Origin of the sequence: Enterococcus sp. C76 (assembly GCF_040886985.1) — a bacterium.
Lineage (GTDB): Bacteria > Bacillota > Bacilli > Lactobacillales > Enterococcaceae > Enterococcus_B > Enterococcus_B lactis.
Window position 1 is genome coordinate 57672 of sequence record NZ_JBFOEY010000005.1, and the last position, 115343, is coordinate 173014.

Annotated in this window: 105 protein-coding genes and 1 pseudogene (1 of these 106 only partly in view); 52 read left to right on the forward strand and 54 right to left on the reverse strand. The window is 37.8% G+C overall.

Annotated elements, in window-relative coordinates:
- Positions 1-41: 41 nt before the first annotated feature.
- The 5 genes from AB3I00_RS07970 to AB3I00_RS07990 all read right to left on the reverse strand — a co-directional run bounded on the left by AB3I00_RS07970 (position 42) and on the right by AB3I00_RS07990 (position 4196).
- Entirely contained in the window at positions 42-563 is a 522-nt protein-coding gene (locus tag AB3I00_RS07970) for an HdeD family acid-resistance protein (protein ID WP_002290703.1), read from the reverse strand.
- 98 nt (positions 564-661) lie between these two features.
- On the reverse strand, positions 662-1012 hold the full coding sequence (locus tag AB3I00_RS07975) for a DUF2200 domain-containing protein (protein ID WP_086285994.1): 351 nt from the start codon (positions 1010-1012) through the stop codon (positions 662-664).
- A gap of 281 nt (positions 1013-1293) precedes the next feature.
- Positions 1294-2823, reverse strand: coding sequence for an alkyl hydroperoxide reductase subunit F (gene ahpF / locus AB3I00_RS07980; RefSeq protein WP_086285996.1), 1530 nt, complete (start codon positions 2821-2823; stop codon positions 1294-1296).
- A gap of 9 nt (positions 2824-2832) precedes the next feature.
- Positions 2833-3396 carry an alkyl hydroperoxide reductase subunit C gene (gene ahpC / locus AB3I00_RS07985; RefSeq protein WP_086285997.1) on the reverse strand — a complete coding sequence of 188 codons (564 nt, stop codon included), beginning with the start codon at positions 3394-3396 and terminating at the stop codon, positions 2833-2835.
- 140 nt (positions 3397-3536) lie between these two features.
- A complete protein-coding gene (locus AB3I00_RS07990) occupies positions 3537-4196 on the reverse strand; it encodes a GntR family transcriptional regulator (protein ID WP_123837934.1) in 660 nt (219 codons plus the stop codon).
- A gap of 183 nt (positions 4197-4379) precedes the next feature.
- Here AB3I00_RS07990 and AB3I00_RS07995 point away from each other — a divergent pair, with 183 nt between their 5' ends.
- Both AB3I00_RS07995 and uxuA read left to right on the forward strand, forming a co-directional pair.
- Complete coding sequence (locus AB3I00_RS07995) at positions 4380-6026, forward strand: mannitol dehydrogenase family protein (RefSeq protein WP_368025025.1); 1647 nt, start codon at positions 4380-4382, stop codon at positions 6024-6026.
- On the forward strand, positions 6017-7102 hold the full coding sequence (gene uxuA / locus AB3I00_RS08000; protein WP_368025026.1) for a mannonate dehydratase: 1086 nt from the start codon (positions 6017-6019) through the stop codon (positions 7100-7102). Before AB3I00_RS07995 ends, uxuA begins: the two co-directional genes overlap by 10 nt.
- A gap of 110 nt (positions 7103-7212) precedes the next feature.
- Here uxuA and AB3I00_RS08005 read toward each other — a convergent pair whose 3' ends face one another.
- Positions 7213-8766 (reverse strand): helix-turn-helix domain-containing protein, encoded by a 1554-nt coding sequence (locus tag AB3I00_RS08005; protein WP_368025027.1) that lies wholly within the window; start codon positions 8764-8766, stop codon positions 7213-7215.
- Positions 8767-8913: 147 nt separating this feature from the next.
- Here AB3I00_RS08005 and AB3I00_RS08010 point away from each other — a divergent pair, with 147 nt between their 5' ends.
- Positions 8914-10146, forward strand: a complete 1233-nt coding sequence (locus AB3I00_RS08010) for an LPXTG cell wall anchor domain-containing protein (protein WP_368025028.1) — start codon at positions 8914-8916, stop codon at positions 10144-10146.
- Between the two features lie 134 nt (positions 10147-10280).
- On the opposite strand, the gene AB3I00_RS08015 is transcribed toward AB3I00_RS08010, so the two are convergent.
- The 5 genes from AB3I00_RS08015 to AB3I00_RS08035 all read right to left on the reverse strand — a co-directional run bounded on the left by AB3I00_RS08015 (position 10281) and on the right by AB3I00_RS08035 (position 13863).
- Positions 10281-11243, reverse strand: coding sequence for an AI-2E family transporter (locus AB3I00_RS08015; protein ID WP_368025029.1), 963 nt, complete (start codon positions 11241-11243; stop codon positions 10281-10283).
- A gap of 149 nt (positions 11244-11392) precedes the next feature.
- On the reverse strand, positions 11393-11833 hold the full coding sequence (locus tag AB3I00_RS08020; protein WP_002290718.1) for a MarR family winged helix-turn-helix transcriptional regulator: 441 nt from the start codon (positions 11831-11833) through the stop codon (positions 11393-11395).
- 56 nt (positions 11834-11889) lie between these two features.
- Complete coding sequence (locus AB3I00_RS08025; protein WP_002290719.1) at positions 11890-12300, reverse strand: organic hydroperoxide resistance protein; 411 nt, start codon at positions 12298-12300, stop codon at positions 11890-11892.
- A 176-nt stretch (positions 12301-12476) separates the two neighbouring features.
- Positions 12477-12911 carry a VOC family protein gene (locus AB3I00_RS08030; protein WP_065773102.1) on the reverse strand — a complete coding sequence of 145 codons (435 nt, stop codon included), beginning with the start codon at positions 12909-12911 and terminating at the stop codon, positions 12477-12479.
- A 103-nt stretch (positions 12912-13014) separates the two neighbouring features.
- Positions 13015-13863, reverse strand: a complete 849-nt coding sequence (locus AB3I00_RS08035) for a YitT family protein (protein WP_368025030.1) — start codon at positions 13861-13863, stop codon at positions 13015-13017.
- 406 nt (positions 13864-14269) lie between these two features.
- Between AB3I00_RS08035 and AB3I00_RS08040 the strand changes: the two genes are divergently transcribed.
- The 14 genes from AB3I00_RS08040 to AB3I00_RS08105 all read left to right on the forward strand — a co-directional run bounded on the left by AB3I00_RS08040 (position 14270) and on the right by AB3I00_RS08105 (position 29191).
- The gene (locus AB3I00_RS08040) at positions 14270-16036 is read left to right on the forward strand and encodes a glycoside hydrolase family 13 protein (protein WP_368025031.1); all 1767 of its coding nucleotides are present in this window, start codon (positions 14270-14272) and stop codon (positions 16034-16036) included.
- Positions 16037-16138: 102 nt separating this feature from the next.
- Positions 16139-17398 carry an extracellular solute-binding protein gene (locus AB3I00_RS08045; protein WP_002290727.1) on the forward strand — a complete coding sequence of 420 codons (1260 nt, stop codon included), beginning with the start codon at positions 16139-16141 and terminating at the stop codon, positions 17396-17398.
- 146 nt (positions 17399-17544) lie between these two features.
- Positions 17545-18846: a carbohydrate ABC transporter permease gene (locus AB3I00_RS08050; RefSeq protein ID WP_002290728.1), complete on the forward strand. Its 1302-nt coding sequence runs from the start codon at positions 17545-17547 to the stop codon at positions 18844-18846.
- 3 nt (positions 18847-18849) lie between these two features.
- The gene (locus tag AB3I00_RS08055; protein ID WP_002290731.1) at positions 18850-19701 is read left to right on the forward strand and encodes a sugar ABC transporter permease; all 852 of its coding nucleotides are present in this window, start codon (positions 18850-18852) and stop codon (positions 19699-19701) included.
- Positions 19702-19713: 12 nt separating this feature from the next.
- Positions 19714-20529 (forward strand): maltodextrose utilization protein MalA, encoded by an 816-nt coding sequence (locus AB3I00_RS08060; protein ID WP_368025032.1) that lies wholly within the window; start codon positions 19714-19716, stop codon positions 20527-20529.
- Positions 20530-20679: 150 nt separating this feature from the next.
- Entirely contained in the window at positions 20680-21846 is a 1167-nt protein-coding gene (locus AB3I00_RS08065) for a cyclopropane-fatty-acyl-phospholipid synthase family protein (RefSeq protein ID WP_002290735.1), read from the forward strand.
- 233 nt (positions 21847-22079) lie between these two features.
- Positions 22080-22727 (forward strand): PepSY domain-containing protein, encoded by a 648-nt coding sequence (locus AB3I00_RS08070; protein ID WP_070769918.1) that lies wholly within the window; start codon positions 22080-22082, stop codon positions 22725-22727.
- Between the two features lie 83 nt (positions 22728-22810).
- Positions 22811-23755 carry a dihydroorotate oxidase gene (locus AB3I00_RS08075; protein WP_002329225.1) on the forward strand — a complete coding sequence of 315 codons (945 nt, stop codon included), beginning with the start codon at positions 22811-22813 and terminating at the stop codon, positions 23753-23755.
- Positions 23756-23889: 134 nt separating this feature from the next.
- Entirely contained in the window at positions 23890-25341 is a 1452-nt protein-coding gene (locus AB3I00_RS08080) for an amidase (protein WP_368025033.1), read from the forward strand.
- Between the two features lie 21 nt (positions 25342-25362).
- Positions 25363-26199 carry a transporter substrate-binding domain-containing protein gene (locus AB3I00_RS08085; protein ID WP_002335720.1) on the forward strand — a complete coding sequence of 279 codons (837 nt, stop codon included), beginning with the start codon at positions 25363-25365 and terminating at the stop codon, positions 26197-26199.
- Complete coding sequence (locus AB3I00_RS08090) at positions 26199-26858, forward strand: amino acid ABC transporter permease (RefSeq protein WP_002290742.1); 660 nt, start codon at positions 26199-26201, stop codon at positions 26856-26858. Before AB3I00_RS08085 ends, AB3I00_RS08090 begins: the two co-directional genes overlap by 1 nt.
- Positions 26859-26981: 123 nt before the next feature.
- Positions 26982-27671, forward strand: coding sequence for a hypothetical protein (locus AB3I00_RS08095; protein ID WP_002290743.1), 690 nt, complete (start codon positions 26982-26984; stop codon positions 27669-27671).
- Between the two features lie 5 nt (positions 27672-27676).
- Positions 27677-28672: a sce7725 family protein gene (locus AB3I00_RS08100; protein ID WP_368025034.1), complete on the forward strand. Its 996-nt coding sequence runs from the start codon at positions 27677-27679 to the stop codon at positions 28670-28672.
- A gap of 6 nt (positions 28673-28678) precedes the next feature.
- Positions 28679-29191, forward strand: coding sequence for a GNAT family N-acetyltransferase (locus AB3I00_RS08105; protein ID WP_002290750.1), 513 nt, complete (start codon positions 28679-28681; stop codon positions 29189-29191).
- 192 nt (positions 29192-29383) lie between these two features.
- Here AB3I00_RS08105 and AB3I00_RS08110 read toward each other — a convergent pair whose 3' ends face one another.
- The 3 genes from AB3I00_RS08110 to AB3I00_RS08120 all read right to left on the reverse strand — a co-directional run bounded on the left by AB3I00_RS08110 (position 29384) and on the right by AB3I00_RS08120 (position 33343).
- Positions 29384-29941, reverse strand: coding sequence for a guanylate kinase (locus AB3I00_RS08110; protein WP_070769914.1), 558 nt, complete (start codon positions 29939-29941; stop codon positions 29384-29386).
- A gap of 87 nt (positions 29942-30028) precedes the next feature.
- Positions 30029-31210: a NupC/NupG family nucleoside CNT transporter gene (locus tag AB3I00_RS08115; RefSeq protein WP_070769913.1), complete on the reverse strand. Its 1182-nt coding sequence runs from the start codon at positions 31208-31210 to the stop codon at positions 30029-30031.
- A 624-nt stretch (positions 31211-31834) separates the two neighbouring features.
- Complete coding sequence (locus AB3I00_RS08120) at positions 31835-33343, reverse strand: DUF1846 domain-containing protein (RefSeq protein ID WP_002290758.1); 1509 nt, start codon at positions 33341-33343, stop codon at positions 31835-31837.
- A gap of 158 nt (positions 33344-33501) precedes the next feature.
- On the opposite strand from AB3I00_RS08120, the gene AB3I00_RS08125 reads away from it, so the two are divergent.
- The 13 genes from AB3I00_RS08125 (at position 33502) to AB3I00_RS08185 (ending at position 46791) form a co-directional block, all read left to right on the forward strand.
- On the forward strand, positions 33502-33693 hold the full coding sequence (locus tag AB3I00_RS08125; RefSeq protein WP_002290760.1) for a hypothetical protein: 192 nt from the start codon (positions 33502-33504) through the stop codon (positions 33691-33693).
- 213 nt (positions 33694-33906) lie between these two features.
- Entirely contained in the window at positions 33907-34824 is a 918-nt protein-coding gene (locus tag AB3I00_RS08130; RefSeq protein ID WP_002290761.1) for a hypothetical protein, read from the forward strand.
- Positions 34817-35890, forward strand: a complete 1074-nt coding sequence (locus AB3I00_RS08135) for a hypothetical protein (protein ID WP_002290763.1) — start codon at positions 34817-34819, stop codon at positions 35888-35890. The genes AB3I00_RS08130 and AB3I00_RS08135 overlap by 8 nt, the downstream gene beginning before the upstream one ends.
- 147 nt (positions 35891-36037) lie before the next feature.
- Positions 36038-36556 carry a hypothetical protein gene (locus tag AB3I00_RS08140; RefSeq protein WP_368025035.1) on the forward strand — a complete coding sequence of 173 codons (519 nt, stop codon included), beginning with the start codon at positions 36038-36040 and terminating at the stop codon, positions 36554-36556.
- Positions 36537-36929 (forward strand): DUF4430 domain-containing protein, encoded by a 393-nt coding sequence (locus AB3I00_RS08145; RefSeq protein ID WP_368025036.1) that lies wholly within the window; start codon positions 36537-36539, stop codon positions 36927-36929. Before AB3I00_RS08140 ends, AB3I00_RS08145 begins: the two co-directional genes overlap by 20 nt.
- 74 nt (positions 36930-37003) lie before the next feature.
- Positions 37004-37939, forward strand: a complete 936-nt coding sequence (locus AB3I00_RS08150) for a cation diffusion facilitator family transporter (RefSeq protein WP_002290766.1) — start codon at positions 37004-37006, stop codon at positions 37937-37939.
- A gap of 132 nt (positions 37940-38071) precedes the next feature.
- A complete protein-coding gene (locus AB3I00_RS08155; protein WP_002306712.1) occupies positions 38072-38851 on the forward strand; it encodes an AzlC family ABC transporter permease in 780 nt (259 codons plus the stop codon).
- Positions 38844-39161, forward strand: coding sequence for an AzlD domain-containing protein (locus AB3I00_RS08160; RefSeq protein WP_002290769.1), 318 nt, complete (start codon positions 38844-38846; stop codon positions 39159-39161). Before AB3I00_RS08155 ends, AB3I00_RS08160 begins: the two co-directional genes overlap by 8 nt.
- Before the next feature lie 243 nt (positions 39162-39404).
- On the forward strand, positions 39405-41015 hold the full coding sequence (locus tag AB3I00_RS08165; protein ID WP_002329213.1) for a polysaccharide biosynthesis protein: 1611 nt from the start codon (positions 39405-39407) through the stop codon (positions 41013-41015).
- Positions 41016-41172: 157 nt separating this feature from the next.
- Positions 41173-42021, forward strand: coding sequence for a DegV family protein (locus AB3I00_RS08170; RefSeq protein ID WP_002290771.1), 849 nt, complete (start codon positions 41173-41175; stop codon positions 42019-42021).
- A 233-nt stretch (positions 42022-42254) separates the two neighbouring features.
- The gene (locus AB3I00_RS08175) at positions 42255-42734 is read left to right on the forward strand and encodes a DUF6530 family protein (protein ID WP_002290778.1); all 480 of its coding nucleotides are present in this window, start codon (positions 42255-42257) and stop codon (positions 42732-42734) included.
- 32 nt (positions 42735-42766) lie between these two features.
- Positions 42767-45010, forward strand: coding sequence for an AAA family ATPase (locus AB3I00_RS08180; protein ID WP_104764410.1), 2244 nt, complete (start codon positions 42767-42769; stop codon positions 45008-45010).
- A gap of 128 nt (positions 45011-45138) precedes the next feature.
- The gene (locus AB3I00_RS08185; RefSeq protein ID WP_104764409.1) at positions 45139-46791 is read left to right on the forward strand and encodes an alpha-glucosidase; all 1653 of its coding nucleotides are present in this window, start codon (positions 45139-45141) and stop codon (positions 46789-46791) included.
- Between the two features lie 63 nt (positions 46792-46854).
- Here AB3I00_RS08185 and AB3I00_RS08190 read toward each other — a convergent pair whose 3' ends face one another.
- The 5 genes from AB3I00_RS08190 to AB3I00_RS08210 all read right to left on the reverse strand — a co-directional run bounded on the left by AB3I00_RS08190 (position 46855) and on the right by AB3I00_RS08210 (position 51645).
- Positions 46855-47400 (reverse strand): TIGR01440 family protein, encoded by a 546-nt coding sequence (locus AB3I00_RS08190; protein WP_002290783.1) that lies wholly within the window; start codon positions 47398-47400, stop codon positions 46855-46857.
- 21 nt (positions 47401-47421) lie between these two features.
- Entirely contained in the window at positions 47422-47907 is a 486-nt protein-coding gene (locus AB3I00_RS08195) for an ECF transporter S component (protein WP_002290784.1), read from the reverse strand.
- Positions 47897-48709: a hydroxymethylpyrimidine/phosphomethylpyrimidine kinase gene (locus AB3I00_RS08200; protein ID WP_002315008.1), complete on the reverse strand. Its 813-nt coding sequence runs from the start codon at positions 48707-48709 to the stop codon at positions 47897-47899. Before AB3I00_RS08200 ends, AB3I00_RS08195 begins: the two co-directional genes overlap by 11 nt.
- A gap of 268 nt (positions 48710-48977) precedes the next feature.
- A complete protein-coding gene (locus AB3I00_RS08205) occupies positions 48978-50510 on the reverse strand; it encodes an AMP-binding protein (protein WP_368025037.1) in 1533 nt (510 codons plus the stop codon).
- 103 nt (positions 50511-50613) lie between these two features.
- Positions 50614-51645 carry a tyrosine-type recombinase/integrase gene (locus AB3I00_RS08210; protein WP_002292437.1) on the reverse strand — a complete coding sequence of 344 codons (1032 nt, stop codon included), beginning with the start codon at positions 51643-51645 and terminating at the stop codon, positions 50614-50616.
- Between the two features lie 211 nt (positions 51646-51856).
- Here AB3I00_RS08210 and AB3I00_RS08215 point away from each other — a divergent pair, with 211 nt between their 5' ends.
- The 4 genes from AB3I00_RS08215 (at position 51857) to AB3I00_RS08230 (ending at position 55450) form a co-directional block, all read left to right on the forward strand.
- Complete coding sequence (locus AB3I00_RS08215; RefSeq protein ID WP_002292436.1) at positions 51857-52888, forward strand: GtrA family protein; 1032 nt, start codon at positions 51857-51859, stop codon at positions 52886-52888.
- A gap of 12 nt (positions 52889-52900) precedes the next feature.
- Complete coding sequence (locus AB3I00_RS08220) at positions 52901-53827, forward strand: phosphodiester glycosidase family protein (RefSeq protein ID WP_002292435.1); 927 nt, start codon at positions 52901-52903, stop codon at positions 53825-53827.
- A 16-nt stretch (positions 53828-53843) separates the two neighbouring features.
- A complete protein-coding gene (locus tag AB3I00_RS08225; RefSeq protein WP_368025038.1) occupies positions 53844-54221 on the forward strand; it encodes a hypothetical protein in 378 nt (125 codons plus the stop codon).
- A gap of 242 nt (positions 54222-54463) precedes the next feature.
- Positions 54464-55450 carry a DUF2382 domain-containing protein gene (locus AB3I00_RS08230; RefSeq protein WP_002292433.1) on the forward strand — a complete coding sequence of 329 codons (987 nt, stop codon included), beginning with the start codon at positions 54464-54466 and terminating at the stop codon, positions 55448-55450.
- A 199-nt stretch (positions 55451-55649) separates the two neighbouring features.
- Here the strand turns inward: AB3I00_RS08230 and AB3I00_RS08235 are convergent, their stop codons facing one another.
- Both AB3I00_RS08235 and AB3I00_RS08240 read right to left on the reverse strand, forming a co-directional pair.
- On the reverse strand, positions 55650-56990 hold the full coding sequence (locus tag AB3I00_RS08235; RefSeq protein ID WP_002290385.1) for a cell wall metabolism sensor histidine kinase WalK: 1341 nt from the start codon (positions 56988-56990) through the stop codon (positions 55650-55652).
- A gap of 4 nt (positions 56991-56994) precedes the next feature.
- On the reverse strand, positions 56995-57669 hold the full coding sequence (locus AB3I00_RS08240; RefSeq protein ID WP_086286024.1) for a response regulator transcription factor: 675 nt from the start codon (positions 57667-57669) through the stop codon (positions 56995-56997).
- 158 nt (positions 57670-57827) lie between these two features.
- Between AB3I00_RS08240 and AB3I00_RS08245 the strand changes: the two genes are divergently transcribed.
- The 3 genes from AB3I00_RS08245 to AB3I00_RS08255 are packed head-to-tail and all read left to right on the forward strand — an operon-like array spanning position 57828 to position 61087.
- Positions 57828-58562, forward strand: coding sequence for a polyphosphate polymerase domain-containing protein (locus AB3I00_RS08245; RefSeq protein WP_002290387.1), 735 nt, complete (start codon positions 57828-57830; stop codon positions 58560-58562).
- On the forward strand, positions 58552-59226 hold the full coding sequence (locus tag AB3I00_RS08250) for a DUF4956 domain-containing protein (protein ID WP_070769907.1): 675 nt from the start codon (positions 58552-58554) through the stop codon (positions 59224-59226). Before AB3I00_RS08245 ends, AB3I00_RS08250 begins: the two co-directional genes overlap by 11 nt.
- 22 nt (positions 59227-59248) lie before the next feature.
- The gene (locus AB3I00_RS08255; RefSeq protein ID WP_070769906.1) at positions 59249-61087 is read left to right on the forward strand and encodes a carbohydrate-binding domain-containing protein; all 1839 of its coding nucleotides are present in this window, start codon (positions 59249-59251) and stop codon (positions 61085-61087) included.
- Positions 61088-61296: 209 nt separating this feature from the next.
- On the opposite strand, the gene AB3I00_RS08260 is transcribed toward AB3I00_RS08255, so the two are convergent.
- On the reverse strand, positions 61297-62688 hold the full coding sequence (locus AB3I00_RS08260; RefSeq protein WP_070704600.1) for a helix-turn-helix domain-containing protein: 1392 nt from the start codon (positions 62686-62688) through the stop codon (positions 61297-61299).
- Positions 62689-62932: 244 nt separating this feature from the next.
- Here AB3I00_RS08260 and AB3I00_RS08265 point away from each other — a divergent pair, with 244 nt between their 5' ends.
- The 4 genes from AB3I00_RS08265 to AB3I00_RS08280 all read left to right on the forward strand — a co-directional run bounded on the left by AB3I00_RS08265 (position 62933) and on the right by AB3I00_RS08280 (position 70553).
- Positions 62933-66322, forward strand: a complete 3390-nt coding sequence (locus AB3I00_RS08265) for a SpaA isopeptide-forming pilin-related protein (RefSeq protein ID WP_070769905.1) — start codon at positions 62933-62935, stop codon at positions 66320-66322.
- Position 66323: 1 nt separating this feature from the next.
- On the forward strand, positions 66324-67745 hold the full coding sequence (locus AB3I00_RS08270) for a SpaH/EbpB family LPXTG-anchored major pilin (protein WP_070769904.1): 1422 nt from the start codon (positions 66324-66326) through the stop codon (positions 67743-67745).
- The gene (locus AB3I00_RS08275; RefSeq protein WP_104764403.1) at positions 67742-69619 is read left to right on the forward strand and encodes a SpaH/EbpB family LPXTG-anchored major pilin; all 1878 of its coding nucleotides are present in this window, start codon (positions 67742-67744) and stop codon (positions 69617-69619) included. Before AB3I00_RS08270 ends, AB3I00_RS08275 begins: the two co-directional genes overlap by 4 nt.
- A gap of 91 nt (positions 69620-69710) precedes the next feature.
- Complete coding sequence (locus tag AB3I00_RS08280) at positions 69711-70553, forward strand: class C sortase (RefSeq protein WP_002339284.1); 843 nt, start codon at positions 69711-69713, stop codon at positions 70551-70553.
- Between the two features lie 121 nt (positions 70554-70674).
- On the opposite strand, the gene AB3I00_RS08285 is transcribed toward AB3I00_RS08280, so the two are convergent.
- Positions 70675-71550, reverse strand: coding sequence for a MurR/RpiR family transcriptional regulator (locus tag AB3I00_RS08285; RefSeq protein ID WP_086286029.1), 876 nt, complete (start codon positions 71548-71550; stop codon positions 70675-70677).
- 206 nt (positions 71551-71756) lie between these two features.
- On the opposite strand from AB3I00_RS08285, the gene AB3I00_RS08290 reads away from it, so the two are divergent.
- From AB3I00_RS08290 to AB3I00_RS08310, 5 genes are all read left to right on the forward strand, one after another.
- Positions 71757-72788 (forward strand): Gfo/Idh/MocA family oxidoreductase, encoded by a 1032-nt coding sequence (locus AB3I00_RS08290; protein WP_002342205.1) that lies wholly within the window; start codon positions 71757-71759, stop codon positions 72786-72788.
- 96 nt (positions 72789-72884) lie between these two features.
- Positions 72885-73190 (forward strand): rRNA processing protein, encoded by a 306-nt coding sequence (locus AB3I00_RS08295; protein ID WP_104764402.1) that lies wholly within the window; start codon positions 72885-72887, stop codon positions 73188-73190.
- A gap of 162 nt (positions 73191-73352) precedes the next feature.
- Positions 73353-75368, forward strand: a complete 2016-nt coding sequence (locus tag AB3I00_RS08300; protein ID WP_104764401.1) for a PTS sugar transporter subunit IIA — start codon at positions 73353-73355, stop codon at positions 75366-75368.
- A 1-nt stretch (position 75369) separates the two neighbouring features.
- A complete protein-coding gene (locus AB3I00_RS08305; protein WP_002309270.1) occupies positions 75370-75654 on the forward strand; it encodes a PTS sugar transporter subunit IIB in 285 nt (94 codons plus the stop codon).
- A 25-nt stretch (positions 75655-75679) separates the two neighbouring features.
- A complete protein-coding gene (locus AB3I00_RS08310) occupies positions 75680-77053 on the forward strand; it encodes a PTS ascorbate transporter subunit IIC (protein ID WP_368025039.1) in 1374 nt (457 codons plus the stop codon).
- 82 nt (positions 77054-77135) lie between these two features.
- On the opposite strand, the gene AB3I00_RS08315 is transcribed toward AB3I00_RS08310, so the two are convergent.
- Positions 77136-79151, reverse strand: a complete 2016-nt coding sequence (locus AB3I00_RS08315) for an alpha-rhamnosidase (RefSeq protein ID WP_368025040.1) — start codon at positions 79149-79151, stop codon at positions 77136-77138.
- Between the two features lie 21 nt (positions 79152-79172).
- Positions 79173-80387, reverse strand: coding sequence for an MFS transporter (locus tag AB3I00_RS08320; protein ID WP_181046589.1), 1215 nt, complete (start codon positions 80385-80387; stop codon positions 79173-79175).
- Positions 80388-80608: 221 nt separating this feature from the next.
- On the opposite strand from AB3I00_RS08320, the gene AB3I00_RS08325 reads away from it, so the two are divergent.
- The 5 genes from AB3I00_RS08325 (at position 80609) to AB3I00_RS08345 (ending at position 84099) form a co-directional block, all read left to right on the forward strand.
- Positions 80609-81553 carry an AraC family transcriptional regulator gene (locus AB3I00_RS08325; RefSeq protein WP_024635189.1) on the forward strand — a complete coding sequence of 315 codons (945 nt, stop codon included), beginning with the start codon at positions 80609-80611 and terminating at the stop codon, positions 81551-81553.
- 564 nt (positions 81554-82117) lie between these two features.
- Positions 82118-82360: a hypothetical protein gene (locus tag AB3I00_RS08330; RefSeq protein WP_002339290.1), complete on the forward strand. Its 243-nt coding sequence runs from the start codon at positions 82118-82120 to the stop codon at positions 82358-82360.
- A gap of 70 nt (positions 82361-82430) precedes the next feature.
- Entirely contained in the window at positions 82431-82763 is a 333-nt protein-coding gene (locus tag AB3I00_RS08335; protein ID WP_002309277.1) for a hypothetical protein, read from the forward strand.
- Positions 82764-82788: 25 nt separating this feature from the next.
- On the forward strand, positions 82789-83031 hold the full coding sequence (locus AB3I00_RS08340; protein ID WP_002329193.1) for a hypothetical protein: 243 nt from the start codon (positions 82789-82791) through the stop codon (positions 83029-83031).
- Positions 83032-83154: 123 nt separating this feature from the next.
- On the forward strand, positions 83155-84099 hold the full coding sequence (locus AB3I00_RS08345; protein ID WP_002329192.1) for an L-lactate dehydrogenase: 945 nt from the start codon (positions 83155-83157) through the stop codon (positions 84097-84099).
- Positions 84100-84758: 659 nt separating this feature from the next.
- On the opposite strand, the gene AB3I00_RS08350 is transcribed toward AB3I00_RS08345, so the two are convergent.
- The 11 genes from AB3I00_RS08350 to AB3I00_RS08400 all read right to left on the reverse strand — a co-directional run bounded on the left by AB3I00_RS08350 (position 84759) and on the right by AB3I00_RS08400 (position 95178).
- On the reverse strand, positions 84759-85157 hold the full coding sequence (locus AB3I00_RS08350; RefSeq protein WP_368025041.1) for a type II toxin-antitoxin system death-on-curing family toxin: 399 nt from the start codon (positions 85155-85157) through the stop codon (positions 84759-84761).
- On the reverse strand, positions 85154-85390 hold the full coding sequence (locus tag AB3I00_RS08355) for an AbrB/MazE/SpoVT family DNA-binding domain-containing protein (protein ID WP_368025042.1): 237 nt from the start codon (positions 85388-85390) through the stop codon (positions 85154-85156). Before AB3I00_RS08355 ends, AB3I00_RS08350 begins: the two co-directional genes overlap by 4 nt.
- Before the next feature lie 161 nt (positions 85391-85551).
- Positions 85552-85836 (reverse strand): hypothetical protein, encoded by a 285-nt coding sequence (locus AB3I00_RS08360; protein ID WP_002313773.1) that lies wholly within the window; start codon positions 85834-85836, stop codon positions 85552-85554.
- 171 nt (positions 85837-86007) lie between these two features.
- Positions 86008-88236 carry a DNA topoisomerase III gene (gene topB, locus AB3I00_RS08365; protein ID WP_368025043.1) on the reverse strand — a complete coding sequence of 743 codons (2229 nt, stop codon included), beginning with the start codon at positions 88234-88236 and terminating at the stop codon, positions 86008-86010.
- Between the two features lie 174 nt (positions 88237-88410).
- On the reverse strand, positions 88411-88821 hold the full coding sequence (locus AB3I00_RS08370) for a VOC family protein (RefSeq protein ID WP_002339296.1): 411 nt from the start codon (positions 88819-88821) through the stop codon (positions 88411-88413).
- Between the two features lie 110 nt (positions 88822-88931).
- A complete protein-coding gene (locus AB3I00_RS08375) occupies positions 88932-90095 on the reverse strand; it encodes an LCP family protein (RefSeq protein WP_002339297.1) in 1164 nt (387 codons plus the stop codon).
- Between the two features lie 177 nt (positions 90096-90272).
- Positions 90273-91127 carry a shikimate dehydrogenase gene (gene aroE, locus AB3I00_RS08380; RefSeq protein WP_086286033.1) on the reverse strand — a complete coding sequence of 285 codons (855 nt, stop codon included), beginning with the start codon at positions 91125-91127 and terminating at the stop codon, positions 90273-90275.
- 277 nt (positions 91128-91404) lie between these two features.
- Positions 91405-92175 carry an ABC transporter ATP-binding protein gene (locus AB3I00_RS08385; protein ID WP_002335710.1) on the reverse strand — a complete coding sequence of 257 codons (771 nt, stop codon included), beginning with the start codon at positions 92173-92175 and terminating at the stop codon, positions 91405-91407.
- Between the two features lie 2 nt (positions 92176-92177).
- On the reverse strand, positions 92178-93059 hold the full coding sequence (locus tag AB3I00_RS08390) for an ABC transporter permease (RefSeq protein ID WP_002309295.1): 882 nt from the start codon (positions 93057-93059) through the stop codon (positions 92178-92180).
- Positions 93056-94105: a tryptophan ABC transporter substrate-binding protein gene (gene trpX / locus AB3I00_RS08395; protein ID WP_038398910.1), complete on the reverse strand. Its 1050-nt coding sequence runs from the start codon at positions 94103-94105 to the stop codon at positions 93056-93058. The genes AB3I00_RS08390 and trpX overlap by 4 nt, the downstream gene beginning before the upstream one ends.
- A 449-nt stretch (positions 94106-94554) precedes the next feature.
- Positions 94555-95178 (reverse strand): hypothetical protein, encoded by a 624-nt coding sequence (locus AB3I00_RS08400; RefSeq protein WP_368025044.1) that lies wholly within the window; start codon positions 95176-95178, stop codon positions 94555-94557.
- Between the two features lie 188 nt (positions 95179-95366).
- Between AB3I00_RS08400 and efbA the strand changes: the two genes are divergently transcribed.
- Positions 95367-97073, forward strand: a complete 1707-nt coding sequence (efbA, locus tag AB3I00_RS08405; protein WP_368025045.1) for a fibronectin-binding protein EfbA — start codon at positions 95367-95369, stop codon at positions 97071-97073.
- A gap of 181 nt (positions 97074-97254) precedes the next feature.
- Here the strand turns inward: efbA and AB3I00_RS08410 are convergent, their stop codons facing one another.
- From AB3I00_RS08410 to AB3I00_RS08495, 18 genes and pseudogenes are all read right to left on the reverse strand, one after another.
- The gene (locus AB3I00_RS08410; RefSeq protein WP_368025046.1) at positions 97255-98157 is read right to left on the reverse strand and encodes a LysR family transcriptional regulator; all 903 of its coding nucleotides are present in this window, start codon (positions 98155-98157) and stop codon (positions 97255-97257) included.
- A complete protein-coding gene (locus AB3I00_RS08415) occupies positions 98154-98846 on the reverse strand; it encodes a carbonic anhydrase family protein (protein WP_368025067.1) in 693 nt (230 codons plus the stop codon). Before AB3I00_RS08415 ends, AB3I00_RS08410 begins: the two co-directional genes overlap by 4 nt.
- A gap of 42 nt (positions 98847-98888) precedes the next feature.
- Complete coding sequence (locus AB3I00_RS08420) at positions 98889-99530, reverse strand: YfbR-like 5'-deoxynucleotidase (protein ID WP_002288886.1); 642 nt, start codon at positions 99528-99530, stop codon at positions 98889-98891.
- Positions 99531-99567: 37 nt separating this feature from the next.
- On the reverse strand, positions 99568-99846 hold the full coding sequence (locus AB3I00_RS08425) for a hypothetical protein (RefSeq protein WP_073441419.1): 279 nt from the start codon (positions 99844-99846) through the stop codon (positions 99568-99570).
- Between the two features lie 76 nt (positions 99847-99922).
- Positions 99923-100558: an HAD family phosphatase gene (locus AB3I00_RS08430; protein WP_002342628.1), complete on the reverse strand. Its 636-nt coding sequence runs from the start codon at positions 100556-100558 to the stop codon at positions 99923-99925.
- A gap of 11 nt (positions 100559-100569) precedes the next feature.
- Positions 100570-103299, reverse strand: coding sequence for a sigma 54-interacting transcriptional regulator (locus AB3I00_RS08435; RefSeq protein ID WP_368025047.1), 2730 nt, complete (start codon positions 103297-103299; stop codon positions 100570-100572).
- 105 nt (positions 103300-103404) lie between these two features.
- Positions 103405-104382: an SIS domain-containing protein gene (locus tag AB3I00_RS08440; protein WP_002313783.1), complete on the reverse strand. Its 978-nt coding sequence runs from the start codon at positions 104380-104382 to the stop codon at positions 103405-103407.
- 52 nt (positions 104383-104434) lie between these two features.
- The gene (locus tag AB3I00_RS08445) at positions 104435-105247 is read right to left on the reverse strand and encodes a PTS system mannose/fructose/sorbose family transporter subunit IID (protein WP_002335700.1); all 813 of its coding nucleotides are present in this window, start codon (positions 105245-105247) and stop codon (positions 104435-104437) included.
- 14 nt (positions 105248-105261) lie between these two features.
- Positions 105262-106041 (reverse strand): PTS sugar transporter subunit IIC, encoded by a 780-nt coding sequence (locus AB3I00_RS08450; RefSeq protein ID WP_002313784.1) that lies wholly within the window; start codon positions 106039-106041, stop codon positions 105262-105264.
- A 19-nt stretch (positions 106042-106060) separates the two neighbouring features.
- Positions 106061-106531, reverse strand: a complete 471-nt coding sequence (locus tag AB3I00_RS08455; protein ID WP_002309310.1) for a PTS sugar transporter subunit IIB — start codon at positions 106529-106531, stop codon at positions 106061-106063.
- Positions 106528-106944, reverse strand: coding sequence for a PTS sugar transporter subunit IIA (locus AB3I00_RS08460; protein ID WP_002309312.1), 417 nt, complete (start codon positions 106942-106944; stop codon positions 106528-106530). Before AB3I00_RS08460 ends, AB3I00_RS08455 begins: the two co-directional genes overlap by 4 nt.
- A gap of 592 nt (positions 106945-107536) precedes the next feature.
- Entirely contained in the window at positions 107537-108166 is a 630-nt protein-coding gene (gene pyrE / locus AB3I00_RS08465) for an orotate phosphoribosyltransferase (protein WP_029744090.1), read from the reverse strand.
- Between the two features lie 9 nt (positions 108167-108175).
- A pseudogene (pyrF, locus tag AB3I00_RS08470) lies at positions 108176-108889 on the reverse strand (orotidine-5'-phosphate decarboxylase); the annotation flags it as partial.
- Complete coding sequence (locus AB3I00_RS08475; protein ID WP_002315057.1) at positions 108886-109818, reverse strand: dihydroorotate dehydrogenase; 933 nt, start codon at positions 109816-109818, stop codon at positions 108886-108888. The pseudogene pyrF and the gene AB3I00_RS08475, both read right to left, overlap by 4 nt.
- The gene (locus AB3I00_RS08480) at positions 109815-110591 is read right to left on the reverse strand and encodes a dihydroorotate dehydrogenase electron transfer subunit (protein ID WP_002315058.1); all 777 of its coding nucleotides are present in this window, start codon (positions 110589-110591) and stop codon (positions 109815-109817) included. The genes AB3I00_RS08475 and AB3I00_RS08480 overlap by 4 nt, the downstream gene beginning before the upstream one ends.
- Positions 110592-110644: 53 nt before the next feature.
- Positions 110645-113830 (reverse strand): carbamoyl-phosphate synthase large subunit, encoded by a 3186-nt coding sequence (gene carB / locus AB3I00_RS08485; protein WP_002340620.1) that lies wholly within the window; start codon positions 113828-113830, stop codon positions 110645-110647.
- Positions 113831-113834: 4 nt separating this feature from the next.
- Positions 113835-114911 (reverse strand): carbamoyl phosphate synthase small subunit, encoded by a 1077-nt coding sequence (locus AB3I00_RS08490; protein WP_002345088.1) that lies wholly within the window; start codon positions 114909-114911, stop codon positions 113835-113837.
- A 4-nt stretch (positions 114912-114915) separates the two neighbouring features.
- Positions 114916-115343 carry the final stretch of a dihydroorotase gene (locus tag AB3I00_RS08495; RefSeq protein WP_368025048.1) on the reverse strand. It continues 853 nt past the right edge of the window, so 428 of the gene's 1281 nt are visible here — the last part of the coding sequence; its start codon lies beyond the right edge, outside the window — the gene reads right to left on this strand; the stop codon is at positions 114916-114918.

Below are 115343 nucleotides of genomic sequence, written 5' to 3' on the forward strand. Positions count from 1 at the left end.
TGTATACTACAGTCAATGGAATTGTTTTTAAAGCATAAAACTCAATACATTCTTCTTATTCTGATAAAATTGATGATCTCCTGGATGCCCATGAAAATCAAGATGAAACCGAATATTTGGAATAGAACCATCAAGCTTTTGAATGGATTGAACAATAAGACGAATCCGCCAATCAACAACAGAATACTATAAACACTCCAACTTTTAGCTTTTGTATTCATGCTGAAGAACAACTGGAACAAGCTGTTGATGATAACAGCTAATCCAAGAAGAATCGGCAGGATAGAAACGATTGCAGGTGCAAAAGCATAAACGATCAGCGCGCAGATCAGGAAAAAAAGACCACTAAACAGACCGATACTCCAAGAACCTGTTTTCCTTTTAAAACGGTAAGCCTCAAAAAGATTCAACAACCCAAGCAAAACAAGATAGGCAGTGATCAGATAACCGATAAAATGAAAAACAGCAGAAGGGTTTAGCACAATCGCAATCCCAGAAATAATATAAACAGCAGCTCTTAATAAGGCGTATTTTTGAATATTTTGTTTAATCGTCTCAAACATATAAGAAAACCTCCTTTGACTTATTTTAACGTGAACTAGTCATTTTACCAAATCAAACGTTACAAAATGAGTGAAGGAGAAGAGCTTCTTAAGGAAGATCATTTTCTGAGGATCTTTTCCATTTTTTTGCCTTTTGCTAGCTCATCGATCATTTTATCTAAATAACGAATTTCTTTCATCAAGTTATCCTCGATGTCTTCTACTCGCACACCACAAACAACACCTGTAATCAAAGAACGAGAAGGATTGGGGGCAGGGGCTTCCGCAAAAAACTGTTCGAAAGTCACTTGTTTTTGTAGTTGCTCTTCTAGTTCTGTTTGGGAATAACCTGTCAGCCAGCAAATGATTTCATCTACTTCCTCTTTTGTACGATCTTTTCTCTCTGCTTTTGCTACATACATGGGATAAACGCTTGCAAAACTTGTCTTAAAAATACGATTTTGCGCCATAATCAAGTCACCTTTCTTCTCTCAAACTATTTACTACTTATAGTATATAAGAAAAAGAGAAGAAAAAGTGATTATTCAAAAAAAAAGATAAAAAGGATTGTGACAAAATTCTTGTCACAATCCCTTTTTTCCGAATAAACGGTGTTCTCCTGCCTACTCCTCGGTCCCAAGTCACAATATTCAACAAACATGAGAAACTGTTTATTGAAATTGTTCCTTGTGACTCGGAGCGAAACGGCAGGCTCACAACCTCTATCTGACTTTTTTACAATCTTCATCGCTCAAGTGCGCATCAGATAATCGAATGCTCCTAAAGCTGCAGTAGCTCCTGAACCCATTGAAACGATGATTTGTTTGTATGGACTATCTGTACAATCACCAGCTGCGAAAACGCCGGGGATATTCGTTGCGCCATTTTTCTCGGTCACTATTTCATTTCTTGGGTTCATTTCGATCGTTCCATCTAGCCAATCCGTATTAGGAAGTAAGCCGACTAGAATGAATACTCCTGAAACAGCTAGTGTATGCATCTCCATCGTACGGCGATCGATATAGGAGAGAGATTCTACCTGATTCGTACCGCTGATTTCTTTCGTCGCTGCATGTTTGATAACAGTGACATTCGCAAGAGAGAATAGTTTATCCTGTAAGATTTGATCTGCTTTTAATTCTGGTAAGAATTCTAGAACATATACATGTTTTGCTAACCCAGCCAAATCGATTGCTGCTTCAACACCAGAATTACCACCGCCGATAACAGCAATCTCTTTTCCTTTGAATAGAGGGCCGTCACAGTGCGGACAATAAGCAATTCCTTTATTTTTAAACTCTTTTTCTCCCGGTACATTGATAGAACGCCAGTGCGCACCTGTCGCAATAATTGCCGTTTTTGCTTGAAGTGATATGCCGTTAGCCAAGCCGATAGTGATAAAATCTTGCTCTTTATTTAAGGAAACAGCCTGTTGATTGATCATAATATCGATAGGGTAACTACGCACATGATTTTCTACTTGCTGCATTAGTTTTGGCCCTTCTGTGTAAGGGGTACCAATCATATTTTCAATTCCCAGTGTTTCAACGACTTGTCCACCGAAGGAATCAGCAACAATCCCTGTGCGGATTCCTTTACGTGCTGCATAGATAGCTGCACTACTAGCTGCTGGTCCGCCACCGACCACTAATACATCATAAGGTTTTTTTTCAACTAATTCTTCTTCAACCAAAGGACCAGTGATTTTTTCAACGATTTGTTCGATCGTCATGCGTCCGCTACTAAATTCTTCACCATTTAAAAAAACTGTTGGCACTGCCATGATTTGTTTATCATCGATTTCTTTTTGGAACATACCGCCTTCAATCATCGTATGAGTAATATTTGGATTTAATACAGCTAATATATTCAATGCCTGTACAACGTCGGGGCAATTATGACAAGTCAAGCTGACATAACTGTCAAAATGCAGCGTTTGTTTGATTTGTTTGATTTTGAGACTCAAAGATTCACTGATTTTCGGTGCCCGTCCACTAATTTGCAACAGTGCTAGTAAAAAAGAAGCAAATTCATGACCGAGGGGGATACCAGCAAAAACAATTCCACTTTCTTTGCCAAGAGGGCTGATAGAAAAACTAGGTGTCCGCGTCAACTCTTTTTTTTCCCAAGAGATTTTAGGAGACATTTCTGATATTTCCTTCGTAAATTCTGCTAATTTTTGACTATTTTCACTAGTATCCAAACTAACAGAAAAAACAATAGGAGATTCAATCAGTGCTAAATATTGTTCGAGGTTTTGTTTAGTTTCTTTATCTAACATATCGACCACCTAAATTTTTCCAACAAGATCAAAACTTGGTTTCAATGTTTCGCCACTTTCTTTCCATTTTGCCGGACAAACTTCACCTGGGTGGGTACGTACATATTGAGCAGCCCGTATCTTATCAATCAGTGCACTAGCATCACGACCAATTCCATCTGCATTGATTTCCATGGCTTGAACGATGCCGTCTGGATCAATAATAAATGTTCCTCGTTGAGCTAATCCTTGTTCTTCATCCAACACATCAAAAATACGAGAAATCCGATGCGAAGGATCGCCAATCATCGTGTATTCGATTTTACCAATAGCATCTGATGTATCATGCCATGCTTTGTGAGTAAAATGGGTATCTGTAGAGCAAGAAAAGACTTCAACGCCCAAAGATTTCAAGGTGCTGTATTGTTCTTGTAAGTCTTCTAGTTCAGTGGGACAAACAAAAGTGAAATCTGCTGGGTAGAAACATAGGATGCTCCAATTCCCCATAAAGTCTTTCTCGCTAATTTCTAAAAATTCTCCTTGATGATAAGCTTGAGCGTTAAATTCTTCGATTTTTTTCCCAATCAATGACATAGTAAAACCTCCAATAATAATTATTTATAATTATTGTAATTTAGCTGGAGTTAGAAAGTCAATGAATATTTTGTTATTTAATAAAGATTACTCAAAAACGCTGGTTAATTATAAAATGGAAGAGGCATAAGAAAATACAACTACTTGAAATACTCAGGATAACGTTGAGTGACAGTTTCTTGTTCTTTCAGCATCATGTGCAAGTGCAATCCCGTTTGAAAACGAGCTTCTTCTGGTTTTTTATCGACTAATGCTCTGAATAAATCTTCATGTTGTTCCATGATCGTTTCCCATGGAAGCCCTTGTATGGTCACTCTTAACCAACGAAAACGTTCTAAATGGGTATTGTGGTCATCTAACCAGTTCCAAACTTCTTTTCTGCCGGCAATTTCGAAACAAGCTTCATGAAATAAATTATCTGCACGAAAAAACGCACGTTCATCCTTTATTTTGGCTGCTTTTTCTTGTTCTTCTAAAATTGTTTCTAACACTATTCGTGTTTGATGGTCCAATTTGGAACAGCATTCGATCATGATCTGCTGTTCTAATTGCTCTCGAACAAATCGAGCATTTTCTGCAGAATAGAGATTGATTCTTGAAACATACGTACCACTTTGAGGAACTGTGTACACGAGTTCTTGTTGACGTAGTTGAATCAATGCTTCGCGAATGGGGGTTCGGCCGATAGAAAGATGTGCCTCCAGCGCTTTTTCAGATATTTTTCTTCCAGGTTCTAGGTCCGCATAGATGATTTGTTTACGAATCGCTTGATAAGCTTGAGATTGCAAGCTACTTTTCATTTTTATACCTCCAAAATCATTTCTATGAACGTAGTATAACAGAAGAGATCTGAAAAACAATCTGATATGTCACTTAAACTAGTAAATTTGTATAAAAAGTAAAATTTTGATTGACACAGCGGTTTTTATTACATAAAATTCATTTGAAGACAAAAACTGATATGTTAGTTTAGGAGGGGAAAAATGATTGATTTAAACAACTGGGAGAACTTTATTCCTGAATTATCTCAAAAAGAAGTAGAAATACCTCATTTTGACCGTGCATCATTAAGAGAAACTGGACAAAGAAATCCTGTCTGGATCCATTTTGGTGGCGGAAATCTTTATCGAGGATTTCATGCAGAAATCGCTCAACGTTTAGCGGATCAAGGCGAATTGCCCACTGGTGTCATTGTTTGTGAAACATTCGATGAAGAAATAATTGAAAAGGCTTACCGAGATTTTGATGATTTGATTCTTGAAGTGGTCATGCCAAGCAGTGGAAAATTTGTCAAACGTATATTAGCTGCGACAGCTGACAGTCTGTATTGTCATCCAGATTGCTCGGAACACTTTTCTAAGATGATTGGGCACTTTGAAAATCCGAGTTTACAATTAGTTACTTTTGCTATTACTGAAAAAGGTTATCGATTGAAAGATACAAGTAATAAATATATAGGACCGATTGCAGTTGATATAAAAAATGGTCCGAAAAAGCCATCACATACGATGAGTATTCTTACTGCACTACTTTATAGACGGTTTTTATCGGGAGCTTGGCCGATTGCACTTGTCTCTACAGATAATTTTTCACAAAACGGCAGTCAATTACGTACTTCGCTGCTAGCGATCGCAAAAGAATGGCAAAAGGAAGGTTATGTACCAGAAACATTTATCCAATACTTATCGAATGAAGAAATCGTTGCGTTTCCATGGACAATGATTGACCGTATCACTCCGAATCCTTCCATATCAGTTAGCAGAATGTTGGCAGAAGAAGGCTTTTCAAATATGTCGATCTTGCAAACCGCAAAGGGAACCAATATTGCGCCATTCGTCAATACAGAAGACATCCATTATTTAATCATGGAAGATCATTTCCCAAACGGACGTCCGAGATTCGAAAAAGCTGGAGTGTTCTTGACTGATCGTGCAACGGTAGATAAAGCAGATACGATGAAAGTGACGACTTGTCTTAACCCTTTGCATACGGCTTTAGCTATTATGGGTTGTTTACTGGGTTATAGGAGTATAGCTGAGGAGATGAATGATCCAAATTTGTCGCTGTTAGTTTCTGAAATCGGGTACAATGAAGGTCTTCCAGTCGTAGAATCGCCTGGAATCATTGATCCAAAGACCTTTCTTGAAGAAGTAGTCACTGTGCGATTTCCTAATCCAAATATTCCTGACATGCCTCAGCGAATCGCCACGGATACCTCTCAAAAGGTGGCGATTCGTTACGGTGAGACGATTAAAAAATATATGGAAATAGAAAATAAGGACCCGCAGACTCTTGTGTTCATCCCATTGATTCTCGCTGCTTGGCTTCGATACCTTATTGGCCTTGATGATCAAGGAAAACCATTCACACCGAGTCTAGATCCTTTGCTGATAGAACTTCAGCACAGGCTTTCTGACATTCAATTGGGTACGCAAGATATCTCACATATCCAAGAGAAAATTGCTCCTATTTTGTCAAATAAAGAAATTTTTGGTGTAGATCTTTATCAAGCTGAGATTGGCAGAAAAATAGAAGGAATGTTCATCAAAATGTTGGCAGGACCCAATGCCGTACGAAAAACATTACAGAATTACTTACAAGAACATGGAGGAACTTTACAATGGAAATGACTTTTAGATGGTACGGTTCACAAGAGGAAAAGATTACTTTAGATGAAATCAGACAAATACCTGCAGTCAAAGGTATTGTAGGCACATTGATGGATATACCAGTAGGAGAAGTGTGGCCTAGGGAACGGATCAAAGAATTAAAAGAAGAAATTGAGTCTCATGGATTGACACTAAAGGTTATCGAAAGCGTCAATGTGCATGATGCCATTAAAATTGGATTACCGTCCCGTGAGCAGTATATCGAAAACTATAAACAGACAATCCGAAACTTGGCAGAATATGGAATAGAAGTCATCTGCTATAATTTTATGCCTGTATTTGATTGGGTCAAATCTGATCTTGATTACCGCTTAGAAGATGGCTCGTCTACGTTAGCTTTTATATCCGCTGATATTCCAGATGATCCAAAAGAAATCGTCGAACGCATCGAACAGTCCAGCAATGAATTCGAGTTGCCGGGGTGGGAACCTGAACGCTTAGCTCATATCAAATCTTTGCTTGAAGCGTATGCATCAGTAGACGAAGAAAAACTTCGAGAAAATTTTGCCTATTTTCTTCAATCAATCATCCCGACATGTGAAGAGGTAGGGATCAAAATGGCTGTACACCCAGATGACCCGCCGTACTCGATTTTTGGATTACCTCGAATCGTAAAGAATCGAGAAGATCTAGATTGGTTGTGCCGAGTAGTAGACAGTCCTTCTAACGGAATCACTCTTTGTACAGGAAGTATTGCAGAAGATCCAGAAAATGATGTGTATGAAATTTTAGCAGAATTTTGCCAAAGAGATCGGATCCCATTTGCTCACGTTCGAAATATCAAGTTTTTAGATAATCGAGATTTCTATGAAGCACCGCATAAATCAGAATACGGTTCATTAGACATGTACCGTATTCTAAAAACAATGTATGACAACGGATTTGACGGATACATCCGCCCTGATCATGGCAGAATGATTTGGAATGAGACAGGAAGACCAGGATATGGCTTATATGATCGAGCATTAGGTGCGGTATATCTAAATGGATTATGGGAAGCAATTGAAAAAGGAAATGAACGTAAAGAAAATCAGTAAATAATTTATAATTTTATTATGTAAACGAAAAAGATATTCAAACTTTTGTGACATAAATCCGTATGCTTTTTAACAGTATACGGATTTATGTCACTTCTTTGGTCTAGGAACTAGAGGTTATCTTGATTTTCTTTTTCTGATTGGTTTATAAGAGCCTCTTCTTTTAATTCAAAAATATATTCTGAAATCCTCATAATCACTTTTTTCCAATCTTCTGGTGTGATGATTCCCTTTAAAATATATATTTTTTTGATGTGGGAAGGCAATTGTTTCAAAGGGCAGTCACTGATAACGATGTTACAGTTCTCCATAAAATCGTTTTGTATTTTGATCGATTCATTTGAAAAAATTTGTTCTATCTTAACAATCAAATCTTTACTGATGTAAAAATCACGCGTATAGTTCACACCAATCACGATCAGCGGTTGTTTTTTGTAACGATCATATAAATGTACTAGATCTTCGACCATCCATAGCACATTTTCTTTTTCTAAAATATCTGGCAGCATATGTTGATTTTGTTCTCTGAAATCCATGTAAAATCGTTCGATAGCTGTTTGGATTTCTTTCAATACGTTCTGCTCTTGATAAAGCATAAAAGTAGGAAGGGGCGTATTTGGTTGATTGAAGTTAAGAAATCCATTATAAAGTTTATTTCGTGCGAACGCCAACGAGTAAAGAATCTTTTCTTTTTCAGGTATAAACAAATCAAATACTGTACAAAAGGATTCCACCATTTTTCTTGAATAAAGAACATGAGGAACATTTGCTTTTCTTAAAAGTTCGTATTGCTCCAAACTTGTTTTTTCTGATTCGATTTTCGTAATAGAGAGCCGAGCTAAAATATTCACTAAGATGCGTTGTTCGCGACAAATTGGCAGATTGGGGCGCAAAATATCGACAGAGGGATCAATAAAAAAGTCAATATATTCATACTCTTCAAATTCTCTTTGTACACCTTTCACAGAAGTAGCCGGAAAATTCTCTTTACATATTTTCAACAGCAAATATAATTTATCCATCATACCGCTATTCAGTCGGTCAAGTACCTCTTTTTTAAAAAAAGTATTCATCATAAAAGCAACTACCTGTGGTTCTTCATCATAAAAATCTGTAGCAGTACTTGAAAAGATATTCCAATAAATATCTAATGCTGCATATTGGATTTGTACTTCTTTTCCAGAAAAGGACTTTCTTCCATTATTAGAAAAGGAGACAGACAAACCATACAATGCTAAAAATGCATTGATTTTTTTCATTTTCGTATACAGATAAGAGGCACTATAGTTCGTTTGCTGACTTAAACTGATAATCGAATTTGTCTGACAACTGAACAAAGAAGTCAAGATCTGATAACTGACCGATTCGTTGCAGTACCTTCCAAATAGACGATAGTAGCAATAAGCCGGATCAATTCCTTCAAAATTCAACTTCAAAAAAGGTTTTTGTTTATCAATATGCAGTTTTGTTAGATTGAGACGCTCAAAATCTTGTTCTAATTCTTTGATGTATAATAGAAAATTTGATTCAGACATATGGAAATGATCTGCTAAATATTGTGTAGTAATAAAGAAACGATGTTCAGACAGGAAAAGAAAAATATCTAATTTTGTATTGCTTTTTTTCTTCAAAAGATACGTTTTTATCGCTTCTTGGGTTTGCATGAAGGGCGCTCCTTTTTAGTTAAATTGTTAAAACTTGAAAATATTACTGTTTTTTTCATGAAACTAGACAAAAAGACAGTAAACATATAGGCACAATCTCTACTATCTTATTTCTTGCATACAAAAAAATCAAGGAGTGAGAGAGTTATGAGATATCCAACCATCTTAATCTCAACATTTACAGCCTTAAGCTTATCGCTTACTATAAATCAGACAGTGCATACAGAGGAGATAGGAACAGCAAATTGGGCAGAAACCAAATGGGCCAATGTCAATCGAATTACTTTCCAAGATGAATTTTCTTCCTTCAATTCAGGTGTCACAAAATTAAAAAAAGGACAAACAGCGACCATCAAAGCAACAGTTGATTATTCGGGAGACATAGCACCGATACGACAATCAGCTGTTACATTTGAGAATGTTGACCCTGCTTTATTGATCAGTTACGACGAGAATACTTTGTCTATCCAACACAAGCAAGCAACATTTACTTTCACCGTCACATTAAATCAGGACTTGCTAAAACCAGCACTGTTTACTGTCAAAGTATCAGATGGCTTACCGAACGATCTTCATTATCTGACGCCGTATAGTCAACGGCAGACAGTTGAGCAAGATTCATCGATCGACTCAGGAGGAGGAGATCTTGTTGGGGAACCAACGGATAAACCAGAAAATGAAAACAAGCCTGATATACCGCCTACAGAAAATCCAGACGGAGAACAACAACCGGAAATAGAACCTGGTGAAGAGCCTGATACAGAAATGAAGCCAGAGCCAGACAATGAATCAAAACCTGAAACAACTCCCGAAGAAAAACCAGATGTCAGTCCAGAACCAGATACAGACTCTGGAAACGAAACAATACCGGAAACAAAACCAGGCACAGATAATGAAACCGAGAATCCAGAGAAACCAGATGTGACTCCAGAACCAGATACGGACTCTAGCAACGAAGCAAGACCAGAAGAAAAACCAGACACGGATAATGAAACTGAGAATCCAGAAACACCAAATGGGTTTCCAGAAGAAAAGCCGGATGTGGCCCCAGAAATGCCAGAAAAAACACCTGAAACAAATATAACGGCAAAAGAGATAAGCACCCAAAAGGATGAAAAGAAAGAGAGTCAAAAAATAAATACAACCATTCGACAAATAAATGAAGAAAAGCAGAATACACACACACAACGATTTGATAGACCTCACCTAGCTGAGACTTTAAAAAGTAGCAAAGATACAATCCTTGCTAGTCCTGATACGAAAAATAAACAGCTGCCAAAATCTGGAGAAGCACAAAATAAAGTCATACTGTGGAGCGGAATCATTCTTTTAAGTATAACAACAATGTTTTCTGTAAAAAGATTTAAACAAAATAGATGACACTGACATTTGAAGAATGTCGGAGAACACATTTTTACAAACGAAAAAGTAATATTAATAAAACGACCCTGAATAACAGATTCTAAATCTGATATTTAGGGTCGTTCTAATTTTTATCTTTCTTCATTTTTAATTTAAAGGAGATCTGTTTCTCTTGGTGAATGATTCGGAATCTTTTTCACTTTCAGCACATCTAAAAAGAAGGTGAAAATCGGGATGCCGACAATCAATCCCCAAACGCCAAAGAATCGTTCACTAACAAGCAAGACCACGAATGTATAAAAAATCGGCAAGTCTGTTTTGCTAGACATTAATTTTGGGTTCAGTACATAAGATTCGATCAGATGCACAACCAAAATCGTCATCAGGATATAAACAACATCTCTGATTCCTCCTTGGGAATAAGCAATGAAAGATAGAGGAATACAAGAAATAATAACGCCTGCTACAGGGATCAGACTTAGAATGAATATCATAATTGCTAAGCTCAGCAGTTGGTGAAAGCCAAATGTATTGACAAACTTATCGGCGAAATAATATAGATCTTGAAAGAACCAAGAAAACTCACTTTTTAAAAACAACCGTGAGAATAAAATCGTTTTTTGCTTTTCAATCATAAAAAAGAAACTTAAGATGAACGACATAGCGAACGCCACGGCCAGTTTTCCTATATCTTGTAAATAGCCAAGCGCAATTGACGCACCATTTTGAAGCTGTTCAAAGAAATCGTTCCGTTCGATATAATTGTGGATGTATTGTAAAACTGGATCCGCATCTTTTGGTTGATGCTCGTAAAAATCAATAACAGATTGAATCATATCGAATGTTTGATGAATAAGCATCGGGATATACTTTGTGAATGCCAGATAGATAAGATAAACGATCAATGTATAAATCATGATGGCTAAAATACCTGTAGGGATTCGGACAAATCGCTGAATGATCTGAACAAGGTGGATCATCAAGTAAGTAAAGATAAATGTGAGTAAAATGGTTGTAATCATACTTCTTACTAAGAAAAGTACAAAAATGACAGATAATAAAACCGTGAGGCGGCGTATTTTTTCATTCGCCAAAAAACGCTGATAAACGGACAATTTGACAACCTCCAAATAACAAAAATAAACACGTTATTCATTATATGATGGAATACGAAAATAAGAAAGGGAAAGAGCAAAAAGAAAAACCGCTAAATGACGTTATCTTATGAGTTGGTTTTCCTCATAAAATCGTTCATCTAGCAGTTTCAGCCCTTTTTCTGGTCTTGATGAAAATTATCTAGCATTTTTCGGGTCAGATGTTGCAGTGTATCCAATTCTTCCTGTTCAAGTGGAAGATAAGACTTGATCTTTTGTGGAATACCTTCTGCTTGTTTTTGCAACGCAACTCCTTGAGAAGTGAGCGTAACATTTACGATTCTTTCATCATCCGTTTCACGCTGACGCTTGATATAATTTTTTTCTGCTAACTTCTTCAGTAAGGGGGTTAGCGTACCAGAATCCAGACACAAATCATTTCCTAGCTCTTTCACTGTAGTCTTTTTCTTTTCCCATAAAACTAGCATCACAAGATACTGGGTATAGGTAAGATCCAGCGGTTTGAGAAGGGGAGTGTAGTGCCTGATGATCTCCTTAGAGGCGGCATATAAAGGAAAACATACTTGATTAGCTAAATATAGATCTTCCATTTTTCCACCTCCGCTGTTTCACTATAGTGTATCATAGCGGATTTACACAAAAAAGTCTATTCACTAACAGCTTTCAGAGTAACTTCGATATTTCCAGCTGTCGCTTTTGAATAAGGGCACACTTTATGTGCAGCTTCTAATAATTCTTGGGTTTCTTCTAGAGAAAGGCCTTCGATAGATCCTTCAATCTCTACGCCTAAGACAAAGCTCATTTCACTTTCGGAATAAAGAGAAACTTGTGCGCTGACAGTAGAAGCGCCAGAAATATTTTTTTGTTGTTTAATCAACTCCAATGCACTGTTGAAACAGGCACTGAAACCAGCTGCAAACAATTGTTCAGGATTTGTTGCGTTTTCAACACGTTTACCAGGAGCTGCAATATTTAATTCGAATGTGTGATCAGGATTATGGACTTCTCCAGAACGTCCGCCTGTGTTGATCATTTTTGTAGAATACATTTTTTTCATAAGATTACCACCTTTTATTATATTTGATACAATTAGATTGTACACAACTTAATTATGAAAAGCAAAGAAATTGATTATTCAAGAAAAAAGAGAAAGCACATGGAACAAACTTGCTTCCTCTAATAAGAACAATTACAAAAAAATATCAGTGACAAGAACTAATCTCATCATAAACTTTACATATATTTTTCAAAAAGTTGTTTTCTTTCTTCAAAACTTACTTCACGATGAACCTGATGAAGCATCCATAAATAACCAAAAGGATCCCGGAACATCGAATTGGTCACACCAAAGTCCATCATTTCTGTCATTTCTTGGATCTCTACGCAGCCATTTCGTAATGCTTTATTATGTGTGTCCTTAATGTCAGAGACGATGATATTGAACCAGATCGTATTTGGATGTTCAGCAGTAGGGGCAGTCAGACCAAGGGGCGGATTTTCATCCAGCATATGGAACCGCGTGCCATACAAGGAAAAAATGACTTCATTATTGCCTCTAGGATACTCTGTTGCCTCAATCAGTTCTATTTCATCAAAGATCGTTTGATAAAGTTTTAGAGCTTTCAAACTGTCATTTAATACAAAATCGATTTCTGTTCCTTTATGCATAAAATTCTCCTCTCTTTTTCAATCGAACATTTACTTACTTCTTCTATTATTATACCAGTTAAAGAAAACGCATTCAAAATAATGGTATTGATTACTTACCAACTCATTCGATTGGATGATAAGTAAATCCGCGTCCCATTACTTCTGCTACGCTGTTGACAATGACAAAGGCGCTTGGATCAATTTCTTCTATCAGAGGTTTCATTCGAGAGAATTCATGATCGGTCACAACGATCAATAACACTTCTTTTGACTTTCGGTTATAGCCGCCTTTTGCCTCCAGCAAGGTAAGCCCGCGTCCGATTTCAGCACTTAAGCGAAGGCGAATGTCTTCCAAAGAATGTTCGCTCATGACCATGACGGATTTCTTCCGATTGATCCCTGTTTCGATATAGGTCATGACAATTGAAGTGATTGCAATAGATAAGATAGCGTAAAGAAATTCTTCTATTCCAAAAACAAACAGATTGAGAGAAACGACGAAAGCATCTGTAAGAAATAGGCCGATCGAAGTGTTCAAGTGGAAATATTTTTTAAAAACGAGGGGAGGGATCGTCGTGCCACCACTGGAAGAGTTATTTTTATATAAGATGGCCACTCCTAAAGCAAAAATCGCACTTCCAAAAATGACAGATAACAACCGATCTGAAGTAATCATCATCTCTGGTACTACCGCGATGATCAAAGGAAAAACTAAGCTTCCAAAAAGCACTTTGAAAAAAGGTTTTTTACCTAAAAACAGAAGAGCTAGCACTAACATAACGATATTCAATACTAAAATGACTATAGCACGGTCAAAACTGAAAGCAGCTTCCAGTAATATTCCTAGTCCGCTGACACCACCAGCAGCGATATGATGAGGCCCTAAAAACATATTGATAGCGACTCCTAATATAAAGAGGGCAAAAATAATCTTGGCATATGTCCATATAAATTGTCTTGTTTCTTTCATTTATCCACTTCCTTTAGTTGATTAACAGTATTCTTATCTTATTATAACTTATTTTTCACTATAAGTTAACTTCGTTTAAGAAAAAAATTAGGCTTGGCTAATTTAGGATGTTCAACTTATCTGAAATCACTTGATCAAACAAAAACTCTTAAAAAACTTTTTCAATTAGGAGGATCGAATATAGCGAGCAGAGAAACAGAGAAACTAAGATAACTATAGAACTCGAAATAGGTAGAAAATAGATTCAAAAACTTTTAAAAGTTTTAGGACTATCTGTTGAATTCGTTTAAAAAGTAATAGAAAAGTGTCAAAAAAACTGTTACCGATAACATTTTTGAAAGCGTTGTCTTTTCTATCTCTATCACTTATAGTGAGGACGTAATATTAAATCGCAAGGAGGAAATCAATGGACACAGCTGCAATTTATCATCGACCGGAAAGTGAATATGCATTTCTATATACGAATACAAAATTCCGTATCCGGCTTCGTACTCGGAAGAATGATATCAAAAAAGTATATGTGTTAAGCGGAGATCCGTATACCATAACAACTGAAAAATGGTATCAAAAAGAACGATCAATGAAAAAATGTCTAAGTACAAATGTTCATGATTATTGGGAAGTTGAATTGACAAGTGAAACAAGACGATTACAATATGCGTTCCATGTTATTGGAGAAGACAGCACGGATTGTTTCTATGGGGATCAAGGTGTTTTTCCTTATCGAGAAAATGTGATTGCTGAACCAAATTTTTATTTTCGAATGCCTTATTTCCATCAAATTGATCGCTTCGTTGTACCAGAATGGGTGAAAGAAACAGTATGGTATCAAATTTTTCCTGAAAGATTTGCAAATGGGGATAAAGCAAATGATCCCGATCATACTTTGGCTTGGGGAAGCAAAGATCCAGATCGTGAAGATTTCTTTGGCGGGGATTTACAAGGTGTGATGGAGCATCTGAATTATTTGACAGACCTTGGTATCAATGGAATATACTTTTGTCCCATATTTAAAGCTACATCCAATCACAAGTACGATACGATCGACTATTATGAAGTCGATCCCGCATTTGGAGATAAAAAACTTTTAAAAAACTTAATTGATGAAGCACATAAACGAGGGATACGTATCATGTTTGATGCTGTATTCAATCATATGGGGATCCATTCGCCCCAATGGCAAGATGTACTCGAAAACGGAGAAAAATCAATCTATAAAGACTGGTTCCATATCCGCTTTTTCCCAGTAGATTCCTATCAGATGACTGATGTGCCAGAAACTGCTGAAAATATCCCATATGATACTTTTGCTTTTACTCCATTCATGCCCAAACTAAATACAGCAAATCCAGAGGTTCAAAAATATTTACTAGATATTGCCACCTATTGGATAAAAGAGTTCGATATTGATGGATGGCGACTAGATGTTGCTAATGAAGTGGATCATCATTTTTGGAAAAAATTCAGAGAAGAAGTCACAGTCATCAAACCTGATATCTATATCCTGGGAGAGATCTGGCATTCCTCACAGGCCTGGCTGCAAGGGGATGAATTCCACGCAGTAATGAATTACGCATTTACAGATTCAATTAAAGATTATTTTGCAAAAAAGAAAATTACAGCTTCGCAAATGGTTAGCGGAATGAATCATCAGCAAATGCTTTACAGAGATCAGGTGAACGAAGGGACATTTAACTTATTAGATTCTCATGATACTGCAAGGATTTTGACTCTTTGTAATGGGAACAAGGAATTGATGAAATCTGTGATGACTTTTATGTTTCTTCAAAAAGGATCTCCTTGTATCTATTATGGGACAGAAGTAGGGATGACTGGTGGAGAAGACCCAGATTGTCGAAAATGTATGATCTGGGAAAAAGAAAAACAAGATCTAGAACTGTTCGGTTTTATAAAAGAACTCGTTTCTCTTAGGAAACAGTTGTCTAAGATTCTTTCTGAAGGGGCTACCCAATGGCTAATAGTAAATGATCGTGAAGATAAGCTCTATTTTGTACGTGAACTAGAGGGGCAGATTATCCATATTTACTTCAATCAGTCAGAAGAACCTTGGATAGTAGAACAGGAAAATGAGGTTATTCTTAGTCAAAATTGTCAGTTATTAGAAGATGGGAAAGCAGAGATACAGCAATACGGATTTTTGATTATGTGTTGAAAAACTGTTACCGGTAACAATAAGAAAGCGTTTGCAAATAAAGATTTGTGCCCATTATAATAATGGTGTAACAGCACGTTGAATACACAGGAGGAAATGAAGATGAAAAAACGAAACGCGAAAAAATTAGGTTTAGGGTTAGTCTCTTTAGGAATCTTAGGCGGATTAGCGGCTTGTGGCAATGGAAATTCTTCAGCAGAAGGGGACACGGAAGAAGGAAAAACGTTAACAGTCTCCGTTGATTCTGGATATAAAGATTATATAAACGAAATAAAAGATACATTCGAAAAAGAAAACGATGTGAAGATCAAGCTGGTAGAAAAGGACATGTTCGATCAGTTAGAATCATTAGCGTTAGATGGTCCTGCTGGAAAGGGACCTGACGTTATGATGGCAGCATATGACCGGATCGGTGCGTTAGGACAGCAAGGACATCTGGCGGAAGTAAAACTGGGAAATGAATCAGCTTACGATGAAACAGACAAGGCCCAAGTGACTTATGATGGAAAAATCTATGGAGAGCCTGCAGTAATCGAGACCCTTGTTTTGTACTATAACAAAGATTTAGTCGATACAGCACCAGCGACGTTTAAAGATTTGGAAAATCTATCCAAAGACAGTCGTTTTGCTTTTGAGTCAGAAGCAGGAAAAAATACAGGATTTTTAGCTAAATGGACTGACTTTTATTATTCCTATGGTTTGATTGCAGGTTACGGTGGCTATGTATTCGGTGATGATGGTACAGATCCTTCTGATATCGGTTTGAATAATGCAGGTGCTGTAGAAGGAATTTCTTATGCAACAGATTGGTTCCAAAATGTTTGGCCTAAGGGAATGCAAGACATAAAAAGTGCAGGAGACTTCGCCAGCCAGCAATTCATGTCCAACAAAACTGCAGCAATTATTGACGGCCCATGGCAAGCGCAAACATACAAAGAAAACAATATCAATTATGGTGTTGCAAAAATCCCTACTCTAAACAATGGACAGCCTTATCAACCATTTGGCGGAGGAAAAGGATGGGTAGTCAGCAATTACGCTAAAAACAAAGATCTCTCTCAAAAATGGCTCGATTATGTAACGAATCAGGAGAATCAAGAGAAATTCTTTGAAATGGTAAATGAAATCCCTGCAAATCAACAAGCTCGGGAAACAGCAAAGGCTAAAAACGATGAATTAACAACAGCTGTGATCGAACAATATGAAACAGCTCAAGCAATGCCAAACATCCCAGAAATGGGTGAAGTTTGGACAGGTGCAGAAAACTTGATGTTCGATGCAGCATCAGGTTCAAAAACACCAAAAGAATCCGCAGATGAAGCAGTGAAAACAATCAGTGAAGCCATAGAACAAAAATACTGATTAAAATGATAACCGTCCATTTTTATAAAAAATGGAACAGGTGCTTCAGATAGAGGTGGCAAGAGCGAGATGGAAAATTATCTTGCTCTTGTTGCCATTATCTTAAAAGTAGTTAGCGGTTCAGCAAGTTTAGAGGGGGCATTCAGATGCAGCAAGATAAAACAAGCCAGATCAACGAAAAAAAAATCACGCTTTGTTCACTTATTCCGGGGATGGGGCAGTTTGTAAATGGCCAAACTTTTAAAGGTATCGTTTTTTTCGCCATATTCGTCCTATTCATTGGTCAGATGTTCTTGGGCGGATTTCATGCATTGATAGGATTGGTTACTTTGGGAAGTATACCAATGGAAGATCATTCATTATTTATTTTGATTGAAGGCACTTTGCAATTCATCATTACGATCATTTTCTTGATTTTTTACGCTTTGAATCTTTTAGACGCCTATCGAGTAGCAAGGATGCGTAAAGAGGGCAAAAAAATCAATCGGACGATGAAGGAAGTCATACATAATATAGGTGATGAAGGTTTTCCTTATCTATTGACACTTCCCGCGTATCTTCTCATGATTTTTACCATCATTTTCCCAGTCTTAGTCACATTATTTACTGCATTTACCAATTATGACTTTAATCATATTCCACCAGCTAGTTTGATTGATTGGGTAGGGGCTAAAAACTTTTTTAGCATCTTCTTCTTGAGTTCATATCGCAATACTTTTTTTGCAGTCTTTTCATGGACCGTGATTTGGACGTTATGTGCAACAACTTTGCAAATCACCCTTGGTATTCTCACAGCGGTTGTTGCTCACCAGAAATTTATTAAATTCAAACGTATTTTCGGTATCATTTTCTTATTACCATGGGCTGTCCCAGCTTTTATTACTATCATGAGTTTTTCGAATATATTCAACGATAGCGTAGGTGCCATCAATACTCAAGTGATTCCTTTCATAAACCAGCTTCCTTTTGTAGACATCAGTGCAATCTCTTGGAAAACGGACCCGAACTGGACGAAAGTGGCAATCATCTTAGTTCAAGGATGGTTAGGATTTCCCTATATCTATGTAATGGTTACAGGGATTTTACAGTCGATTTCTGAAGATTTGTATGAAGCAGCAAAAATCGATGGAGCAAATGCATGGCAACGTTTTTCAAATATCACACTTCCAGCTGTATTTCTGGTTGCAGCACCAACGTTTATTACCCAATATACTGGGAATTTCAATAATTTTTCTATGATCTACCTATTTAACAATGGAGGCCCCGGAAGCGTGGGTGGAGGAGCTGGTTCTACTGATATCCTGATTTCATGGATTTATAAACTTACGACTGGAACTTCTCCGCAGTATTCTATGGCTTCAGCCATCACGTTGATTATCTCCATCATCGTTATCTGCGTATCTTTGCTAGTGTTCAAAAAGACAAATGCGTTCAATATGGGGGATTAAACAATGAAAAAATTTCATTCGAGTGCACGATTCCAAAAACGGCTTTCTCACTTTTTTACTTACTTTTTTCTTTTGCTGTTATCAGTCATTATTATCTATCCACTTTTGATCACAGCAAGTACTGCCTTCAAGTCAGGAAACATTGCGGCTTTCAGTTTGGATTTTTCAAGCGACTGGACTTTAGGGAATTTCACGCGGCTGTTCAGTGAAACACTTTACGGGACTTGGTATAAAAATACGTTAATCATCTCTGTCCTAACGATGATCGTACAAGTAACTGTAGTAACTTTAGCCGGCTATACGTATAGCCGTTATCGTTTTATCGGCCGCAAATCAAGTTTGATGTTCTTTTTAGTGATTCAGATGGTACCGACTATGGCAGCATTGACTGCCTTTTATGTCATGGCTTTCCTATTAGAGGCGCTAGATAAGTATTGGTTCTTGACGATGATCTATATAGGCGGTGGGATTCCAATGAATACTTGGTTGATGAAAGGATACTTTGACACAGTACCAATAGATTTAGATGAATCTGCTAAACTTGATGGGGCAGGGCATTTCAGGATTTTTTTCCAGATTGTATTACCTCTTGTCAAACCAATGCTCGCCGTTCAAGCATTATGGGCATTCATGGGACCATTTGGCGACTTCATGTTAGCGAAGTTCTTGCTTCGAACACCTGAAAATCAAACTGTTGCTGTCGGTCTGCAAACATTTATTTCTGATGTGACAAATCAAAGGGTCTCCTTGTTTGCTGCTGGAGCAATTTTGATTGCCCTACCGATTTGTCTATTATTCTTCTTTTTACAAAAGAACTTTGTTACCGGACTGACATCTGGCGGAACAAAAGGATAGGAGCAAAGGATCATGCAAACATTTCCGTTAAATTATTTTTCCACTTTACGTACGCCAACTCAAGTGTTTGCGGGACGCAAACTATTATCATGGCCCAAATTTTTATTGATATTTGTATTTTTAGTTTCCTTGATGGTCATGCCTGTGACCCTTTTTTATGCCAATCAGATCCAAGCGATTCCATTAGAACAATTTCTATCTGTTCATTCGTTGATCGATGAACAAGGAACCAAAAAATTTTCTGAACTTGAATTATCTGAAACTGGGTTACAATCATCGCAACAAACGATAGCTGTGACCCCTGAAATTTTGGTAGGTGTGTCTTTATCTGAGAAACAACAAGCCGATCATGGAACTTTTATTGATTTTGAGAAGGAACAATGGGTGATCCAACAAAAGGATAAATCTGGTATACGCCGCTATACGATGAATTATAGTCCATCTTTCCAACCAGATTCTGTACGTACGCCCGAAGATTTCCAACGATTTTTAGAAAGAGAATTTTATGCCAGTAATCGTCCAACAATCATTTTATCTTATAGTTTAAGTCTTGGTCTTGTCCTATTTGTCATGACGAGTCTCATTTTATTCGGGGCTTCCTTTTTCTTGTGGATGACAAGAAAAAGCCAACTTTCATCCATTCATACATTCAAAGAAAGTGCAAATTTGATGCTGAATGTGATGGGGATAGGATCCATGGCAGCAGCAGTTGTAGGGTTTATCCACTTTGACTTTATCTTGATGCTAAGTGTCCAAACAATGATAACTGTCTTGCTACTTCTATGGGTTTTTGCTAAGACAAAATTCAAAGATAAGCGTGTCGAATGACAAGTTTAAGCGATTTGTGCGACAATGAATGTGAAAAAAATGAAAAATAAAGTAGTTTTTGAAAAATTTCTGAAAAAATTAAACTTCTTAGTTGATTCTTTTCTTTTTTAGTATTAACGTAATAGGGTAGTTTTTTTAAGGAGGAAAATCATGTTAGAGAAAACTTTATACAATCAATTATTTTCACGTTCTTTCTCGCTCCCTGTCGAAGTAAATTATTGGGACGGTACAACGAAACAATACGGAGATACGGACACTCCTCCCCAAATCAAAATCAATATCCATGAAGAAATCCCAATGAAAGAGATTACAAGCAACGCTTCTTTGGCACTAGGAGAAGCCTATATGGATCATCGAATCGAGATCGAGGGAAGTATCCAAGCATTGATCAACGATGCTTATCAGCAAGCAAACAGCTTTTTACGAGGAAAAGATTATCTAAAATGGCTGCCAAAGAAAGAAAAACATACAAAACAAAAAAACAAAGAAGATATCCATGCGCATTATGACTTAGGTAACGACTTTTATAAACTTTGGCTAGACCCAACTTTGACTTATTCTTGTGCCTATTTCAACACACCTGAAGATACGTTGGAACAAGCACAAATCAATAAAGTCCATCATATTTTAGACAAACTCTTTATCAAAGAAGGCGAAACGTTGCTTGATATCGGTTGTGGCTGGGGAACATTGATGTTCACTGCTGCCAAAGAATATAACGTCAAAGCAACTGGGATCACTCTAAGTGAAGAACAATACGATTTGATCACTAAAAAAATCAAAGAAGAACATTTAGAAGATAAATGCCGTGTATTATTAATGGATTACCGTGAACTAAAAGGCGAAACGTTTGATCATATCACAAGCGTAGGTATGTTCGAACATGTAGGCTCTGAAAATCTTGAAGGTTATTTCAAAGTCGTAAAAGATTTATTGAAACCAAAAGGAACAGCTTTGATCCATGGAATCAGCCGACAACAAGGCGGTGCGACAAATGCTTGGATCAATAAATATATTTTCCCTGGCGGTTATGTCCCTGGTGTTACTGAGTTAGTTGATAATATTACAAAAAACGATTTGCAATTGATCGATTTAGAAAGTTTGCGTCGTGACTATCAATTGACATTAGAGCATTGGACAAAAAATTTCCATCAAGTCCAAGATCAAGTCACGAAAGAAATGGGTGATTCCTTCTATCGAATGTGGGATTTATATTTACAAGCTTGTGCAGCTTCATTTGAGTCAAGCAATATCGATGTAATTCAATATCTGCTTGTTCAACCTGGAAATAATGATATCCCAATGCATCGTGCATAATTGATATAAATGGGCAGTTTAAAAGCTATTTAATTATTTAATAAATGGAAGCTAAGTGTTATGATGCTCCCGAAGTGAGATGTTAGTCTAACTTCTAGGGTTGTCTCTAAAACTTAGTTTCTTTTTTATTTTCATAATAATAACGTTGTTCTTTAATTTTTAAACATGACAGAAATTTTTTTCTTCGTTATACTTGTATAGAATACTATTTTATAATAAAGGAGATAGAATCAATGAAGAAAACTGTTATTTATACTAGTTTATTTGCGGCTTTGTTTTTAGCTGCTTGTCAATCAAACACCAATCAAGGAACATCTGGGAATACATCTTCCAGCAGTGAACAACGCTCTTCTCAGGTATCGGAATCCTCAACAAACGCAAGTACATCTTCATCTAGTCAAACAAAGAATTCGAGCGAGGCAATGGGCCAGTCAGCTATCAAAGTGTCTGCAGCTCGTGCGATTGAATTGTTTAAAGATAAGTATCCAGATACTGCTATTACTAGTTTGGAACTAGATAGTGATTGGGGATCATACTTCTACAAGATAGAAGGTGTCGATGATCAAAAAGAATATGAAGCAAGAATCGATGCTCAGAATGAAAAAATGGAAACAGAGAATCCAGAAACACTAGATCAAGAGGATCAAAATGGTCAAAAGAAAAAAGAAGATGGTCTAGCTGTTGATAAATTGATCACGATTGAGGAAGCCGCAAAGATTGCTGTCGATAAAGTAGGAAGCGGTACAGCAACCGATTGGGATCTGGATAAAGATCTAGGTACTACTTATTGGGAAGTCAAAGTAAAAGATGGCAATCAAAGTATGTCAGTCAAGATCAATAGTGAAACAGGGGAAGTACTATCAACCGAACAGGATGATTAAGAAATTCGTTGAAAAACAAGAGTTGATTTTTCTTTTAGTCATGATACACTAGATAAAATAACTTGTTTGAAGGAGCGATTTACTTGAGTTTAGAAACGACCTTTGCCAATCATACCTTTGCCAACCCTTTTATGAATGCATCTGGTGTACACTGCATGACTACCCAGGAATTAGACGAGCTGGCTCATTCAGAAGCAGGAGCATTTATCACTAAGAGCTGTACAATCAATGAACGAAAAGGAAATCCCGAACCACGCTATTTTGATGTTCCTTTAGGCAGTATCAATTCGATGGGGCTTCCCAACTTAGGCTTTTCTTATTATCTAGAGTATGCTCTTGCGTATGAAAAAGCACAGAAAAACCCAAATCAACCATTATTTTTTTCGATCGCCGGGATGAGTGTCCAAGAAAACTTGGAAATGCTTGGGGAAATAGAAAAAAGTGGATTCAAGGGGATTACTGAACTAAATTTATCTTGTCCAAATGTGCCTGGTAAACCACAACTAGCTTACGATTTTGAGGCCACTTATGAAACACTGAAAGAAGTATTCAGCATCTTTTCTAAGCCGCTAGGAATCAAATTGCCTCCTTATTTTGATTTTGCTCATTTTGATCAGATGGCAGATATCTTGAATCAGTTCCCGTTGACATATGTCAATGCTATCAACAGTGTGGGTAACGGGTTGTATATCGATACAGACAAAGAAGCTGTGGTCATCAAACCAAAAGAAGGGTTCGGCGGCATTGGCGGAGAGTATATCAAGCCGACTGCTTTAGCAAATGTCCGCGCTTTTTATACGCGTTTGAAACCAGAAATCCAAATCATCGGTACAGGTGGGATTCGGACAGGACAAGATGCATTTGAACATCTGCTATGTGGCGCAAGCATGTTGCAGATTGGTACCGAGCTTCACAAAGAAGGACCGGAAATCTTTTCTAGGATCACAAACGAATTAACTCAGATTATGTCAGAAAAAGGATATGCGTCTATTGACGAATTTAAGGGTAAATTACGCACTATTTCTTAGTAAAAAGACGAAGATCGATCATGATCTTCGTCTTTTTTTATAAAAAACATTTGTCTGTTCATTTCTGTGCAAGCGTACTCATTGTATGTTAGACGAAGTTGTGGGAAAATAACAGGGGCAAAAAGGAGGATAATATGAAAGATGCAACAGAATTAGCGAAAGGACTTAAAGAAAAAGAATTTAGTTTTCAAGAATTAGCTGCTGACGTACAGAAAAAAATAAAGAAACAAAATCATGAATTGAATGCGTTTGTTGCACTTGAACCATTCGAGAATAGTTCCACTGAACGATTGATTCCCCAGTCAGAAAAAGGACCATTGGCAGGTATTCCATTTCCTTTAAAAATGCTCGGTCAAGAAAAAAAGGGGTGGCTAGCTACTTCAGGATCTCGTTTATTTGAAACACATCGAGCTTCTCATACATCCAATTATGTACAGCAAGCAGAAGCGATAGGGCTAGTTCCTTTTGGACAAACCAATGCGCCAGAGTTTGGTTTCAAAAATATTACAGACCCCGTCATCTATGGCCCAGCAAGAAACCCCTGGAACCTTGAATGTACACCGGGCGGATCAAGCGGAGGCGCTGCTGCTGCAGTCTCAGCGGGAATCGTTCCTTTAGCTGGCGCTAGTGATGGTGGTGGTTCTATTAGAATACCCGCTTCGTTTTGCGGATTGATTGGGCTGAAACCTTCGCGAGGGACGATGCCAGTTGGTCCATATGCTTGGCGAGGATGGCAAGGAGCTGCTATTGATTTCGGTTTGACGGTTTCTATGAGAGACACGGAGGCTTTATTTTATGGGATGAGAAGCATCCATTCCGGTGCGCCATATCAAGTATCGCCAGTTGAATGGCAAACACATCCAAGAAAAAAACGTTTGAAGATAGCTTTTTGTATCGATTCACCGATCCACTCACAGATTAGTGAAGAGGCAGTACTTGCTGTAAAAAAAGCTGTAGATTTCCTTGAAAAAGAAGGACATGATTTGACGGAGATTCCTTATCCACTAGATGGTCGTAAACTGATTACGTCTTATTATCAGATGAATGGCGCAGAGACAGCAGCAATGATCCACTCGATTGAAACAGGCATCCAACGAACTGTCAGAAAAGAAGAACTTGAGCCGATCTCTTGGACTTTGTTCCAATATGGTCAGAAACTTTCTGCCGCTACTTACATCGATTCTCTGCATGTATGGGATGAAGCAGCAATTGCCATGGAAAACTTGCATCAAGAATATGATTTATTCCTTTCACCAACGACTGCATTTACCGCCCCTAAAATCAGCGAAGATTTGCAAAGTGATACGATAAGAGCACAGATGGAACACATCCATGATTGTTCTGAAGTACAAGCTTTAGAAGTTGTTTCTTCTATGTTTGAGGACAGCTTGAAGATCACACCTTATACACAATTGGCTAATCTGACTGGACAACCAGCAATCAGCTTGCCTACTCATTTGACAAAAGAAAACATGCCTCTCGGAATTCAATTTATGTCCGCCAGAGGAAGAGAAGATTTGCTGCTTCAAATCGGCTATCTATTTGAAGCAAGTCACCAGTTCCATTTACCAAATCCATGGAAATAGCAGAAACAAGGAGAAGAAAAAATGAAGAAAAAAAGATTGTTTGCTCTAATAACTAGCGCCTTTTTTATTTTAAGCGCTTGCGGTACAGCTGCCGCTAACCAAGAAGATCACAGCTGGAGTAATGTGGAAAAAAAGAAAGAATTGGTAGTAGCAACTTCTGGCACACTATTTCCCGCTTCTTATTATAATGATCAAAATGAATTAGTTGGTTATGACGTAGACTTGGCGAAAGAGGTAGCCAAACGTTTAAATGTCAAAATCTCCTTTAAAGAATACAATGTGGATGGACAAATCACTTCTGTTTCAAAAGGAGAATCAGATTTTGCTGCGAACGATTTTGGTATCACAAAAGAAAGAGAAAAAAAATTCTCCCTTTCAGAGCCTTTCAAATATTCATTTGACAGTATGATCGTACGAAAAAAAGATGATTCAGGAATCCACTCACTTGATGATCTTAAAGGAAAAAAAGCAGCTGGCGAACCCAATACTAGCTATATGCGTTTAGCGGAAAAATACGGAGCTAAATTAGTCACTTACGATAACGCCACGAATGATCAATATTTAAGCGATGTAGCAAACGGTCGAACAGACGTTATTTTAAATGATTATTATTTACAGAAAATGGCCGTATCTGCTTTACCAGATATCCCCGTAAAAATCTTGGAGAACGTTTATTTCAATGAAAACGAAAGTGGTTTTTTATTGAAAGAAGGAAATGATGCTCTGAAAAAGAAAATCGATGGCGTATTAAAAGAGATGAAAGAAGACGGGACGACAAAGAAAATATCTGAAAAATATTTTCAAACTGATGTTTCAGTCAAACCGAAAGAAACGATGACTGAGTCGGTGAGTGATTGATGTACTTTCCTCTCATTGATTTTTCCCTCATGTGGACTTCACTTCCTTTCGTACTGCAAGGCTTGGTATACACATTAGGGATCGGCTTCGTGTCTTTTGTTTTAGGAAACTTGGTAGGGTTGCTTTTGACAGTTCTAGGTCTTTTGGATTGGCTACCTCTGAATGTATTTATTCGTTTTTATTTATCGTTCTTTAGAGGTATTCCCGCACTAGTCTTGCTGTTCTTGCTATATTTCGGGTTACCTTATCAATTAAGTGCCTTAACGGCTTCAGTCATCTGCTTTACGATTACCAGCAGTGCATTTATTGGTGAAATCTATCGAGGATCACTAGCAGGCGTTTCTTCAGGTCAGTGGGACGCTGGTTTAGCTTCCGGTTTTTCTTTCTTTGGGGTATTGAAATATATCGTTTTACCGCAAGCCTTTCGAATCTCGGTACCGGCACTCAGTAACGTAGCTATGGATTTAGTGAAAGGTACCTCGTTAGCGGCAACGATCACAGTGCCAGAAATATTTCAAAAAGCAAAGATCATAGGTGGTCGGACTTTCGATTATTTTTCTCTCTATATTTTAGTTGCACTGATTTATTGGGTCATTTGTATCGGGATCGAAAAAGTGCAACAGTATTTAGAAAAACGTTCCGTCCATCAGTCAATCTGAAAAATAGAAATGGTGCTAGCGCGGCAAGCATCATTTCTATTTTTGTTTCTTGTGTATTCTGTCTAGTATTTTAAAATCATTTCATGTAAAATGTAAGACGAAAATATGTTCGGAGGTAAAAACATGAAGACCCCGCTAACCATCGAAATAGAATCCTCATTATACCAATATTGCATCGAGCAGGGCGGCTTAGTCGTAGAAGAAGTCACGATGCCTGATGACCAAGGAATTGTAGATACGCTTAGCTGCTTGACAAAATTTGATGGAAGCCGAGAATGGCGATGCTATGAGCTGAAAGTGACAAAAGCAGATTTTCGTTCTACAGCCAAACTGTCATTTGTAGGGCATTATAATTATTTTGTTTTGCCAAGTAAACTATATGAAGAAGTGAAAACAGAGATCCCTACAGGAATAGGTGTACTAGTATATCGCCCGTACACGATCGAAGAGGAAATGCCTGCATCTGGTACATTTATGATTGCGAAAAAAGCAGCAAAGAAGGAGCTTGCTGTACCGGAAGAAGCTTTGACAAACCGTTTTATGGCTTCTTTATTCAGAGAAGTAAGAAAAGCAAAGCAAATGGAGCGAGGCGTAAAATATTTTCCAACAGATCAATTGTACAAAGAATTGAAAAGACGTTCAGAAAACCAAGATCCATTTTCTAACGAACGATATTATGAACGGTTTTTAGAGGAAATAGCTAGTCAGGCAATCAATGAGTTGCAAGAAGAAGTTGCTGCGCTTCAACATGATTATGAATACTTAAGGCAACAACAGCAGATCCGGCGGTTGCCCACAGAGCCATTGGAGTGAAAAATATGTACTACCCTTATTTAAGAGGAAAACAATTTGACCTATTAGCATTAAAAGAAGCATTGTCGCGAGGATTGCTCTCCAATAAAATCCAACCGGTGATCGAACCAGTACGTGATTCCGCTACGCTTAAAAACGTGATCGAATTATTTCAAAAAAAGCACCATCCAATCGCTGTGATCCAAAATCCCCAAGTAGGACAATTTAAATTATTCGATCAGCATGTGCACAGTTGGACAGTCAAGGAACATAGCTCTGTCGTCTCTGCACAGATTTTAACGCCAGAAAATCTTAACGACGTACTGGATTCACCTCCAACGTTTCTGATTTTCGATGGACAACACTACCCAAAAGACGCAGAGGTATGGAAACAGCTGGCAGGAGTCGATTCGAAATTCTTGATACCAGATGCTAGTCGCTTTCGCATCTGGCTGCCCGAAAACAAAATTGTGATCCGTGACTCTTTTCAAACGAGAAAGCATGTTGAAAGTTATGCAGATAAAACGGACGACTTTTTTAGCGATGACTATCTTTTTTTCCACGAAGACGGATATAGTGGATTTTCTGATTTCACGATCGAAGGCAGCCATTATTTCGATAAAGGGTTTCCTAGCCGAGCGCTTGCTATCCATCTAACGTATATCGATGCTTACGGTAATATCCGCGTAAAGCATTTTGTCTCTGACAGTAATGATTCCGCTAAAGATCAAGCATTGAAGTTTCTTGAAGCAGGAGATAAAATGAAAAAATGGATCATGCGTCACCATCATCAGCTCTTGATTACTTCAGGAATGATTGAATTACTGGCTCTCTACCAGCAACAAAAATTTCCAGGACTCGGAGTATTGAAAAAATGGTCGCTAATGCATCATTTGGAACTTATCAGTCAACTACTGGATCATCCAAAAAATTGGCTTAGAAGTTATTCAAAAGTTCCTGAACTGTATGAAGTGATCCAAGAATTAGAGAATATAAATGAAAAAGAAACAGAAAAGAGGTAACTGGATGTGTATATTCGGCTAACAAGAAAAGAAGAAGTAGAAGAAGTGGTAAAAATTATTGATGCTGCAGCGGAATTTATTGCTTCGCAAGGCTCTCCCCAATGGCAGAACGGGCAGAAACCAACAAAAGAAACGATTTTGAACGATATTGAAAGAAAAGAAAGCTATGTATTAATAGTCGAAGATCAAATTGTTGGAACAGCTGCATTAGTTTCAGGCGTGGATCCCGTTTACACAAAAATAGATGGTAGTTGGAAAAAATCAACTGGTCCTTATTTATCGATTCATCGTGTTGCTTTAGCAGAAAGTACTCGAGGAAAAAAACTAGCAAAACCGTTCTTAGAACATTTGTTGACGATTGCAGCCAGCAAAGATATTCAAGATGTCCGTATCGATACTTATCCAGCTAATGAACCGATGGAAAAGACCATCTATTCTGCTGGATTCACTTATCAAGGGATGATTGAATTCCCTTTTGAACATGGTGAAAGAAAAGCGTATCAAAAAATAATCAAGTGAGTATAAAAGCATCTTCACAAGGATGAAGACTTAATAATACGAAAAACAACTAGCTGATCGCTAAGAGGGTGGGACAGTAGTGGTGAGCTTCAAGAAATAATTTTCGAAGAAGCTACTTCTGAAACACCGTTCAACGAGAGGTCGTGACACCATTTTTGTCGCGGCCTCTCAGCTTATCTTATGGATATTTTGTTAATCTGTTTCTATCAATAATCCTTTTTTTATTTTATCTGCTGCTTCTTGGAACGCTCCATCGTTTGACACGACTAAAAGTGTGGGAATAGCTGCCAACCGTTTCAGTTGAGCTAAGTCTTCCGCATAAACTGCCATTCTGGCCGAAATCTGTTCGGGTGAATCTCCACGCTTTTTCAGGTGCGATTGTAATGTTTCTTTAGAAATCGTAATAAAGATCGGACGGACTACCGTGCCAAAATACTCGTATAAATGCCAAAAACCATTTGCCGTCAAAACGGCATAACAATTTCCTTCCTTCAGTTTTTTGGTAATCTCTGCTTTGCTGGAACCATATTTATGTTGAGCATATTGATCCCACTCTGCAAATTCGTCTCGCTTGATCATCTGATTGAATGTATCGTCAGATACAAAATAATAATCCTCTTGATCTTTTTCTCCAGGTCTTGGTGATCGATTCGTGTAAGTAATGATCTTTTGTTCCGGCTGAAAAACAGCTTCTGCGAGTGAAGTTTTCCCAGAACCAGAAGGACCGATAAACACATAGCAATAATTCATCATCATTTCTCCTTTGATATTTGAGCAACTGAAAAAGCTTTGGAAATATTTCCAAAGCTTTTGAAAGCAACATTGCTTTTTTGTTTATTATACCAGTAATCCAGTCACAATAGCACTTAAAAAGCTGACTAAAGTCGCTGTTAACAAGATCTTCAACCCATGTTTTGCAACAAGATTTCCTTTTTCTTCGTTTAACCCCTTCATCGCACCGGAAATGATCCCGATAGAAGAGAAGTTGGCAAATGAAACAAGGAAAACAGATATGATCGCTGTTGTGCGTTCAGTAAACTGGAAATGACCGTTAGCTAATTCTGTCATAGCAACAAATTCATTTGTAACCAATTTAGTCGCCATGATACTACCAGCATCCACTGCTTCTTTCCATGGGATTCCACTGATGAAGGCAAGAGGGGCAAAGATATAACCTAAGATTTCTTGGAAAGTAATACCGAATATCCCGTGAAAGATAGCATTGATCATGGCAATCAAGGCAACGAATCCGATAAGCATAGCAGCAACCGTGATTGCCACATGGAAACCATCAAGAATGTATTCTCCCAACATTTGGAAAAAGGTCTGTTCTTTGTTTTCTTCAATAATTAGTTCGTCTTCTTTTTCTTCTAATACATAGGGATTCACAATCGAAGCCAGAATATATCCGCCAAATAAATTCAAAACAAGGGCAGTGATCACATATTTAGAATCGATTAGTGCCATATAAGATCCGACGATTGACATAGAAACTGTAGACATAGCCGAGACACTCATGGTGAATAAACGTTTCTCAGATAAGAAAGGTAATTCCTTCTTTATGGAAATAAATACTTCCGATTGCCCTAAAATAGCAGAAGCTACTCCATTGTAGGATTCTAATTTGCCCATTCCGTTGATTTTGCTTAACCCAAGACCAACGGCTTTCATAAACAATGGAAGAATTTTGATGTAACGTAAAATCCCGATAATAGCAGAAATAAATACGATTGGCATCAATACGGAAAGAAAGAAAGGTGCACTTCCTTTATTTGCTACACCGGCAAAAACAAAGTCAACACCCTGCCCAGCAAAAGCAAGAAGATGATCAAACATTTTTGCCAATACAGAAACAACCGCTGTACCAAAAGTTGTACGTAATAATACGAAACCAAGAACAAGCTGTAAAACGAACATCACAATTAGTGGTTTCAATTTGATTGCTTTTTTGTTGCTACTAATCAAATAAGCAAGACCTAATGTGACAAATAAACCAATAATACCTAATAAATAACTCAAATAATCACTCCTATTCCAAATTCCGTTTTATTTTACCTGTTTTGTAAATAAAATACTAATCTTTAGTGAAATTTTCATTACTTTTTTAGAGTAAAACGCATTCATTTTCCATTAGAATACAAAGCAACCAAAATAAATTGAAAAAACAGATAAAAGACGCTAAAAAAACTGATATTCCATTGTTTTTTTTACTTTCCAAAAGACTATTAAAGGACTAATTAAGAGGTTTTTGATAATTAATGGGTATGAAATATATTTTCTGATGTATGAAGGAAGTCGTTATGAAAAAAATTTTTTTATTATCGGCAGTATTCTTGTAGGAATTAAATGTTTTTCTATTCTAAAAAAAATAAAATGACAGATATTTAGTGTTTCCGTTAAAAAAATGATGGGTTTCAGATAGGAGACAAGATTACTGTTTACTATGGAGGAGGAATTTTAGAGGTATCTCCTGCAGAATTTCAACAGGTCCTAAGAATAGAGGAGGAAAGTCGGAAATGAATAAACAAATAAAGACATTATTGATAGCGTCAATGTTATTTATGCTATTAAAAAAAGAAAACGAAACTATTGTTTAAGCTAATGCTAATAGTTTCGTTTTCAAACTTTATAAGTAAACTTTTTCTATTGGTAGTATAGATTTTCTGAAGGGTAGACAGGTGCGCAAGTAATATCGATTCCTAGTTTTTTCAATGTTTGTTCATCATTTTTATTGACCATCACAGTGGAGTGGGCTTGCGCTCCCTCAAGTTCAGCTAGTTTATCATAAGCAACTTGAGCGATTGGATTCGTTACTGCACTGATTGATAAAGCGATCAAGACCTCATTGATGCTTAGTGCATCCAAAGAGGAATGAAGTGTCTTTGACTTCAATCCTTGTATTGTTTCAAGAACTAATGGTGATAATAAAGGAATGTCATCTGCAATATGCGCTAAATGTTTTACTGCATTTAAGATGACTGCCGCTGACGCATCCATCAATGAGCTTGTACGTCCGGTAATAATGACTTCGTCTGGTAATTCGATGGCAATCACAGCAGAAGGATCTTTTGTAGGACTTTGTGCTTGAATTTTATCTGCATAATCATGGGCAGGAACGACAACGTTTCGGTCTTCAGGGCGTAATCCGACTTCTTCCATAATCAGTTTGATTCGATTAACTGCTTCTTCGTCAATCAATCCTTTTTTGAAGTCACACTCTGTTTGGAAATAGCGGCGGATGATTTCTTGTTTAGAAGCTTCTTGGACAACCGCATCATCCACGATACCAAATCCTACACGATTCACACCCATGTCAGTAGGAGATTGATAAACAGATTCTTTACCAGTAATTTTTTCAATAATACGTTTGATTACAGGGAAGGTTTCAACATCTCGATTATAATTTACAGCTACTTTATTGTAGGCGTCAAAGTGGAAGGAATCGATCATATTGACATCCTTCAAATCGACTGTGGCTGCTTCATAGGCAATGTTCAATGGATGTTTCAACGGAACGTTCCATACTGGAAAAGTTTCGAACTTGGAGTAACCAGCCGCATGTCCTTTTTGGCTTTCATGATACAGTTGGTTCAAACAAGTAGCGAGTTTTCCGCTTCCTGGTCCAGGAGCTGTCACTACAACGATTGGTTTAGTTGTTTCAATGTATTCGTTTTTCCCAAACCCATCTTCTGAAACGATTTTTTCTACGTTGACTGGATAGTCTTCGATTTCTGAATGTTTATAGACTTTGATATTTCGTCTTTCTAGTTTATTGATAAAGACTTTCGTGGCAGGCTGGCCGCTATAGCGAGTGATAACGACACTGTTGATCAATAATCCATAACCACGTAATTCATCAATCAGCCGCAAGATATCCATATCATAAGTAATCCCATAATCACCGCGGATCTTATTACGTTCAATGTCTCCGGCATAGACGCAAATCAGTATTTCAGCCTGATCTTTTAATTTTTGTAGCAGTTTGATTTTCGCATCTTCTTCAAATCCTGGAAGTACACGTTTTGCATGTTTGTCATCCACTAGCTTTCCACCAAATTCCAAATATAACTTATCATAGTGGTTCACTCGTTCCAAAATATACGCGGACTGCTCTTCAATATATTTCTCTGAATCAAAACCAATTTTTTTCACTGGGTTCCCTCCTTAAGTACTAAAGCATTTTTTCATTTTTTTTTGGATTCGTCAACTGGAAGAGCAAAATTCCTCAAAAAAACAAAGAAAATGGTTTAAACCAACTTGTCTAGATAGTTATTCATTGGTATGATAGTTTTTGATAAGGAAGGTGCTACATGAAAAAAAGACAGAAAAAGAAAAACGCATATAAACACTATATCCGTTCGATTTTTACCGGTTATGAAAAAATGCTTGAAGATCCCGAATTAGAACAATTGACGTTTACTTATTTAAACGAAGAAACGCAACTAACTCGTGATGACCATCAGCGCATTCATTTCACAACAAGAGATCTGCCTAGTAAATAAAAGAATATGATAAAAGTCATTGCATTCGATTCTGTCCTATCAGATGAATCAGATATCAAAGACTAGTTGATCGAAAAAAAGGCTGTGCCAAATTTTGGTGCAGCCTGTTTTATGGAGCATTGCCCGCTCTTTTTTATAACAATTTTTTACAGAAAATGGTACTATTGAAGTATTAATAAGTGAAAATCAGATGAGTAAGAGGAGGCAAGTAGTATGAAAGAGCCAGATACAAACACAAATTATGAGCAAGGCGAACTAGAGGAGACGAGCACGAATCAGGATACAGCAAAAGAATCGTCTTCTTTTTATGATATCAAAGAAAAAGCAAGCATGAATCTTTCCCAATTATTAGAAGATTTACAGGCTTTTGAAAAAGCTGTCCGCGAAGAAGATATTCCTGAGATCTACCGTTTGTACAACGGCCGATTGAACGAAGAATTAAAACGAAGCTCAAATGAAAATCACGAGATTGACCAATTGCTGATGCGTAAGATCCATGATCGTTTTTTGCAAGAATTTCCTTTTATGGAACAAGTAGAAAGCATCTCACCAACGATGAGCTATTACAAAATCGGCACTTATTACCATGATCGCCCTACAATTGGTATCGATGCAAGTTTGCCAGAAATTTTTGTTTTGCCTAGGATCGATGAAGAGTGGGAGAAATATTCCCAACCGGAGACAACGGACTATGACAAAAAAATCAATGAGCTAGACGCGAAGGTGATCACAGCCCAGACAGAGATCGAACGTCTAGACGAACAGATAAAAGAAATCAATCGGCAGATGACTGATTTGGACGATAATAAAGGATTCTTGAATCGTAAGAAAATCGAGGAAGAAATTCAAGAATTAGAGAAGAAGAAGCAAGTGCTATCTAATGAAAAATTAGGCTGGCTTCCTTATATCGAGACACCTGAAACAATCCAGCAGCAAAAAGAAGCATTGAAACAAGAAGCAAGAGCGGACCAACTTCGCGCAGCCATCGTAGAAAAAGAGCAACGGCAAATCAGTCGCTATTTCGGTAGCAAAGAGGGGTTTGGTCAAGCAATCCATGAATTCTTGATGAATTATCTTGGTAATGAAAATCCTAATAATCAATCTAATGAAGGAGGTTCCGAGTATGAATGAACACGATGAAGCAGAATGGACAAAAAATGAAGCACAGACAGAAGATCATGAAGAAACGAACACTTCATTAGAGGAACAAACAAGTAAGCCACTGGATGACACAGAAGAAGTCCCTATGCCAGAAGAAACAAAAATCCATGAAAAAGAAAAAGTAACTCCGACGAATACGGATACTTCAGAAAACACGCATGCTTATGAAGTATCTGAAAATCCCGGGTATTTAGAAGGAAAAGAGCAAGATCATCAAGATATCGTCAGTTTGATTGAAACAGCGGAAGCAGAATTAGCGGATTTACGTATGAGAAAATATTTGATTGAATCAGATTTTCCCGAATTATTAGAATCATATGACCGCTTTATATTGAATGAAGAACCGATCTCAACGATTGGAAAGACAAGTCTGATCGAATACTTCACATATGAATTACTGAAACCGTTGAATGATATTGGTCTGGAACGATCAAATTCAGCTTATGACACATGGAAAACAAGACATTTCTCTATCAATTATACGTTGAATGGACAAAACGAATTAGTCTTTTCCTTTGTATTACCGACCATCGATCAACGATACCAAGTGGAATCGATGAGTCTTCTAAATGTATCACCAGAGACGATGGAAATCGATGTCCAAGATGATCGAGTGCTTTCTTTGATCCGATACTGGTCAGTTGATCGAGTATTCTCAGCAGGACAGATCACGATTTTCAATCACAAATTGAATCAATTATTAGCCCACGCTAGAACACTTGGTTTTACAGTTAATCAGACACTACTAGACAATACGAAGCCACTTCGTTTGAACCTTCAGAGCGAATTTGAATTGACGAATGAAGTATTGGATGATATTTTTATCGTGGCGATGAAAAATCCATCCTATGATATGGAAAAGATCAACGAAACTACTTATCAAGTACGATTAGATAAAGGACAGTCTTTAACGATAGCAACAAACGAAAAAGATCAAACGGTCTTGTCGATCTCATCTGGAGATTACCCACGATCCGTCATTGATTTCTTTATCAATTACGAATTCTTGGTTCCGTTAATGGTGAGAAAGTCCTGATTGGATAAGTTGGATTACCAGAGGTCATTCAGATAATTCTGTTCCAAAGGACTTGCGGCAGTTATCCAGAATAATTGTCACAAGTCTTTTCTGTATGTACTGAATGAACGTGAATCATCTGCTGGTGAAGGAGGAGTTACATCAAGAATGTCCACAAATAAAATCGCCCAGCTTAGCTTATTGTCTGCTGCTTGTGTAGCAGGTAGGATCGCTTTTCAATTTATTCCGAATTTCCAGCCAATGACTGCTATTTTTTTGTTTATAGTTCTTTACTTAAGCTTGAAAGATGCGCTAATTGTCATGAGTCTTTCTATCGCAATCAACAGTTTTTATTTTGGTGTGGGTCCATGGGTCTTCGGTCAGTGGCTCAGCTATACCGTCGTTCTGGCGTTGTTTTCAATTTTCTGCTCGAGAAGAACAATCCGAAGGTATCTCTGGTTAAAAGGAACCTGCTTTTTTCTAGCAGGTATAGTTTATGGAATAGGGATGACTGTTTTCGATACGCTGCTCTATCATTTACCTCAACCTTGGGTCTATTACCTTCAAGGGGTATCGTTTGATCTGATGCACAGTATAGGTAATGTTGTGTTCTTCCTTGTTTTTCTGCCAGTCGTCAAACGTTTTTACAATCATTCAGGAGGAAAAAATGAAAAAAATAATTTATAGTCTGCTTGCAATGAGTGTCAGTGTACTCATGTTGACAAGTTGTAGTACAACCAACACACCATCGACTTCCAACCAAAAGGAGGAAGTAAAAACATCGCAAAAAGCAACGATCACGTTACAAGAAAATGGTCAAAACTTTTTGAAAAAAGAAGTGACTTTCAAAAGAGGAGAAACTTTGCTGACTATTTTGAAACAAAATTTTGAAGTCGAGGAAAATGATGGCTTCATCACTTCGCTTGAAGGGCATTCTCAGGATGAAAAGAATCAAACCTATTGGATGTTTACTGTGGATGGGAAAAGTGCTACTACTGGGGCAAAAGAGATCGAATTGAACAATGGACAATCGGTCATTTTCAATTTATCTAAATTATAAGTTTCATAAAAACTGTTAAAGGGCGGATATTGCTGCTCTTTAGTCAGTTCACTTGATGAAAGAAGGAAAAGAATATGGAAAATTTTAAAAAAAGCGGAATGTTTTCCGTAATTGCTGCTCTAGGAGCTAATATTCTAGTTGCTATCAGCAAATTTGTCGGCTATGCAATCAGTGGCAGTGCCGCCATGCTGAATGAAAGCATCCATAGTATCGTTGATTGTAGTAATCAGATTTTGCTGCTATTTGGCGATAAACAAGCTAATAAAGGTCAGAGCGACTTGCATCAATTTGGTGAAGGCCGAGCAAAATACTTTTTTAGTACGATCGTCGCAATGATGCTTTTCTTCGGTGGGGGAGCACTAGGGGTGATGGAAGCTTTTGAAAAATTGACGCATCCATCCCATGAAGTTGGTAATCCAATCATTGTCATTGCCATTTTGTTATTTGGTTTGGTAATCGAAGGAAGTTCTTTGCGTGTCGCAATGAAGGAAATCAAAGAATTGAATACTGAAAATCTTTCCACGATGCGCTTTTTGCGCGAAAGTCGACATAGTGAAATACTGATTATATTTACGGAAGACTTGTGTGCTGTAATCGGTTTGGTCTTGGCTTTAGCGGGAACAATCTTGACTTATGCAACCGGGATTGCTGCATTTGATGCTATCAGCGGATTACTGATCGGTTTCTTACTGATGGGAGCTGCGATTTTCCTAGCAAAAGAATTTTATAGTCTGATCATTGGTGAAAGTGTGACAGCAAGCGATTTATCAAAAATCAAGTTAGCCTTTGAACGACCTGAGATCAGTCGGCTAATTGATATCAAAACCGTTCATTTAAGTCCAACGGAAATTTTAGTCGCTGCAAAAGCAGATATTGTTGGAAACAAAGAAAATGAAACGTATTCGATCATCAATGATATTGAAAAAAATATGCGTCAGTCTCTTCCTGACAAGAAGATGTATATATACATTGAAACAGATAAATATGACCCAAATTATTCTCACAAATAAAACGTATGTTCATGAATTGAAGCAAAAATGAGAAAAATATAATCTTGTTTTTAAATAAAACGGCTACAATTTAGCGAATTTATGTTACAATGAGTCCGCTGTTTATTTGTTGTAATTAAAGGAGATATTTTAATGAACAAAAAGAAAAGTGCGCCATGGCTTCAAGCTTTGCATGCAGTGATGCCGCTTTGTATAAGCTATATACCAGTGGGATTAGCTTGCGGAGTATTGTTGCAAAAAGTTGGATTTGATCCTCTCTTATCAGGGCTGTTATCGATTCTGGTCTTTTCCGGCGGCGCGCAGTTTTTAGTTGCATCTATGCTTACGACGCAAGCATCATTTGCAACGACATTATTGATGGTTTTCTTTTTAGAATTACGCTATACATTATTAGGAGCAAGTCTTGCCGGTTTTATGAAAAAAGAAAAGCGGACGTTTTTAGCTGTCTTTTCTCAATCCCTGAATGATGAAAACTATGCGGTGAACTACTTAAAGTTCTCAACTGACCCCTCTTGGAACAAAAGAAAGGCTTTATATGTCAATTGGTTCTCAATGGCTGCATGGGCCGGTAGCAACATGATCGGTAATTTTTTTGGCTCGGTGATTCGAGTAGATGCTGACCTTGTCCATTTTGCTTTGACTGCTATGTTCATATTTATGTTTGTCATGCAAATGAAAAACGCACTACTGATCTTTACAGGTTTGTTTTCAGGTGTATTAGGGGTGATCTTCATGGTATTATTCCAAAACACATTCGGCTTGATTGCAGCTACTGTTATTGCTTCATTTGCCGGATTTATGTTGGAGAAGGCATTTAAAAAAGAAAAAGCCAAGAAACTAAGGGATCGCGGCAAAGATGTCAATGAACCGCTCTTCAACTTCCCGGAACAGGAGGCCAACCATCATGACTAAACTATATTTGCTGTTTTTAGTTGCTTGTCTGTTCATCGTTGCGTATATTCCGCGCTTGTTCCCGATGCTTTATTTTACTCATCGAAAAGTGCCATCTTGGTTTAGTGACTGGATGAAGTATGTACCAGTAGCATTGTTTGCGGCGTTAGCTTTCAAAGATGTCTTCATTACTCATGAACATCTGGATATTGCTTGGAATATCAAAATAGCTGCAATGATTCTAGTAGCAGGTGTGGCTTACAAAACACGTTCGATGGCATTGTCAGTTTTGACAGGACTTGCGTCTGTCTTTTTACTGTCCATGCTTTAAACTGTTTTATTCCCTAAAAAAACAGAGATTGCGACATAAGTTGTTCAAACTGATCTATCCAAACTGCATTTGCATCAGCCAATTGTGGATGCAAGTTCATTTATTCGGAGAAAAAGATTAGTGTTGACTTATGATGCAAGCTCTTTTTTGTTTTAAGAATTAAAGAGGGATTTGTCCTTCTATGTTTTTTTGCTATAATAGGGAAGATGTTTATTTTATGAAAGAATAGTTGAGGGAAATTAGATGAATAAAAAATTGATGCAAGGAACATTTTGGCTAACCTTTGCTAATCTTCTATGTAAAGTTTTAGGGGTAGTCTATTTGATTCCCTGGCTAAGTATGATGGGGAACAATCAAGATGGTATGCTTGCTACGACATTATACAATGTTGGCTATCTTCCATATGGATTGTTCCTGATGCTTGGTACAGTCGGATTTCCAAATGCGATTGCAAAAAAAGTAGCTGTAGCAACAAAAGAAGGAGATAACGCTGCTTGTCGGCTGATTTTTCGAAGTACGATCAATATCATGTTCGTCATCGGTATCGCCTCTGCTGCGTTGATGTATTTATTTGCTCCTTTATTAGCCGGAATCAGTCCAATCGCTAACGTTAACAACGGGATACTAGCTATCCGAAGTTTATGCCCATCTTTGGTTGCTATCCCGATTTTGAGTGCAATGAGAGGATACTTCCAAGGGAAAAACGATTTACGACCTTATGGAACTTCTTTGATTATTGAACAAGCTGTACGAGTGATCGTTATCTTGGCTGGTACTTATTACTTGCGCGTATTGACTGACGGAACCATATTAGAAGCTGTATTGATCAGTACAGTTGCTTCTTTCTTTGGTGGATTAGCTGCGATTATCCATATGTATATCGTCGGACGCAGAAAAGACTTCTTTGAACTTAAAGACTTTTTGATTTCCAGCCGTTACTTCGAAAGAGAAAACCGATCTGCCTCTGTCTCTATCATTCGGGAAACACTACCGTTCATTTTTGTCGGCTCCGTCATTACTATCGTTCAAATGATCGACCAAGTAACGATGAAACCACTGCTTCACTTTTTCCGTCCAGAGATTGCAGATCAGCAACTGGAATTCTTATTCAGTCGTGCTTCTGTTAATCCAAACAAACTGACATTGATCCTGATTTCCATGGTAGGAACAGTTGCTATAAGTAGTTTGCCAATACTAAGCACAATGAAGAAAAAAGATCGTTTACAAATCGAAAAGACAGTAGGAGACAGTTTTTCGATTGCGTTATTGATCCTTCTTCCTTCATTGACCGGGATGTCTTTATTAGCTGGTCCATTATACACATTGTTTTTTGGTTATGATCCTGAAAGTGTTGGTTATTTCCAAATGGCTTTGTTAGCTTCTTTGTTTTTCTCTTTATTCACGATTCTGTCTACGATGCTTCAATCTCTGAACCACCATCGTTTTGCGATTCGACTAACTGTAGAAGCAATTATCCTGAAAGTCATCTTCCAAGTAATCGGACTAGGTCTAGTTGGCGGATACGGGATGAGCTTATCAAATGGCTTGGCATTCGGCATCGTCTTTGTTCGTGGTTATCACTTTATGTGCAAAGAATACCGAATAGCACCTTTAGCAAAAATCAGCAGTTTTTTCTTAAAAACTTTCCGATCTACCTTGATTATGCTTGCGGTATGTTTTATCATTTTCTTTTTGCTGAATCAGCGATTGTCAATGGAATCAAAAAGTTATGCAATGGTTTATTGTGTGGCTTTAGGAAGTATTGGGGGTTTAGTATTTTTATTTTCTCAATTCGGAAAAAATGGGTTCCGAATGTTGAAAAATGTTAAACATCGTAGCGGAAGCAAAGAATAGGCTAACTAGTCGTCTTTTTGCTGTCGCTAGAAAAACGGCAATTCGTATGATTACGCTTGTCGTTTTTCTATTTTCCAATTTTAGTTTCATATCTAATCTTACTTATGATATAGTTATGAGGTCTGGAAAAATTCTTTGAAACGAGGAAATTAAACACATGAAACTTGCAGTAGTTACAGATAGTTCGGCGTATCTGCCGGAACGTATCAAGAACCATCCCGACTTATTCGTGATTCCAATCCCTTTGATTATGGATGGGAAAATTTATAACGAAGGAATCGATATCGAAGCGGATGAATATTATGGACTTTTAAAAAACAGTAAAGATTTTCCTACTACTTCACAACCTGTCGTAGGGGAAGTTTTGGCTTTATATGAGGAATTGAAAGAGAAAGGGTATGACACGATTTTAAGTATCCATCTTTCTTCAGGTATTTCTGGTTTCGTCAACACCTTATTTGCGATGAAAGACGATATCAGTGGAGTAACGGTCATTCCTTATGACTCTAAGATCACTAGTATGCCGATGGGACATATGGTAGAAGCTGCCTTAGACTTAAATGATGAAGGTCAGCCCCTTGATGAGATACTTGCGCATGTCGATCGAATTCGAGATAATACTTACGCTTATCTAATTGTAGATGATTTGAACAATTTAGTACGGGGAGGGCGATTGACCAATGGCGCTGCACTGATTGGTAGCCTATTGAAAATCAAACCGATCCTGACATTTTCTGAAGGAAAAATTGTTTTATTCGAAAAAATCCGTTCAAGTAAAAAAGCATTTGCTCGGGCTGAAGAAATCATTGGCAAAAGAAATAACGAAATACAACCGCCAGTCAAACTTTACGTGATACATGCAAACAATTTAGAAGTAGCGATTGCGGAAAAAGAGAAATTGCAGAAAAAATATCCAAATGCAGAAATCGAAGTTGGTCATTTTGGACCAGTCATTGGTACACATTTAGGCGAAAAAGCCATCGGCATCGCCATTTCAGCGCAATAATTCCTTTTATTCAAAAAACATACCAAAAATATTCTACATCATCTTGCTCTTTATTCACGCGATAAATGAACGTGCAGAAGAGCAAGATGATGTTTTTATGTATTTCTAACAAACAGGCTCTTTTTCTTTGCATTTCTCTCTTCAGTCATTTATAATGTCGCATATAGTTTAGTAAATTAGTAAACTACTGATTTACTAATTTACTAAAAATAGAAAGACGAGGAATTAAAATCATGGAAATACCTACAAATTTAAAACATAAACCAGTGCTCGTTGTAGAAGACTACGATAAAGTTGATGGAAGAAATGCATTGAATACGGACGCAAAAGGTCTTTCTTTGGGTCTCGCTCAATGGAATGACCGTGGAAAAGTCGACATATCAGGCAAAGTATGGCGACATACTGGAGAAAAATGGTCTCGACAATCAGAAGAATTACCAATTACACGTATTTTAGATTTAGCGATCTTAGCTGCACAAGGAAGTTTATACTTTCAAGATGCTTATCGTTATGAAAAATTCTATGATCCAGAAAATCCAGTTGTGGACATCATTGGTTTGCAGGGAAACCGGATGACAGTCGAGGTAGATACCAAAAATCCAAAGATCGATGAAGACATTATTTTGTATTACGATACACTACAAAAAGACGGAGAACTGATTGGGGAACGATTCCGTATTTTAAAACGTCTTTTAGATGAGTTAGGATATTAATAGACAGAGATGATCAAAAGGGGAAGAGAAGCATGGAGAATTTCTCACTAACAGAAAACCGGACCTTTTCACGGCTAGAAAAGCAAATGATCTGGAAGAAACCGAAAAGCCATCGGACAAGTGCAGAAGAGTGGCGGATCGCCTCTGAAATCAAAGAAAATTGGCAAGATCCTGAAATGAAAATCAGTAACGTTCTTTTAGAAGGAGACGCCGGATCGGGTAAGACACAGTTAGCAAAAGCACTATCTGCTGATTTGCAACTTCCCTATACAAAAGTGACATGTTTTGCAGATATGGATAAATCAGATGTGTTCGGCGCCTTATTACCTGTAGTAGATTCCGATAAAGAACAAGACCAAGAATTGCTGGAAGCTATTTACCAAACAGATACACTTGAAGCTGTACTGACACTGATCCAGAACCATTACGGCATTGATTCTTTTTCTGCCAAAGAAAAATTAGCAGAGTTAGTTCAAAGAATCGAAGCCGATTATCCAGATGCAATCCATTATAGTTATTATCCTTCTGAAATCGTTCGAGCGATCGAAAAAGGATATCTATTAGAGATCCAAGAGCCGACTGTCATCCGTGATGCTTCTGTTCTTGTGGCACTTAACTCAGCGCTCGAACCCAATGGGATATTGAATTTGCCAACAGGAATCATTCGTCGCCATCCAGATTGTATTATTGTCATTACCACAAATCGAAACTATCAAGGAAATCGACCCTTAAATGAATCCTTAAGAGATCGGATGCAGCATGCGGAAAAAATGGATCTTCCTGCCTTAGAAGTCATGGCAGAACGTGCGATGGCGAAAACCCAGATTCAAAATCAAGAACTCCTTATGAAGATGGCAGAGATTATCCGTTTATTGGATGAAACTGCAAAAGCAAATGCCATCAAAGGTGTAGCAGGAATGCGTTCATATTTTTATTGGGCGAATACCTATAAGCAAGGACAAGATTTACTCCAGTCGATTTATCCAAAAGTTTTGTATAAATTATCCACTGATCCAGATGAATTGGCGATCCTTGAGCAAGCTTTGTCTGAGAGTGGATTGCTATTGGAACTTCAAGACATTTTGAGAAAAGAAAAATGGGGCTATCCTCAAATAGAACCTCAATCTGAGCATGCAAAAGGAAGAACTATCAGCGCCGAAGAAGCAAACGAACGAAACATCACTGAAGATGCTGAAGAAACTTTGCGCTTAGATGAAAAGAAACAACTGTCTGCTGAAGAACCAAATGAGGGAGCAGAGAGACTAGAGAAAACAACAGAAAAAAACGAGATGCCTCCTCAAATGCAAAAAGAACGCAAGAGCGATATCGAAGGGAAAAATCAGAAGGAACAACAACAAACAGAAGAGGATTCCCAAGAAATGTCTGCCTCTGACATGGAAACACATGATAAGGAAATCAAGAAGCAATTAAATAAAGAAGCGCGGCAAATCATGAAGGAAACGATTCATGAAAAAGAAGGTCTCATCGTTCACCGACCAGCTTTCCAAGGAAAAACGCAAGAAGCACGTGAGCTACAAATGCAAGTCATGCCGATAGTAGAATCACTTAGCCGACAAATTTTAGAATTACTGGATAATGAACAAACAGAGACGTACCAAAAGGGAAAATATGAAGGACAGCGGTTTAACGCAAGTAGAGTAGCATATGGTGATTTGAGAAATTTTGACAAAAAGAACCCGCCACATGAGCAACCTTCCTTAGCGGTAGCTGTGCGGATCGATGAATCTGGATCAATGATACGGGATGATCGGATCGAAGCGGCAAAAAAAGCAGCGATTGCTATTGCAGAATTTGCTAAGAAAGTCGATATCCCCTTGTTGATTTACGGGGATACAGCAGACCGTTCAGCAAGAGAAAAAACTTCTTTGTTTTCTTATAAAGAATTTGAAGACGGGTTTCAATGGTTAAATGAAAAATTAGTCACTATGAAACCAAGACAAAACAATCGTGATGGAGCGGCACTTCGTTTAGCAGCGGAAAAATTAAACAGACAATCCGCCACAACCAAACTGTTGCTTAATATTAGTGACGGTCAGCCAAAAGCGTTGCCAGATTATACTGGCAAAAAAGCAAAAGAGGACATCCAGTCTGTTTTGAAAGAATACGAGCGTCAAGGCATATTATTTGTTTCCGCAGCTATTGGTCAAGACAAAGAAGAGATCAAGTCGATCTACGGTGAAAGCCGTTTTGTAGATATTACTGACCTAAATGAATTTCCCAAGCAAATGATTCAATTGATTGCCCGTTATCTATGATAAAATAAAGCTCAACGAACGCACTTAGCAGATTCGTTGAGCTTTTCGTTTCTAGTTACCGGTAACAAGGATACTTCTAAAATAGAATCGGTTATAATCAAGAGGGACCGTTAAAGGAGTGAAACGATATGATACAAGAACAAAAATGGTGGAAAGAAGCAGTAGGCTATCAAATCTATCCGGCCAGTTTCAAAGATAGCAACGGCGATGGACAAGGAGATATCAATGGGATCCGCGAAAAACTTGGATACTTGAAAGATCTTGGCATCGGATTTATCTGGATCAATCCAATCTATCAATCTCCATTTATCGATAATGGTTATGACGTAAGTGACTATCAAGACATAGAAAAGCGATTCGGGACGATGGAAGAGTTTGATTTATTGCTGAAAGAAGCACATGAACTGGGAATCAAAGTCATTATGGATCTTGTCATCAACCACAGTTCGGATCAGCATCAATGGTTTGAAGAATCGAAGAAATCCAAAGAAAGCCCTTATCGAGATTATTACATTTGGGTCGATGGAGTAGATGGCAAAGAACCAAATAATTGGACATCGATTTTCGGCGGCTCTGCTTGGGAATATTCTCACGAAACAGGACAGTATTATCTGCATGTCTTTGCGAAAGAACAACCAGACTTAAATTGGGAAAGTGAGAAATTGAAAGAAGAACTATTCAATATGATTCGATGGTGGCTAGATAAAGGGATAGACGGATTTCGCTTAGATGCGATTTCTCATGTAAAAAAAGATGAATATTCAGTAAAAGCCACAGAGAACCCTTTTTTTTCACCCTTTCAGAATGTCTCGGGAATCGAAGAACATTTGACTGATTTGAAACATGTTTTCGAAGAATACGATATCATGACAGTCGGAGAAGCAAGCGGCGTCACTGCAGAAGAAGGGCCGGAATGGGTAGGAAAAGACGGTTATTTCGATATGATCTTTGAATTCGATCATATCCATATTTGGCAGCAAGAAAAAGAAGGGCAATTAGACGTCCTTAAGTTAAAACATGCATTAAGTGCTTGGCAAACTTCCCTAGATGGTATCGGATGGAACGCTTTATATATGGAAAACCATGATGTTCCTCGTGCCGTTTCTGTGTTCGGAGATACCCGTCCCGAATTTTGGGCTATGTCTGCAAAAGCAATCGCTATGATGTATTTCTTTTTGCAAGGAACGCCATTTATTTATCAAGGACAAGAAATTGGAATGACGAATATGCCTTTTGAATCGATCGATCAAGTTGATGCAGTGGATTCGAAAAGACTATATGAAAGACTACTTGGATTTCCGGATTATAAGACAAGAGAAGAAGCATTGGATATTATTCGTGAAACCACCAGAGACAATAGCAGAACACCCATGCAATGGACTTCAGAAGAATATGCTGGCTTTTCTACACAGGAGCCTTGGATGATCACTAATCCAAATACCAAAACGATCAATGTAGAACAACAAGAACATGAACCGGATTCGATCTTGCAATTCTATAAGAACATGATCCGCATTAGACAAATCAATAAAGGCCTGATATACGGTTCTTTTAAAGAGTATCTTCATGAACATCCACAACTATATGTCTATGAAAGAGATTTAGAAGATGAACAGTATCTTATTATGGTAAACTTGACAGAATCATTTGCTGACTATGAACTCCCAAAAGAAGCAGATCAGTCATGGACATTACTCTTGTCAAATTCTTCTAACGGAAACTTTGAAAAAAAAGGAACACTAGCACCTTATGAAGCTTGTCTGTATAAAACAAACAATTAAAAAACTTCCTCGTTAAAGTTCAATAGTTGGACTTTCCGAGGAAGTTTTTCTGATTTACCCATCTTAATAATTTGCTCTAGGACCACCGATATATTTAGGACGAGAGCGAAGGGCTGTCACATGGGCTTGTCCCAAGGTTTTCAAACGAGGTCTGACAGGCACTTGGACATGTTTGATATGCATACCAATCGAAGTGTCACCGATATCGATGCCGGCTTGCCCAATTACATGCTCTACTTCGACAGGATCATTGAACTGCTCAAAAGCAGCAACAGAACAAGCACCTCCAGCATGTAATGCAGGAATAACAGAGACGATTTCGAATTTTTTTGCTTCTGCCACTGTTCGTTCTACCACCAATGCTCGATTCAGATGTTCGCAACCTTGGACAGCTAACGCAATTTCTTTAGGATCTAATAGCTCTTTTAACGTACGAATGATCCACTGACCAACTTCCGCACTGGAATTTTTTCCAATATGTCCACCGACGACTTCGCTTGTGCTGCACCCTAAAACAAAGAGATCTCCTTTTTTCAAGTGTGCCTCAGCCAATACGTCATTAACTATTTCAGTCAATTGAACTTTCAATTCTTTTTCTGACAACTTCATTCTCTAAAACCTTCTTTTCAATTAATATTGCTTCCGTGCTTGAATACGTTGAAGACTTGCAGTTATAGGAAAGGCAAGGCCCATACCGATAAGATTTTGAAAGATATTCCCTGGGATAGAAGCCACTCCAGCCGGCCAATCATACAAAATCCAACCGGCGATACCATAGCCGACGATCATAACTAAGCTTCCTAAAAAAAGACCAAATAGCCACATGCGAGTAGAAGATTTACTGAAAGATCCGGCAACATATCCTTGTAATCCGTGAATCACTAATGAAAAAATAGCCCATTGCGGATACCCTGAAATCAAATCGATTAATAGTCCACTGGAAGCACCGACAACTAATCCACCCATTGGACCATAAAGAAAAGAAGCAGTATAGATTCCAGCCTCACATAATGTCACAAAACCGTTCGTAGCCGGCACAGGGATCAAAATAGTTAATGAAAGTGCAACGGTCAACGCAATCAGCATCGCATAGATTGTTAGTTGTTTAGTTTTCATTTATCGTTCCTCCTTTTTGGATACCGCCAGACCAGACGCTTCCCGTATGATCATTCATCAGCACACCATTGGAAATACAATGGGCAACAAATTTTTTACTTTCTGCTACGGCTTTTGAAACATCTAATCCTAATACAAGATTCGCTGTTATTGCAGAAGAAAAGGCACAACCGGCACCATTTACTGTTGGGGTGTCGACTTTTTTCTGAGAAAACACCTCCTGATGGTCAACTGAATAGAGAAGATCCACAGCTTGTTCGCCAGCCATCCTTGTGCCGCCTTTTATTACAATTTTCTTTGCTCCTGAAGCAGTGAGCTCTTTAGCGAGATGGATCATTTCTATCAACGAAGAGGGGAGAGCTTGACCAGAAAGTAAAGCAGCTTCTGCCAAATTAGGCGTAATCATCGTAACAAGTGGAAAAAGTTCTTCGATGAGCTGTGAAATATACAATTGATTGATCACAGATTCAGTTTCTTTGAATGCCAAAACAGGGTCTAAGATGATTGGGATATTTTGTTTTGCTTTTATGAAGTCTCGAACAACCATGATTGCTTCACTTGAATTTAATAACCCGATCTTGATTCCATCTAATGTAGTCATTTGATCAATTGAAGCCAACTGTCGTTCAAGCAATTCTGAAGGAATAGATTCCAAGATAAATCGCCCATTCGTATCTAGTACCCCTATAGATGTCAGGGCGCTTAGCCCGAATAGACCAAAATCTTCAAAAGTTTTTAAGTCTGTTTGGATTCCTCCGCCAGCAAATGGATCAGAACCACCAATCGTCAAGATTCTTTTCATAACATTTCCCTCCATGAATAAGAGTATAACGAAATTTTCAAAAAAGAAAAACAGCCAATTGGCATATTTTTATCTCATCCAATTTTCAAAAGAAGCGAAAAGGGAATGTGACAAAAATCGTGTCACATTCCCTTTTTCCAATAAACGGTCTTCAATTAGCTGGTCCTCGATATTAGCTCAACAAACGGCAAAATATGAGGAACCACTTTTATTTGGCTGTTCTTATTACTTGATGCAGGACAGCTTTTTCACAACCACTTAAAAACGATTAGTTGTTTTGTGTTTTTAATTCTTTCTCGATTTGAAGCCGCTGAACTTTCATTGTAGCTGTTCGCGGGATTGCATCAAAGTCACGGATGATAGGGGCGTTCAAACGGGGAAGTTCATGGACTTGCTCCCACCAGCGATTCCAATCCATTTCTTTATCAGGGGCTAAAGCAATAATCGGCTGTGGAGAATGATTTTTATCCCTTACAATCACTACTTCTGCCAAAAAATCTAACGAATCTAATAAAAAGTCTTCAATAGCTAATGTACTGTTGATCGTTTCGATCAAATCTACTTGCCGATCTTTCAAAAATAGGTGACCACGCTCATCCATAAATCCGTAATCTCCGCTATCCCACCAATCGCCATAAACATTTTCCTGGAACCGTGCATCTTCCTTATAATAAGTCAAAGCCCGTCCTTTAGACAGTAATTGTATATGACCATCTGTATTTTCAGGAAGGACATTCCCAACTGAATCTGTGATCCGAGCGCTTGTCATGTCTTCCAGTCCAACGCCCATATCTCTTGCATCACTCGTTTTCAAACTTTCCAGTGTATGAGCCTTAAGAATCATTGGTCCACATTCACTTTGGCCATATACTTGAAGGAATACCGCATCTTGTGTTATTGATGTTCGCAAAAATGTTTCCATTGTCTGATTGTTTATGGCATCAAAAGTAGAGTGATAATAACGGATACCAGAGAAAGCTTCTGGATGTTCTTTAGCAGTAAAACTCCACTGAACAAAGTTATTCGGATGAGTCTCTAATGCGATTGGTCGGTGGGTTTCCAACATACGAATAATTTTTGAACTTTGTGCATCTGCTAAAGGCATCATAGGAAAACCCATGGACATCAAAGAAGAGATGCCAATATTGAATCTAGAATGTACGGGGGAAATGTGAAAAGCGATTAATTTCTTTTCTGAAATTTTTGCAAAAACAGTTTTTTGCCATTTCGTTCGCCAACCCATAGAATGAGCAGAATGACAAATAAGCTTAGGGATACCAGTTGTACCAGAAGTATGGGTCATATAAGAAATTTCATTTTTAGCTAAAAACGATTGGGGAACAGGAAAAGTAGGTTGCTCCAGTAAATAAAAAATAGGAATCTGTTTTGACTTAGTCCCGTTTGAAATTTCTCCCACTCGTTTTTTTGTCTCATCATCAAATAAAATGAAGGGGTCTTCTAAACGGTCGATAAATACTTCCATTGTCGCTGTTGGTAGATGATAAGAAGTCATGACAGGCACTGCACCAAGGTAAGACACAGAAACAGCGAGAAGGTATGTGTCAAAAGCGGAACTCTTATAGATAATGACTTTGTCTCCAGATTTCACACCAAGATGGGCCAATTGATAAGCTCGATCTAACACACTTTCAAAGCATTTTTTGTAAGTTGTTTCAAGTCCTAACTCAGGAAAAGCAGAAAGCGGCTGATCACAGATAATCGGGGTCTCGGAAAAGCCAGCTGCGGCTTCTTGAAAATTCGTAAATAAATTCAAAGGGGAATACGTTATGGTCTCCATCATTCACACTCCATTATCTTTTGTTAAGTAATATACAAACTCAAGATAATCGTAACATAAACCTTTATACAATAATATAGTTTATTGTGAAAAAAAGTTCAGGTTCCTATGTGACAGAAACCTGAACGAATGCCGCTAATTCGTGATAAGAAAAATCAACCATTTTTTCCCAGATTTCTTGAAAAGAGTGGGAAGATAGGTATCGATTACCGCATAAATAGTTTACCGCGTCAGCATCATCTAAATATAGTTCGGTATAATAGCGATAGGTTTTTCGGCATAATTCTGGTGATACATTCTTATACACTGTGATTTTGCTCAAAATTTGGCGAATAGTCCGAGGAGAAATTTGTTGATCATGCGAGGAACGAAAAACAAAAGAATTTTCGTCCGTATTTTGTGCGGTTAACTTAAAATAGTTCTCCAGAAACGGCATCGCTTCTTTTGGTATTGGTACTTTACTCAATCTGTTTTCTTTTCTATTCAGATTAAGAATCTGCTTGGTCAAAGATACATCTTTACGTTTAAGTTCTACTACTTCATGGATCTTTAATCCGCAATACAGAAGAATGGCAGTAATCGCAAGGTTCCTCGGTCTATTCTTTTCTTCAAAGCTAGCTTCTCTGCTTGTTTGAAAGCCTTCAATCGGGATAAACAAATGCTCAAAATCTTTGAAAAGTTCTGCATCGATATATCGCGGAGCTGCTTTAGTCGTTTCCGGTAAACTTGTACCCAAAAGAGAGATCTCTTCTTCAATTAGTCCTTTTTGATATAAAAATCGTAAAAAATGATTTAATGAATATTGCTTCCTCGAAATCCCGTAATAGCTATTTTCAAACAATTGCTCCGTTTCTTGGTTCGCTGTAGTTTGGAACGAACGAGTATGTCGATAGATTTTAGCTAAGAAATTCTGATAATCTTGTTTTTCTAAACGGATAATCAGCTGATCATCCACTTCTTCAGAAAATACTTTTCTCAAATAATCAGTAAACAAATGGAAATCTTTTGCATATTCATAGCGACTACCTAATGATAAAGAAGAACGATTTTCTTCTAAAAACTGTTGAAAGACGGAAGGGAGCAAATGTGTACGTTGTTTTAATTTTTCTTGCAGTTGTTTTCTAGTTTTGCTGTCCAATACAAATCCCTCCAGTTATTGTTCATTTCCTTTATTTTACCGCATTTCCTCAAATGACGATAGGGAATTTGTCTTGCTTTGATAACGAACATCCATGTAACTGTCTTTTAAAAGTCTTTACAAAATCAGAGGTGATTCTCTTAGTTTTTAAGAAGCCCTTAAGTTTCACTTGCAACAATAACTACAATTTCAAATAAAAGCAGGTGAGTATATGTCAGCTATTCTATTAATTCCAATCTACGAACCCACAGAAAACACTGTATTCTTCATTAATCAATTAGCACAATCTGTAAACGTACCGATTATCATTGTTGATGATGGAAGTGGGAAAACCTATCAAAAACTGTTTCAGCGAATGGAACATCCTAATATCACTAAAATCAGCTACTTTGACAACAAAGGCAAGGGATATGCATTAAAATTCGGCTTTTCAGTTATACTTGATTCCTATCCAGACATTACTGGCGTTGTCACAGCAGACAGTGATGGTCAGCATGAAATCGAAGACATCCAAAAAATGCTAGTGGCAGTAGATCGATTAGCTGGTCAGGAATTCCTTTTGGGTGTAAGAGATTTTTCGTATGAAAACACGCCCTTTCGAAGCTATTTCGGGAATCGAATGACGAGCGGTTTTTATTATCTTTCCTCAGGTATCCACTTACAGGATACACAAACAGGACTGAGGGGATTTTCTATCTTTAGTTTATCTGAACTGCTCAAAATCGAAGGAAATCGGTTTGAATATGAAATCAATCAACTGCTAGTTTTACCAAAGATCGGCTATCGAATGACTACGATCCCTATCAAAACAATATATAGCGATGGAAATAAAGGTTCCCATTTTCGAATATTCCAAGATTCCTATCTTGTTTATCGTCCGTTCATTCGTTTCTTTTTTTCCTCGATTTCCTCTTCATTGGTGGATATTGGACTATTCTATTCCATTATATTTTTTATTGGAAATCATACAATGGCTTCTTTGTTGATTGCTACCGTACTTTCTAGAGTACTATCAGGAATTTTCAATTATCAAATGAATCGACATTATGTGTTCAGAAAACAAAGAGCCCGTACTGCTTTTTATAAATACAGCTTGCTGTTTCTCCTTCAACTGATTTTAAGTTGGCTAGGTGTGTCGATCCTTTCGGTTATTATTCAGTCGCTTTTGCTTTGTAAGGCCGTTGTGGATATTTTATTGTTTTTTGCCAGTTTTTCGATTCAAAGACGCATAGTCTTTTGTTAGGAGGAAATCTTTATGAAACATTTTTTACGAAAAAAATATATGTGGGCATGTCTATCGAGTGTTTTCTTGTTAGGAAGTTCAAGTTATATATTATTAAAAACATTTGTTTTGCCTCAGGAAATAGCAGCAGTAGAATCGGTATCCAATGAGACTTCCACTTCGACAACAGACACAAAAAATACGAGTAACTCAAGTTCTTTTGAACCAGTGATTACAGATAATAGCTACCAAGATGAAAATATCAATATCACATTATCTTCAGAACGTGTTGATGAAACCACAGTTTATGTTGCTGATATTACAGTAAGCGATTCTAGCTATTTAAAAACAGCTTTGGCAAACAATACGTATGGACGCAACATCAAAGAAACTACATCTGCGATCGCACAAGAACAACAAGCGATTTTAGCGATAAACGGAGATTATTATGGTTTTAGAGATACAGGATATGTACTTAGAAATGGCACACTATATCGTGATACACCTAGTGAAGATGAAACAAAAGAAGACTTAGTAATTGATAAAAATGGTGATTTCTCAATAATAAAAGAAGCAGAAACATCTGCTGAAAAGCTAGTAGAAGAAGATGTACAACAAGTTTTATCTTTTGGTCCTGCTTTAGTTGAAGATGGAGAAGTCACTGTTTCTGAAGATGAGGAAGTGTCGCAGTCGATGCAAAGTAATCCACGAACCGCAATTGCTCAAGTTGGAACAAACCATTATCTCGTTGTTGTTTCAGAAGGTCGAACAGATGATAGTCAAGGGTTGAGTCTCAGCGAACTAGCAACTGTATTGAAAAATCATGGAGCAAAAACCGCATATAATTTAGATGGTGGAGGGTCAACAACGCTTTATTTCAATGGAAAAGTCATTAATCAAACAGTCGGCGGAAGTGGAAACTCTGAACGATCTGTCAGCGATATCGTTTTTATAGGTTAAGAAAAGGGGTATAATTATGAATAAGAAAAAAACGTTTTATAGTTATTTTATTAGTTCAGTCATTCTTTTCATCTTTCAATTGGTTTATCATCATTTTAGCCACGGGGTCACTTCACAAGCACTGAAATGGGTCTGGGTTATTCCAATGGTAGGAGGGGCATTCCTTTTTATTTTCGAAAAAATATTAAATACTTTTCGAAATCGCCTGGCTTTCAATTTATTCAATACGGGTTTGGCTAGCTATATCGTCGGAATAATTCTTAAAGGAATATTAGAAATAGCTGGAGCTTCATCACCTTACATAGGAATTTATCCTATGATAGGAACGATTATACTAGGAATCAGTCTATTTATCTATATAAGTAGCTTGCTTATTCAAGGATTGGATAAATAATACAATCGTAATAAATGGAAAATATAAGAAATTTTTTCAAAAAATTTCCTATAGGAATAAATGCACAAATGACTATTTTAGTGATATATATTTTGCTATTAGCATAGATATTCCAAAATTTCAATTAAAATGTTTTAATCTAATTCCAATCTAAATATTTGTAGAAATCAATCGTCTCCTATAGAATAAATTTATAAGTAAAAATATATCAATCATAAATCTATTTGCTAGGAGGAATTTACATGGAAGACAAAAATTTAACAGTCATCGGTAGCTACAGTACAAGGGATGAAGCATTATCAGTAATCGAACGGTTGCGTAACGAAGGGTATGATCGAGATGATATCGTTATTTATACTACTGATGAAGCAGCAACTAGACTAGGATTCGACGGATTATCCGGCATAGATGTTGAAACAGACGAGAATCGGATGGATGGCGAAGAAGATCGCTCTTTATGGGAAAGAATAAAAGACACTTTTTCTTTTGATACCTATGATTCTGAGACGGCTACGCCAGAAAATGATCCTTTATATCAGTATAGAGGAGATATTTCTGCTGGAAAATTTGTCATCACAGTAAAAGGCTATCGTCAGCCAGAAACAACAGAAGACACAATGGATACACAAGATACTGTTAGCCCAGCAAGCACAATGGGAACAGGACTAGGGACTGGGACTGGCACTGATCCAATGGACGTAGATGGCACGACAGGCTTTCAAAATACAACAGATCCACTGAATATGACACCAGGAACTGATCCGATGGACGTACCTGGCGAAGCTGATTCTATGGGTACAAAAGAGACGGAAGACATCGATCGCAAACCAAATCTAGATGATGATACGATTCAACTAAAAGAAGAAAAATTAGATGTAAATACACATGATGTTACAACTGGAGAAGTCGACATCCACAAACATGTGGTCAACGATACTGAAACGGTAGAAGTACCGGTCAAACGTGAAGAAATCGTCATCGAGCGCAAACCAGTAACAGATCCATCTTCACAGGGTACAGACGAAAACTTGGAAGATGACACGATCACTATCCCAATCAAAGAAGAGCAAGTAGATGTTAGCAAGCATACAGTTGTTCGTGAAGAAGTGGGAATTCATAAAGAAGAACATGAAGACGTTGAAAAAGTGACAGAAGATGTTAGCCGAGAAGAATTGGATATTGACACAAGCGGTGATGTACACATTGAAGACCGCAATAAAAAATCTTAAGCGTAAGCTAAAGAGGTTGTGACAGAAGTGGTCAGCTTCAAGAAATAAGAAGGAGTTTACGAAATTTGTTTCTCAAATTTTTGTGAAATTTCGGCTTATTTTCGAAGAAGCTACTTCTGGAACACCGTTTATTCGGAAAACAGGGTTGTGACAAGATTATTGTCACAGCCCTTTTCCTAGTATGTTTTAGAGTTAAGCATTATTTTTTAGGCTTCAACGGTAATTGGACTTTAAAATCAACTCCTTGTGGAAGATAATTGGATACAGAAATTTGTCCGTGGTGCTGTTCGATTATCTGTTTTGCAATCGCCAATCCAAGTCCGTAACCGCCAGTTTCCTTCGCACGAGATTGATCTTCCCGATAAAATCGATCAAAGATTCTTACTTGATCTTCTTCACTGATAGAAGGGCCAGTATTCTTTACGTGAATCAGCCATTCTTTATGGTTAACAGACGAATCTAAAATAATTTTATCTTTTGGATTCGTATATTTTAAGGCATTATCTAGCAAAATAACCAAAACTTGATGGATCTTTTTTTCGTCAATTGGTACTTCTGATGTTGCCTCGTTATGAAGGATAAACTCCTTTCCGTCTATGGTGGCCATCTCTTGAAATGGTTTAACAAGGTTTTCGATATATTCCTGTGTATTGATCATTTGTTTTGAAAGTAGCTGCTGATCAGAATCATTTCGGGCAATCGTCAGCAGATCTGAAGTCAATCCAGTGAGCCGTCTCGTCTCTGACAATGCTTGAGCAATACTTTCAGATTCCTCAATGATGGTATGATCAGGTTTGGTAAACAGATGTTCCAAACTATTTTGAATAATCGTTAACGGTGTACGTAATTCATGAGAAGCATTTTCGACAAATTCTTTTTGTCTTCTCCAAGAAAGAATGATAGGGCGCATGCTTAGACTAGACAAGTAATAACTAATGCCAATTGAGATAAGCCAGAAAACAACCATACACAAAATCATAATTGTGCGAAAAGTTGCTAATGAATTTTTGATTTGATTTGTATTTTCTAAAATTTGGATATAGGCAACACCAACTTGATTCGTCTCTGCTTTTTTCGTTATCGAGCGGAAGGAGAGGGTAGATGAGTCGTTTTCTTCATTTAATTCAATATTTTGGATGGTATTCAGATTTTTTGTATCCATTTTTAATTCTTTGATCTGATTGAAGCGTCCACCAATAGCTGCCTTATTCAATATCTCACCATTTTCAGACCACAAGATCACTTGAGTGTTAAATCGGTCATTTGATGGTTCCATCAATGGTTGTTCCATGTTTGTTCTGTTTTGTTCCATTTGATTCGGGTTCAAAAAGGGATCACCTTGCTGATACCTTTGTATCTCTAATTGTACTGTCCGAGAATCAAAATCTGTTTTCTCTAATGAAAGATCCGTTTCTCTATACGCAGATTGGTTCAATATCTGTAAAGTAATAAACCCCAGAAGAAAAAAGATCAAAGCAAATGCAGCTACATTCGTTGCAAAAAAACGGCTACGCTGCTTGCGTGTAATATCTCCATTCATTGCATCACACCCCTTGCAATATATAACCAACATTACGTAAAGTTTTGATTTCTTTATCTAGTCCAGTACTGCGTAGATGTTTCCGTAAATTGCTCATGTAAACTTCAACAACTGTAATCGTCGTATCAGAATCAAATCCCCAGATCCGATCAAATATCTGCTCTTTTGTCAAAATGATTCCTTTATTTTGTAAAAAATAAACGAGTAATTCAAACTCTTTTCCTTGTATGGGCAAAACTTGTTCTTTATACAATACTTCATTACTTTTTAGATCACAACTGATATCCTTATACTTCAGAATGTTTTCATCAAAGAGACCAAGCGATCGTTTCAATAATGCTTTCACGCGCATGATCAATTCTTCTCGATAGAACGGTTTTGTCAGATAATCATCTGCACCACGTTCAAATCCTTCAATCTTATCTTCCAAACTATCTTTTGCTGTCAAAATCAATACAGGAGTCTGTATTTTTTCTTTCCGTAACTTTGCTAGGACTTCATAACCATTCATTTCCGGCATCATCAAATCCAAGATTGCAAGGTCATAAACACCGCTTTCCAACTCAAACAGTCCTTCACTACCGTTATAAACTTGTGTTATCTCACCAATTGTTGTGAGTATTTCTTTTATATTATTGGATAATACCTTATCGTCTTCTACTACTAATAGTTTAATCATTTTCCCACCTCATTCATTTGGTCACTTTAGTTTAACATGGATAGCATAAAATTGGCTTAAATAATCAAAGAATCCACTTATCTATTAAATTAAGGAGAATTTAAGTTTGTTTACATAGACTCGTTGTTATAATCACCAAACAGTAAAGGGGAGAAAACATGAAACTAAAAAAAGTATTTCAAAGAAAAGAAAACAAATATTTATTGACCGAACAGCAATTTCCTCTTTTTTTCGAGCAACTTGAAAAAAAGATGGCAATAGACGAATACGGGCTTCATACAATTATGTCTCTGTATTATGATACGAAAGATTTTCAGTTTATTCAGCATTCGATGGATAAACCAATATACAAAGAAAAATTCAGAGTAAGAAGCTACGGAATCCCTAGCGAAGAGAGTACTATATTCTTGGAAATCAAAAAGAAAGTAAATGGGATTGTCTATAAAAGAAGGCTGCCTGTGGATTACTCAACATACGAATGTTGGTTGAAAAGTAAAGATTTTTATTTAAGAAACAACGTAGACAGTAATCAAATCAACGAAGAGATCTTTTGGTTGTTCAAGCAGCACCCAGATTTGACTCCACAAGTATTGATCTCTTATGACAGAATATCTTTGTTCACTGACGAAGAAGTAGAATTCCGAGTGACCTTTGATCAGAAAATTCGTTTTCGAGATACCTGTCTTGATTTAAAAAAAGGAAGTGGCGGACAGCTAGTTGCACCTGAACTTGGTGTGCTAATGGAAGTAAAGGCAATGGGGGCTTATCCATTATGGTTTGTTGAACTGTTAAATAAATTTACAGTACGAAAAAGCAGTTTCTCAAAATATGCAGAAACGTACAAAAGACATCTATTTGTTCAACATAAGGAGGAAGAAATCCATGCTATCTAGTCTGTTTGAATCAGGAACAACCATTCAGTTTACCGATTTGCTTTTGTGTATCTTTGTCTCATTAGTTTTAGGATTATTAGTTGCATTTATCCATATGCAGCGAAATGTTTATACTAAAAGCTTCGTCGTAACTTTAGCTGTTTTACCGGTGCTTGTTCAATCTGTCATTATGCTAGTTAATGGTAACCTTGGCACTGGTTTAGCAGTAGTAGGCGCCTTCAGCTTAATTCGTTTCCGCTCTGTTGCAGGTGGTTCTCGTGAAATTACCAGTATTTTTTGGTCAATGGGTATCGGGATCGCTACTGGAATGGGATACGTAGTTTATGTTGTGTTATTTTCTGTTATTGTAGCTTTATTTTTATTGTTTCTATATTTATCACCTTTTGGAAGCAGAGAAAAAATTGCCGAACGAGAATTAAAAATAACAATACCAGAGGATTTAGATTACCCAGAATTATTTACAGATATATTTGAAGAATATACTTATACCAATCATTTATCTTCTGTGAGAACAACAACAATGGGAAGTTTATATGAACTACGCTACGTTATTCTGATGAAAGACCAAGGAAAAGAAAAAGAATTGATTGATCGAGTTCGTGTTAGGAATGGAAATCTGCCTGTCGTATTAGGAAAAGTCGCTACAAATCGCGATGAATTGTAACATTGAAAGGTGAGGATACTAGATGAAAAAAACAATTTATACAATGCTCCTTGCAAGCTTGTTTCTTGCTTCTTGTTCACAATCATCATCTAGCAACAAAACGAGTAATACCGAAACAAGTAACTCATCGTCTCAAACAAGTAATAGTACATCGGAAGAGTTAGCTAATTACTATGGGAAGTACGAGGAAGAAGATTTATCAACAGAATACGATGAGACCTCAGCAACAAAAATAACGTTAGATGAAGAACCGGTTATCAATGGAAACGGAGCAACAGCAGAGGGAGAAACAGTAACGATCTCAGAAGAAGGAACATACGTCCTCAGTGGAACGCTTTCTGATGGCCAGCTCGTTATCAATGCGTCGAAAGAAGCAAAAATCCATTTGATCTTTAACGGTGTCTCTATTACTAATACAAGCGGATCAGCCGTCAATATCCAGCAAGCAGAGAAGGTGATCCTAACATTAGCTGACAATAAAACGAACAATCTAAAAGATGGTGAAAATTATTCTTTTGCTGAAAATGAAACAGAACCCGACGCAACATTATACAGCAAAGAAGATTTAACGATTAATGGAACCGGCACGTTAAAAGTCAATGGAAATTACAGCAATGGAATCAGGAGCAAAGATGATCTTGTACTCGTTTCAGGAACATATGAAGTTACTGCTAAAAACAATGCTATCAAAGGAAAAGATTCTGTTTCTATTCGAAACGGGAATTATAACTTGAATACAACAGAAGGGGACGCTATCCAAGCAAACAATACAGAAGATGAAACAAAAGGATACGTAGCAATTGATGGTGGTACTTTTGAAATTAGTAGCGGAAGAGATGGCATTCAAGCAGAAACAAATACAACTTTACAAAACGCTGAGATGACAATCAAAACTGCAGATGGGGCAAATAGTCAAACTATAAATACAAATGAAAGTTACAAAGGAATCAAAGCTGGAAATCAAGTAAAAATAAGCAGTGGGACCTACTCCATAGACAGTGCTGATGACAGCATCCATTCCAATAACACTTTTGAACTTACTGGCGGTACAATTACGGCTAAAACTGGAGACGATGGTATCCACGCAGATAATGAATTGACAATCAGTGCAGGTGTTGTTGACATCCAACAGTCTTACGAAGGAATAGAATCAGCTGTGATTAACTTCAAAGATGGACAAACAAAAATAGTAGCCAGTGATGACGGGGTAAATGCCGGTGGAGGAAATGACACAAGTCAGGAAAATGGAAAATTTGGTGCTGATTCATTTGGCGGAGCTCCAGATGAATCAGATGACAGCAAACAAATAACGATTAGCGGAGGGACTCTGTCAGTCAATTCTGAAGGAGATGGATTAGATAGTAACGGAAATATCACTATGTCTGGCGGAACAGTTACTGTTGATGGACCGACAAATGGCGGAAACGGCGCATTGGATTATGGAGGAACATTTGATGTATCCGGTGGCTCACTGGTAGCTGCGGGTGCAAGTGGGATGGCGCAAACAGTTAGCGATTCTTCTACACAAGGTACCATTGCAATCACGTTTGATTCGGTTCAATCAGCTGGTACTTTGATAAGCATCAAAAATAGCAGCGGTGATACTGTGGTCACATATCAACCCGCAAAAGATTATCAAACAATTGTTATTTCTACAAAAGAATTGATCACTGGAGATACTTACTCGATTGTCAGTGGTGGTACTGCAAATACAGAACCACAAAATGGGTTATTTGATACCGGATCAGAAACAACTGGAACTGAGCTTGGTTCATTTACACTCTCGGAAAACACAGCAAGTGTCTCACAGTCAGGTGAAACTATTTCAATGAGTCAGATGGCGGGACCCGGAGGAAGATAACAAGTAAAATGATCCTAACATTATGAATCAACAAAAGATGTTTCATAAACAGATAATTATGATTGAAAATGAAAGAATAACTATTGATATACTTTCGCCCTAAATCTCGTTGGATTGCAAAAGGTATCCAATAAAAAGAAACAGCTATGTCTATTTGTCCTGACATTTTTATCAGGATGGTAGAGTATACATAGCTGTTTTTTGATTGTTTATAGCTCAAATAAGCGGATCAGTTCTTCTTCATTTGCGAATGACACACTATCATCAATCAACATATAAGGAACATGGGTATTCGGAATTGGTTGATTCGTGACGATCAGGTCATACTCAAGAAGATTGTATTTCGAAAGTTGATCTTCAGTGATAGCAGTTGTTTCAGAGTGAATCTTATGCACAGCAAGAACATCACTGACATATTCTTCAATGTATCGACTATGTCGAAGACTTAAGTCACTGACGATCAGTATTTTTTTATCGGAAGTATAATGGTGTATTTCAGGATTACCGATAAGCATCCAAAATATATAGCTAGATAAATAATAAATCAAATTTCGATTCAGTAGGGTGGAATAAAATTGAAGTTCTGCACGAAATCCAGCATATAGACGTATATGGCGATGTTGCATCTGTTCCGCAAAGAAAGTGGCACGGATCGTCAAATGAGTCGTATCGTATGGAAAAATACGTGAGAAAAAATAAATTTGAGTTAAGAGTCGAACAACAAATTCTTCGTTTTTTTCTTTGCAATCAGCAGATGAAAATGAACAGTAGGATATATTTTTTCGTATCTGTTCACTGATTTCATTTTTTTCTTTCTCCGAAAATTCCGAAAAAATCGTATTGACAAAATAGTTCACTACTTTTATATAGCTGCTGTACTTCAATTTCCCTAAAAGATTTTTCAAGATCAAAAAGTCTTTTTTATCTATATTTATCAACTTTACATATGGGTCTCCAGCTTTCCATTCGAATGGATTTCCTTGTGATTCCCGCATAAGATGCACAACAAAATACATAATAAAGAAAGATTGCTCATAAGGACTTTCTTCTTGAAATAAATTCAACTGACAATTGTTCTTTGACATAATTTCTTTGATCTTCTTTTTTTCGATTGGAAATGGCAAAGTCCGTCTTCCATAGTAGCTTAAAAAGAAAAAGGTGACAAAGATACGCAGCTGGAGCTCACTTTTCAGGCTAGTCAACTGAAACCCTTGGTCGACGATTACTTTTAATAAATAGCTTTCTAAAATTTGATTGCATTGTTTCAACTTACGCGTAAAAGAAGAACGACTAATCGAGATTTTTTCACAATAATACTCGATCGTTTTACCCGGATTGACAATGATTTCATTTAATAGACGACTATTTGTAGAACTTTGTGACATTTCCATTAGCACATTTAAATAAGCCGGTACATTCAAATGTTCAAGTCGATACCCCAATTTTTGTGAAGACTGAATCGTTACATCCGTTCCCCAGCGGATTTTGATTTCTTCGATATACCTTACAAACGTAGATTCCGAACTACCGATTCGTTTGGCAAGTTCTTTTTTAGTCATCCACTTGTCAGAAATGGATAGAATCCGAATGATTTTTTCCATCTTTCTATAGTTTCCTTCCAGCAACCTGATCATATGTTTTTCTCCCTCAACCCTTTTCTTTAATGAAACGCTCATTAATCAAAGGAATCAACGTCATAAATGAAACCAATTGGTATGAAAATTGGTGTGATTCCCTCTAGTGCCCTTCGTATAATAATTATCATATTAGAATAAATACGTTTATTTATTTTAATAATCATCACTATTCACGTCAAAACAGAAAAAAATAAAAAGGAGGGGAAAAATGACGACCACAGGGAAGAAGCTGAAAGTTGTTTTTGTGCTGATATTATTGAGTTTATCGAACATTCTGCCTGTAACTGCAACAGCAGAAGCTACAGATAATCCAACGATGTTAGAAATCATTTCAGCTGAAATCACTTCAGATCAATCTGGGAAAAAAGCACTGAACGTCAAACTAAATGCGAATAACAACAGTACAGAAAAGGTAGAGAAAGAAATTGGTCTAGTTGAGAATTACTTAAGCGATGTGGAAAGAAAGGAAGGAGATGGCTATGCTTATCAGGTAAAAAGCGGGAAAACCACGCTGGAAATCTCTCCAAACACTAAACAAACGATCAATCTAAGTCTTCCAATCGATCCAACACTTTATCACAGCCAGACAAATAAGCTGATCGTCGATAATAAAGAGTATGACATTACTGATGCGACAGAACACAAGAAAGAGACAGAAGTGTCAACACCAAATACAGACGAAACAAAAGAAGGAATATCAGAAGAAAATGAAAATTCTGTCAGTCCCTTTACATTGCCTACATTGTCTTTGCCAACTATGACTGTTTCAGCTAACCAGACGATCCCTACAGAGTATACGACGGATGATCAAGGCACTTATCCTAAAGCCAATTGGCAACCTACAGGAAATACAAATGTTCTTGATCACCAAGGTAATAAAAATGGATCAAATCAATGGGATGGGATAAATTCTTGGGATGGAGATCCTAATGATCGGACTCATTCGTATATCGAATACGGGGGAACAGGCAATCAAGCAGACTATGCGATACGTAAGTTTGCAAAGGAGACAACTACACCTGGATTGTTTGATGTTTATTTGAATGCCCGTGGAAATGTACAAAAAGATATCACACCTCTTGATCTCGTATTGGTCGTAGACTGGTCAGGAAGTATGAACGACAATGATCGGATCGGTGAAGTAAAAATTGGTGTCGATCGTTTTGTCGATACTTTAGCAGATAGCGGTATCACAGACAAAATCAATATGGGATATGTCGGCTACTCCAGTGATGGCTATAACTACAGTAACGGTACTGTGCAGATGGGTTCATTTGATTCAGTAAAGAATCAAGTAAAATCCATCACACCTTCATGGACAAATGGCGGTACTTTTACACAAAAAGGACTAAGAGATGCAGGAGACATGCTATCCGTTCCAAACGGACATAAAAAAGTGATCGTCTTGCTGACGGATGGTGTACCGACATTTTCCTATAAAGTACAGCGAGTACACGCACAACCAAGCAACGATTATTACGGTACCCAGTTTTCCAATACTCAAGATCAGCCGGGAAATACTTCTCGAATTGCAAGAAGCTATTATGCACCTGACCAAAACAACCAATCCAGAAGAATAGACAGCACATTTATCGCAACCATCGGAGAAGCGATGGCGCTTAAAGAACGAGGAATCGAGATACATGGTCTTGGTATCCAACTTCAAAGCGATCCAGCAGCTGGTCTATCTAAAGCAGAAGTAGAGTCTCGTATGCGGCAAATGGTTTCAGCAGATGAAAAAGGTGACCTTTATTATGAATCAGCCGATCATGCAACAGATATCTCTGAATATCTGGCTAAAAAAGCTGTACAGATCTCTGCAACTGTAAGTAATGGACAAATAAATGATCCAATCGCAGAACCATTTATTTATCAACCTGGTACACTTTCAGTCAAAAGCGTGGGAACAAACCCTACAACAGTTACTCCAACTATTTCTATAGATGGAAATACGATCAAGAGCAATCAGATTTATTTAGGAAAAGACCAAGAAATCCAAATTCATTACCAAGTGAGGATCCAGACAGAAAATGAGGACTTCCACCCGAATTTCTGGTATCAAATGAACGGTAGGACGACTTTCCAACCAAGTATTGACACTGACGAATTAGCTGAATTCGGTATACCATCTGCTAAAGCTCCCGGAGTCAATCTTCACATCAAAAAATTATGGGAAGAATTTGACAATAATCCAGCTAATCGTCCAGATCAAGTCACTTTTGAAATCCAACGGAACCATACAACAGATGCTGCAGCTTGGAAAAACGGATATATCCGCATCACTAAACCAGCTAAAGATACTGCAAATTCGTGGGAACGTGCAGACGTCGACAAACTCTCTGCAAATAGTGGAGAAAGTTATCACGAGATACTATCACTGCCTCAATATAATAATCAAGGTCAAGCATTCAGTTACCAAACAATCAAAGAACTACCTGTACCAGGATATGATTCTCAACAAATAGATGCACTGACATGGAAGAATACTAAACAATTCACACCGTTAGACTTAAAAATAACGAAAAATTCCTCTACAGGAGAAAAGGATCTCATTGGCGCTGTTTTCAAATTAACAGGAGATTCTATTGATACTTTACTAACTGATAATGGTGATGGGACCTATTCTCTTCCGGAAAATGTCAAATTGCAAAAAGAAATGACTTATACACTGACAGAAACAAAAGCTCCAGAAGGTCATGAATTAAGCAAGAAGACTACTTGGGAAATCAAGATTGCTTCTGATGGTACGGTAACCATTGATGGAAAAACAGTCACTACTTCCGATGATACGATCCAGTTGACCATTGAAAATCCTTTTGTTGAAATTCCTATAGCAGTACGTAAGTATACGATGCAAGGGACGGGCAAAGAGATGAATCTTAAAGGTGCAGCTTTTGCCCTACAGAAAAAAGAAGCAAACGGTGCTTATCAGCCAATGGACAGCCAAACAACGAATGAAAAAGGTCTTGCCATTTTTGATTCACTCACACCTGGAGAATATCGAGTCGTTGAAACAGCTGGTCCTGCCGGATATGATACTTCGCCGGGAAATTATGAATTCCAAATCGACAAATATGGAAAGATTATTTACACGGGGAAAAACACCGAGACAACGAATGGCATGTGGACGCTCACACATCAAAATCGATTAAAAGCGTTTGACCTGACAGTACACAAAAAGGAAGACAACGGACAGGCATTAAAAGGAGCCAAATTCAGACTGCAAGGACCAGAAATGGACTTAGAATTGCCAAAAGATGGACAAGAAACGGACACCTTTCTATTCGAAAATTTAAAACCTGGAACTTATAAGCTGACCGAAACCTTTACACCAGAAGGATACCAAGGACTAAAAGATCCAGTTACTATCATCATAAAAGAAGATGGATCGATTCAAGTGGATGGACAAGAGTATGAGTCTGTTCTTTCACCAGGAGCCAAAAACAACCAGATTTCTTTAGACATCACGAATCAGGCAAAAGTACCATTACCTGATACGGGAGGAATTGGCCGCTTAGGAATCTATCTAGTAGGGATGATTGGTTGTACATTTTCTATTTGGTATCTTTTTTTCAAAAAAGAAAGAGGGGGCAGCTAATATGAAAAAACTTGGTTGGCTTAGTATGTGTCTCTTCTTATTACTGTTTAAACCTGCTTTTACTCAGGCAGTAACAGCAACAGAACCAGATATGGTCCAGATCACTTTGCACAAATTACTGTTTCCAAATGGCCAACTACCGGAAAACCAGCCAAGTGACGGACAAGAAAAAGAGTTATTGCAAACGTATCGGGGATTGAATGGAGTCACATTTCAAGTTTATGATGTCACAGAATCTTTTTACCATTTACGAGAAAAGGGGAAAACAGTAGAGGAAGCACAAACAGAGATCGCAAAAAACGGTAAGTCTTCTGGCACGTTTATCGCAGAAGCAACAACCGCAACTCTGAACAACGAAGATGGTATTGCTTCTTTTTCTCTACCTGCCAAAGATCATAAAAAAAGAGAGAAAGCGTATCTTTTTTTTGAATCCAAAGCACCAGAAGTCGTCAAAGAAAAAGCAGAGAACATGGTAGTTGTTCTACCTGTATATGGACAAAACGATCAAGAACTTTCATCTATCCATTTGTATCCTAAAAATGAAGAAAATAACTACCCTGATCCTCCTTTTGAAAAGGTATTAGAAGAAACGAGGGATAATTTTACGATTGGTGACAAAGTCACTTATTCCTTGCACACGACGATCCCTATGAATATCTTAGACTATCAAAAATTCGTATTATCAGATAGTGCGGATGGAGCATTAACGTTTTTACCTAATAGTCTAACGATGTCATCGAATGGACAAAAGCTATCCGAAGGATTTGTCATACACACGAAACCACACGGATTTGAAATTGCATTTTCGATTCCTTCGCTAGAAAAATATGCTGGAAAAAACCTGACCATTTCTTATCAGATGCAGCTAAACAGTACAGCTCAGGCGAACAAGGAAATCAATAACAACGGAACACTAGATTTTGGTTTTGGTATCAGCACAAAGAAAGTCTCTGTATATACAGGGAGTAAGCAATTTGTCAAAATCGAGACAAATAAACCAAACAAACGATTAGCTGGCGCAGTATTCCTTATTAAAAACAAAGCAGGAAATTACCTGCAACGAACAGCCAACGGATACAAGTGGACAAGTAATGAATCAGATGCGCTTCACCTGACCTCCGATAAAAATGGCGCTTTTTCAATTATCGGGTTGAAAACAGGAGATTACTGGTTAAAAGAGATCAAAGCACCATCTGGTTATATTTTAAGTGAAACAGAAATTCCGTTTACCATTTCAACTAGCCTCTCTGAGGAGAAAGAGACTGTCGGTAGATTGAAAGTAGTCAACAAAAAAGAAAATAGTCGTCCATTTCTTCCTAAAACAAACGAAACGAAAAACATCCTTCTAGTCGTTGTTGGCATGGTGTTCGCAAGCCTTGCAATATGGTTGTTTATTAAAAAAAGAACAGGAGTGACAAAATGAAAAATCATAAAAAAATAAGCATTATATTAGGTGCACTTTTTCTTATTTTACCATTAATCACAAGTAGCTTCGGCGCAAAAAGAGTGTTTGCGGAGGATACAGCAGCTCAAGTCATTCTCCATAAAAAGAAAATGACTGATTTACCCGATCCTTTGATTCAAAACAGTGGGAAAGAAATGAGTGAATTCGATCAATACCAAGGATTAGCCGATATTTCATTTTCCGTTTATAACGTCACTACAGAATTTTATGCGCAACGGGAGAAAGGAGCGTCGGTGGATGCAGCAAAACAAGCAGTCCAATCTTTGACTCCTGGTACACCAATTGCATCAGGAACGACAGATGCGGATGGAAATGTGACTTTATCTTTACCTAAAAAACAAAATGGGAAAGATGCAGTCTACACAATCAAAGAGGAACCAAAAGACGGAGTGACAGCTGCCACAAACATGGTGCTCGCTTTTCCTGTATACGAGATGATCAAACAAGCAGATGGCTCTTATAAATACGGGACAGAAGAATTGGACACTATCCATCTCTATCCTAAAAATATAGTTGGTAATGATGGAACATTGAAAGTGACCAAAGTCGGTACTGCCGAAAACGAAGCACTAAACGGTGCAGCATTCATTATTTCTAAAGAAGAAGGAACACCAAGCGTCAAAAAATATATCCAAAGCGTCACAGATGGATTGTACACTTGGACAACGGATCAAACGAAAGCCAAACATTTCATTACTGGTCATTCTTATGATATCGGCAACAATGACTTTGCCGAGGCAACGATTGAAAAAGGTCAATTGATCGTCAATCATTTAGAGGTTGGAAAATATAATTTAGAAGAAGTAAAAGCTCCTGATAATGCAGAAATGATTGATAATCAAACAAACACGCCGTTTGAGATCTTGGCAAATAGTCAAACTCCTGTAGAAAAGACAATCAAAAATGATACGTCCAAAGTCGATAAGACAACTCCACAATTGAATGGAAAAGATGTCGCAATCGGAGAAAAAATCCAATATGAGATCTCTGTCAACATTCCTTTAGGTATCGCTGATAAAGAAGGAACACAAAACAAGTACACGACATTCAAACTCATTGATACTCATGACGCTGCTTTGACATTTGATCATGAAACTTCAGGAACGTATGCGTATGTCTTGTATGATGGGGATAAAGAAATCGATCCAACAAATTATTCTGTCACTGAACAAACAAACGGATTCACGGTTTCAGTTGGCTCGAATTATATTCCTTCACTCACTCCTGGTGGTACGCTGAAATTTGTTTACTATATGCATTTGAACGAAAAAGCAGATCCAACAAAAGGGTTTTCTAACCAAGCAAATGTCGATAACGGACATACAAATGATCAAACGCCACCGTCAGTCGATGTCGTTACTGGCGGCAAACGATTTGTCAAAGTAGATGGTGATGTTTCATCAGATCAAACACTTGCTGGAGCAGAATTCGTCGTTCGTGATCAAGAGAGTGACACAGCCAACTATTTGTCGATCGACCCATCTACAAAAGCCGTCAACTGGGTTTCGACGAAAGAATCAGCAACAGTTTTTACAACCACAAACAACGGTTTAGTTGATGTGACAGGTCTCAAATACGGCACGTACTATCTGGAAGAAACGAAAGCACCAGAAAATTATGTTCCATTGGCAAACCGCGTAGCATTTACTGTCGATGAACAATCTTACGCAACAGCAGGACAGTTGATTTCTCCTGAAAAAATACCAAATAAACACAAAGGTACACTTCCTTCAACAGGTGGTAAGGGAATCTATCTTTATATTGGTGCAGGAGTGATCCTTCTATTGATTGCTGGATTGTACTTTGCTAGACGCAAGCATAGTCAGATTTAATCTTTGTACATGAATTAGAAAGAGGAGCAGTGGCTTACGCAATTGCTCCTTTTTCTTTTATTAACAACTAGTCAGCACAAGGAGAACACAAATGAAACAAAAGAAAAGGAACTATCTAGACCTGCTAATGATCCTTCTGCTTCTGTCAGGGATAGGCGTCTTGGCTTATCCATTCGTTAGCGATGCGCTGAATAACTACCTGGATCAGCAAATCATCTCTCATTATCAGCAACAAGCAGTAAAAGAAAATGAAGCAGTCATGGCCAAAATCCAAAAAGACATGACAAAGAAAAACCAGCAATTAGCAAAAAAAGGAGGAAATCCCGGTGTTGATCCCTTTACTAAGAAAAAGGAACCAGTGAAAACAGACAAAACCTATTTTGAAAAACATACGATCGGCGTTCTGACGATTCCTGAAATCAATGTCCATTTACCGATTTTTGACGAAACAAATACCGTGCTGCTAGAAAAAGGCGCTTCGTTATTGGAAGGGACATCTTATCCTACTGGGGGAGAAAGTACACATGCCGTTATTTCCAGTCATCGGGGACTGCCTCAAGCAAAGTTGTTCACTGACTTGCCAAAACTGACTTTAGGTGATTCTTTCTATATCGAGATCAACGGACAGACACTTGCTTATCAAGTCGATCAGATAAAGACGGTAGAACCAACTGATACAAAAGACCTGAGAATCGAAAAAGGAAAGGATTTCGTGACACTACTGACTTGTACACCTTATATGATCAACAGTCATCGCTTACTTGTCAGAGGGCATCGCGTTCCTTATCATGCAAAAGAAGTGCAGAAAGAAGTACAGAAAGTATCTGAGAACAAACGTTTCTTCCTGTATGGATTGATAGCTATAAGTATACTGATTTTTCTGTTTCTTATTTATCTTTTTCGGCAAACATTTAAAATAAGAAACAGAAGGTAACTGTGTCTCTTTTCTATGATAGATGTATTCAAAGCAATGCGTAAACAAATAAACTGGCTGAAGTTTGAAAAAGAAAACTTCAGCCAGTTTATATGTATAACGATATCAAAGAAAGCTTGTCTCAATTTTTCCGATATTCTTTAAGAAGGCCTTTTTGCATCAATTCTTGTTTGTTTTTCAAGTTGCGGATATTCTCTTCAAAATTTTGAGAATATATCACTGAGAATAACGTATTTAATACGTAATCGAAGGCAATTTGAGAGGAGAAAGTCGCTACTTTAGCAAAATCATATTCCTCCTGCGATATAACAAGACACATATCAGCCTGTTTGGCCATTTCTGAATGCTGATTTCCGGTAATCAATAATGTTGGAGCTCCTACATGCTTTAGATAGGTCATTATCCGTTCATAATGATGGATACGACCGCTGTAGCTAATAAAAACTGCGCAATCCTCGCTAGTCAAATTGGCTGCATTCCAAGAAGAATCGCTGTATTCTTCGGCCAAGATCAAAAATTTATTCAACTTGACCATTTTATTCTGGAACTTCCTTGCCGTGATTTGGGAATCGCCTTTTGCAAAAAGAAAAATTCGCTGTGCGTTGTTCAATATTTTACTGATGTTATCCAAATCTTGATGCTCGATCTGCAATTGCGCTTTTTTTATTGACTGGATCGACAAATCTGCCATTTTCTTTGCAATTTGCTGTGTGTTATCTTCACTTGAAAAAGGAAAATTAGGATCGACCGTTTGATTAAACTGGGCAATCAATTGATGAACTTCCCGTCCTAGTTCGAAACGAAATTCTTTAAATCCGCTGAAGCCCATTTTTTTGCATAAACGAATAATAGCTGAATGGGAAGTATACGTAGCTTTTGCTAATTCTTCAATCGTCATGTAGACTGCGGCTTCGATATTCCTCCGAATATAATCAGCGATCCGTTTCTCTGTCGTGGTAAACAACTCTTGTTTGGTTAATTTTTCTTCAATAAGCATGATCTGACCTCCAAATTCTATCTTACTGATAAATGCTTGGTTCCGCCACTCTCTTTTTGATTTTTTACCTTACTTTGAACATAAATTTCACCAAACCAAATGATAACAAATGTTTTTCTGAACTTTTTTGCCAGAATGGCTATTATAGACACTTTCTATATTTTTCTAAGATATACTGAAAACAACAATAAAAGGAGGCACAAATCATGCTTACAATCGCTTATCTCGGCAATGGAAAGAGTACAAATCGCTATCATTTGCCATTTTCAAGAAAACTTACGGACAAAATCAATATCAAAAAAATTTTTTCCCCATCTAAACCAGTGTGGGAAACATTTGAAGACATCGAATATACCGATCAGCTGTCTGATCTTTGGAATGATCCTGAGATCCAATTAGTTGTCATTACTACGCCAAGTCAATTTCATTATGAATATGGAAAAATGGCACTCGAACATGGAAAGAATGTATTAGTAGAAAAACCTTTTGCAGAAACGTCAAAGGAAGCAGAAGAGTTATTTGCATTAGCAAAAGAAAAAGGGCTATTTATCCAATGTTACCAAAACAGACGGTTCGATTCTGACTTCTTGACAGTCCAAAAAGTAATCGAAAGCGGAAAATTAGGGGATATTTTAGAAGTAGAAATGCATTACGATTATTTCAGACCAGAAGTACCAGAAAATACACATGAATTTTCTACTGCAAACAGCTATTTATATGGACATGCTTGTCATACAGTAGACCAAGTTCTTTCTTATTTCGGCGAACCAGACGATATCCGTTATGATGTTCGTCAACTATTAGGGAAAGGACGAATGAATGATTACTTCGATCTGGACTTTTTCTACGGAAACATGAAAATTTCGATAAAATCCAGCTATTTCCGTGTCAAAGAACGTCCGAGTTTCGTCGTTTATGGAAAAAAGGGGATGTTCGTGAAACAAACGAAAGATCGGCAAGAAGAACATCTTAAAATGTTTTATATGCCTGATCATGAAGACTTTGGGATCGACTTGCCTGAGCACTACGGTGTATTGACTTATATAGATGAACAAGGGGATTATCATGAAGAAAAAGTGATTTCCGAGGTCGGTGATTACAGTCGCGTCTACGAAGGCATTTACGAGACATTAGTCAATGGCGCAGAAAAAGTCATTAAAGATGAAGAAACAATCTTACAGATGAAAATTTTGGAAGAAGGAATCAAAGGCATTCAAGAATCAGAAAATAAAAGATGAAAACATGACATATTTGTAAGAATCGGGTTTGTTTTTTGACGCACAAACTGTCTTATTGTACGATGAAAAAGTATAGAATTACTAGGAGGAACCAATATGACAAATTATGATGGTGAAAAACACAAACGATTAAGAGGTTCAATGGCCCCTAAAACGGAAGATGAAGTAGCTTTAGCAGGTACTAATTCTGGTGAAACAGAAGATAAAGAAGAATCATTAGCTGGCACAAACTCCGGTGAAACAGAAAACAAAGAAACAGCTTTATCCGGTTCCAATTCTGTAGAAGAAGAATCAGAGCCTAACGAACCTAATCGCTTTGAAAAAGATATCGAAAAAGCGGTTGAAGAGGTCAAAGAAAAATTTGAAGAACTGACTTCAAAAAATAAACACGATCATCATTAATTCATAAAAGCAGGGAGCCATTTGGTCACCTGCTTTTTTTCTGTAACCCGATAGAGGTCGTTTGGTACAGTCGTAAAAAAAATCTAACTGTAGGTTGTACCAAACAACCCTCGATTTAAAAGCGGTATCATACTAGAATACAAATAGGAGGTGAACAGCGCTGTGAACTACAAAATTAGTTATCTCCTGAAAACACCCAGAGAAATCAGTCTAGAAAAAGCAGCCGAAATCATCGAAGTAAATATAGACGAGGCAATCAACCAACTAACTCCCTTTGCCGAATATATGGATGAGACCCTTATCCATCTGAAAAAATTTCGAGCAATCGACTGGGCAGAAAAATACGTGAATATCACTCGCTTTGAAGCGGTGTATGCCGAACAAGAGCGTAGAGATCTTCTTTATTTGATGGTCTATTCGAATACCATACCTATTTCTGTATTTCATTTTCAAGACTTTCTTCAGGTTTCTAAAGGAACAGTCCTATCGGATATCAAAAAAGTAAGAAAGGAATTAGAAGGGGAAGAATGTCAGCTGACATATACTAGAAAAGCAGGCTTTAGGCTACTGGGGTCAGAAGTGATATTGAGAAGGGAAGCAAAAAATCGCACCGCTCATTTAATGCAATCGCTTGCTGGAAGATTTGGTCTCACGTATTTAACCGCAATGCTCTCTCTTGATTGTTATGCAAAAGCTAGAGATTTGTTAGATAACACAATCTCTCTATCAGATCTACGCTTTGCACCCAATCGAATGGATGAGTTAGCGTATTATTTAAGCTTGACCACTAATCGAATGGGGAAAATATCTGTAGAAAAGGTAAAAGATGCTGAACTTTTAGCTTCTCTTGCGATTAATGACATCAGCCGACAAATATTGACTGGCTTAGGCTATTCCGAACATCTAGAGTCAGAGATTCTATTTCTCTCTCTTTGCTTAGCCTCCATTGTTGAAGGAGATATCCAGGAGCCTGCGCTTGATTTTTTGCTGGAATGTTCTTCAGAAGTCATCCATCGCATGGAATTCCTGATGGCCGTAGAATTTGATTCATTTCGTGAATTATTGATGAATGTCTTTTATCACTTGGTACCTGCCTATTTTCGTATCTCTTATTCTTTTTACTTGCCAAATGTGATGATTGATCAAATCAAACATCAATATGCTTCCATCTATGAAATGACAAGAAAAGCATTGCGCCCGTTAGAAAAACGGATAGGGAAGAGCATCCCTGAAGAAGAGGTTGGTTTTTTCACTATACTATTCGGCGGAGAAATAAGAAAAGTAGATGAAGAAGAAAGAAACAGAAAAATAAGAGCCGTGATCGTCTGTCCAAGTGGCATTAGCTCTTCATTGATCTTGAAAAGCGAGCTTCAGCAATTATTCCCGATGATCCTTTTTACAGAGACCAATTCAGCTGATCGCTTGCACGAGGTTGATGAAACTTCTTACGATATCGTTTTTTCTACTGTGCCTCTCACGCTTACGAATAAGAAAAAGTCACTGTATGTCCTACAACCAATCATGACTGACTTGGAAAAAAACCAGCTGATCAATCAAGTACAAAGAGATTGGCTGATACCAGGATTCTCCATGCCTTCTGCTCAAGAATTGCTAGCTGCGCTACTTCCATATATCGAATTAAAAGAAGGTGTAGATGAAGAAAAGCTCTATCAAGTCTTAAATCGTAAAATGAACAAACTTTTAGAAAAGAAGGAGGATCAACGTCCTATGCTATCTGAATTATTAACAGAAGAAATGATCCAATTATCCGATCAACCAAAAAAATGGCAAGAAGCAATCACACTTGCCGCACAACCACTATTATTAAAGAATAAAATAGAGGAGAGTTATATCAAAGCGATGATTGAACGTGTGGAGCAGTATGGTGCGTTTATCCACATCGGCGACCACATCGCACTGCCGCATGCTCGTCCGGAAGACGGTGTAAACGAAGTAGGGATGTCTTTGCTGAAACTTCAACAACCAGTTGATCTAATCGATGATCCTGCTCATCCCATCAGCTTATTTATCTGTTTAGCCGCTATCGATAACGAGGCACATCTTCGGGCGTTGGCAAATTTAACCAAGCTACTTTCTAATAAACAAAATCTTCAAGAACTATTACAAGCCTCAACAAAAGAAGAAATACTAGCAATCATAAAAAAGGGAGACGAATAACATGAAAATTTTTGCAGTGTGTCAAAGTGGATTAGGAACAAGTTTTATGGTAGAGATGAACATCAAACAAGCTCTTGCAGATCTTGGAGCAGATGTGGACGATTTCGAAGTAAGTCATACGGATGTTGGGAGTGTATCTAGCGATATGGCGGATTATTTCTTCATTGAACATTCTTTGAAAGATACACTTACTTCTATACCGGATGAAAAACTCGTGCCGTTGCAATCGATCATCGACAGTGATGAAGTAAAAGAAAAAGTAGAACAGATCTTGTCAAAAGAATAAAAATGATTCAAGGGAGGAAATATCAATGGATAAATTGTTGAATTTGTTTGTTTCAATCGTCAGTCAGCCCTCCATCCTCGTTTCTCTGATTGCACTGCTTGGGCTTGTTCTGCAAAAAAAGAAATTTTCAGAAGTGATCCAAGGAACCATCAAAACATTTGTCGGATTCTTAGTATTGATTGGCGGCGCTGGACTGATCAGTAATTCATTAACCCCTTTCGCTTCGATGTTCCAAACGGCTCTGCATACCCAAGGTGTAGTTCCAAGTAATGAAGCAGTAGTGGCGATTGCTTTACAACAATTCGGCACACCTACTGCCTTGATCATGCTAGTAGGGATGATCGTGAATATTCTACTTGCTCGATTCACAAGATATAAATTTATTTTTCTTACAGGTCAAGCGATGCTTTATGTTTCTTGTCTGACAGCAGTCATTTTAGTAAGCGCTGGATTTACTGCAAACGTGTGGATGATCTTATTAGGAGGGATTTTTGAAGGAACACTATTAACTATTACGCCCGCTCTTTGTCAACCATTCATGAAGAACATTACTGGGAACAACCAAGTTGCGCTGGGGCATACCGGCAATATCGGTTATGCGTCTAGCGGGTGGATCGGTAAGTTCTTTGGAAATAAAGACCGCTCTACAGAGGACATAAAGATTCCTAAAAGTTTCAGTTTTTTGCGAGATTCTACTGTATCGATCATGCTCTTGATGTCAATCGTATATGTCGCACTTGCCTTATTAGCAGGTCCTGGATTTGTTGAAAGAGAATTAAGCAATGGAGATAATGCTGTAATCTTTGCATTGATCCAAGCTGGAACATTTACAGCAGGGTTTGTTATCGTCCTTCAAGGGGTTCGGATGGTGTTGGCAGAAATCGTTCCAGCATTCCAAGGAATCGCTAAAAAGCTTGTACCTGATTCTAAACCAGCGTTAGATGTCCCTATCGTTTTTCCATATGCACCTAATGCTGTATTGATTGGCTTTTTTGTCAGCTTCTTTGTAGGAACGCTATCGATGTTTGCCATGATAGGCTTGCAGACTACAGTCATCATCCCTGGAGTAGTTGGCCATTTCTTTTGCGGAGCTGCTTCTGGTGTTTTCGGCAACTCGACTGGCGGTAGAAGAGGGGCGGTATTAGGTTCTGCTTTCAATAGCTTATTGATTAGTTGGTTGCCATTATTTATCCTTCCGGTATTAGGAGATCTTAAAATCGCTTCTTCTACATTTGCCGATACTGATTATCTAGTACCAGGACTTGTACTTGGAAAACTAGGAGAATACGGTCAAATGGCATTGACAGTCGGAATCATCGTTTTCTTTTTACTTGTCGTATTATCTAGCTTTCTTTTTGCCGGAAAAAGAACAAACATTGTTTCTAAAGAACAGAATTAAGCAAGCTTCAAAATAAAAACTGCTTGGACAATATCAGAAGACGATCGAATGTTTTCTGATATGTCGCAAGCAGTTTTTTGTTTTATGCATTTATTTTTGAATGGATTGTTAAGGCAAGTGGCTGTTTTGCTAGAAGAGGATAACTTTTACCATTCATTTTCACTGTTCCGCCTGTTCTATCAGAAGTAATCACGATCTTATCTTCTGTTTTTTCCAGCGAAATCATTCCATCTTTGATAGGTAGCGTACAATTCAGTGTTTCAAATGAATCTAGATTAGGTTGTATCATAAATTCTTCATAACCTGGCTTTGTTGGATACAAACCGATAAAATAGCGTCCTAAAAGATAGATTGGGCTTGCTCCCCATGCATGGCATAAGCTTTTTCCATAAGGATCTCCATACATACTGTACTTTTCATTTCCTGTTTGAGTAGGGTCGTATTCTTCCCAGAAAGTTACCGCATCATGAGATAACATCCCTCCCCAATAATCAAGAATCGTTTGGTAGACGATTTCCGTCTGTCCGAGTTTGCATAAGGCATCTTGTTCATAGAATTTAAAATAGGGGGTAGTGATCTGTGTGATCGAGTCATTCAACAAGACATTCTTTAAAATCGATTGCTGTTGTTCTTTGTTAGCAAAATCGAATAAAACAGCGAAAATATTCGCATGACGCGTCACATTTCTTCTCCCAGATTCATAGCAATCGATAAAAGCGCCAAGTTCTTCATCCCAAAAGTAGTCAAATAGGTTTTGTTTCAATACCTGGTATTTTTCTTGATAGAGATCAGTAGGATAAATTTCAGCCTCTCCATATGTTTCAGCTAAGATATTTCCGCAAGTGATCATAGAGTGGTAGGCTTTCAGTAATAGAACTTGTTCTGCAGCAAGCGTTCCTTCTTTATCCATTTCAGACCAATCAATAAAGATCCAATCTTTTGCTCTTCCATAAATAAACCCTAATTCATTCGTTTGTTCCATCAAGTACCTCATCAATGATTGCATCTTAGGATAGACAATACGTAAAAATTCGCAGTCTTTCGTCATCATATAGTGGTTTTCGATGCCAATCAGCCATAAGATCGAATAGTCGACAATCGTATTCATATGTTGCTTGATTTCATTTTGTCCTCTTAATGCGAATATCGTTCGCTTATTGATTTCCTCGTCAAAGAAAAGATATTGATTGATCATAAATGATTGATACGCATCTCCAGACCAAATCCAGCGGTCTCGTTTGATACCGTCGATAAAAAACAAATCACTACATAACTTGAAAGTTTCTTCTGATACTGACCAGATCTGATTCAATAAAGAAGAATCGCTTGAAAAAGTAGCTTGTTTCGAAAGAGATAAAAATTCATGAAAAACTTGAAGTTGAACCATTCCAGTAGAAACCTCCGGTATAAACAAATAGCGAAAAGCGCGTTTACGAGCTTTCATTTTTCTTGTCATTCCAATTTGTTTATAGTAACAATACTCGATATCCATAGCTTCTACATCGGACTCTCCATAACATAGAGTGATGGATTCGATAGGATCGTCCAGAGATATTAGTTCTACACAGCCATTCACTGCTCGTCCAAAATCGAATAAGACTCCTCCATTAACCTCCGTTTCAGTAACTGGATGGACACATTCTTTTTGATAATAGATTTGATTTGGATCTTTAGCGATATCGACATAGAGTGGACTCCAGCCAGCTGGGTATTCTTCAATAAAGTTGCTTGCTGTCCAGCCGATATCTGATTTTATTTCATCTCCCTCGATAAACATCGCTGGTAGCCCAGATGTATGTCCAACGAAGATCCGGATTTTTACTTTACCAGCCGGACAAGTCAGCCATTTTCCACATGGATGCTTTTGCCCATTAATTTCTACGTACCCAACTCCTTGGATCGTCACTTTGAACATGGAAGGATGATCAAGAAAGTAATATCTCTTAAACTTGACATTCCGATGACAATCAACCATGTACCAGTACGCCGGCCAGTCGAAACCTCGTTCTTCTCGTTGGAAATTTTGTAGCAGTCCATGGCGGATCTCAAAGTCTCCAGGATACCAAAGCCATCTATTTTGTGATTTTTCATTTGTCATTTTGCGCGACCTCCATCAAAATTATTTTGTTGTCAATTGTTCTTTTATTTCTTCATCTACTCTTATCACTGTCTTTCTATTCGTCCTGTATACCACTAGAACGCTAACAAGCGCGCTAATCAACAGCAAGATACTGCCATTAACGAAAACAGCAAGTGTCTTACTTCCAAGAGAAACAAAAGAGAGAAAAAGCAAACCATATGGTGCAATGAAAGTGCCTAAATTAGCGCCAACTAGTAAGATCGAAGTATTGAAACTCTCCGCATGCTTAGGCGCTTGGATACTCACTTGGTTGAATAAATAAGGAATGAATAACGAAAAAGAAATCCCAGTTAAAATCGCGCCAAATCCAATCACATACAGATTCATGGCACTGGCAATCAATACAAAGCCAATACCCATCAGTAGTAAAGAAAGAGTAAGCATATAACGATGTGCTTTTGCCTGAAGCCAGCCAAAACAAACTCCGGCGGCCATACTTGCCAACTGCATGATGGTCAAGATATTCGCTGCATTGGTTTCGTCTCCTAGAGAATAGGTCGTCAAGACTGTGGCTAATTTGATTGAGACAGCATTATATACCACGATGATCAGTAAGAGAAAAATACCATAACTAATCATTTTGGGATTTGTTTTGATTACTTGTCTTGCTGAAGCTGTGCCTTTTACTTGAATCTCAGTTGTTTCAGGTCTAGGAACAAACAAAACAAACAAGATTAAAATAGGTAAGCTGATGGCGTAGACTAAAAAAGTATATTGCCAGCCGAACTGTACTAGTTGTCCTGCAACAAATGTCATTAGAGCTGCACCAAATCCCTGAAATGCACTTTGAAAACCAATCATAGATGCACGTTCATCTCCGTGATAAAAGGCAGCAATCATGCTGACTGCCAAAGAATTGATCAATCCGAAGCCAATGCCTAGCCCAGCTCGTGAAGCTAAGACGATACTGTAACTTTGCGAGAAGAGGGGGAGGACACCACAAATCGATGCAATCACTAACCCGATGATCACAGTCTGTTTTTGTCCGATTCTCCTAGCAATAAAACTACTAAACAAAACGAAAATAGTGACCATAAAAGATGGAGCAGTCGTTAATAATTCAACAGCAGATAAAGAACGCGAGGCATAAGTAGCTGACATACTGGGAATCGCTGATGTGACCGCACCAGCAGAAGTCAAAATAAGAGAGACTGACAGTAGAGAAAATTTCATCATTTTTTTATTCATACACATATTCCTTTCACTTTTTTGTAAGCGCTTATCAAAAATATAGTATGAAGTAGCTCTTCACTCAATAGCGGAACCACAGGAAATTCATGTCCCAACCATAGAAAGTCTTTGTGAAAACCAAAATAGCTTTGCATATAATTGCAGTACAGCGTAAACTAATAAGCGAAAGAAACTGCTTACAAGAAGGAGGAAGTCAATTGGAACTAGCTGAATTAGACACTTTTTTGCGTAATGAAGAATCAATCGAAACTCTGCAGCGTGAACAAGGAAAGAATGTCAATGACTTAAACTTAGCTTATCATCTTCAGACACCACCAAAAATCCACCGAGGAGATTTATTTCAAAACGGAAATATTCATATCAGTAAACACCGTCGATATGCGGAAGTTCCTGAGCATACACATGATTTTGTTGAAATCAATTATATGTATAGCGGAAGATGTTCACAGGTCATCAATGGAGAAAGAGTGGATATGGAAGAAAGTGACGTGGTAATCATTGATAAAGAAGCTACTCAAAGAATTGAATACACAGGTCAAGAGGATATTTTAATCAACATCTTATTAAAGGAAGAGACCTTATCTACAGAAATATTGAACCATTTGGCAAGCACCAATAATCTGCTTTCTTCTTTTTTGATCAATGCGGCAAAAGAAAAGGGAGAACATACGCAATTCATTCATTTTCATGGCGGAAAAGCGAGTCGTTTGACGCATTTGATTGAAAATATGCTGTTGATTTATTTTGATACATACAGTCATAAAATCCGTTCACTAAACCTATATATATCACTACTACTAATCGAATTGACTCATTTATTAGAACAGCAAACCTTTTCGTCAGCAGATGGATACGCAGAAAACGAGATGCTTGGTATATTGGATTATATCGATAAGCATTTTACTTCTTGTACATTAAAAGAAACAGCGGCTCATTTTGGCTACAATCCGGTCTACCTTAGTAATAAATTGAAAATGTATTTTGATGCTTCTTTTCAAGAATTGGTTCTACAAAAAAAATTTGACTTTGCATTGGAATTGATTCAAGAAACGAGTTTTTCGTTGGAAGAGATTGCTAATCGCATCGGATATAAACAAACCACTTCTTTATTCAAATTATTCAAAAAGTATTCAACATGTACACCCAATGAATGGAGAAACACCCGATAAGAAGAACAGTCTGACATGTAAAAAACAGGTAAGACTATTCAAAGTCTTAACCGCGTATTAACTAAACTCAATCAAGAGAAGAAGGAAAAAGTTGATGGCACCATATAGGAGATAAGTTGCTATAAATAGATGTTTTAGTAGTGGCTGTTTCCACTTTTGCCTTCTCTTCATTTGATAAATACTCACTAGTAAGCATACAGTGATGATAGATACGCTGATCTTTCTAACTTGGAAGATTAGCGTCCATAGATGGGAATCCATTGTTAATTGGACACGTGGCAGAAAAAAATAGAGGACACTCAAAAAGACATACTTTATCCAAGATGAACCATTGGACTTATTCTTCATAATATTCACTCATTTCAATAGGTTAGTCAGACAGATAGACTTTTGTTTGGCACATATCATAAGGTATATCCGATACTAGTGTACTCATTTCTTATCTTCCAATAAACATATAGAAGGAACAGTTTTTTCATAAACAAGAAAAAGCAGTTCCTTTTTTAAACTTCTTTTATTGTATCCTTTAGATAATGTGATTGAAGAAGGGAGGAGGAGATGAAAATGGTAAAGGCTTGGTTAAGTGGTTTAGCTGCTTACAGCGTTGTTGGACAAACTGATTTATTTTCTGCGTTCGCTATGTACTTGTCTAAGTATCGTTTTGTGTTATTAGGTGCTCTTTTTTTCGTGATTCTATTAACTGTTCTGTTGAGCAAAAAGATGTCCGCAAGTTCAAGTACGAAGAGTAACGCACCTGGTAATAAGGGTTTTCAGAAGCAGCAGCAATATAAAAACTATCGTAAGTGATATTTTCTATCTCTTTAAAGAAATCAAAGGATGATACGGCAACTATTTACTATTTACAATGAGGTGAAGCATGGGAAATTTTGCATTTATCATAACTTTTTTAAGCGAATTTGCTGTCTTAGCACAAAATGAAGGAACTGGTATTTTTGCCACCTTCGTTGCTATGTATCTCATCCGATACGGATTGTCCACGTTTTTTGCCGTCTATCTGTTCATTTTTATCGTCAAACAGTTCTATGAATATCTAAAAGGCACCAGTATACGAAAAAACAAACGCCGATTTAAAAGACAGTTAGCTGCATCCTATAAAATACAAAAGAAAACGATCCAAGAAAATTATGAAAAAGGATTGACTGATACGGACAAAGTAAAGAAAAACGTTTATAACAAAACAAAACTTTAGATGGGACAATGAGGGAGCAGAGCAAATGGATATAGGAATTTCAATCGTAAATGAAGGGATATTGATTTTAGGTGCGATTGGCTTTTTATTATGGTTAATTATTTTTGGCTTGGTTTTATTTTCAGTTCTAAAGCGTACAAGGAAAAAGTATAGCTTTGATAAAGGTGGAGCTAAAGTAGCTCCATTAGTGATAGCGTTAGTACTTTTAGTTGTGTTGGCAGGGTACATGGGTGTAATCGTTTATCAGTTATCTGTTGTACGTATTTAGGAATTCGTTTCCATCAAAAATTATAATAACAGCTATTATAATTAACATATTGATAAAATGAATAAACAAGACTATAATTTCCATGAAAGTAACAAATAGTTATGAAAAAGGAGCTGTTTATTCATGAAAAAAACAAGTCGTAAAGTAGTAATCGTCGGTACAGGTTTTGTTGGAACAAGTATCGCTTATGCAATGATCAACCAAGGAATCTCTAATGAATTAGTCTTGATCGATGTGAACCAAGAAAAAGCAGAAGGGGAAGCACTGGATCTTTTAGATGGTATGGCTTGGGGCGATGAAAACGTTGCTGTATGGTCAGGCGGTTATGAAGAATGTAAAGATGCAGATATCGTTGTTATCACAGCTGGTATCAACCAAAAACCTGGCCAATCTCGTTTAGATTTAGTTAAGACAAATGCGTCAATCATGCGCCAAATCGTCAAAGAAATCATGGGATCAGGATTCGACGGAATTATCGTTGTTGCTTCAAATCCAGTGGATATTTTGACATATATCGCTTGGAACGAGTCAGGCCTGCCAACATCACGTGTTATCGGTACTGGTACAACATTGGATACAACTCGTTTCCGTAAAGAAATCGCATTGAAATTAAAAGTAGACCCACGTAGCGTTCACGGCTATATCTTAGGTGAACATGGTGATTCAGAAGTTGCTGCATGGTCACATACAACTGTTGGTGGTAAACCAGTTTTTGAAATTGTAGAAAAAGATCATCGTATCGCAAAAGACGAATTAGATGTAATTGCTGATAAAGTTCGTAATGCTGCTTATGAGATCATTGATCGTAAAAAAGCAACTTATTATGGTATTGGTATGAGTACTGCACGTATCGTAAAAGCTATCTTGAATAACGAACAAGCTGTATTGCCTGTATCTGCTTACTTAACTGGTGAATACAACGAAAAAGATATCTTTACAGGTGTGCCATCAATCGTTGACGAAAATGGCGTTCGTGAAGTTGTTGAATTGTCCATCAACGAAGAAGAAAAAGCAATGTTCAGCAAATCAACAAGTGCTTTAAGAGAAGTATTGAACACTGTATTATAAGAGATAATGAGTAAGAACTAAAAAATCAAAACCTGCTTAACAGATATTTCAGCTGTTAAGCAGGTTTTTTATTGATATCTATAGGTAAGCAAATAAACGGAATGATTATAATCGATTCGGTCGAAAATGATCCATAAGTATGAAATGTAATCTGCTGATTAAATAATCGAATCGATATCAATGACAACTAAAACTTAAGTAAATGATTTATCTATGTGATTAAAAATCCTTCAGTGATGGCAAACATAAATACAGTGAGTCGTAATCTGATTAACTGTATAAAGAAAATGGTTTTTATCATTTAATTAAACGCTGAAAAAGTAAGAAAAACTGCAAAATTTTTTTATAATTTTGCACAAGTAGATTTTGATGGAAAAACGACGATTTTTAATAAAAAACCGTTCGAGAGAGGCTTATTATTTTTTAAAACTACTTTGTATAATATATATTATGTAAACTAAAATATATAAAAAATCAATCCACTAGTTCTAAACCACTATTTCCTACTATTCACACTTTTGTATTCCTTTTAAATCAATTATTTCAAAATTAATCCATATTTTTATGAAAAAACTTTTTTGTATGAACAACCATACAAAAAATCAGCATATTCTTTAATGACATGCTGATCTAATTGAGAAATAAAGTTTTTAATTTGTTCATTTTATTGCGGTTTGTCGTAAATAATTGGTTATCTTGGACTTCAGTGAATCGAAATCCAACGAACTAGTGGTAATCATTATGATAAAATCAACAGCTTCTTGACGAGAAAAAGCAACTGAACAATTATTCAATTGAAGAAACAACAGCATGGCAACAAGAGCAGTTCGTTTATTACCATTATGAAAAGGATGTTTTTTAGCTAAATTAATTGCTAGAATTGCCGCTTTTTCATAGACTTCGGGATAGAGTTCTTGATTAAATACTGCTTGTGAAGGCTGTTTAACAGCCATATCTAATACATTGGCATCTTTTACACCAATCATTTCGCCTGGTGAGTAACGTAAAATAACTTTTGCGTTGATTTTGATAATTTCTTTAGTCGAAAGATACCTCATAAATCAACCAAATCTTTTAACGCGTCTTCATATTGATTCATGATCGAATCAACTAATGAATCAATATCAGGTTCTTCTTGTGCTTTGATCATTCGTACAGAACCATCAGATTGAAAAACATAACTGATTGCGTCACCCGTCTGCACACCCATGAATTCTTTTACTTCTGGTGGGATAGTTGTTACATCGCTATTGCCGGATTTTCTAATTTTATACTTTTTTATTTTTTTCATATTTCGCCACCCTCTATACCGTTCTATAGTAAGTACATTATATCTAAGTATATACATTTAATCAATGTATATACTATTGATTTGCTTTTTCTTACGAAAAAACGACAAAGAAAAAGTAAAAAAAGTTTGTGACATGACTTTTGTCACAAACTCTCGTATTCTTAACCAAAATATTGATGGAATACTTGCGTAATAACTGGTAGGAAATAAATAATGATCATAGCCCCTACCACCATCAATAATTGTTTACGCTGTTTCTTTCGCTTCAGCATGCTTGTCGTTTTATGAAAAAAATAAGTAGCGCTTTTAGCTCCTGCAGTCAAAGTCGATAAAATCAACGTTGGTGAATATGCTGTTTGATTGTGCGTCAATGACAACAACTTCGTCCCGTAATCAGGATACTTTAGAAATGCTTGGTACACAGCCACAATCGTGATTGCTCCCATAAGATAATTTAAAAATGAATGCACTTTTTTCAAATAAAAAAACTCCTTGCTATCTATATAAAATCAGCCTACCCTAACTTTTTTTGCTTGATTGACTGATATTTTTTAGTTTTATTGGTATTTATATTCTCACTTTTCGGAATAAATATTCTGCTATTTCATTGTTTTCATTTACTCTACTTCGTTTTCATTATTTTTTCTTGATGTTTCTTTGTTTCTATCAACTGCTTTTGTTCCGCTGTTTTCGATCCATGGAAAAGAAAAACCGATCGTCATATCTTCTTTTAATACTAAAACTGCATCGAATTTCCCTTTTTTACCAGTAAAACCTTTGACAACTTTACTTGTCTTTCCTTTTGAAAGCAAATCTCTGAGATTTGTTTTAGTCAGCTTCTTTTTAGCTACTGTTGGCCACAATTTGAAGTCACATTCTGGGTTCAAGCATGTAGCGATTTTAGGATAAAGCATGACTATCCCTTTTTTACATTTTGGACATCTTCCTAATTGATCGTTTTTCTTCTCCATCGCTTTTATCTGGCGTGTTCCGCTGATCTCATCTGAGAAATCTACCTTATCGATTTGATTAGGTACTTCTGCCAATAAATGTAAGATGAATTTTTTGATGTTTTCTAAAAAAACAGATGGCGTCCCTTCTTGGTTACCAATTTTTCTCAAGTATCCTTCCCAGCGTGCAGTCATTTCTGCACTTGTCAGCAATGGTTCATTAGCTACTGCCTTACAAAGAGTGATTCCTTTTGGCGTAACGATTATTTCGTTTTTATTGACTTCGATGTAATGTTTCTGCTTAAGATTTTCAATGATATTGGCCCGCGTAGCTTCGGTCCCTATTCCTTCTACTTCTTTGAGGATTTCTTGCGCTTCATCATTATCCAGCGTTTTTCCCGCAGTTTTCATTGCTGTGATTAAGGTTCCTTCGGTATAGGGTTTCGGAGGTTGTGTTTCTTTCTCCATACTTTTCAGCTCTACTTCTGCTTCTTCATTTTCTACGATAGGAGGAAGAGTCTGAGCTTCTTTCTTTTTTGACTTGATGCGCAAGATTTCCTGCCACCCTTGCTGTAATGGGATCTTTCCGATACTTTTTAGCTTTAATTGCTGTACACCGGTCATTACAGTCGTCTCTTCATAAATATAATCTGCGGCAAACATAGCCACAGTGGTACGTAAGACTTGCAAATAGATTGCTTGCTGTAATTTAGATAGCTTCGCAAAGCGTGCAGGAGTCGGAATCGTCTTTGTCGGAATGATTGCGTGATGTTCTTGAACTTTTTTCGCATCGACATACCGTTTCTTTGCTCTGATCTCAGTTGTCTGTACTTCTTCTATTCCTAAAAACTTTTTATAGTTTTGCAGATGTTTAACCAGATACTGATGCTCATTTTCTGTGATGTAAAAGGAATCCGTTCTTGGATAGCTTAGAAATTTGCTTTCATACAATCCTTGAGCAGCATCAAGTGTGGCTTTAGCACTTGCTTTCATTAGCTGATTCATCTTTGTCTGCAAACTAGATAGCGAAAATAAACGTGGGCTATGCAACCTCTTTTCCTTTTTCGTAACTTCAAGAATCCTTCCGTTTTGCTTACCTAAATGTGCTCCGAATTTCTCTATTTCCTTCGTTAACTCTTCTTGTGTTTTAAATGCTTTTTTTGGTACGATTTTTCCTGAAAACTGTCCTTTGTTTGTCGTAATTAAACCTTCTCCTTCAAAGTACGTTTCTTTTTTGAAGTGTTTGATTTCTTCTTGCAGCTGATAAATCATGTAGAGTGTCGGCGTTTGTACACGACCAAGAGAAAAACTACCATCAATCCCTTTTCGTTGAAGCAGTAAGCTATATAATGGGCTTCCGTTCATTCCAATCAGCCAATCAGCATTCTGCCTTGCTTGCGCTTCTTTATATTTTGGAAAATAGTTCTTTCCAGGTTGGAGATTCTTAAAACCTTCATATATTGCTTCTTTTTCAAGAGAATTGATCCATAAACGTAAATAGTTCTTTTCCTTAGAAAATGCGTTTGCTTGTCGAATAATCGACCACGCGATGGCTTCACCTTCTCGATCACCATCTGTTGCAATAATAATGGTATCGGCTGACTGTAACTCTCGCTTTACGATCGAAAATTGCGCACGTTTGTCCCTTGGAACTTCGTAACGGAAGGTTTCTGGGAAAATAGGCAAATTTTCTAACGACCATTTTGCCCAACGCTCTTCATAAGCTCCTGGAGCAACCATATCTACCAAATGTCCAAAACCATAAGTGATGGTTACTTCACCAGCAAACAATGGATCGCTGATTTCATAATACCCTTCATGCCGCTTTCGCTGTTGGAAGGTTTCGGCATAGGCTTTTGCTTGTGAAGGTTTTTCAGCTAGTATCACCGTCTTCATCTTCTGACCTCCGTTACTTGATTTTTTGCGGACTTCTCTATTATGGAACATATTTTCGCATCTGGCAATAAAAAAAAGATACCGTATAGTCGAAACAGGCACAAAAAACATCAAGCAAACAAACGATGTTCCGTTTGCTGCTTGATGTTTCTAGAAAATATTCATCTTTAGCTGTCACTCTTGGTTAATCTGCCAGTTGATGCCAAATCGATCAGTTACCATCCCATACAATTGAGCCCACGGAACAGTATCCAGCGGCATCTCAATCTTACCACCCTCAGCTAAGCTTTCAAATAGACGCTTCGTTTCTTCTTCATTTCTTGTTTGGATGACTAAAGAAACATTATTTCCAACAATCAATTCAGGACCGATTCCTTCTGGCGTATCTGCAAACATAACTAATGTATCATAAATGTTCAACCGTGCATTCGTGATTAGATTTTTTGCTTCTTCTGGCAAGTTCATTTGTTCTATTCCAGGCATTTCACCGTATGTGGTGATACCTGATGCTTCAGTCTCAAAAACTTTTTCATAAAAAGCGATGGCTTCACGAGACTCATTTTTGAAGTTCAGATAGATATCCAATGAAAACAGCTCCTTTCTTGGTTATAATCTACCATAAGAAAGCGTTTTTTACGAGTGAATCGTTTGATTGATTCATGACAAAAGCCTTGTCTTCTTGATCTTTTTTATGATCATTTATTCAAAAAATCTGTAATAGCAGATTGATTCATTTGATTATCAATTTCAAGAATACTGCCAGCATAATCACTTTGCCCATAATTCCACGAACCGTCTACTGGCACACTTATTCGATCAATGCCGCCAGCTCCTCGTGCAATCGAAAAGAGATTTTTCGTCAAGAACCAAGCAGTGACATCTGTGGATGTATACCCTAAAGCTTTACCAGCTGCATAAGGTGCACGGATCAGATTCAATGGATTCTTCAATTGGCTGAAAATAGCGTTCATTACTTGCTGTTGGCGTCTGACACGGCCAAAGTCTCCTTCTTCATCCATTCGGAAACGTGCATATTGCAAAAGAACATGACCATCCATCTTCTGGACCCCTTTTTTAATATCTACACCATCCAGATTCAGATCTTTTTCTGCATCGATCTTCACTCCGTTCATGAATAAGGCATCGATCACTTTTTCAAACGATTTGAAATCGACTTTCGCATAGTATTGACAATTGATTCCAAAATTTTCTACTAAAGTCTGACGCACTAGATCGGCTCCTCCGTATGCATAAGCTGAATTGATCTTATTTTGTCCTACCCCTGGGATCGTAACGAAGCTGTCGCGCATAAAAGAAATCAGTTTCGGTTTATGGGAAGGACCATCCAACTGTAAGACCATGATCGTATCGGCTCGCCCGGCATCTTCTCCGCGTGTATCACTCCCAAGGATCAAAATATTATGCGCACCATTCGTCGCTTTTTGCCCATGAAAGGTTTCTGAAGTCGCTGCCTCTAAGCTTGTGTCATGTTCAGCTACATATTTACCAATAAAAAATGAGATACCTGAATAAAGGATCAAAACAAGCAAAATCGATAGAATGATTTTTTTCCACGATCGCTTTCTTCGAGGTTTCAACGGTTTGTTCTTCTTTTGCCGATTGAAAAATTTTTTATTTTTTTGTTGTTCTTCTGCTCTTGGTGCATCTCTATATATCTGTTGTTCGTGTTGGTTCAAATGTTCAAATGAATGCTGCTCTCTTTCATAAATACGGGTAGCATCTTCCTCATTTTCCATACGCGTTCGTTTTCGTTCTCTTCTAGCAAAAATACTCCCCGTATCCCGCTTCAGAGGTTTCGCCTTCTTATGGATGTCCTTATAGCGATCCATCCGACTCATTGTGGTTCCTCCTCGTTTCTTACTGATAAATAAAGGATACGATAACCAATCGACAAAAGCCTATCATTTTTTGATAATTTAATAAAAAATAACGAAATAAATGCTTCGATACATAAAGAATTACTTTTCTTGAGACCGTTTATGCGAGAATAAAAAATCTTTATCTATTATCCTTTTTTAATCAAACAGCTTTTCAATCACATGGATCGGCATCTTTTCCTTTGTCCATAATTCAAACGCGATTGCTCCTTGGTAGATCAACATGCCAAGTCCATTGTATCCTTTTGCTCCTACTTTTTTTGCTTCTTTTAATAAACGTGTTTCTCTAGGTGCATAAATCAAATCAAAAACCGCTAGATTCTCATGCATCATGTTTATATCTAAGAGCGGTGACTGATCGATTTTCTTGCCCATCCCGATATCTGTTGCATTCACTAGAAGGCAGCTTTCTTTCAAGTCTTTTCTTAATTGATCCGTATCGGCAAAGTCACGAACTTTTACCTTACAAGAAGTTCGATAGCTGAGTTGTTCGAATGTTTCTTTTACTTGAGCGAATGTTTGGTTGTTTCGTTTATAAACTACGATTTCCTTAGCGCCGTCTAACGCCGCTTGAACAGTGACTGCCTTTGCTGCACCTCCAGCGCCCAGTAGAGTCATTTTTTTCTTTTTGACCGAAATCCCAGCTTCTTGCACAGATTGCATGAAGCCCGCACCATCGGTATTATAGCCAATCAAACGACCCTTTTCGTGCACGATCGTATTCACTGCTCCGATCAATTGTGCTTCCTGGCTTACCTCATCCAGATAAGGAATAACCGCTGTTTTATTCGGCATCGAAAGGTTTACACCTAACATATCAAAAGTTCGAATACTTTCGACTGCTTGCTTTAAATTCATTGGGTTTACTTTGAAAGCTAAATATACCGCATCGATGTTGTTTGCTTCAAAAGCAGTATTGTGCATCAATGGAGATAAACTGTGAGAAGCCGGATCAGCAAAGAGCCCAGCTAATTTGGTTTTTCCAGAAATCATCTTATTCCTCCTTTGTTCTTGCTTCAATAAAAAAAGCCACTTAGCGTTTGATACGAAAAAGTACGAAACGTCTAGGTGGAAAGTAGCAAATTCTTTTCTCATCGTTTACTTGTCAGAGCAAAGAATATTCTATTTAATTGTTAAAATCATTGACTACGTGATCCTACAAAACACCCAAATATGTTCAATTGCTTATTGTTTTAAGTATAGGATGAATCAAAGGAAGATGTCAATGAGTTTTCAAGTTCTTTTACTGAAAGGAGAGTTTCTGTCGAAATCAATCCACTACTTCTTCAAAGAACTGCAAAAGGTCGCTCATTGTCAAATGTTGCTTTTCTTTTTCAGAAAGATCCTGAACGATTTTTCCTTTTTGGAGTACGATCAGACGATTTCCGTATTTCAAGGCGTCTTCCATTCGATGCGTGATCATGAGACAAGTCAATTTTTGTTCATTGATCCGCTGATTTGTTAACTGCATTAATGCTTTAGCTGTTTTAGGATCTAAAGCGGCAGTATGTTCATCTAATAACAGTAGTTCAGGAGCCGTGATCGTCGCCATCAGCAAACTTAATGCTTGCCGTTGACCGCCAGATAATTCCCCTGCTGGAGTATCCAAATGTTGTTCTAGGCCATTACCGACTTCTTGACATAGTCTGAAAAAATCTTCTTTTTGATTTTTCAAGTTACGTAAACGGAATTTCCGCTTTTGTCCTCTTTTTTGTGCAAGCAGCAGATTTTCTGCTACAGTCATTCGGGGAGCCGTTCCCATCTTAGGGTCTTGGAAAACCCGAGAAAGAAATCGTGCTCTTTTTTCTTCTGAATCTTTTGTGATCAGCTGATCTTTAAAAGAGATCGATCCTTGACTGAGTTGAAGCGTACCAGCAATCGTATTGAACAATGTGCTTTTTCCAGCACCATTCCCTCCAAGGACAGTGATGAAGTCCCCTTCTCTGATTGTAAGGTTGATTTCATCCAATAGCACTTTCTCTTCATTCATTCCATTGTTTACGACTTTTCTGCCGTTTTTGATTGTCAATATATCTGTCATTACTAGGCCTCCTTCTCAAAACCCGTTTTTAAGTTCAGTGCTTTCTTCAATTGCGGGATCATCAGACAAATAGCTAAGATGATAGCGGAGAACAACTTCAGATAAGTCGTGTCAAACCCTAGTTTGATTACTACTAAGATCAATAGCTGATAAATGATACTGCCGACAACAATAGCAATCAATCTTTCTGCTAGCGTCAATTCTTGGAAAATCACTTCACCGATGATGATGGAAGCAAGACCGATGACGATCACGCCAATCCCTTTATTTACATCTGCATATCCGTCATTCTGGGCAATCAGCGCACCGGATAACGCAATGACACCGTTAGACAAAGTCAAACCTAAAATTTTCATACGATCGGTTTTTATCCCTAACGACCGAGCCATCGTTTCGTTGTCTCCTGTCGCAATATAGCCTTGACCTAAATCTGTATTGAAGAAGAATAGCAGTACAGCAATCAAGATGCCCAAAGAGATGAAGCCAAGAAGGACTGTGTCAAAGTAATCCGGTAACCCAAAGCGATGGAAGCTGTCTTGCAGAATCGGATGATTCAATAAAGAAAGATTTGGTGTTCGCATCACAAACAAAATAACTGAGTTCAATCCTGACATCACTAAAATCCCTGCTAGAATAACCGGTATCTTTCCTTTTGTATAAAGTAACCCTGTAATGAGTCCTGCTACCATACCAGCGCCTACGCCCAATAACGTAGCTAAAATCGGTGCTACCCCATGAGTGATAGCTGTCACACAGACAGCAGCACCTAATGGGAAGGACCCTTCTGTCGTCATATCAGGAAAATCTAAGATCCGATAGGTCATGAAAATCCCTAATCCTAATATTGCCCAAAGCATGCCTTGTGAAATAGCTGATACGATCATTTGTCATCCTCCTTAGATGTTTCTTGTTGCGACTCATCTGTAATGATTTTGGCTTTTTCTTTCATCGATTGGGGAATCGTGATTCCTAAGCGATCAGCCTGAGATTGATTGATCACTGTATCCCCTTGATCAAACGTATAAACAGGCGTCGTTTCCGGTTTTTCTTTTCCGCTCGCAAGTTCTGCCGCCATCTTACCGCTTTGAAGCCCTAATTGATATTGATTGATCCCGATTGTTGCTAGTCCGCCTTGTTCTACCATTGTATCAACAGATGGAATGACGGGGATATTTGCTTTGTTAGCTTCTTTCACCACTGTCTGCATAGCATTGGCAATCGTATTGTCTAATGGAACATAGATAAAATCGACTTGTCGGCTCATCACTTGAACCGTTTGTGCAATCTCATTAGTGGAAGGCACCGCATATTTTACTGCTTCTAACCCTTCTTTTTTTGCAGCTTCTTCCGCTTGTGCGACTTGGTATTTTGAATTATCTTCCGAAGAAGCGTACAAGATCCCGACTTTTTTTGCATTTGGTAACAAATCAGAAGCAAGCTTGATTTGTGAAGCAACAGGTGGCTGATCAGAAACACCTGTCACGTTTCCACCAGGCTTCTCTAAAGAACCAACTAATCCAGCCCCCACAGGATCCGTTACAGCACCTAATACAACGGGGATCGACGAAGTCGTGTTTGCTAATGACTGAGCAGCAGGCGTTGCGATTCCGATCAAAACATCAGGATCGGATTGTACTAGTTGTTGACTCATTGTGGCAAGCTTGCTCTGATCGGCTTGTCCATTTTGAAATTTGATTTCAAGATTTTCTCCTTCTTTTAATCCTTCTTCTTTCAGGCCATCTTTGATCCCTCGATAAATCTCATCTAATGCCGGATGGCTCACATATTGCAATACCCCGACAACTGTTGTTTTTTTTGTTTGGTTCGTCGAAGTACTTTCTTTTTCGCCTGAGGCTTTTCCATAAATAAATGCGCCTGCTAAATAAACTAAAATAATTACTACAACTGTTATTAAACGTTTGTTTTTCATTTTTTTCCTCCTGCAAAGTCAATCTTTTTATTTATTATAATCAGGCAAGTATCCAGTCTACAAAAAAAGACAATGGCCAAAACGGTCATTGTCTTTACACAAAAAACCGCATAGATAGGATCTATGCGGCAGTCAACGTTCATGTCTAGCATAGATACAAGCTTTAGAAATGCACTCTAAAAAGTTGTATCTATGGGAAAGTTTCACCATTAATACAACTTATCTACGCCAGCTGCGCCAATTTTTTTTGTTCTCTGCTGAAATACGTTTTGATAAGTTCATTACAGGTCACCCTTTCCTTAAGAATTGATTTAAGTCTAATCGAATTTTTGAATTTCGTCAACTATATTTTTCATTTTTTTCATTTGTTATTTTGAAGATCAAACATCACTTGTTCTGATAATTAAAAATAGCACTATATAGAGCCACCATTTCATCACGCTAACGACTCAATTAGCAGTCTCGGCATTTGGGGAAGCTGTTCCTGTTCTATCCATTTCTTCTTCTAATTGTTTGATATTGGCTAACGGTAGTCGATTCAGCTCAGGGATCAACTCCTTATCAAAATCAGTTATTCCTCCCTTACCCGCAGTTATCCGATTTGCTTCTTTTCCTCCATCAAAGAAAATAAATGTCACTTCATCCGTTCGTATGTTATATTTTTGTTCCAGTTCATGTACATCATAAACGATCGGATAATAAAAGATCGGTCGATTCAATTCTTCCATAAGCTCAGGATCATTAAAGACATCCAGCACATCCTGATAGGTTTTCCCGTTCGGTTTGCTGAACATCACCGATATCGCTCGGCTTTGTTTGATTTTCTGATCCGCTTGGCTGTAAGCAAAAGGTTTTAATTTACTGGTTGGTATGGATGAATAAACGAGACTATTTACTTGCTCTTCTCGGATTTTTTCCGGCAACAAAAACATCGCAATTGTTAGCAGCAATGATAAGATGAGCAGAAACACAAGACGTCGAAAATACTTCCTTGGATTTTCTGCGAATGACACTGAGAAATGATCATTCATTTCTTGTACTCTCGATTTAACTGCTTCCCAAATAACAAACACCTTCTTTTCTACTTTTTCTCCTATTTTTTATTATACCTAAAAATTTGGATTTCAACGATAGAAACACTGTTTTTTATGTAATTGGTCCAAGTTTTTCTAGACTTTTGATTTACTATTCGGTCAAATTGGTTTTTCTTCTTTTTTTCGTTATAATGAATATACTTATGAAAAGAAATGAGGAATGAACCATGTCCTTTGATGGTGTATTTACCCATGCGATGGTCAACGAATTGCGTGAAACGTTACTATCTGGTCGGATCTCGAAAATCCATCAGCCTTATGAAAATGAAATCGTGCTGGTGATTCGTTCACGCGGCAAAAACCATCGATTATTATTATCTGCGCACCCTAGTTATGCTCGTGTACAGATTACCCAAATCGATTATCAGAATCCTGATAATCCACCTAACTTCGTGATGATGCTTCGAAAGTATTTGGATGGTGCTATTTTAGAAAACATCGAACAAATCGAAAACGATCGAGTGATCCATTTTCACTTTGCTAAGCGCAACGAGTTGGGCGATCTACAGAATATCATATTGATCGTTGAATTAATGGGACGTCATAGCACGATCGTCTTAGTTAATCAAGAAACTGGGAAAATATTGGACGCGATCAAACACATCGGAAGCTCTCAAAACACTTATCGTTCTTTGCTTCCCGGCGTAGAATACATTGCTCCGCCAAAACAAGAGGTCTTGAATCCATTTAGCTCCGATAAAGAAAAAATCTTTCAGCGACTTTCTCAAACTGAACTAGAACCAAAAGCAATCCAACATCAGTTTCAGGGAATCGGTTTCGATACTGCTCAAGAGCTGACCAAGAGATTGCTTGAACGTCCTAATGAAAAAATGGTTGTTTGGCACGAATTTTTCTCATCGATCATCAATCATCCTGTTCCTACTTTTTACGAAACGACAAATAAAGATTTCTTTACACCGATTGTCTACCAGGTATTTTCCGAACAAGCATCTGCTGTGACAACTTATCCAACACTCAGTCAATTATTAGATAGCTATTATCACGAAAAAGCGGAGAAAGATCGGGCAAAACAACAAGGCGGAGAACTGATCCGAAAAATCGAAAATGAACTAAAACGAAATAAAAATAAATTGAAAAAACGTGAACAAACACTCAAAGAATCCGAAAACGCTGAGAATTACCGTAGAGATGGCGAACTACTTACTACCTTTCTGACACAAGTGCCACGTGGCGTAAAAGAAGTTGTTTTACCTAATTATTATGAAGAAAATCGGCCAATCAAAATAGCATTAGATCCGGCGCTGACGCCAAATCAAAATGCACAGAAATATTTCCATCGATACCAAAAGCTGAAGAACGCCGTTAAGTTGATTGGCGAACAAATCCAAGAAGCCAAAGATGAAATCCAATATCTTGAATCTGTCTTGTCTCAACTGGAAATTGCCGGTCCGATGGATATCGAAGCAATCAAAGAAGAATTGACTGCTGAGGGCTATTTGAAAAAGAAGACACAGAAAAAACAAAAGAAAAAGAAACCATCTCAGCCTGATCAATACTTTTCTTCTGACGGAACGCTCATTCTTGTCGGTAAAAACAATCTTCAAAATGACCAGCTGACAATGAAAACAGCTAAGAAAACCGATTATTGGCTCCATGCAAAGAATATCCCTGGTTCGCACGTCATCATCAAAAGTGATCAGCCTTCAGATGAAACAATTACCGAAGCAGCCGAGTTAGCTGCCTATTTTTCAAAATACCGATACTCTGCCCAAGTACCAGTTGATCTTGTACAAGTGAAGCATATCCGCAAGCCAAATGGTGCCAAACCTGGTTACGTCATTTATGAAAATCAGAAAACAGTCATCGTAACACCAGAAGAAGAGAAAATTATAGCTATGAAACAAAACGGGTAATGAATGTATTTTCTTAGAATCATATTTTCGTACTTTTTCATAAAAGCAATCAGTTATAGATTGCTTTCTATAAAAAGAGGGGTTGGGACAAAATTCGTGTCACAACCCCTTATTTCGAATAAACTGTTTTGTTTGGCTGTTCTTTCTACTTAATATCAGTCAGATGTTCCGTCTACTTTTCTTAATTCTGTTGGTCCAGTAACCGAGTAAGCTCTTTGATAAATCTTTGAGCGATTTCACTGAGTGGGCGCTTTGCCGAATAAATGATATAAAATTCATTTAGTTCGCCTTCTGCTAAAGGGATTAACCGCAAGTGCTCACGAATTCCTCCAATCACAATACCAGACCCTGAAGCGTACGCATCAGTTTCAAGAACGATATTCATCAAAGTCCCTCGATCACTGGTATAGATCACTGTTTCTTGATGAGGAATCTCGATAAGGTCTTCATAAAAATACGGAAAATTATTTCCATCCTGTGTAAAACGAACTTGAGGATAAGATAACAATTCTTCTTTTGTGATCTCTGCGTGTGTAGCTAGCGGATGTCCATGCCTTAAAAAAATGTGTGTTTTAAATTTTCCAATGCTGCGGCCACTTAGTTCTCCTTGTTGCAAATATCTTCTGATACCAGCTTGATTATGCTCGTTCATATAAATAATGCCGATTTCACTATGCTGCTCTTTGACTTCTTCGATCACTCTCGCCGTCGTCGTCTCCATGATCCGAAATTGTTTAATTTCATCTTTGAATTCCTCGAGTAGCTGTGCGGTCAAAGGACCTAAGAAATCATAATGCTGGGCAGCGATTGAAAAATTGTCTCTCTTTTCACTCGTTAGATAGTGACTTTCTAATGTATCAAGCTGAACCAAGATTTTTTCGGCACGATTTAAGAAGTCTTGTCCTTCTTCTGTTAAATATGCACCTCGATTCGTTCGAGTAAACAGCGTAATTCCTAACTCAGTCTCTAATTCTTTGATACCAGCTGAAAGACTTGGCTGCGAAACAAACATTTTCTTTGCTGCTTCTCTGAAACTACCATTGTTTGCCACAGCGACCACATATTTCATTTGTTGAATATTCATTCCTCAAACTCCTCGAAATAATAAATTTCTCTTCCATTCAAGGGTTGAATTGGTCGGTTGTTCGGCTGTGCATACTGCCCTTTGAAGGGTAGAAGAAACTCTTGGTTCAATTTTCCTACATGATCCATCACAAACCATTGGATTGGCCCGCTGGTAGGTGGAGTTGTCAATGAACCTACATAATGAAAATGGCTTTTTTTCTCTGGAAAGAAGACATTCGGATTTACCCAGTGTTCATGTTTTTCTAAATTCCATCTCTCTCCGTTTTCTTGATCATAAAACCAACCTTCCTGTTCCATTAACTGATACATGACTCCCACGACCAGATTCTCTTTTTTGCTGTTCATATGAACAAAATGAAATTCAATATCTTCCTGGTTCCCGTCGATGATATGTTCAGATGGTAAGTGGAAATGAATATCTGTCAAATAATAGCGTTCTTTCTTGAACTCTACATAACTGAGTTGATCAAAAGGTACTAAATGAATCGTATTTTTGAATTCCTTGTCAGTAAAGCGTTGCTTTTGATAATGAAACGAAAGTGTATCTCCTTTCATTTTTATTTCTTCACCTTTTGTTAAATGAATAGGTGACTGCAACGGAAATTCTGCACCTCTCGCAAACCAATCACATAAATTCGCCCAATTTTCCGGACCTCTGTCTCCAGAATAGCCCCATTCGACATCCATATTCTTTTTCAACTATACTTCCCCCTGCATCTCATATCGTTTTTATTTTTCTTCTTTCTTTACAATCGTTGAGACAGTTTCTAAAAACGCCTCTTTTCCATAAAATTCCTGGTTCAATAGTTCCGGAAATATTTCTTTAAAGAAATACTGAACAGAAGGCCGATGTTCAAAGCTTTTGATAGTAGTCACTGCCTCAATGAACATCTCCTTGTAAACTTTTTCTGGATTATTTTTGATGATTTCATCAAAAGACTCATAAAGAAGGTCAACCTTATCTGAAATGGCTAATAGTTCTCCTTCTACGGTTTCATCTTTTCCTTCGAACAACCGACGGCGATAAACTTCTTGGAACTCAGCTGGAATCTCTTGGTTGATGAATTCGTCCGTCATCTTTTCTTCAACTGTTTGCAGCATCCCTCTTAATTCTTTGCTTGCATATTTCACTGGTGTTTTGATATCACCAATAAAACGTTCTGTGTAGTCATGATTCAGTGATTTTTCATAGAGCAGTTTCCAATCGATTGGCTGCCCATTTGCTTCTTCAATATCTCCCAGAACTTGCGCAATGGACGCGACACGATACGAATGTGCTGCAACTGTATGCTCCGTATATTTAAAAAAACCAGGTGCCCTTGTGATCGTCTCTAAATTGTTCAATCCTAAAATAAATTCATTCAATCCCATAAAAGTTACCTCCCTTTGAGATTTCTTTTTCCGAATATCATATCATTAAATAACTGACATTCGCAACATTTCCGCTCTTTTCCATTTTCGCAACAGCTCGCTTACCAAAAAATAGAGAAAATCTCGATAGAATAGAGTGCAGAGAAGAGATTATTCTCTTCTCTCTGCTAACCAGTCTTAGCAAAATAAATTTTGCAAAAATCAAAAACTGATTACGATAGAAATTTCTTTTCATACCTGATGAAAAGATGCTTCCCGCAATCAGTTTTTGGATTGTTTTTATATCGATTGATAGCCATTTTTTCTCACAATCAATTAATTATATGCTTAAGATTCTTGTTCAAAAATTTCACGAAATTTCGGAGCATTTAAATCTTTTTCGGAGAGTTGAATCAATCTATATCGTAAGTTTCGATTATTTGGATGATATCATTCAACTCATCAATCACGATATCTGCTTGTGCCTGATCAAGGGGCAGATCTTGCTTTAATGCAATCGTATATAAATTAGCTGCTTTTGCTGATGCAATACCAACAGGAGAATCTTCTACTGCGATGCAATGTCTACCATCCAATGCATTTACTGCGATTTGATAAATTTCTGGATGTGGTTTGCTTTTAGATAGCTTTTCCCCTGAAATGACAAAATCGAAGTATGGTGCTAAAGCATTCTGTGTCAGCATTTTGTCGATTTCTCTTTGCGGAGAAGAAGAAGCAAGAGCAATTTTGATACTTTTCTTTTTTAAATAATCCAAGATGTCTTCCGCACCCTTTCGCAGTGCTGTTTTAAAGTCAATAGGATGTTTTTCCCGGTACGCAAGGTATTCTTTTTTAAGATCAGCTCGTTGGTCTTTTTCTGAGACCAATACTTCCCAAATCCCATTTTCTGTCAGTCCAACGAAATCCAACTTATTCGTCGAACCTGGTAGGATGTTTTTTTCTTTGAAAAATTGCATACGTCGATCAAAATAAAAGTTTTCTGAGTCAATTAAGACACCATCCATATCAAAAATCATGCCTAAATTCACAAACCTTCCTCCTATCCATAAATAATTTCATGAATCAGTCGTAACTCCAACGTGGAAATCTTGATAGTATACTCACTCTCTATCTCGAAAAAGGCACGATGAATCTGTTCCATTTCTGCCCCTGCTTGAGTCGTATATTCCTCTATATCTTCTTGTTCATCCACACTTTCTTTCCTTAAAATTCGTTCAATCATACAGCAGCAATGTAGGTATAGTAAAAACAACTTACTATTAGATAGAGTGATCTCTAAGGTTTCCTCAGCTACGGATACAGCACTTTGCACTAAACGCAACAGTTTGGTTGCGTCCAAAATCGTTAAATTCTCGATGATTTTATTAATTGAAAAACTGAACATCAGCTGTTCTTTTAAATCTTTATCACGTATGTCAAAATAATCTTGTAGAATTGAAATGAACTTCTCAACATCTTCACCGTTAATTAAATGATCAAGACCAATATAAGGAACCTGTTCGATTTTGGGATCTTCTGTTCCTACAATCATCAATACTTCATATATCTGGAAAGGATCCTCATACATTTTATTTTTTTGCAATTTTTTGTAATCATACGGAATAATCGTCAATTCTTTGCAATGATTTTCTAAACAAGATTCCAAAATCTCTTGTATTTGAGTAGCTGAACCTATTCCGGTGTAACAGCAAGTTAAGATTGCCTGTGTTTTTTCTTTTTTTGGTAGTATTAGTTGTTTTTTTACTTTGTTTTCTATATCGATTTTTTGGCTGATTTCTGCGATAGACATTTGTCTTTGAATCAACTGCCCAATCTCCAATACAAGAGGCGTAGAGACATAATCGATAATCAGCAGTGGACCACGTATTTTATCTGCTAGCTTTTTTCCGATTTCGTTCAACGACCCCATATCTACTAATAAAATCAACCCGGCGTCCGTTTGATGATCATTGATAAAGCGAATGACTTGTTCTTCTACTTTAGCTAACGTGATATTGATTGGCATATCATAAGCTTGAAAGATATTCTGCTTCAGCATCCGATTGCCTACGTTCGCCATACTGCTAGCAGTAGAATAACCATGAGCTAAAATGATACTCTTGATTTTCTTTTCTCCTAGCGTGATCTGCAGCCCATGAAAATAAAAGGAAATAAAAATCAAATCTTCCTCTTTAAAATCTTGATCTAATTGTCGAGAAATATGTCCTAGTACTTTTTTAGCATACCAATAAGAAGTATCTATGGAACTCGAAACCAATTCTAACAACTTGTCTTTGACACTTTGCCATTCATGGTTTTCTGCAATCATATCTGTGTTGTTTTTATGGTAGAGATACTGTGCCAGGGCAATCACACGATTACCATCTTGTTCCAATCCGTAGTTTTCATGCATCCAATCAAAAGTTTCTCGTATCTGATAGGTTAGTACAGAATAAAATGATTCTTCTTTCGAATAACTATCTTTAAAAATAAACTCGTCCATCAAATGATTGATTCGATTTACCGTATGATCAATAAAATCTTTGATCATTAATTCTTGCTTTTCAACTTTTTGATACATTTGCACTATTTTTTCAAATAACTGCCTGATTTGCCTGACTTCTGAAGATTCTAAAAAGACTTGATTAGCTGTATGCGGCAAATATTGGCGGTCTGGTAAAGCTTTAATCGTTTTTTTCAGCTGCTCTTTTAGCTGCATGGTATTTTCAGTTGGAAGATCCTTCAAACGAACTCGAATAGACAGACTATTTTGATTTTTGGCGTACGCACTACCGCAGACATATTTCACGATGTTCTTTATCTTCCCTACATTGCCTTCTAGGTCACTATTAAGCAAAAAGTCCACTAGTTGATAACTTACATCGATGCGTTTTGACAAAATATTCGCTTCATTAATAAAAAATGTGTCTATCAGTTGCATACGCTCTGATTGCGGACGACGTTCATAATTCGGCAACATGACAATCACTGGCAAACGGCGAATAAATGTCGGCAAAAATGTTTGATAGACATTCTCAGTTGTTGCAAATATCATACGGACGTTTGCTTTATGTCTGATTGCATTGTCCCCCATCGGTGAAATTTCTCCTGTATCCATAAATGTAAAAAGCTTTTCTTGCCCTTCATCACTTAAGCGGTGTACCTCATCCAAAAATAATACGCCATTATCAGCTTTTTCTATCAATCCAATATGTTCTTTTTCCGCTCCAGTAAATGCTCCTTTGACATGTCCAAACAAAGCAGAAGACAAGAGTTCAGGATTGTTGAAATATTGGGCACAATTATAAGAGATAAACGGAGCATCTTTTGGGATGACCTTTTCTGCTACAGCATATTCATAGATTTTTTCTGCTAAAAATGTTTTCCCTGAACCGCTATTGCCTGATAAAAGAATAGGCAACCCATTCCCAGGATAAAGTACTGCTGTCTTTATTTGATCAACTGCTTCTCTTAAGCTGCCATTTGCTCCAATCACCGTTTCTAATGCATTGGCTTTTTCTGCTGCAAATAAGTCTTCCCAAGTTTCATATTCAGATTCTCTGTGGAAAATGCCAAGTTCAGCTAAAGTTTCAACATGTAAAAAAGAGACGGGGTAACTCTTGACCTTGACCAATATTCCTTCTTTCATTCCTTGATTTAAGTAGAAGCTTGTTGTACTTCGATTCAAACCGACATTTTCGCTAATTGATAAAGCTGAAAAATCTTCTGCATGATGCTCACTGTAATTTTTTGTCAGCTCTTTTAAATATTTTTCTACTTTTTTGTTCATGATCAACACCACCCAATTTACTCTTGCTCAATCAATTGTACGAGAATAAGAAACCCTTTTCAATGCATGGGAAGAAAAGCCGAGGCATTTGGCCTCAGCTCTAGTTTAATACTCTAATTTCCACATATAACGACGCTTTGTCAGCGGATGTTGGCGTACTTCAGCTAATTCTTCTGCATAGACGCGGAATACTGCTGTGATGACGAATGGATTGAAGTAATCAAGAACCTCTTTCGCAATGTGGGCAGACAGTCCCCAATCCAGTGCATCTACGATTTCTATTTTTGCATCAAAACGATTCAAAAAGGTCAGTGCTCGGGCATCCATTTGACGCGTACGACCATCATTCATCAATAAGATAAATGGTACGTCTTTGTCCGTGATTTCAAATGGACCATGGAAAAATTCACCAGAATGGAAAGTACCAGAGTGAATCCATTGCATCTCCATCATTAAACAAATAGAAGTGGAATACGCAACTTCATGAGTCGCTCCTGAACTCATAACATATATCACCTTTTCATTTTTGAAACGTTCGGCGAATTTTTTTGCTTGTAGACGTGCTCCCTTTGCACTTTCTTGCGACAAATCATAAATTTTGTCGAAACCATCCATCATCTTATCGTAGTCTTTATACCCTTCGATCTGATTTAGTAGTTCAACTGCAAGTTCTAAGCAGTAACCTGTTTTTTCTAGTTTTGCTGCGTAATCTTCTGTGAAACGATGATAAATCACATAGTCTGCGTCTTTCGTTAACGGAGAATCTACGCTATGTGTTAAACTAATAACTGTGGCACCTTGTTCTTTCGCTACTGCGTTAGCTTGAACAGTTTCAGGAGTCGTACCTCCCAATGAAGCTGAAATAACTACAGTATGATCGTTGATCGAGCGAGGTGTCGCATAATTGAATTCATTTGCCGTAAAGTGGCTGATACGTAATTTGTTTGCGTTTTGTTCTAAAAAATATTTTGCTGGATATAGATCTGCTTTCGATGCACCACAGCCGACAAATACGATGGACTCCACCTCTTTGTTCGCGATGATTTCTTTGACGATATCTTTTGGACTTAATGTTGAATTCATGTTTGAATTCCTCCTCATACTATTTATTTTTAACCTAAATTAGGTTGGTCCCTTAATTAAAAATCCCGCATAAACTTAGTAAAACACCACCAGCGATACAAATAGTGAGCATCAAACCGGTCCGAACTTTCTTTTGCAACAACCAATACATAAAAAATGTCAGCCCTAAAGGAATCAACTGGGGCATGATATTATCTAAAACATCCTGTAAAACAAACGCTTTGCCGAATCTTAGCGGCGTGGTGATTCCAATCATGCTAGCAATCATAGCTCCAATGACCATCAAACCGATAATCGTACAAACATACATCACTTTATCCATCAGCCCTTCTTGATACAGTTTCGCTAAATATTTATTCCCAGTATTATAACCAATTTTTCCGCCATAATATGTAACGAAAAAGGACGGAATGAAGGAGATGATAATGGCCAAGATAGGGCCTAAGATACTACCTTGCTGAGCGAGATTGATTCCAAAGCCAAAGGCTAAAACACGTATGGTTCCTTGGAAGAAAGAGTCTCCGATTCCTGACAAAGGGCCCATAAGCGAAGTCTTCAAAGCACTGATGGTTTCCGGATTGAAATTCTCTTGATCTTCGGCATATTGTTCTTCCATAGATGCTGCTAGTCCTAAAACGAATGAACTTGTTTGCGGCGTACAATTGTAGTAAGCCATGTGCCGCTCATAAGCATCGATTTTCTTTTGTTTGTCTTCTGGCTTGTCATAGATTTTATCAATGATTGGTGCGATCCCATACATAAACCCCATATTCATTTGTCGTTCGTAATTCCACGAAGCTTGTATTGCCCACGAACGCCAGAAAAATTGCCAATACTTCCAACTATTTTGATCTTTCTTAGTCATAAAAAAACTCCTTTCTATAAATCATCTAAAGGATCAGGTTCGCTTACAGCTGTCCTATTATCTTTACCATTGAATTTGACTTGTGCCATCACAAAGGCCACAATGCAAGCAAAAGCTGCGATACCTGTGATGCTTAATCCCGAGTAAGCTGTGATTAGAAAACCAAGTAATAAAAACGGGATCATTTTTTTCGTCAACATCGTTTGTAACAACAAAGCAAAACCATATGCTGGTAAAATTTTGCTTGCTAAAGTCAGACCATTTGTCAACCATACTGGGATACTGCTCACGATATTTTTCACTAAATCTGTTCCAAAGTAAACAGCTAAAAAGATAGGGATAAAATACATTAGTGAATATAAGACTGTACCATAGATTATGTGGATCCGTCGTGCTCTGCTGAACTTTCCTTCATTGATTAAATTATCTGCCCAATGTGTCAGATTTGAGAGTACCGTCCGCATCAATATTCCAAGCATTTGTCCTAACACAGAGATTGGAATGGCAATAGTCAGAGCAGTTTCAGCATTGGAGCCAGATAGAATAGCAAAAGCTGTAGCAATAATGGACGCCATATTCATATCCGGTGGCGCTGCTGCTCCGATATTTACCAGACCAAGCGACATCAATTCCAGAGAAGCACCAACCAATAAACCTTTTTCCAAGTCACCTAATACTAACCCAACTAACGTACTCACGATTAAAGGCCGTTCAAAATTCATCCTCCCTAGTAGTCTAGAGTCCAAGATACACATGATTCCGACCAGACCTAAGGCAATCGATTGAAACAACATAACGTAAACTCCTTTCTTTTTAAATCATTGTATTCAAATCCTCTTTTTTTGAGGTTGGAACCTGTTGCATGAACTGTTTGATGCCCATTGATTTTAGTACTTTCGCATCTTCTATCTCATTTTCAGTCAAGAAGATAGCATTACTGAATTGTTTTGATCCTTCTTTTTTTATGATGCCTCCGTAATTGATTTCCTTAACGTTTGAGTAACTTTCGCAAAACTGACGAACATCCTTGGTATTTCCAAAGATCATCATGATGTTTTCGCTCAATGCTTCTATTTTAGATATTTTTGTCAATGTATTTTCAACGGTAAATATATTGAGTTTGATTCCTTGAGGTTTTGATAGTTCTAAAGACATTTTTTTAAATTCATCATTGGCTGCTTCATCATTCACCACCAGAATTCGGTTGATTTGCAAAGATTTACTCCAAGAAAACACCACTTGTCCATGCAACAATCGGTGATCGATACGAATGAACTTGATCATAGATCATCTCCTCCTTCATTTGATTTTTTTAGTAATCGATTGCAATCAATCAATGACTGCCGACTTTCTTCGATAATCAATTCTAAATCTGCAGCAGCAATTGGGTTAACTTGCGTGGCGATTGAAATCACTAAGGGTAGATTCATTCCTGTGATCAAGCGTATTGCTGGCTCTTTCTTTAACAGTCCTATCATTTCATTATTGACACTTCCTCCTAAGATATCTGTGAGAATAAATAGATTTTCTTTGCCTAATTTTGAAACTATACTTTGTATTTGTTGTTCTATCGGCTCATCTTCATCTCGATAAGCTGATAATGCATAAATATTAGTGGCAGGCCCCAAGATCATTTCAGCTGTTTGTTTTAGACCTTGAGATAATGCGCCGTGACTAGCTAGAATAATCGTATTCATTTTTATTTCCTCCTCGCTGACAGTTTTATATAAAGCAAATATCGTGCCAACTTCTGTTAAGCCTGTAAAATCAATAGTTACAACTATTTCCCAACACTTTTATCATTTACTGATAAGTGTTCAATCGATTTTATAAAAGTGTTGAACTGCTTTTCTACATATATAAAACAAAAATAGCCCCTTGACTGTGTGATAGAAACACAGTCGAGGGGCTGTTTTTGACTCGTTGAAGTCGTTCATACTTTGTGTAATCAATGCTATTGAAGATAAGGCATATGTATCTTATGGATATATTTCCTCATCCAAATCATCCATGCAGGATTATGAAAAAAATGAGCGTGAGACAAAAGTAAAGAACACTTTTGTCTCACGCTCTAAACACGTATAAACGGCGGAAGCAGAAGCAACTCCTCGAAAATAAGCTGAAATTCACAAAAATTTGAAAAGCAATTTTCCTGAATTCATTCTTATTTCTTGGAGTTAAACGCTTCTGTCCCAGCCTCTAAAAATATAACGGTGTAGAGAAATGGTAATTTAGAAATATTCAAAATAACATAGCTTTATTTTTTCAATTATCTAAGTGTTTTTGTACTTAAGACTGCCAATTTTCAGGATCTTTTTTCCATTCTTTTAGCAGAGTTAATTCTTGCTCATCGATATAACGATCTTCTAAAGCTGCTTCGATCAATACAGAGTAATTGGTCAACGTCATAAGAGGGATTTCGGCTTTTTCGAAATTTGCTTTTCCTTTTGGCAACTCATACGTAAAGATAGCTGCAACACCAAGGATATCTGCACCTTCTCTTTTCGCTGCTTCAGCTGCTTCCAAGACGCTGCCTCCTGTAGAAATCAGATCCTCGATCACAACCATCTTCTGGCCTTCAACTATACGCCCTTCGATTTGATTGCCTTTCCCATGATCTTTCGCCTTACTTCGAATATAGACCATTGGCAAGTCTAATATTTCCGCTACCCATGCAGCATGAGGGATTCCTGCCGTTGCAGTTCCAGCAATTACTTGTACTTCAGGGAAAGCTTCTTTGATTTTGCTTGCTAAGCCTTTTGCGATCTCTTTTCGGACTTTTGGATAGCTCATCGTGATTCGGTTATCACAGTAAATGGGGCTTTTGATTCCACTTGCCCAAGTAAAAGGATCACTTGGATTTAAAAATACTGCTTCAATCTCTAATAGATCTTTTGCGATACTTTGTTCTACATTCATTTTAGGTTGGCTCCATTCTGTTTGAATCGTTCGGTATGCTTCATAAGGATCAGTTGCTTGTGTGATTGGTCGTCCCACAACGATGAAAGTTGAGCCAATCTCTCTTGCTTGAGAAGGTGTGACTACTCTTGTCTGATCTCCTGCGACTGTTCCTTCTGGTCTTATCCCTGGAGTTAAGCAAACAAATTCATCTCCCGCCGTTTCTTTGATCGCTTCTACTTCCCAAGCAGAAGAAACCACACCATCTAATCCTGCTTTTTTGGCACAGTTAGCGTAATGGATCACACTTTTTTCTAAAGGAACTTCGATTAGTTGATCTGCATGCATCTCCTCTTCACTTGTAGAGGTAAGTTGAGTGATAGCTAGAAGTAGCGGACGTTTCCCGCCTTCTGGCGTTCCTTCTTCTAATCCACGCATTGCCGCCTCCATCATGCGAATACCGCCAGCTGCATGAACACATGTGACATCAACACCAAGCTTTGCCAGTCCCCGCATTGCTTTTTCGACCGTATTCGGAATATCGTGAAGTTTCAGATCTAAAAACACATCGTGACCAGCATCTTTTAGATAACGTACGATTTCAGGTCCTTCTTGGTAGAACAATTCCATTCCGATTTTCACAAACAATTTTTCTTCTTCTGGGAAAAAACGAAGAAAGTCTTCTACTTCTTGCCAAGTTGAAAAATCTAATGCAATGATTGGTCGGTGGTTTAGTTGGTTCATCGTTCACGTTCCTCTCTCACTTCTTTGATTAATCTTTCCAGTGACTCAATACCTAGTTCGCTCATTCGCACTGGGAGCTCTTTGATTAGTTTAGGACAGATATAGGGGTCGGTGAAATTCGCAGTCCCTATAGCTACAGCGCTTGCTCCAGCCATAAACATCTCAAGAACATCGTCCACTGTCTGCACGCCGCCCATCCCAATGATTGGAAGATTGGATATACTTGCCACTTGATGAATCAAACGGATAGCGACAGGCTTGATTGCTGGTCCGGATAGTCCACCTGTTTGATTGGCTAAAATCGGTTTTCTTGTCTTAAGGTCAATCCGCATACCAAGTAGTGTATTGATCATTGTAAATCCATCTGCCCCTCCAGCTTCGATTGCCTGAGCGATTGGAACGATGTCTGTCACATTGGGGGATAGTTTGACATAGACAGGAACAGAAGCAACTTTCTTTACTGCTTGTGTTAATTGAAAAGCAACATCAGGATCTGTTCCAAAAGCGATACCGCCATGCTTGACATTTGGACAGGAAATATTCAGCTCGATTGCTTTCACATTTGGCGCTTCGCCGATTTTGCTACAAACTTCTACATAGTCTTCTTCGCAAGCACCAGCGACATTTGCGATGATGGGTAACTCATTGTACTCCTCTAATTCTGGAAGAAGTTTATGCATAACAACGTCTAGACCAGGATTTTGTAACCCAATCGCATTCAACATGCCCGATGGTGTTTCCGCCACTCTCGGTGTAGGATTGCCAAAGCGAGCATTTGGAGTCGTTGCCTTGACCATGATCGAACCAAGCTGATTCAAATCATAGTATTTTCCGTATTCTTTGCCAAAACCGAAACAGCCGCTTGCCGGCATGATAGGATTTTTTAATTCTAGGCCAGGAAGTTTGACCGCTAAAGGATTCTCATTCATATAATTACCTCTCCTATTTTAAAAATCGGTCCTTCGTCACAAACTTTCACACTTTTTGTTCCTGTTTCATCTTCCGGCGTATGACAAACGCAAGCATAGCAAGCTCCTATCCCACATGCCATGCGGGATTCTAATGATAACTGGACATTTTGATGCGAAGAAAACAGCTGTTCCACTGTCTTCAATAACCCGTTGGAACCACATGCAAAAACAGCTGTAGGTTTCGTCTTCGTTCCTAACAATAAATTACCGACATTTCCGTGCATACCGTATGTTCCATCGTCAGTAGCGATTCTTGTTTCTCCTAGACGATTAAATTCTTTTTCATAATAAACGACTTCATGTGTGGCAAAACCTAAAAAGTGCGTTGGTTTGATCCCTTTTTTGACTAACTGCTTTGATAACTCATACAGGGGAGGGACACCGATTCCTCCACCGATTATAAATACTTCGTCTCCTGTATGAAGACCAGATAAATCAAAACCATTACCTAAAGGACCCATGACATCTAAATGGTCTCCGGCAGAAAGAGTAGAGAAGACGCTAGTCCCCTCACCTTCCACCCGATAGATAATACGGCAAGTATTTGTCTCGTGATCGATATGATTCAAGCTAATCGGTCGGCGTAGCAGCAAGTCTGCACGCGGCACGAGGATATGCAAGAACTGTCCTGGTTGCTGCATTTCTTTTACTAGATCACCTTTTAATGTCATTTCAAAAATCTTTGGTGCCAGCTGTTTTTGCTGAACGATTTCCATCATTTCTTGTTTCATCTGTCCCCTCCTGTAACGGATTTTCTTCTTTCGGTCTTAACATGTGTACACCGTTAAATAGGGTTGGTTGAAAATGCACGGGATTCCATCACTCGAACGATTGCATCTGCTGTGTCTAAAGAAGTAAACAACGGAATACCATGTTCAACTGCTTCTCTTCGGATAATGAAGCCGTCTTTAGAAGCATTTCCCCGATCTTTATCAATCGTATTGACAACCACTTGTGTTTTACCATCTCGTATCAAGTCAACTACATTTTTTTCTGCTGCTTCCTCAGAAATTTTCGCAACTGTTTCAACGACCAAACCATGTTTTTCGAAATAGGCAGCTGTATGTTTCGTTCCTATCAGACTATAGCCGATTTCTGTAAAACGTTTAGCTAACTCTAGTGCTTCTTCTTTTGTTTCATCCGCAATCGTAAACAATACGGCTCCATATTCAGGCAAGTGTAATCCAGAAGCTTCGAATGCCTTGTACAAAGCTTTGTCTAATTGTCTGTCAGACCCCATTACTTCTCCAGTCGATTTCATTTCAGGCCCTAAGTAAGTATCGACTTTCTGCAATTTAGTAAAAGAAAAGACGGGCGCTTTAACATGGACTTCTTTTGTTTCCTTATAAAGTCCGTTTTCATAACCAAGTGTCTTTAATTTCTCTCCCAAAATAGCTTTCGTCGCAATTTGTGCCATTGGAATTCCTGTCACCTTACTTAAGAATGGAACAGTCCGACTTGCTCGAGGATTGACTTCGATCACATAAACCTCATTTTCATGGATGACGAACTGGATATTCATCATCCCGACACAGTTCAAACCTAATGCTAAACGGATCGTGTAGTCTTCAATCGTTTTCTTGATCGATTCAGATAATGTTTGAGGTGGATACACAGCCATTGAATCCCCTGAATGGACACCGGCACGCTCAATATGCTCCATGATCCCTGGGATGAGTACTGTTTCACCGTCACAAATCGCATCCACTTCGCATTCACCACCAAGCAAATAGCGGTCCACTAGTACTGGATGTTCTGGAGAAGCTTTCACAGCATGCTCCATGTAGTCTTCTAAATCTCGCTGATTTTCAACGATTTCCATCGCACGCCCGCCTAATACATAGCTTGGACGAACAAGAACTGGATAACCAATTCTCGAAGCGATAACCACGGCTTCTTCTTTACTTGTAGCAGTATCCCCTAAAGGTTGAGGAATACCCAACTCTTTCAGCGCTTGCTCGAATAAATCACGATTTTCCGCACGATCCAAGTCTTCGATCGCTGTCCCTAAGATTTTTACACCAGCAGCAGTCAAAGGTTCGGCTAAGTTGATTGCTGTCTGACCACCGAATTGAACGATTACCCCTATCGGCTGTTCTAGCTCGATCACATTCATCACATCTTCGAAGGTCAATGGCTCAAAATATAATTTATCCGAAATAGAAAAGTCAGTAGAAACTGTTTCCGGATTGCTGTTCATGATGATTGCCTCGTATCCTGCCTGCTGGATTGCTTTGACAGAATGCACAGTCGCATAGTCAAATTCAACTCCTTGTCCGATACGGATAGGACCAGATCCCAGTACTAGAACTGAGGGCTTTTCTGATCGTGAACTTTCATTTTCATATTCATAGGAACTATAAAAATAAGGCGTTTTTGATTCGAATTCCGCTGCACAAGTGTCAACCATTTTATATACAGGAATCAAATCATTTTCTTTTCTCATCTGGCGAACGGCTTCTTCGCTTATTTCCCACAGCTCCGCCACTTTTTTGTCTGTAAAACCGTTTTGTTTCGCTGTTTTCAATATCCTGTCATCCAACGGCTGCTGTTTCAACTGCTGTTCGATTTCTACGATATGCAACAGTTTATCTAAAAAGAATAAATCGATTTTTGTCAAATCTGCCAATTCTTCTATGGTGTACCCTCTTCTAATAGCTTCAGCTACATAAAACAGACGATCATCTTGTGCTCGAACCACTTTTTGGATTAGATCATCATCCGTGATGTCTGCCAAGTCAGGAAGTTCAATATGGTGTGTACCGATTTCTAAAGAACGCACAGCTTTCAATAAAGACTCTTCGATATTCCGACCGATAGCCATCACTTCACCAGTTGCTTTCATCTGCGTGCCTAAAAGCCGTTCTCCGTTTTCAAACTTATCAAACGGCCAGCGAGGAATTTTAGCTACAACATAATCTAATGCAGGTTCAAATTCTGCAAAAGTCGTTCCTGTGACAGGATTTTTCATTTCGTCTAATGTTAATCCAAGCGCTATTTTAGCAGCTAGCTTAGCGATCGGATAGCCAGTCGCCTTACTTGCTAACGCCGATGAACGAGAAACACGCGGATTGACTTCAATCACATAATAATTAAAGCTATGTGGATCAAGAGCAAGTTGGACGTTACAGCCTCCTTCGATCTTAAGTGCTCGAATAATCGAAAGAGAAGCATCACGAAGCATTTGATATTCATGGTCAGACAATGTCTGGCTAGGAGCAAATACGATAGAATCACCTGTATGGATACCCACTGGGTCAAAATTTTCCATATTGCAGACAACGATTGCATTATCAGCCGAATCTCTCATCACTTCATATTCAATTTCTTTAAAACCCGCAATACTTCGTTCAATCAAACATTGGGTAGCTGGGGAAAGACTTAATCCATTTTCTGAGACTGTTCGTAATTCTTCTTCATTTTCACACATGCCTCCACCAGTCCCACCTAAAGTAAAGGCTGGACGAACGATGACGGGATAGCCGATTTTATTTGCAAACGCTACAGCTTCTTCTACTGTATTGACGATTTCAGACTCGGGGATCGGCTGATTCAATTCTTTCATCAACTGTTTGAATAGATCACGGTCTTCTGCTTGATCAATCGCAGAAAGCTTCGTTCCTAGAAGTTCTATGTTCAATTCTTCTAAAATACCAGATGCTGCCAGCTCCATTGCCATATTGAGGCCTGTCTGTCCGCCTAAAGTTGGAAGGAGAGCATCTGGACGCTCTTTTCGAAGAATCCTTGATACAAATTCAAGTGTGATCGGTTCGATATATACTTGATCTGCCACTTCTTTGTCCGTCATGATCGTCGCAGGATTAGAATTTACTAAAACCACTTCATATCCTTCTTCTTTTAAGGCAAGACAAGCTTGTGTTCCTGCGTAGTCAAATTCTGCGGCTTGACCAATGATGATCGGACCAGATCCAATCACCATAATTTTCTTGATATCTGTACGTTTCGGCATCTGTTTACTGCTCCTTTCCTGCATCCATCATTTCCATAAATTCATCAAATAAATGTAGTGCATCATGCGGACCAGGGGCAGCATCTGGATGAAACTGCACACTGAAAGCGGGATAATCTCTGTGTTTGACTCCTTCTACTGTTCCGTCATTCACTTCTACATGGGTTACGATGAGTTTTTCTGGATCAATCGTGGCTTCATCGACTGCATAGCCATGATTTTGAGAAGTAAAATCAATTCTTCCGGTCGCTACTTCTCGGACTGGATGATTTAATCCTCGATGTCCGAATTTCATTTTATAGGTATCTGCACCGTTGGCTAAAGCAAATAACTGGTGGCCAAGACAAATACCAAAAATCGGTACTTTTCCTTGGATTTTTTTGATCATTTCGATTGCTTCTGGCACATCTTTTGGATCACCAGGTCCATTCGTCAGCATGACTCCGTCTGGTGATAGCGCTAAAATCGTCTCGGCATCTGTGTTATAGGGAAGTACTGTAAGGTTACAGTTTCTTTTACTCAATTCTCGTAAAATACTATGTTTCAAGCCGAAGTCAATGACGATGACTTTCCGTCCTGTGCCTGGACTTGGATAGGGTTTGTTAGTGGAGACTTGCTGCACTTGATTGGTTGCTAGAACGGTTGCTTTCAGCTGATCAAATGCATGTTCGAAGGAATCTCCAGCATCAACGATACTTGCTTTCATCGTTCCGACTTCACGGATTTTACGAGTAAGGGCGCGCGTATCGATACCTGATATTCCAGGAATCCCTTTTTGTTTCAAAAATGAATCTAGCGTCATTTGGTTTCGCCAGTTTGAAGCTACACGCGCGTGCTCTTTTACTACTACTCCTTTGCATGTTGGAGAAATCGATTCATAATCATCTCTATTTACCCCATAATTGCCCACCATAGGATAGGTAAATGTAATGATTTGACCGTTGAAACTTTGATCGGTGATGGTTTCTTGATAACCAGTCATGCTTGTTGTAAAAACGATTTCTCCGAAGACATTTGCATCCGCGCCGAAAGCTTTTCCTTCGAAAACTGTTCCATCTTCTAATATAAGCAAACGTTCCATACTTTTATTCTCCCTTCTGCCACACAAGTTTTCCGTTGACAAAAGTCATTTGTGTTTCGCCTTTTACTTTCCAGCCGATAAAAGGTGTATTTTCCCCTTTTGATAAAAAGTCTTCTTTATCGATCGTGCAAGTTTTTGTAATATCAAAAATTGCTACATCAGCGGGTGCGCCGACTGTCAGCGTTCCTGCATTCAAACCAAAAATCTCAGCCGGTTTAACTGCCAACCAATTGATTACTTGTTCCAATGTGAATTGTCCAGTTTCTACAAAATGAGTGTAAATCAGTTGGAATGCTGTTTCGCTTCCTACGATGCCAAATGGTGATTTCATGAAGCTTTGGCTTTTTTCTTCTAATCCATGCGGGGCATGATCTGTAGCGATACAATCGATTGTGCCGTCAAGCAAACCTTCGATCAAGGCCTCCCTGTCCT

Coding starts and splice junctions, on each gene's coding strand:
- AB3I00_RS07970 (WP_002290703.1), bottom strand. CDS start 563: ATGTTTGAGACGATTAAACAAAATATTCAAAAATACGCCTTATTAAGA.
- AB3I00_RS07975 (WP_086285994.1), bottom strand. CDS start 1,012: ATGGCGCAAAATCGTATTTTTAAGACAAGTTTTGCAAGCGTTTATCCC.
- ahpF (WP_086285996.1), bottom strand. CDS start 2,823: ATGTTAGATAAAGAAACTAAACAAAACCTCGAACAATATTTAGCACTG.
- ahpC (WP_086285997.1), bottom strand. CDS start 3,396: ATGTCATTGATTGGGAAAAAAATCGAAGAATTTAACGCTCAAGCTTAT.
- AB3I00_RS07990 (WP_123837934.1), bottom strand. CDS start 4,196: ATGAAAAGTAGCTTGCAATCTCAAGCTTATCAAGCGATTCGTAAACAA.
- AB3I00_RS07995 (WP_368025025.1), top strand. CDS start 4,380: ATGATTGATTTAAACAACTGGGAGAACTTTATTCCTGAATTATCTCAA.
- uxuA (WP_368025026.1), top strand. CDS start 6,017: ATGGAAATGACTTTTAGATGGTACGGTTCACAAGAGGAAAAGATTACT.
- AB3I00_RS08005 (WP_368025027.1), bottom strand. CDS start 8,766: ATGCAAACCCAAGAAGCGATAAAAACGTATCTTTTGAAGAAAAAAAGC.
- AB3I00_RS08010 (WP_368025028.1), top strand. CDS start 8,914: ATGAGATATCCAACCATCTTAATCTCAACATTTACAGCCTTAAGCTTA.
- AB3I00_RS08020 (WP_002290718.1), bottom strand. CDS start 11,833: ATGGAAGATCTATATTTAGCTAATCAAGTATGTTTTCCTTTATATGCC.
- AB3I00_RS08025 (WP_002290719.1), bottom strand. CDS start 12,300: ATGAAAAAAATGTATTCTACAAAAATGATCAACACAGGCGGACGTTCT.
- AB3I00_RS08030 (WP_065773102.1), bottom strand. CDS start 12,911: ATGCATAAAGGAACAGAAATCGATTTTGTATTAAATGACAGTTTGAAA.
- AB3I00_RS08035 (WP_368025030.1), bottom strand. CDS start 13,863: ATGAAAGAAACAAGACAATTTATATGGACATATGCCAAGATTATTTTT.
- AB3I00_RS08040 (WP_368025031.1), top strand. CDS start 14,270: ATGGACACAGCTGCAATTTATCATCGACCGGAAAGTGAATATGCATTT.
- AB3I00_RS08045 (WP_002290727.1), top strand. CDS start 16,139: ATGAAAAAACGAAACGCGAAAAAATTAGGTTTAGGGTTAGTCTCTTTA.
- AB3I00_RS08050 (WP_002290728.1), top strand. CDS start 17,545: ATGCAGCAAGATAAAACAAGCCAGATCAACGAAAAAAAAATCACGCTT.
- AB3I00_RS08055 (WP_002290731.1), top strand. CDS start 18,850: ATGAAAAAATTTCATTCGAGTGCACGATTCCAAAAACGGCTTTCTCAC.
- AB3I00_RS08060 (WP_368025032.1), top strand. CDS start 19,714: ATGCAAACATTTCCGTTAAATTATTTTTCCACTTTACGTACGCCAACT.
- AB3I00_RS08065 (WP_002290735.1), top strand. CDS start 20,680: ATGTTAGAGAAAACTTTATACAATCAATTATTTTCACGTTCTTTCTCG.
- AB3I00_RS08070 (WP_070769918.1), top strand. CDS start 22,080: ATGAAGAAAACTGTTATTTATACTAGTTTATTTGCGGCTTTGTTTTTA.
- AB3I00_RS08080 (WP_368025033.1), top strand. CDS start 23,890: ATGAAAGATGCAACAGAATTAGCGAAAGGACTTAAAGAAAAAGAATTT.
- AB3I00_RS08085 (WP_002335720.1), top strand. CDS start 25,363: ATGAAGAAAAAAAGATTGTTTGCTCTAATAACTAGCGCCTTTTTTATT.
- AB3I00_RS08090 (WP_002290742.1), top strand. CDS start 26,199: ATGTACTTTCCTCTCATTGATTTTTCCCTCATGTGGACTTCACTTCCT.
- AB3I00_RS08095 (WP_002290743.1), top strand. CDS start 26,982: ATGAAGACCCCGCTAACCATCGAAATAGAATCCTCATTATACCAATAT.
- AB3I00_RS08100 (WP_368025034.1), top strand. CDS start 27,677: ATGTACTACCCTTATTTAAGAGGAAAACAATTTGACCTATTAGCATTA.
- AB3I00_RS08110 (WP_070769914.1), bottom strand. CDS start 29,941: ATGAATTATTGCTATGTGTTTATCGGTCCTTCTGGTTCTGGGAAAACT.
- AB3I00_RS08125 (WP_002290760.1), top strand. CDS start 33,502: ATGAAAAAAAGACAGAAAAAGAAAAACGCATATAAACACTATATCCGT.
- AB3I00_RS08130 (WP_002290761.1), top strand. CDS start 33,907: ATGAAAGAGCCAGATACAAACACAAATTATGAGCAAGGCGAACTAGAG.
- AB3I00_RS08135 (WP_002290763.1), top strand. CDS start 34,817: ATGAATGAACACGATGAAGCAGAATGGACAAAAAATGAAGCACAGACA.
- AB3I00_RS08140 (WP_368025035.1), top strand. CDS start 36,038: ATGTCCACAAATAAAATCGCCCAGCTTAGCTTATTGTCTGCTGCTTGT.
- AB3I00_RS08145 (WP_368025036.1), top strand. CDS start 36,537: ATGAAAAAAATAATTTATAGTCTGCTTGCAATGAGTGTCAGTGTACTC.
- AB3I00_RS08150 (WP_002290766.1), top strand. CDS start 37,004: ATGGAAAATTTTAAAAAAAGCGGAATGTTTTCCGTAATTGCTGCTCTA.
- AB3I00_RS08155 (WP_002306712.1), top strand. CDS start 38,072: ATGAACAAAAAGAAAAGTGCGCCATGGCTTCAAGCTTTGCATGCAGTG.
- AB3I00_RS08160 (WP_002290769.1), top strand. CDS start 38,844: ATGACTAAACTATATTTGCTGTTTTTAGTTGCTTGTCTGTTCATCGTT.
- AB3I00_RS08165 (WP_002329213.1), top strand. CDS start 39,405: ATGAATAAAAAATTGATGCAAGGAACATTTTGGCTAACCTTTGCTAAT.
- AB3I00_RS08170 (WP_002290771.1), top strand. CDS start 41,173: ATGAAACTTGCAGTAGTTACAGATAGTTCGGCGTATCTGCCGGAACGT.
- AB3I00_RS08175 (WP_002290778.1), top strand. CDS start 42,255: ATGGAAATACCTACAAATTTAAAACATAAACCAGTGCTCGTTGTAGAA.
- AB3I00_RS08180 (WP_104764410.1), top strand. CDS start 42,767: ATGGAGAATTTCTCACTAACAGAAAACCGGACCTTTTCACGGCTAGAA.
- AB3I00_RS08185 (WP_104764409.1), top strand. CDS start 45,139: ATGATACAAGAACAAAAATGGTGGAAAGAAGCAGTAGGCTATCAAATC.
- AB3I00_RS08190 (WP_002290783.1), bottom strand. CDS start 47,400: ATGAAGTTGTCAGAAAAAGAATTGAAAGTTCAATTGACTGAAATAGTT.
- AB3I00_RS08195 (WP_002290784.1), bottom strand. CDS start 47,907: ATGAAAACTAAACAACTAACAATCTATGCGATGCTGATTGCGTTGACC.
- AB3I00_RS08200 (WP_002315008.1), bottom strand. CDS start 48,709: ATGAAAAGAATCTTGACGATTGGTGGTTCTGATCCATTTGCTGGCGGA.
- AB3I00_RS08205 (WP_368025037.1), bottom strand. CDS start 50,510: ATGATGGAGACCATAACGTATTCCCCTTTGAATTTATTTACGAATTTT.
- AB3I00_RS08215 (WP_002292436.1), top strand. CDS start 51,857: ATGTCAGCTATTCTATTAATTCCAATCTACGAACCCACAGAAAACACT.
- AB3I00_RS08220 (WP_002292435.1), top strand. CDS start 52,901: ATGAAACATTTTTTACGAAAAAAATATATGTGGGCATGTCTATCGAGT.
- AB3I00_RS08225 (WP_368025038.1), top strand. CDS start 53,844: ATGAATAAGAAAAAAACGTTTTATAGTTATTTTATTAGTTCAGTCATT.
- AB3I00_RS08230 (WP_002292433.1), top strand. CDS start 54,464: ATGGAAGACAAAAATTTAACAGTCATCGGTAGCTACAGTACAAGGGAT.
- AB3I00_RS08235 (WP_002290385.1), bottom strand. CDS start 56,990: ATGAATGGAGATATTACACGCAAGCAGCGTAGCCGTTTTTTTGCAACG.
- AB3I00_RS08240 (WP_086286024.1), bottom strand. CDS start 57,669: ATGATTAAACTATTAGTAGTAGAAGACGATAAGGTATTATCCAATAAT.
- AB3I00_RS08245 (WP_002290387.1), top strand. CDS start 57,828: ATGAAACTAAAAAAAGTATTTCAAAGAAAAGAAAACAAATATTTATTG.
- AB3I00_RS08250 (WP_070769907.1), top strand. CDS start 58,552: ATGCTATCTAGTCTGTTTGAATCAGGAACAACCATTCAGTTTACCGAT.
- AB3I00_RS08255 (WP_070769906.1), top strand. CDS start 59,249: ATGAAAAAAACAATTTATACAATGCTCCTTGCAAGCTTGTTTCTTGCT.
- AB3I00_RS08260 (WP_070704600.1), bottom strand. CDS start 62,688: ATGGAAAAAATCATTCGGATTCTATCCATTTCTGACAAGTGGATGACT.
- AB3I00_RS08265 (WP_070769905.1), top strand. CDS start 62,933: ATGACGACCACAGGGAAGAAGCTGAAAGTTGTTTTTGTGCTGATATTA.
- AB3I00_RS08270 (WP_070769904.1), top strand. CDS start 66,324: ATGAAAAAACTTGGTTGGCTTAGTATGTGTCTCTTCTTATTACTGTTT.
- AB3I00_RS08275 (WP_104764403.1), top strand. CDS start 67,742: ATGAAAAATCATAAAAAAATAAGCATTATATTAGGTGCACTTTTTCTT.
- AB3I00_RS08280 (WP_002339284.1), top strand. CDS start 69,711: ATGAAACAAAAGAAAAGGAACTATCTAGACCTGCTAATGATCCTTCTG.
- AB3I00_RS08285 (WP_086286029.1), bottom strand. CDS start 71,550: ATGCTTATTGAAGAAAAATTAACCAAACAAGAGTTGTTTACCACGACA.
- AB3I00_RS08290 (WP_002342205.1), top strand. CDS start 71,757: ATGCTTACAATCGCTTATCTCGGCAATGGAAAGAGTACAAATCGCTAT.
- AB3I00_RS08295 (WP_104764402.1), top strand. CDS start 72,885: ATGACAAATTATGATGGTGAAAAACACAAACGATTAAGAGGTTCAATG.
- AB3I00_RS08305 (WP_002309270.1), top strand. CDS start 75,370: ATGAAAATTTTTGCAGTGTGTCAAAGTGGATTAGGAACAAGTTTTATG.
- AB3I00_RS08310 (WP_368025039.1), top strand. CDS start 75,680: ATGGATAAATTGTTGAATTTGTTTGTTTCAATCGTCAGTCAGCCCTCC.
- AB3I00_RS08315 (WP_368025040.1), bottom strand. CDS start 79,151: ATGACAAATGAAAAATCACAAAATAGATGGCTTTGGTATCCTGGAGAC.
- AB3I00_RS08320 (WP_181046589.1), bottom strand. CDS start 80,387: ATGTGTATGAATAAAAAAATGATGAAATTTTCTCTACTGTCAGTCTCT.
- AB3I00_RS08330 (WP_002339290.1), top strand. CDS start 82,118: ATGGTAAAGGCTTGGTTAAGTGGTTTAGCTGCTTACAGCGTTGTTGGA.
- AB3I00_RS08335 (WP_002309277.1), top strand. CDS start 82,431: ATGGGAAATTTTGCATTTATCATAACTTTTTTAAGCGAATTTGCTGTC.
- AB3I00_RS08340 (WP_002329193.1), top strand. CDS start 82,789: ATGGATATAGGAATTTCAATCGTAAATGAAGGGATATTGATTTTAGGT.
- AB3I00_RS08345 (WP_002329192.1), top strand. CDS start 83,155: ATGAAAAAAACAAGTCGTAAAGTAGTAATCGTCGGTACAGGTTTTGTT.
- AB3I00_RS08350 (WP_368025041.1), bottom strand. CDS start 85,157: ATGAGGTATCTTTCGACTAAAGAAATTATCAAAATCAACGCAAAAGTT.
- AB3I00_RS08355 (WP_368025042.1), bottom strand. CDS start 85,390: ATGAAAAAAATAAAAAAGTATAAAATTAGAAAATCCGGCAATAGCGAT.
- AB3I00_RS08360 (WP_002313773.1), bottom strand. CDS start 85,836: ATGGGAGCAATCACGATTGTGGCTGTGTACCAAGCATTTCTAAAGTAT.
- topB (WP_368025043.1), bottom strand. CDS start 88,236: ATGAAGACGGTGATACTAGCTGAAAAACCTTCACAAGCAAAAGCCTAT.
- AB3I00_RS08375 (WP_002339297.1), bottom strand. CDS start 90,095: ATGAGTCGGATGGATCGCTATAAGGACATCCATAAGAAGGCGAAACCT.
- aroE (WP_086286033.1), bottom strand. CDS start 91,127: ATGATTTCTGGAAAAACCAAATTAGCTGGGCTCTTTGCTGATCCGGCT.
- AB3I00_RS08385 (WP_002335710.1), bottom strand. CDS start 92,175: ATGACAGATATATTGACAATCAAAAACGGCAGAAAAGTCGTAAACAAT.
- AB3I00_RS08390 (WP_002309295.1), bottom strand. CDS start 93,059: ATGATCGTATCAGCTATTTCACAAGGCATGCTTTGGGCAATATTAGGA.
- trpX (WP_038398910.1), bottom strand. CDS start 94,105: ATGAAAAACAAACGTTTAATAACAGTTGTAGTAATTATTTTAGTTTAT.
- efbA (WP_368025045.1), top strand. CDS start 95,367: ATGTCCTTTGATGGTGTATTTACCCATGCGATGGTCAACGAATTGCGT.
- AB3I00_RS08410 (WP_368025046.1), bottom strand. CDS start 98,157: ATGAATATTCAACAAATGAAATATGTGGTCGCTGTGGCAAACAATGGT.
- AB3I00_RS08415 (WP_368025067.1), bottom strand. CDS start 98,846: ATGGATGTCGAATGGGGCTATTCTGGAGACAGAGGTCCGGAAAATTGG.
- AB3I00_RS08420 (WP_002288886.1), bottom strand. CDS start 99,530: ATGGGATTGAATGAATTTATTTTAGGATTGAACAATTTAGAGACGATC.
- AB3I00_RS08435 (WP_368025047.1), bottom strand. CDS start 103,299: ATGAACAAAAAAGTAGAAAAATATTTAAAAGAGCTGACAAAAAATTAC.
- AB3I00_RS08440 (WP_002313783.1), bottom strand. CDS start 104,382: ATGAATTCAACATTAAGTCCAAAAGATATCGTCAAAGAAATCATCGCG.
- AB3I00_RS08445 (WP_002335700.1), bottom strand. CDS start 105,247: ATGACTAAGAAAGATCAAAATAGTTGGAAGTATTGGCAATTTTTCTGG.
- AB3I00_RS08450 (WP_002313784.1), bottom strand. CDS start 106,041: ATGTTGTTTCAATCGATTGCCTTAGGTCTGGTCGGAATCATGTGTATC.
- AB3I00_RS08455 (WP_002309310.1), bottom strand. CDS start 106,531: ATGATCAAGTTCATTCGTATCGATCACCGATTGTTGCATGGACAAGTG.
- AB3I00_RS08460 (WP_002309312.1), bottom strand. CDS start 106,944: ATGAATACGATTATTCTAGCTAGTCACGGCGCATTATCTCAAGGTCTA.
- pyrE (WP_029744090.1), bottom strand. CDS start 108,166: ATGAATGTAGAACAAAGTATCGCAAAAGATCTATTAGAGATTGAAGCA.
- AB3I00_RS08475 (WP_002315057.1), bottom strand. CDS start 109,818: ATGAATGAGAATCCTTTAGCGGTCAAACTTCCTGGCCTAGAATTAAAA.
- AB3I00_RS08480 (WP_002315058.1), bottom strand. CDS start 110,591: ATGAAACAAGAAATGATGGAAATCGTTCAGCAAAAACAGCTGGCACCA.
- carB (WP_002340620.1), bottom strand. CDS start 113,830: ATGCCGAAACGTACAGATATCAAGAAAATTATGGTGATTGGATCTGGT.
- AB3I00_RS08490 (WP_002345088.1), bottom strand. CDS start 114,911: ATGGAACGTTTGCTTATATTAGAAGATGGAACAGTTTTCGAAGGAAAA.